We start from the raw sequence: 112,894 nt of genomic DNA on the forward strand, positions 1-112,894 counted from the left end.
GTTTTGATCCTTCCCCAAATTCCTTCTTATTTTGGTTGCAATATCAACCTTAGCAATATACGCAGTAGAATTCCTACTATTCATCAATACTTGTACTGAATGACTTCTTATAGTGTTTATAATTTGCACCCTTGAAGTAAAAATCCAACCAAAAACGGCAGCTATAGCTGCTAAAACCGTAACTAATGCTGTCGTTTTAAACTGCCCATCTGTATTTTCTATATCAAAATTTAGAAATTTATAATCTTCAAAAAAACTTTTCCAAATTAATATTTCTACAAACGTGATACCTAATAAAATTAAGATGAGAAGGAGTTGATTACTACTTCTAATCTTAATAAAGAAATTATCTCTACGATAAATATAAAAATAAGCAATTACAGTGACATATGCAATAATCAAAAGATAAGTATAAAAGTAATTCAATTTTATTTTACTCAAAAATAAAGCACCCTAATGGATGCTTTATTACACAAATTTAAATGAGTCTCAACCTAATCCATAGCCTTCTTCAAGGATTAGACGAGCTTTATAATTATTCATGATTGTCTCCTTTATAAAAGCCTTAAGTGACGTATGAAAGGTCGTTATATAAATAGTATTCTGAAATGAATAATTGGTCAATATATTAAAGACAGTTGCTTGTCAATATATGTTATCAACATTCAAATCATAAAATTCACCAAATCAAAATCACTTCACATTAGGTGAAACCATATTCTCAGGTACAACGACTTCATCAAACTGCTCAGCTGTGACTAAATTCAGCTCTACAGCAACTTGTTTCAGAGTCTTTCCTTCCTTATAGGCAGTTTTCGCAACCTTAGCCGCGTTTTCATAACCAATCACAGGATTCAATGCAGTAACTAACATCAACGAGTTATGCAAGAAATAATCGATCTTATCTTGGTTTGGCTCAATCCCCACAGCACAATGCTCATTAAAGCTATTACATGCATCACCTAGCAGTTGAATTGATTGCAGTAAATTATAAGCAATAACCGGCATAAAAACATTTAGTTCAAAATTACCTGAAGCACCAGCGATATTAATTGTCGTGTCATTACCCAAAACCTGCGCAACAACCATCGTCATAGCTTCACTTTGAGTAGGATTCACCTTACCTGGCATAATACTCGAACCTGGTTCATTTTCAGGAATACGAATCTCCCCAAAACCACAACGAGGACCACTCGCTAACCAACGAATATCATTGGCAATCTTATTTAAACTCGCAGCAAGTGTTTTCAGTGCGCCAGAAGCAAATACTGCAGCATCACGTCCTGCTAGTGCTTCAAACTTATTTGGTGCAGTCACAAAAGGTAAACCCGTAAGCTCAGCCAATTTTTTTGCTGCATTTATAGCATAATCAGGATGAGCATTTAGACCTGTACCGACAGCTGTACCACCTAATGGCAATTCATATAACCCTTCTAAAGCTTGCTCTAGACGCTTTAATCCATGATCGAGTTGGGATACGTAACCACTGAATTCCTGGCCTAAAGTTAACGGCGTTGCATCTTGTAAATGTGTACGCCCAATCTTAACGATATTTGAAAATTCTTGAGACTTCTGATGTAAAGTTTCACGTAAAGCTTGAACTGCTGGAATCAGTAACTCATTGATCTGTAAACTAGCAGCGACATGAATCGCTGTTGGAAATGAATCATTTGTAGATTGAGCTCGATTAACATGATCATTTGGATGAACGGGTTTCTGTGCTCCAAGCGGATTACCCAGCTTTTGATTCGCAATATTTGCAATGACTTCATTACAGTTCATATTACTTTGAGTACCAGAACCTGTTTGCCATACCACTAATGGAAATTGACTGTCCCATTGCCCCGTAATCACTTCTTCTGCAGCACCCACAATATAATTCGCCAATTCAGCAGGAATCTGATTTAACTCAGCATTAGTAAGTGCAGAAGCTTTTTTGACCAGCCCCATACCACGGATCATCGCACGAGGAAGTCGCTCACCACCAATTTTGAAATTTTGCAAACTGCGCTGGGTTTGAGCCCCCCACATCGCATCACTTGGTACTTCTACATCACCCATCGTGTCGTGTTCTATACGTGTTTGCATATCAGCCTCAAATATTTCGCTATTCCTTGGAAGAATCATGTTTGATTCGGATTCATCCACCGTTGATTTGATGCTAATCAAAAAACCCATAAATGTAAATGATTATCATTTTAATTATTAAAGGTGCTTTGATAGTATCGCCATTGATCTTCAATCATTTGTTCTAGTGATCGATGTGCTTTCCATTGCAATAATTCTAATGCTTTTAAACTATTCGAACCAATTTGATCTAATTCTTGGAAAACATAATCAGTTTCCTCAGTTCTAATTTTTGTTTCAGTCACTTTTTCTACAGTATTAATCAAGTTTTGAATTGAACTTGGCTGACCTGCGATATCAAATGCTTCGCACGTTGATCTTTGATTAAATAACCACTTTAAAGTTGCAATGACTGCCTCGCACACATCAATGACATGCACAAAACTTCGTTCAACCGTTTGGTCTTTTGTCTTGGCATTCTTTTGTAATTGAATGGAATCGCGCTGCATGGCTGCGATTTGTAACACCAAAGGCAAAATATTTTTAGGTAAAGGGGCAACCACTTCACCCAAAACTCCATGTTCAAAAGCACCAGCTACATTTGCTAGTCTCAGGATCGCAATACTCCATTCTTCGTCCGTTTTAGAGGTATCACGGATGATCTCTTCGATCATTTGCTGGGATTTAATATAAGGGTTTGGATTGGCAAAATTGAGAGGATATTCTTCATTTAAATTCAAACTCGAAGTGCCATAAACCGCCATACTTGAAAGATGCAATAATGTTCGTACACCAGTTCGTTGCATTGCACGCATCAGACTCATAATGCAACTGACATTATCATTATAATATTCAAGCGGTTTTAAGCGAGACTCCTCTAAAGACTTAAATCCTGCAGTATGTATAACAGCACGGATTGAGTACTGCTCAAAAACTTTATTCAGAGCAGGCGTATTTCTAACATCTAGCTTTACAAAAGGTACATACATCCCAGAAATGTATTCAAGACGTTCAAGCGTTTGTAAATTCGCATTGGCAAGATTATCTACAATGACGACTTCTTGACCATGTGCCAATAAGCTTAAAACAACGTGTGAACCTATAAAGCCTAATCCACCTGTCACTAAAATCATTGTATACTACCTTTTTGTTTAAAAGCCTGAACAAGCTATTTTCAGTTTGATCACCCTATGCGAAGTTTTAAATGAGTACGTTATTACTAATTACCTCGGCACCTAGCTCAATCCATGCTTGGCATGCATTAGGACTCGCACAATCATTGCAAGCGAAAGGCGAAATTTTTCGAGTTTTCTTTTATCAAGACGGCGTTCAAGTTGCAAACAACTTACAGTGGTCGCCAGATGATCAAAGAAGTCTCACACAAGAGTGGCAAAAATTAAATATCAAACTTCCTGTTTGCGTAAGTGCTGCCCTAGCACGTGGAATCACTGATGCTGAAAATGCTCAACGCCATCACATTGAGTCCCATAATCTGGCTGAAGGTTTTCAGCTGGTAGGACTCGGTGAATTGGCAGATGCTGTCTCATCTTCAGCACGTCTAGTTCAATTCTAAATTATTCATTTTTCATTGATTGTTGCAATTGAAAGGTAAATTGTGTGAAATCTGTACTGGTTATATTAACCCAATCAAATCTCAACTCGCTACAAGTTCATGAGAGCCTTTCTGCAACCATGGTTTTAGCAACTTTTGGCGCTGAAGTAAAAGTTTTATTGCAAGGCGCAGCCTTAAGTTTACTCCGTTCCGAATTAAGCTTCGAACCCATTAAACATGCGTTTAAACTGGCTTCCAACCTCGTCGATAGCTTTGAGTTTTATGATCTAAGCCCTATTTTGGTTGAATCAAATCAACAAGATAATCCCTTTGTTCAACATACTACGCATGAAATTAAATTTATTGCATTTAATAAAGAGTTAATTCAAAGCTTTGACCATGTACTGTATTGGTAACTCATATGACCGATAAAACGCTTTATTTAATACAATCTCAATTTGCAAATACTGAACATTGTATTCAACAGGTTCAAAAAACACTGGATACCAATGATGCTTTAGTGCTTATGGGGGATGCGGTGTTGGCATTGTTTACACCATCTGTACTTACGATTCAAAACAAGGTCTACGTTTTAGATCGAGATGCTGAGTTATTACCTTCGCATCTATTGAACGGCGAGTATTTTCAAATTGAAGTGATTGATTACACCACTTTTGCAGATATCATTCTGGGCTTTACACGCTGTATTAGCCTTAAATAAAACAAATTTATTGACTTAGGTTTTACCATGACCACTGAATTATCCCTTGAACTCGATCAAGATGGTCATTTAGTTGACTATACCATTTGGAATGAAAATGTAGCGCAAGTACTCGCGAATACGCTCGAGCTTGAGCTAACAGCTTGGCATTTCGAAGTATTGCATGCGGTGCGTCAGTTCTACGCTCAATTTGGTCATTCTCCTGCAACTCGTCCCTTAATCAAATTTTTAATGAAACACGTCAGCGCTGACATTGATAATGCAGTATTGCAAGAAAAGTTTAAAACAGGCCTAGTTGCTCGCCATCTAAGTCGATTAGCCGGAATACCAAAGCCTGCCAATTGTCTGTAAACCAAAACTACTTTTTGATTTACATAGCATATCGAGTCAGTTCGTAGCTTTAAAAAATGAATTAATCAGTGAAATAGACATTAAAAAACCCGCTATGCAGCGGGTTTAGACATCACCTAGACTAATGATGGTTAAGATGTCGCGTGTCAATCAGGGAAATTGGAATACGTCAACTCAACGCAAAAAATTATAATAAAGTTCGAGTTATCAATTCAGTCCAAATTCATATCAATATCTGACAAATTTGCTAGTTTGCGCTACACCAATCATCAATTGTCATGCCCGATTGTTGAAAACTCGTAGATTGCTGATTTAAATAAAATTGCGCAATACGTTTCATTACATGTGCTTGTTCAACTTGAATAAACTCGTCTGCTAAACCAACAATGTTTAGATAGGCCTTTAACCTTCCACATAAAGCAAGTTGTTGCTCCATCGGTGTGGCTGTACTGTGTTCATCATCTAAAATCTGCTTGGTTTGTTCGATCAGCTGCATTTCATGATCCAGTTTTTGCTGATACACCATCTGTTGTGCATCAATCAAATCATTCGCTACAACCTGTTGTGATACAAAAAAACTTAAACCTACAAAAATCAACCTCACCCATAACATGCACATTAGATTCCTAAATCAGGCTCAGCTTTCCAAACATCCTCATAATCATCTCGATCAATCATAAAACGGAAACCTGTTTCCAATGCAAGAAATGGAATTGCGTCGGGTAAAATTTCTTCAAGCTCTTTCACCGTCATCGTCTCAAAAAAATCTTCGCCCTCGCCTAATTCACCACCATAAATAAACCATGCCACTTTCTCACCTGGTTCAGGCTTATTACGCAAACCGACGATTGGCTCTTGATCTAAAGTATGCTTAGCCACAGCAACAACATCATCTTCATTCACTTTGATGTAAGCAGAATCAAACTCCTCACAGACTAATTTTTGCTCTTCAATAAAATCTTGCAACATGGATGATTCCATTTTCATCATAAATTCAGACCTAATTTTAAGCATAGTGTCGTATAAGCACAATCAATCCGACGAAGCAATCTGTTTTTACAATGTTTTTTTTGCTATCTTGATTTTGTTACATATTCAAGATTAAATGGGGGGAATTTCATATGAGCAGCAATTCAAATATTTCAGCAACAAATACCGCTTCTCTACATGGTGGTAAACGTGCCAATGCAGGTCGAAAATCACAGTTTTCAGAAAAAACAGTAGTAATGCGTGTTCCTGAATCAAAAGTGATTCAAATTAAAGAATGGTTAAAAATACGACCTGAAGATGATTTCAATCAACAAATTGAAATTTCACCGATCCAATTTAGAACACGTTTAAAAATCGCCTATCCTATTGAATCTGTGGCAGCAGGCTTCCCTTCCCCAGCACAAGATTATGTAGAAGGACATATTGATCTAAATGAATACTTGGTTCACAACGTAGCTTCTACTTTTATACTACGCGTAAATTCGTTATCAATGAAAAATGCAGGGATTGAAGTTGGTGATCAAATCTTGATTGACCGGAGTTTGAATGCAGAACATGGTGATATCGTCTTGGCGCTGATTAATAATGAATTCACAGTAAAACGATTAATGCTAGAAAAACAGAATGATGGAACGATCCTTTTATGGTTAAAAGCCGAGAATCCAGACTACCCTGACATCTATCCTCGTAGCGAAGAACAAATCATGGTCTGGGGTGTAGTGACTTGTATTTTAAAAAAACTGAAATAAATTGATCTAAGCAATTCACCCTACTCCTATGCAAAATATTTATCATCAAGAGATTTTTGCGCTCATTGATATTAATAACTGCTATGTCAGTTGTGAGCGTGTATTTAATCCAAGTTTAAATGGTCAACCGGTCGTTGTTTTAAGTAATAACGATGGTTGTGTCGTATCTCGTAGTGAGGAAGCGAAAGCTCTCAATATTGGCATGGCCGTGCCATGGTATGAAATTGAAAAAGATATGCTTAAAGCTGGTGTTAAAGTATTTTCAAGCAACTATGCCCTCTACGGCGATATGTCTAGTCGTTTTTTCACTATTTTAGAGCAACACTTTCATGCAGATTCAGATCTAGAGCCCTATTCAATTGATGAATGTTTTATTCGTCTAACACATTATCAAAGTCTTTTTGATTTAGAAAAATTTTGTCGGGAATTAATCGACCGTATTCAACAATGGATCGGTTTACCTTGTTGTATCGGGATTGGTTACAGTAAAACGCAAGCTAAACTCGCCAATCACTTTGCCAAAAAACGTTCTGGTTTTAACCGAGTTTGTTCTTTATTGGATTTGGATCCATGCAGTTTTGATCAATTACTTATAGAAACCTCAGTGTCGGAAATTTGGGGCGTAGGTCGAAAAATTAGTAAACAACTTGAAAGTTACGGTATTTATAATTGCTATGACTTAACTTTTGCCAATGAACACTATTTAATGAAGCAGTTTTCAGTGCTTATGGGGCGTACCATTCGTGAGCTAAAAGGTCAGTCCTGTATTTCACTAGAAGATCCTGATTTACCGTCTAAACGAATCTTAGCATCACGAAGTTTTGCATCAGCATTAAAGGATAAAGCATTAATCAAGCAAGCCATGATTTTTCATTTAAGTCGGGCTCATGAGCGTTTAACCAAGCAAGAACAATTATGCGCCTGTGTCCATGTGTCTCTTTATGAAAAAATTCCAGTAAAACCATTCAAGAAATCACATTCTCATGTAATTGGTTTGGAATATCCGACGGATGATTTATTACTCCTGACTCATGCAGCACAACAGCAAATTGATGTTTTATTTAAAGAAAATATACGTTATGTAAAAGTTTCCGTCATGTTTTCTGCTTTGAGTGCTAAAAAAACACATACACACGACCTTTGGCAGCCTCATGATTTAATCCAGCAGCGAGATTCGCTCATGACAACAATTGGCGCTATGAAAAACCGCTTTGGAAAGCATTGTATTCAAGTGGGCTATCATACCAATCAACAACAATGGAAAATGAAGCAATTGCACCACTCTCCACGCTATACCACCTCATGGTCAGAAATGCTGACTATTGATGACTCACATATGGCGGTTACACAAAACAAATGAATACTTTTGGTCAATTCGGTTTAAAATAGCAGACTCGAAGAATTAAAAGAAAAATGTAATTTTTTAACATTGCCAATTGACTGCAAAGTTCTCAAAATACAGCTCATTGACGACATTGTTTTTTTGCTATTTTTGAAACAAAATATAAATGAAAAGCTTAAAAACATGCCATAATATGCAAACTTTGCAGACATCTTGCAAGGTTATATTGCAACTTTCATATTGGAGCTGTCTTCATGAGTTCGACCATTTTGGTCATACATGGACCAAATTTAAACTTGCTAGGAAAGCGAGAACCTGAAGTTTACGGACATTTAACTTTAGACGATATCAATCATCAACTCATACAGCAAGCTCAAGAAAGTTCAATTCAACTTGAAACCTTCCAAAGCAATTGGGAAGGTGCCATTGTCGACCGAATTCATCAAGCCCAGATTGATGGTATAAAATTTATCATCATCAATCCTGCTGCACTGACCCACACCTCAGTAGCAGTACGTGATGCCCTATTAGGTGTTGCGATCCCATTTATTGAAGTTCATCTTTCAAATGTTCACGCACGTGAAGCATTTAGACACCACTCTTATCTCTCAGATAAAGCTGTCGGTGTCATTTGTGGACTAGGCGCACAGGGTTATTCATTTGCATTAACTCATGCCGTGCAAAAAATTCAAACTTCTACACCTCTTTAACCTTAGGAATACGAATTCATGGATATTCGCAAAATTAAAAAGCTCATCGACTTAATGATTGAATCGGATCTTCAATCTATTGAAGTAAAAGAAGGTGATCAATCCATTGCTTTAGCGCGTCGTAATCCTATCGTAGCCGCTGGTGTTGCACCAATACAATCTGCTGCGCCAGAAGCTCCAGTTGTGAAACCCGCTTCTCGTGGTGCTGTTGAAACCTCACCAATGGTTGGCGTGTTCTATGCTGCACCAAGTCCAGGCGAAGCACCATTTGTAAATGTAGGACAAACTGTTTCAGCAGGCGAAACGCTTGGAATTATTGAAGCAATGAAAATCATGAACCCAATTGAGGCAACTCAAAGTGGTGTGATTGAAGAAATTTTAGTTAAAAATGGTGATGTAATCCAATTCGGTCAACCTTTATTCCGCTACCGCGCGTAATCGTTGGGGGTTGGTATGTTGCAAAAAGTTCTCATTGCCAACCGAGGTGAAATTGCACTGCGTATTACACGTGCTTGCAAAACACTCGGTATTAAAACAGTCGGTATCTACTCGGATGCCGATAAAGACCTCATGCATTTACGCTTTGTTGATGAAGCCGTTTGTATTGGTCCTGGTGCAAGTAGCGAAAGTTATCTAAATATTCCTGCAATTATTACAGCAGCGGAAGTGACTGGTGCAGATGCAATTCATCCAGGTTATGGCTTTTTATCAGAAAATGCTGAATTTGCTGAGATTGTAGAAAGTTCTGGTTTTATCTTTATTGGTCCACGTCCTGAACATATTCGCCTTATGGGGAATAAAGTGTCAGCGATTATGGCGATGCGTAAAGCTGGTGTACCAACCGTTCCAGGTTCAGCTCATGCTGTAACACCAAACAATGCCTTGGCGGAAGCAAAAGAGATTGGCTTCCCACTTATCGTAAAAGCTGCTGCTGGTGGTGGCGGTCGCGGTATGCGAATTGTTGAACGTGTTGATACACTGTTGGAGTCTGTACAAGCAGCTCAACGTGATGCTGAAATGTGGTTCGGTGATGATACGGTTTACATGGAACGTTTCCTTCAAAAGCCACGCCATGTTGAAGTACAGGTGATTGGCGATGGTAATGGTCACGCCGTACATTTATATGATCGTGACTGTTCATTACAACGTCGTCATCAAAAAGTTCTTGAGGAAGCTCCTGCTCCGAACCTTCCAGAAGAAGCTCGTGCTGAAATTTTAGCAGCTTGCGTAAAAGCATGCGAATTAATGCAGTATCGTGGCGCAGGCACGTTCGAATTCTTATTTGAAGATGGTGAGTTCTTCTTTATTGAGATGAATACACGTGTTCAAGTAGAACATCCTGTGACAGAAATGGTAACGGGTGTCGATATTATTGAACAACAGCTTCGTGTAGCCGCTGGTCTTGGTTTAAATCTAGAACAAGATCAAATCAAAGTACACGGTCATGCAATTGAATGCCGTATTAATGCAGAAGATCCAACCACCTTCCTTCCATCACCAGGTAAAATCGAGCAATTCTACACACCAGGTGGTGCAGGCATCCGTTTAGATTCTCATATCTATCCAGGTTATAGCATTCCACCTTACTATGATTCGATGATTGCTAAATTAATCGCACATGGTAAAGATCGCGAAACCGCTTTGGCACGTATGAAACAAGCCTTAGATGAAATGATCTTAACTGGAATCAAAACCAATATTCCGCTACACAAAGATCTCATCCTTGAAGATAAGAACTTTGCAGAACAGGCTATGGATATTCACTACTTAGAGAAACATTTGTTGAAACAGGTACAAGGACATAGCGAAGCTGAGTAATTACAGCTTTACAAGATGAATAAAAAAGCCTCTTTTTCAGGAGGCTTTTTTTTATTGAAGAATACGCTGGAAAGATTTTAGCTCATGGCAATATACGATTAAGTTTTGCAAAACATTGTCCACCCTTTTCAGATGCACAGAAATTGATTTGATTCGGATTGTCCCATTTTACAAAATATTGAGACAAATCTCCTGCCTGATCTACTTGATTACCAGAGCAGTCTTTTTCGTTGTTCTCATAATTGACTTGCATGACCAAGGTAGGCAACAAGCCCGAAGAGCTGTCTTGAGATGGTTGATACTCAAATAAACCGACCGACCACTCTTTAGCACTATTCACGACCACCTCATTGTTACCACGGAAATTATAATACTCAACACATTTTTTATTATTTGGAATTTCCATTCCCCATAAACCTAAAATTTCTGGGCGCATGTTGATTCGAATATTATTTTCAGGCTGTTGTAAATCAGCACCTTTAGCTTGCGCTTGGACATTTTGATCGGCAGAAGAAAAAGACGTCATTAATAAAAGTAAAGGTGCAAAAAAAACTGTTTTTTTCATACAACATCTATAGGTCAACGTTTAGAGCTAAATTAGCACATTTCAGCAAGAAAACTCATAGAATTAACGTGATAAGAACAATTTTATATAAGAAAATGAATTCCCTATTGATGAAATTTAAATCATCAGCAGTTTAATGCGATCTATTGATTTATTAGTGCAAAAATATATTCTTATCAGAATAATATTCATTCTATACCTCACAGAAAGCTTAAAAATATAAGATTTTATGCAAGGGAATATACGTTAAGTATGACCATATGGATACGAACAGAGCTGATTAAAAACAATGCACAATCTTTTTTGATTGTCATGCTCATCATTACACTTTGTGCTTTGGCTGGAATACTTGGTCGACCTCTCTCATTTCTCGCAATTTTCTGGCCTGCAAATGCCGTACTACTTGGTCTTTTTTTAAGATTTAGTTATCTCAATAATCTTGGTGGCTGGCTTGGGGCCTTTTCTGGGTATATGCTTGCAGACCTAGGTACTGGCAACACTTTACAACTTACTTGGTTGTTAACTCTTGCTAACTTGCTAAACCCATTAGTGACCTTATACCTACTGAACCGGTTAAAAATCAATTATCAAGAATTCAATAAAGGTCTTACATTTGTTTACTTATTTTTAATTAGTGCTTTTGGAGGGTGCCTAGCGAGCCCAACCTTTGCGATTTTAACCATCCCTTATGTTCCTAACAGCTTTATGGAGCTCAGCCGTATTTGGGTTGATTTTGGCATGTGGTGGAGTGGTGAAATTCTTAACTTTGTCGCTTTTTTACCTATTGTTCTCGCATTACCAAGCAAAACTACAGTTCAACAATATTTTATAAATCAAAAAAATCAACGTTTAAGTTTGCCCCTTGTCTTACCCTTCATATTTGTCGTTGTATCTGTAATTCTAACTCACTTTTTTATTGGCCCTGGCGCCATCATGTTCCCGATCGGAGCACTCATCTGGGCAGCATTAACCTACAATTTATTGTTGGTTGCAATCATCAACTGCTTTGTATGTATGTTCTTATACAACAGCTTAAGTGCATATTATCTAACAGAATCTCCAGAAGCATTTATTTCGACAACACTGTCTGTTCGCATCGGTCTTTTCATGCTGGCTTTAGGCCCACTAACATTATCAATTATTAGTTTGAATCGCCAAAAGCTATATCACCAAATATTATATTTAGCGAACCATGACAGTTTAACAACGACCATGAATCGCCGATATTTTTATGAAGAAAGCGAAAAGACGATAGACTCAACTCATAGGGAGGCGAAATCCAATATACACAGCGTGTCTATTCTACTACTCGATATTGACCACTTTAAAAAAATTAATGATCAATATGGACATGAAATAGGTGATATTGTTCTCAAAGACTTTAGCAATATCGTCAGATCTCTAATTAGATCAAATGATTTATTCGGTAGAGTTGGCGGTGAAGAATTTGCCATCTTAATTAAAGATAGTAACCTACCAGCCTGCATTAAAATCGCACAGCGTATATGCGACCGCGTGGCAGAAACACCGATTATGATCAGGCAAAATCAACATCTCAATATTAGTGTAAGCATAGGTTTAAGTTATCAACAACTTCCGTCTGGCACCCCATTCCAACAATTGATTAATCGTGCAGATGTTGCCCTTTATCAAGCCAAATCTGAAGGACGAAATAGATTATGCGTGGATCCGCAATTACTATTTACTCAAACATCATAAGTCACTATCTTGCTTCAGTGGGCTTGAGATTTGGTAAAGCGGATAAAAATATGAAACCAATCAACGTTGAAGCTCCTGCAATGATAAAAATATAGCTGCCAGAAATCAGCTCCCAATATTGTCCTGCCAATACGCTTCCAGATGCCACACCCAAGCCCCACATCGTACTATACAAAGCTTGAGCTCTACCCTGCTGCCCAGCAGAAAAGTGCTCAAAAATAATGCGCATCGCCAATAAGTGAAATAAACCGAAACTGAATGCATGCATTGTCTGGGAGAGAAATTGGAGAACAAAACTTTCAGGAAATAAACCAACAATCAAAAACCTAAGCCCAGTCATCCATAAACAGATCGCAACCAACTGACGCCATGTAAAACGATTTAAAAAAAATGATGCATAGGCAAACATCATGATTTCAGCAATAACACCTGTTGACCAAAGAAATCCTGTTGCTGTGGTACTAAATCCAGATGACTGTAAGTAATTGCTATAAAAACTATAGAATGGTGCTTGAGCAAACAACATAATGAACTCAATTAAGAAAATTGCTTTCACAACTGGTTGTTTTAAGACTGGAATAATGGATTCAAGTGTTTTTTGGGCTTTTGGTGCGCCCTTCGGTTCTTTTACTGTAAATGACCATAAGAACGCTAGAAATGAAATACTCAGTAATAAAATCGGGAGATACTGAATATCGATGATTTCAAGAATTAGACCAATAAAGAAAACACCAACAATAAACCCAATCGATCCCCATTTTCTCACTTTGCCATAAAGTTCATTTCGTTTTTCGCCTAACCAAAATAATGTAACGCCTTCAAATTGAGCAAGTATCGCATTTTGAAAAAAGCTGAAGATCAACATTAACAAAGCAATTGATTGAAAATTATTAGGTATAATAAAAATGAGGAACCATATACTCGCTTCCATCCATGTTGCGATTCGCACCAATAGCATTCTTTTACCCGTTTTATCCGCCACCCACCCCCAAATAAACGGCGCAAAAAAACGTGTCATGATTGCAATTGCACTAAGCCACCCAATCTCTAAAAAGCTAAATTCCTGATCTTGCAGATATAGACTCCAATACGGCATGAAGGTACCGACAATCGCATAGTAGAAAAAGTAGAATCCACCTAGTTTTGTTTTAATTGGCAACGCTTGTATCATAATGCAATTACCTGTACTTTCAATGACTTAATACTATTTAACAGTTGCATACATTTGTTACCACTTAGGTGTAATTGCACTTCATCAGTCTACAAATCAGTCTACAAATTTATTTTTTTGTAGACTCTTCATTTTTTGTAGACTGAAGATATTTACGTCTTAGAAAATAATTCTGTGATCATTTTCATCAGAATTAATTGTTAGTAAGTTACTAAAGAAATTTTATACTTTACCTATAAGGTTTCCTACCCAATTTTGCTATTTCTCTTTTTTGAACAATCAGCGGATAGCATAACTTGCAAAGTATTGAAAAAATTTCAATCTATAGATTGAATCGCACTAGACTGGGGTAATAGAGTTTGATGAGGAAATTACTGCTAAATTGCTAATGTAAAAATTTATGACAATGCATGGGTAAGAGTTTTTATAAATTACAAATATATTAATTTAAATATTATATTAATAATCGATTAATATCAGGCACTCATAATAAATATTTCTAAAACTATAAATCTTGATACATATTCAGGGTATCTATTAATAAATATAAGGCACATGCTGAGTTTGTCGATAATACTATTGACAATTCAAGGACAATCATTATGTCAAATTTCACAAAGTCAAGTGACTCTAAAACCCAGCAACAACAGAACCAGCAACAATCAAATCCTGCAGGCGATAATACGCAAAAAGCTCAGCAAGAAAAAAATAAGGAACAGCAATTAAATGCTGAGAACAGACAAACTAAAGATGCTCCGAAAGAGCATACTGAGGTTGAAGTTAAAAAATAACTTATAACTCAGAATTCTTAAATCATTTAAAAGGTTTAACTCCTTTTAGGTGATTAGGATAAATAATGAATATTGTTAAAGTTAAAGTCCATAAAATGTATGAAAACTTTCACAGAAATCCAGCTATTCAATATGTTGGGTTTTTTGATGATAATAATGTATTAATCAGCTTATACGATAACAATAATATTAAACTCATTAATAAAATCGGGACGTTGCAATGGGTAAGTATTGCTACCAATCAAGCTTACTTTGTTGAAATACCAGATCATATTAGTGCTGAGAATTAAACTCATGATGATTAAATACCCTCAAGTAATCCTCGTTTTTCACAAAGAGTCAAACCACAGTGATCGTAGATGTGCTTGGGCAAACTATAATTATCAAGGGAAACTAAATAACATTACGGATTTTTATGGCCAGAATTTATCTCTTTACGATGGCAATAAAGTTGTCATCGATGGTGATATTTGGGTTCTGGAAAGTCATCTACACAAGGTATATAGAGATAGAGGTCGCAAATGAAAAAAATTCTAAGTGCATTCGATTTAAAACGTAATTTATATTTCAGAAAATTAATGCTCGATGGTGATTACAAACAAAATGTATATGATTTAAAGCATAGGAATAATTATGATTTATATGTATATAAATTAATAGATAGTGAATCAGGCAGAAAACTGTTTTTTAAAAATTTTATTATATTTAAATAAATTAGCCCTCATTTAGAGGGCTGATGGATTTTAATAAATGCTTTAACTTTAGCTCTACAATCTGCGTATTGCTCAGAAGTATCAACAATCCAAATTAATGCCTCACCCATTTCGCCAGCCTCCAATTGCTTTAAATCTTGGCAATCAGTCAATAGGCTTGCTGGAATTTGCGGTAGCGATGGCGGTTTGGGCGATACGCAAGCCGTCATCAGTAAACTTGCAATCAGTGTAAATGCGGTCAGTAATGATTTTTTGAGTCTCATGTCGAATATCTCTAAATTCAATTTTGATGTTGTTGCGTTCGGCTTCGAGTTCATTTTCAACAATGAATACTTTTGCTTTCCAAGCCTCTAAAGCGCTTTGGTAGGCTTCATTAACTTTGTTTATTCGCTCAACACATTCAGCATCAGCACCATTAAATTTGTTTTGCCAGTGGCTTACACGCCATGACTGAATACCAAGCCCAATAAGTGCAAGCAATAAAAAAGCCGTCAGTGCAATAATGACGGCTTCGTAAAATTTGGCTATAAGTGCTGACATTAATTAACCTCCATACATTTTTGGTGGCGCTCTTTCTGGCGTAACCACACCCCATAACATCCATTTGAGCGTATTGAACAATCACGTTTAGCGACATATCTCCACTTAAGTAAAGATTCACAAGCGGCCTTGTATTTGCCTAATTTCAAGTTGCGCAGCATAGAAGAGCTTAACCATGCACCAACACCAAATTGATACGTGAAGTCAAAGTAAAGATCGTATTCTGATTGGTTTAGCTTGACACCTTGTAGTGACTTATTAAATCGCACAGCATCTTTATTCATATGTGCTTTAAGATACTCATGTGCTTGTTTTCTTGTAATGGCCGGGTCGGAAAGTTTAACCTTAGTTCCATCAGGGTAAGCTGTAGTGCCGTGACCGATAGTTGGCACATCACCAGGTACTGGTATTACTGGGCGCGGGGTAAAACCCTCTTTTACTGCTGTTTCTTGAACCTGTTTTTCACTAGGTCCATATATAAGAAAACCGCCTGTGATGGCGGTTGTTAGAGCTATAGCTAATTTAGTCTTGTTTGACATTGCATTGACCTCTTAGTTGCTCCATTCGCAACTCATGTTCAGCTTTTTCGCGTCGATTTCTTTGCCATGAAAAATAAGCATTTATAATTAGACCGAGCAGTGCTATCCCGAGTGAAAGCCATCCAATCCAATTAATACCCATAAAAAAAGCGGCAGCACTTGTTGCACTACCACCTAAAGTCGCTTTTGAGCCCAATGCTGCTATTGAAGTTTCTGCTACTGCTGTAGTTGTTTCAGACATGGCATCCCCATGAAAAAAGGGTGCCTATTCCTAGACACCCATATGTAAATTTTGTAGCTGTGGACGCAGCAACCGCTGCATCAACTGCTAACTGCGCCTTTTCGGACATTGTGCTTCCTGATTTTGATAATAAAAACCCTGATCTAATTAAAGATCAGGGTTAAGTGTGGTTTTTTGAGTATTACCCACTGATTAAATCCATTTGCAAAGCTAATAAATGCAAGTCTATTGCTCTACTCCCCGTTTCCCCGAGAAGTAGTACAGGTTTTGTCATCGAATTATAATTAGTGGCAAAGTTGATTGCATCTTGGTCAGAAATTTCGCTGTAGTCATTTTCAATGGTTGAATACCCCCCTTGTATCGGGCAAAAAGCATAAGATAAATTTTTGGCTATACAAGCGTTATTCATTTCAGATGAGGTTGGTTGATCTAGAGCTTGCTTGTAATCGGGGCATGCATTAATAACAGATTTAAAACCTATGTCTGCTGCCTGAACCACCTGCTGGGTTCCAACTAATATTGCGAATCCAATATTCTCAGACATTATCTCAATCTCCATTTACCCGCTAATGAAACCAAATTAACGACCTGTCCACTAGCGATGGTAACATTGGTAGCCATATCTGGTCCTGTAAGGATCACTTGACTACGATCAGTAGCACCAGCATTACCATTACAAATTGTAGCTGTTTGACCATTATAAAAAGCAGTCGGAGCCATGTTTACATTTATGGTTGCAATAACTGATGATGCAGGTGCAGCTAAAACAAGAACCCCATTCCGAGTTAACACCTCGCGAGAAGACAGTGTAGTACCCTCACTTACCGAAATTGAGGAGCCAATTTGAATTGCTTGTGCTTCACATTTTCCCGACTGAAGATTAAATGATGCAGAAATTGGAGTGGCTAAAAAAGCTGTGTTTGCCCCATATCGTTGACCTATTTTTTCAACTGAAGCAAAAGTAGTATTGACCCCCCCCAAAACAATGTTATCAGCGCATTCAATTGCGATATTCCTGATAATACGATCATATCGAAATGATTTTACATCAATCATATTGCCCGTTGTATAAACACCATAATTAGCAATACCAACGTCTATAGCATCAATAATAACAGATCCTACTTTTTGGGAGCCTTTCATATTTCTTATGTTAGCAATTTGGGCCACACTATTGGCAATTATGCTGCCAATTTTAAATAGCTCAGCATAACCATTAAACATCACCCCCATTGATGCAGATGCTCCTGTAGCAACAGCAGAATTTGCGAAATCAAGATTAATCTCCTCAACTTCAGGTGATTTTAATTCTGTGTCTAGGTACGCCCCTACAATGGTATTAGAAGTTGTCATCGTGTTATCGATGATCATTTTAATTTTTCCAATTTTTAAATTTCGAATCGGGTGTTTTAGGCGTTTTTCTAGATCAGGTTCATACACTGAGCCAACTAATTTTTTATACCCTTGCGATGACGCAAAAACTCCGTAAATTACATCTACAGGGCTTGAAACATAGGCAGTGATATTTCCAATTGTTGCGTTACCGCAATACCCATTATGACTAACTCCTAATGGTGATGATTGAGGATAAACACTTACAAGTTCTTCTACTGAGTAATCATAACAACTTTCAAAATCAATATCGTGACGCATTTTCCGGCCACGAACTTTACCCACTTTTAAACCTGTAGAACGGAAGAAAACCAACCCATACCCTGCGCCACTTGCTGTTGAAAGTGGATCAGTGAATTCCACATCATCATTTATTTTCACGTTATAACACCGATCAATACTTAGAGCATGCCCTTTTGTTCCACTTGTCTTAAGTGCTCTTACCTCTAATTCATCAATGCCATCCAACCATATACAGCGCTCCCAATGGTCCGTGAGATTGGTAACTTTACCCTTAAGGTCTAAAACCACACCTTTTAGTGGATATACACACAAGCTTGCTAAAATCGATCCGTATTGCACTGAACAAACTGGGCGCTCAGGATAGATCTCCGTTCCCCCTTCAACATAATTTACATTCAGAACTTTAAACACCTCAAAATTTACTGGATTCAAAGCATCACGCCACATGTTGCTCCATAGGGTAATCAACATACCCTTTGTCACTTCAACATAACCAGAAAGTGTGAATTTTGTTGCACCCGGATTAATTTCACTTTCTAATACCGCATAATTTGCCCAGTTGGTTGTAAATTTAATTAGTGGTTTATTGTTAACCTGTATTAGTTCACTATTAGGATGTGAATCAATTTTAATAGCTTTATCTGTAACAAATGACCCCAGGTACTTATGCGGGCCAAATTTTACGGTATCACCATCACTTAGGACTGCCTCTAATGCAGTGTAGGCAGAAGTGTTATCTACAATCCCTCCTGCTACCGCGCCTGCCCACTCAGGGAAGTAAATTTTATCTGGTGACTTTAAAACCCAGCCATCAATAATAGTAATTCCATTATTAACATTCGCTTGAGTTGAATCGTAAACAAAAACTCTTCCATCTAGGGCGCTTACGATTGCTATCATTCCGTTTCGTCTAATTTGTAAATTAGAAAGATCAGACAGCTGCGAAACATACTGAACTGTTTTGTCATTAATTTGCTGCTGATTTTCACCGCTTGCATCTACAACTAAACTTGAAATCCACCCCGCCTCACCAGCACCCGCAGCCAGAGCCACATTAATGGCATTTTGTAAATTTGCTTGTGCAACATTGGCTGCATCTACGGCAGCTTGCAACTCATCAGAAAGCAACGGGATAGATTTAAATGGTATCCCTTCTCTTGGCGTGACTATTTTTTTTTCGTTAGCTGCTTCGCCGACTGTTTTACAGTCCTGCATGGACTCTTGAATAATGTTTTGAAAATTCTGAGTCATACCCCACCCATAAAAAAGCCCTCAATTGAGGGCGTGGATTAGATTAAATTGTTTATGTGATCAAAGTCGTTTAGATAATATCGACTGTCATAGTTCATAGCTGTTATAGAGCTTTCCAAATAACCCGAATTAGACTTTTCCATGATCAAGAATGCTTCACTCTCTACTTCTGTATCAAGCGTAATTGAGTATTTAGCCCCTTCTTCACTCTGATCAGCAGTAATCAAAGGCATGATCGGAAGCCTACCTATAATCAACTCAAATTCATTATCTCCTTGAGTTACAGCCATGGTCTCAACACTTCGATTGATATGCTGGATGTGAATTGTGTAAGACAGATTTGGATCTAGATTTGTAGGTATCGAAACACGAATGGTTTGTAAATCCCACTCCACAATCTCACCACTCAATAAGCCCCAATCAAGATTATTCAGCATCTTGTAGAACTTTCGATCATCAGTCACAGAGATGCGATCGTTGATCGTCACTAAGTCGGCTTCACCGTAAGCTGTAAAGCTCACAGTTCGCTTGTGATGCTTCATCTTGTTCCAAGCTCTATGACCTATGAAGTGCGCTTGAAACTTGTTGGTCACACCATTCAGTTCGATCTTTTTGGGATTTGAGATTAGGTCATTTGGAATTTTGACAGTCTTTTCAATCCATTCATCCTCTGGATCTTTCCATGTGATTTCCACCCCATCAAACTCACGATTTTTTCCCCATTTTCGAGATCGAGTCTCGGAGAACGGCTTTTTATTCGCGTGATTAAAGAGAATGGCTGAGTGCGGATTTAGCTTTTCAAATCTAAAGTGAAACTTAGATCCTTCTCGTCGAGCATTAGAAAACACACATGAAGCAATCTGTGCCAAGCTCTCCTCATATGAAAAGTTAGATTGATCAAATGTATAGTTGAATTCCGTCGATTTTGGTGTGCCAAAATAACCTTCAATTTCACTCTGCGTTGAATACAACCCCTCAACATCAAGCGTGCTGATATCTCTACGACCAATCAGTGGATCAGTGTGTAGATGACAAACGATGTCAGCAAATCTTGTTGTGGCTACCCGTGTAATAGATTTTTCGCCAGTTGAGTAACTGTAAAGTTTACTGGTGAGTTCTGCATTTAATTCGCGCTCTTTAAGTGATAATGCGCCAGTTGTTGCAATAGTTTTACTACGAACAATAGTCACATTCTCATAAACCAGCTTATCCATATCTTTGACTAAAAATACAGATTTCAACTTTGCCTCTGTCACAGGTGAGTTTCGAGTTTCTGCACGAACCTTAGCTGCTCTAAATCTGACTCGATGTGTGCCTACTGGTAAATCAATGGAGATAGTGCGGGCAATTTGATCTCGTGTAGCAAACTGCAAAAATAGTGTTTCGGATATGGTTGGACCAATCTTTACATTATCCTCGTCATAAGCCTCACACTGAACTTGAAGTTCAAGCCATGCGTGAGTGAATTTACCCTTATTGGTCACGTTTGAAATACCATTTGGCATAATGATATTAAAAACGCATTTCTCAGCACCGTCTAATTTGCCTTCAAACCAACCAACCCACTTATTGTTTAATTTCTCAATTTGAATAGGCGTATCGGTTGGCAGCCCAAGAGTGGACCCTTTGTTAAATGTTGGCAACTTTAACCAATCGCTATTAATTGATGAGGCGTTTGTCAGCTCTAGGGTTGTTGATGTCACGCTGGCAACAGTGTAATAACCATCTAAATCCATCACATTTGATGAATTTAATAACTCCACACCTACGTTTAAAGATTTTTCTGAATCAATATGCGTCCAACTTGGGTTTATTGATTCAGGATTATCTAGTGTCAATGTGTAGATAAAATTTGAGCCGTTTGTTGTTTTGGTTGCTGCTAAAATTGAATAAGTTCCAGATAAGTCAAAATAGATTCTCTGAACCTCTTCTTCAAGTGTTTCAGCATTCGTAACTGTTATATCTTTATAAGTTGTCGCACCAGTAATGGTGACAGTTTTAAAAGCATCTATTCCCGATATATCTACTGATCTTGTGAAAACCAACTGATCATATTGATTAAAATTAACAGCACCCGATGTAATCAAACCTTGTGCAACAAATTCAGCATAGTTGATCGATACACGATCATTTACAGCGAATAATGATGTAAAATCTGAGCTTGTTGAGTGAATTATTCCACCGCTGGTAAAGTACACTCCACCTTCAAGCATCACTTCATTTGGTTTTTCTAAAGATTGCCCGTTTACAGAACTTGAGCGCACAGCTAATGGCGGCTTATGAGTAAAAGTTTCGCCTATTTGAAGTGCTGGCGTACCTGTGATATCGGTTCCTGGATCATAAAAACTAGCTGCAGAACCTTCAATAGCGCCTAGCGGAGTATTACCGTCTCGTACTTCTTGGATATCGTAATATCCACGTCCTGCACACATTAAGTTTTCTTCAACAGCAATATTGTTTTGGTAATACTCAAATGGCGGTGCAATAAGATCAGGGATTGATTTATCGCGACCCATAATATCTGGAACACGACCGTTTATACGCTCTCGGTTGGTTCGATTTGCCAGCTCATTATTAGGCGATCCGCGTGTTGGTGCATCCATGTCTGGCATATTGAGGTAGGTATATAAAGCCATACCTGCCGACACTACAAGAGAAACCACAGCAATAATTGTTGCTGCTTCACCAGCACAGCAAACAATATCTAATTCATTGTAACTTGCTAATAATTTAAAGCGCTCTAGGCTTTTTTGATCGGTTGGCGTGATATCGTTTTGACTACACGCAGGGCGTAAAAAAACCCGCGCTTGCGGGTGTTTTTTCTTAATAATCTTGAATGTTTCGAGAGCATCTTTGACTCTCATCTGAGTAAAATCTTGGCTATCAAGTTGGTTTGGATAAATACGCACACGGGTCATAATATGTAAAATCCTTGTAGAACTTTTCTAGCGAAATTTTTGGCAGGTAGTGAACACCCATCTCAGTGAGATGCAGAATTTGACCGCAATAAAAAAGCCCCACATGTGAGGCTCCCTTTGCATTTTTCATTCGGACAATACAGCCCTGAATCGGCGCTTCGATTTTTTTATTCTTCACCATCGCACGCCTTTCAGCTTTTAGGCTTTCGTGTAATGACGATGTAAAACCAATGAAATTTTGTGAATAATCCAATCCCAGCAAATACTCAGCCGCATCAATCACAAAATGAACACAGTGGTAAGACGATGAGTATTTTTTACCCAACAGTGGATCAATGCTTTTCATAAGAAGAAGCCTCTCAAACCTGGGAATTCTTCAACTGTATAGCGCATGCCAGTTTCATTCATGTTTGCGCTTGGTGTGGAAGCATCAAAAGTGGTTGCCTGATCATCACCTACGTCTTCATCTACAAATAAGCCATCAATCACCCATAGGGGTGAATCAAGATTCTCTGAAGAATAACTTCTATAGATAACTTCTGGCTTTTCGTCTGATTCGGCATCTTCAATGATTTTCAGAAGTTGCGGAACCACTTCACCCAAATCACCTACCGTAATTTTGATGGTTTGATCTAAGTCATTGGTGGTAGCACCGCGATCAAGCTGTAGAGGCATATACTGATAAAAATACTCAAGTCCATCCTCGTGCTTAACAGTGACACCATCACCGTGATTACGCACAAATCGAAGCGATTCATGCCATAGGCTATGTTTAACTTCAACACACTCAAGCATCACAGCTGATGGTGAGGAATCTAAATAAAACTCATTCGTTTCACTCATTGTAAATTCTCAGGCATTACCACGTTAACCAAGTGCTCAAGGAGATTCGAAATATTTGGATTAAAGCCAGATGAGTAATACTCAACAATCGTTTGGTCCATAACGGCGTCACGATGGAGTGGTTTCACCCATATATTGAAATTGATCCGTATATGCTTACCCCCAAGCTGCTGAACTTGTGGTGTTGATACTGAAAACTGACACTCATGATCCTCCAGTTCAAAATTGTCAGTTTTAATAGCCCATAAAAAACGTCCTGGCTTGCGTTGCTTGTGACGCCAAAATGCCCAAAAATATTTCTGCTCTAACTCGGTAGAGCATAAAACACTTGCTGAAACCTGATGAGGAACACCTATAGCAAAAGCTCTTTGCCTCGGCATTCCTATACCACGGTGCTGCTCCATCACATTTTGACCAGGTGCAAAGTTATATCCATCCAGCAAAGGACAGAGAACAAAACGATCCATTATTTATCTCTTTGTGTTGGCTGTGGTGTGGTTTCTCAAGCTTTTCATTTCATGAGAGTTAGGGTTCTGCAAGCGTGACCAACTGTAAGCAATTTCTTTTTTAACCATCTCAATAGTCACCTCACCATTGGCACCAATTGACTGTCTAGCCTCATAGCCCGGTGGTGTAATGATGTTGATGTTTGGTTGATTACCTTTTGCATGGGAAAGATACTGCTTTAAATCAGCATTCGTTCGCTTATCAACAACGCGTTCGCCTTTATCTAAAAGCCAAGTACCCTCCCTTGGCACATTATCAATACCGTCGTGAGCCATACCTGCTAGGGTTTGACCAGCGATTAAACCAGCATTCATATAGCCCGACACTTTTATCATTGTTGCTAAGGGTGCACCTGCAACAGGACCCAAGCCTATCGGAGGTGGTGCTAAAGCTGCAGTAGCGCCAAGATTTGCATAAATCAAGGCTTGAGCAACCGCCATTGATTGTTGAGCTAAATACATAGCTTTATAAATCCCTGACTGTTCACCCTGACTATCTCTAATCATTTGGGTCATGTTGCCCCAAACATTGCTTGCATGAGTTAGCATTTCAGAGTACATACTCATGCTTGCTTCATACTGATTGAACTGGAGCTCTTGCGCTTTAAAGTGGTAATCAGCATCAATCGCAGCCAGCCCTTCACGATAAGCTCTATGCGCTTCAGTTAATGCTTGATATCGCTCATCATCAGAGCCATAAGCATCGCTCGACATGATGTCGCGTTCGACACCCACACGCTGATTCTTAAGACCTAGTTGCGCCTCCGATCTATTGCGATCCAAGGCCCATCGTTGATACTCAAGAGATGACATTGAGCTGCGAGCAAACACGCCCTCTGAATCAAAGCTTAACCCTTTGATTGAGTCTTCGATCGTTTGGCGCATTTCGAGCGCATGCCATTGAGCTTTTCGCAATTCTTCAGACTGCTGATCTTCAAGCGCCTTGGTTCTTAAGCGACGCTCGCTATCAGACATACCTTTTGTAGCCTCAATACGAGCCTTATTGATCTCTAGCGATTTGTGCAATCTTGTTTCTTCTGACCATTTCCAACCATCAGCTAATTCTTCATATTCGAGCAGATAAACCTTCTTTCTTGCTTCGCTTATGGTTTTAGCCTCAGCAATCATGTTGGTCTTATCAATTCCCTTAAGCGCAGACTCTTGAATCCGTTTTATTTCGGCTGTCAAATCCGCCTCAATACGCTGAAACTCAGTACCATACTCGTATAACAATGATTTAGCTTCACTAGCCAGCTGCACGGCGTCATTTCTTGCTTGATTAGTACGACCTTTTGAATTTACTGAAGATCCAGAGCTAACCTTATTGTAGGCCTCGATGCTCTTGTTGAGCTTTTCTTGCTCCTTATGCTTAAAAATAAGTGCTGCAGCCTCATCCCTAGTGACTCGACCATTCTTGATACCAAGTTCAGCAAGTTCAGCTGCTAATTTAGGATCATAACCCTTGGAAATCAGTGTGTTTGTAGCCTTGGCGATTGCACCTGATTCACTGGCTTTTTTTGCAAATTCAGATAGCGATAAAGTCGCATTACCTATTCCAGTTGCAGCATTATCTCCAGCATTACCAATTCTATTGAAGGTATCTTCAAGCTGTAAAATTAAACCATTTTGGCTTTTAACCTCATCGCCAGTAGTTTTTACCGCCCCAGCAAGATTGTTGAATTGGTCTTTCGCGTCAGATGCAATATTGCTATTACTATTCAAAGATCTGCTTAATTCTTCAAGAGACAACTGACCGTTCTTATATTGCAAAACAAGGCTTGATAATGCTTTTGCTTGCTCTGATGTCAAATCTGAATGTCTTGCAACTTTCAGTGTATAAGATATTAATTTAGACTCTGCATTTTCATATTCACTGGTTAAATTGCTCAGTTGTTCTTTTTCAGCCACTAATTGTTGGCGCTGCTTAACCTCACCTAGCTCCTTGTATTTTCCAATCGCCTGCTCAACAGTTGCATTATTCTCCCTAAGAGATTGAGTGGTGTCTTTTGAATTATCACTCATTAGCAGAAACGAACCTGCCACAGTTGCCAAAGTTAAGCCCAACCCAAATGGGCCACCAAATAGCGCCAATGCACCTCGACCTACACCTGTTAGAGAAGTGGTTGCAAGCATTGCCGACTTTGCAGCAGCTGCTTGTTGATATTGAGCTCTTGCATTAGCCATTAAGGCTTGGGTATTAGCATTTACAACACCTGTTGACTTCACATAAACCGCTGTTGCAGCAAGTCCAGCTTTTGCCATTTCGTAGTCTGCGAGTATTTTGTTTCTTGTAGCTACAGTATTCGCCACATACCCAGCAGCAGATTTAGTCAAATCGACAACTAATCTCGAGCCAACTACTGATGAAACTACCAACCCTGCAGTTACAATGCCATCAAAATTATCCACTAGCATTTGTATTGCTGGAATAGCGCTGTTGATTAAAGACGCTTGAAAGCCATCAAACTGATAGCCCAAGATGGTAAGAGATTCTTTGGCTTGGTTGATGCTAGCAATAGTATCTTCTGAGAGTATAGCTCCTGCTTTTTGCGCCTCATCACCGAGGTTTTTAAACCCCTGACCATTATCTCGCAGCAGTGGAATCAGGAGAGATGCATCATTTGCTATCTGCTCCATATAAGTGATCATCTCAGGTTGAGATAAATTCGCCTGTTGCAATCCATTATAGTAAAGCTGCAAGGCCTCTTGTCCTGACAGCCTTTCAAACATATCTGCAGTAATACCAACCTTAGGTGCAATGATGTTAAAGAAATCCATCATTTCACCTTCGCCGCGCTTTACCTCACCCAATCTGTCGTATACATCTTTTAGGATATCAGCGTACTTATCCATTTGAACGCCGACGGTTGCAGCCCCTCGAGAATAGTATTGAAATTGCTCTACGCCCTGATTGGTTAGTTCTGCAAATTGCTTTATTTCAACGCCTGTGCGAATGATTTGATCACCAAATGAAACTAGAGACGCTACAGATAAGCCAGCAATCACACCACTTAAAGCGGTTACAGCTAATTTAGCCGTGTTCATATCATTAGAAATATTGCCTGTAGTACTTTTGACTTGAGCTTCCGCAGATTTCAATGGGCCGACAAAATTGCCAATCTTTGCAATTAAATCGAGCGTTAGTGTTCCAAGTTTTGCGCTCATATAAACCTCAGGCAATAAAAAACCCCGCATCTGCGGGGTTATTGTGTTCAAATATTACTATTCGACTTTGTTAAAGTTTCTTAATACTTTGTATTTAATATTTTGGTTGGTTGCTTCAATTATTTCTAGTAATGCACCCTTATAACCAACCTGCTTAGACTCACTTAAGTCGTATTCAACATCGTTATTAAATGCTGGGCGTGCAAGATTGCTAGAATATTCTCTGTAACCTACATTAATCTTATTTCCAATTTTTCCACTGTAAATCAGAGTTTGCTGAAATGAATTATCAGATGCCACTCCAACCTTTGTGAGTGTTGCTTTGTGTTCGGTCGTGCAAGATTTAACACCCAACACCGTGATTACGCAAAGTTCATTCTCGCTTGTAAGCATGATTGCTTGGAATGGGTCCATTATAAATGTCTTGGTAACCATGCCACCGTTAGGTATTTGGTTTATAGCAAGAAAATACGACCCATTCTTATCTTCTCCAGTCTTTAGATAAGATCCTGCACTCAGGGTGTATCCACTCTTTTTGGTAGTCTCTGGTAAACTCAAAGCTTCCCGCTCGGTAAAAATACCCTGTTCAAGCATTTTATCGCCAACGTAAGCTGTAGATATTTCACCTATTGGTGGTTTACTTATGTGCTGAGGGGATGCAACATAATTATATTTAGGTGTTGCGCAACCCACTAAAATTAAAGTTGTAATGCTTACTGAAACTAGAGCAAGAAATTTTTTCATAGATACCCCCATATTATTAGTATGCATACGATACTAATTATATGTTTAAAAAGAAACCAACCTAAGTTTATTTCTTTTTCTTTAATGCTTTTAGTCGCTCTTCCTCAAACGAAGTCTCTTTGATTTCTTCATGGACCATGAATACCTTATCATCTTCAATTTGCTTATCTTCAGGAAGCTTGGAGTTGATATATCTAAAGAATAGCCTTCCGAACTCTTGCTCTAAGCGCCGACCTAAAAAAAGCGTCCCTCTCTTTGAGCGAAACGCTTTCCATTGCTGAATTTCAGAGTTCTTTAGGTTTCTTCTTGCTTGCTCAATTGTTGATCCTCCGATTCCGCAGCTGACAAGTTCGCAGAAGAATTCTGTTTCGTCGTCAAGCTCTTCGGTTGCAACTTTCCCGTGTAATCATTGACCGAATCGGAAGCTTTGTATAATGCATCAACAATAGGTGGTGCGACTTTCTTACCAATTTGCTCGATCGATTCAAACATTGGCTTTTGAGTTTCAGCGTCATAAATTGTTGCTAACACGCGAAGCTTAAATAGGTCAGCCATCAGCATCTTATCCAAGCTTTTGCCTTTAGTGAGATCAACTATCTCATCATAGTTAAGTCGTTTAACAGCAACATTTAACTCATAATCCTTCCCCACGTTGAACGCAATAGGGACTATGACAAGATCATTTAGTGATTCTTCTGAAATTTTAAGTAGGTCAATCGAACCTAATAAAGATGGTTTTTCTTTCTCAGCTTTTTTTCGAGCCATTATTAAGCCACCTTAAATTCGTCAGTTACTTCGGTTTGACGCTTGAATGGCAATGTGTGGTTTACCAAAGCATCAGGGTCAAATACAGCAGAGTTTTTACGAATAATTGCACTTGCATAAGACCAAGAGCGAGTTTCAGGCAGTGTTACTGTGTTGCCCGTTAGTTCAGGCTCACCTGCACCATCTGACCAACCCACATAAATTCCGATTAATTCTTTTTTTGCAGCTAAATCCAATACTGTTAGATGTGTTGCGTTTTTAGGATCAGTGTTGATTACAAGATTGCCTTCACCTGGTGTAGTGAGTCCGTAATCGTTTGTTTTAGTTGTTGGTTCATCAAGACATGTATTATCAATTTCAGTTGCAGAGTCATCACCCCAAGCAATTGATTTAATACACATGATGCGTGTAAGTGTTGGAACTGTACCGTGTAGAATCCACACATGAGTACCTTGTGAAAGAACGCCTTTTTTCGCCATGAGTAGCTACTCCTCAATATTTTGGCAATAAAAAAACCGCCGATTGGCGGTCTATGTTGAAAAATAAAATTTATAAATCTGATATTGGTTTTAGGTGGTCAAGAATAAATAGATCTGAGCCTGAAACAATTACCCACCTCGAAAAAGCCCAGTATTCATAGTCATTACCATTTTTGCGCAAATAGTAAATTTGCCCTGTTAGTGATTTAAAATAATCACTGTAAAATTGAGTACCCTCGGGAACTGAATTTTCAAACATTTGGAACCCCTAAAACTCTGATTTCCACAAGCGCCGAAACGTTTACTGCTACCATTGCTGCTAATAATCCAGCACTATTTGCACCCTTTGTTCTAAATCTAAAACCAGTATTTGTGACAGACCCTTGAAAGATTGAAGCCCATGCTGCATTACCAGCAGCGGTACCGGTTTCTTGGGTGTGAGCTGTCAATTGAATAGATACAATTTCTGCAAAGTTACACTGTGGAAATGATGCATCCGCCCACCCATCTGAATCTGTTTGAATGCGATGAACCCACTCTTCAAGATTTTCTCTTGGAGTTGTTTCTTCACCCACCCATATACGACGCGGAACTAATTGTGATTTTTTGGCGTAAGTAAGATCTACATAGCTCTGATAATCTGTTAGGTCTGCAATCAGACTATCTACTAGGCTTTTATTGGCTTTTAGTAAATTAATATTGACGATTTCATTCTGAATAAGCGTTAACTCATAATTCAGATCATCAAGAGTTACATAATCACCTAGTGTTTCGATTAGATTGTCAATACGTCGTGATAGCTGATTTAAAACTTCTGGATCTGCGTCTTGACCATCTGCACCCTTAAGTGAATTAAGCCAATCATTAACAGAGCCTACAAACCCATCATCAACAGCTAGTTGGTATGCTGATTTCCCATCTAATCCCGATTCGCCCTGCTCACCCTTATCACCTTTAAGGCCTTGTTCGCCCCGCACCCCTTGTAGACCTTGAACACCCTGATCTCCTTTTGGGCCCACTCCCCCTTGTTCACCCTTATCCCCCTTATCTCCCTTATCTCCCTTATCTCCCTTGATACCCTGCGGGCCAGTAGGACCTATTGCTCCTTGTGGCCCCACCTCGCCCTGCGGTCCTTGTGGTCCAGTATCACCCTTTTCACCTTTATCTCCCTTTGGACCTTGGGGACCTTGTGGGCCAGCTTGCCCCTGAAGACCTTTTTCACCTTGTGGCCCCTGTTCACCTTGAGGGCCGATTGGACCAGCCTCGCCAACATCTCCTTTGTCACCCTTTGGACCAGGAGGACCTTGAAAGCACGAAGCCTTTAATTCAACCTTAACATCGTGTGACTTAACCTCTACAGTCTCATCACATGTTTCAGCATCTATGTTTTCAGAGTCTGTATAGGCTTGATGCATTAGCTGGCACCTTGAGTAATTTTAAGTGTTGCGTTTCTTTCTTCGGGTAAATAAAGCACGTCGCCATTTGAGAAAGTGATTTTTATGTCCCACTTATAATCCCCAACAGGGATTGTGGATGTATCGCCAGTGTCGACAATAATCTGACCAGGTTGATCACCCTTAACAACATTGAATTCAGCAACTCGTGTGAATTCTTCATCCACAACTGCACTTTCAAATTGCGTGTCTTCATCAATTAATAAGGGTTCGCCTTTTAGAGTCGCCCAAACATTGAAAGTGCGCTTTACACCCTGTTTAAATGATTTATCCATGACTCTTCCAAAGAAAAACCACCCGAAGGTGGCTCATTAACGATCTAACCAATAATTCATATCCCAGCCTCGACCATGAAGATTTGTTTTTTCGTCATGGTTATCAGGATGTACACCTTCGTAATAAAAACCTGCTGTATTTAAAATTTTAGATGCTTTTAGTCTGATTTCTTCGGCTTTTCTAGCGTCAATATGCCATACAACAAATTGAATTCTAGAGTTCTCATTGGTTGCACCGCAATCCAATTGATTTTCAGGTGTAGAACCCATGCCACTCCAAACCAAGTACGGCGCCCGTGCACCTTTAGGCGCAACGGTTGGATACATTCGATCACCAAGTATTGCAACCAATTCAGCATCTGCACTCAGTGTTTTATAAATCGGCACAATATTCATGGTTTCATCAACTCTTTTTTAATTTCAGCATTAAATACTTCTGAAAATTTATTGGTAACTTGCTGAATATTGTTTGCTAAAGCTGGTCGCATGAATGGAACAGGCGTGTGGTTTGCTGTTGGAAATTCTAAGAAACGCCAATGGCGAGTATCCCCGCCACTCAGTTTTGGTACATTTCTATTAGAAAATGACGCCCCACCACGAACTCCAACTCGCATTACTATCTCGTTTGGATTTCGAGAGCGACCACCCTGTGTGGCAATGTTTTTCCAAATTTTTTCTTGTGTTTCAGGATCATCAATCGCTTTTGCATTGGTTCTTGCTGCATCTCGAACTAAATTCATGCCCTGACGCGCTGACTTACGAGTGATACGCTTGATAATGGTCTGACTTTTAGCCTTATCAAACCTGCGTTTCACCTCTTCCATACCCTCAATTTTGAGATCAAAAGACATTTAGCCTCCTGGGAATTTTTCCACATCAGTTGAAAGCAGAAAGGTTACATAAGTGTAAGAGTCACCATTGTCATCAAGCGATGGGCTATCAATTGCGTATGTCTGACCTTTGTGTACGACACGCATACCAGTTTCTATATCTTCTCGATAACGCAACTTAATGCGAGCAACAATCTTTGATTGATTGGCTTGAGCTGCAATCAACTTATCGCCTGAAAGATGGGTGACTTTAGCAAAAAGCTTTTTGTGTAATTGCCAACTACCTTGAATTGGATATCCGTCCTCATCACGCCCACCTTGGATATACTTTTGGATCGTTACACGGTGTCTGAGTTCAGATGCTCTTTGTGACATAAGACACCTATATCGCAGTAGGTTTACGGAACGGGTAAAGCAAACTTACAACAGGCTGTGGCAAATAATTCCCATTGATCGGAGTTTCTTTTTCTGCGTTTCGATGCTGATCGAAATAACCAAGTAAAATCAAAACGGCTGTTTTAAATTGCTTTGGGTATTGGCAATTTGCAAATTCATCTGTGACATAACTAAGTACCGCAGATTCAGCAGCCTCAATGTACGCTTCTATAAGTGAGTCACTGTCATCATCGTCATATCGCAGATGAAGCTTAGCTTCTGTAAGAGTTATGATTTTAGACATTACTCACCCCAAATTTTCTGAACCAGCTTAAAGCTTTCATGGCTAAAATCACCCTGATGGTCCTTCTCACAATGCCAAAGTGACCCATTTTTAGTCACAAAATCACCCACAAAATATTGCTTATCAGCTTTAAACACACCCTGATAAAGTGATTTTGATGATGTATTTGTTGGCTCATTTTTTCCAAATGGATCGTCCTTTTGATCACGTTTAGATAAGGCTTCAAGGGAGAAGTTTTGCTGCTGCATATACACAGTGTCACCACCACCTAATGGGCTTAGACCGAGTTTTTGACGCGCCTCATTAGGCGTCATAATTGCTGCGCCCACACCCTCTTTAAGTCGCTGCATTTGAGATACTGAATCCATGCGAATTAAAGTATCTAAATCTAAAAATGCTTCTAATTTAGCAGCCTTAAGACCTAAACTTTCATCCAGCAGGTTTTCACGCGATTCAATTAAGCTTTGCAAGCAGTCTGAATAATATATTTCGTTCAGGTCAGATACTTTTTGCCCCGCAGGTATAGTGCCGATACCCAACTTAAACTGAGGCACATGAAATACAGCGCAAATCACTTCATTTGTCATGCGCATCTGCTCAATCAATTGGGAATCTGCCGCTGAAACCGTAATAGCTTCAAACTTCAATCCATCACCAACTACAGCGGTACACCCTGCATTTACACCACCATAATTCTCATTCCATTGTTGTTTTATAAACTTGGCTTTTTCTTCTGAAATAGGACCTGGTGCTGTTAAGATTCCACCTGGACGACTATTATTTTTAAAATGTCTGCGCTGACTATGCTGAATATCCAAACCATGACCTGCAGCAACTGCACACGCTGTAATTGGTGATAAGCCCACAAGCGGATGGTAAAAGCAATTAATTCGATCATGAATGATTTCAGATGCTGGCACTACTTCGTGAGAAACTTGATTAAGTCGGTCATCATTTAGTTGATAAAAGACGTCCCCAGCATCACTAACCAGCGGTTTTGTTAAGTCTGGATTCAAAACTCTTAGACCTACAATTTTCCCCGAAAATATATCGCGAACTTTGAATATATATGCGTTGCCACGTAGCAATAGAGACGTTGTCCATTGCTCACTGAATTGCTGCCATGTTTGATAATGATTTGGTTTTTCTAAAACCTTGAATTGATCAGGTATATCTTTCTCAACCCAAACACCATCTTTCTTCTTTTTGAGCAAAATTGGCATTTTGCCAATATCTTGCGAAATTAATGATACGCAACTAAATACTGCGTGATGTGCAGCAAGATCCTCCCGAGTCAACTCATCATTCTTCTGCCAAGCACCAGAATAAGGTTCATGAACAAATAAAGAAGTCCACCCTTGGTTTGAATGGACTCCTTGGAGGGATTTCTTTTTGCTAAATAAATTTCCGAAAAAGCCCATTCTTTACATCCTATTCTTTGGTTTTATCTTCTTTTTTCAATTTTGGTGCTGTTTTTTTTGGCTCAACATAGGCTTCTGCCACGCCAATTTTGATTAGGACATTCGCAGCCATGTCAGGAACATCTTTAATGTCCCCCACCAGTGAATCGTGCGTGTCTTTTAAATATTTAACTTTCATAGACTGTTCCTATAGCTAAACAATTGTGATGCTTAGATATAAAAACAGCCCCTATAAAGGAGCTGTTTTTTAGCAACCTGGATTAGCCACCAGATGGGGTGTAGTCCAAGAATGCTGCAGCAATCGGACGACGTTTTGCCCAGGTGATGAACTTCTCAACACGTACCGCAAATTTGTTTTCTTGCCATAAGTGATGAGTCGTACCACCATCAACCAGAGTAGCTTGATCAGAGTAAGACACATCCACACCACCATCTTGGGCAAGCAAGATTTCTGAAGTCTTCACAAGAATGATCTTGTCGCCAACAGTCTGAGAGGTGATAACTGGAATACCCATCAATGTACGAGTACCGCGAAGCGCCATGCCTTGGAAGTAGGTATTTCCTAGCGTATCACGAAGCAAGCTGATTTGTGCAGCGCGTGTTTCTGACATTACGAAGTATGAGCCATCCAATGAAAGGTTGGCTGCCACAAAGCTATTAATAAGAGTTAATAGGTCAGCTTCATATGCTGCAGCAGTAGTTCCGGTATTTGCTGTTGCTGTCACCCCATTTAAAACACCAGCAGGACGAACCGCTGTAGCAGCGCCCGCGTCAAGGAAGGTGTTATCAATTAGAGTTTTTGAAGCTTCAATCAAGTCGTCACGAACCAACACATCTACAGCTGGATCAGAGCGACGCATTAATTCCTGCGTATAAACAGTAATCGCAGCAAGTTTGTGCTCTTTAATTTCTACTTCACTATAGGTTTGGTTTGTTAATGGTTTGCGAGCACCCTCACCCACCCATTGCGCTTGACCACCAGTCAATTGGCTAGGAATCTTTGAGTTAAACGGTACATTTCGGAAACCTGTAAGTTGATCAAACACTGTTGCTGCGCGCAGCATTTCAATAAATTCACCAACTAGGCGGTTTTCAGACACAAGAGAGGCTGCAAAACCTGAGTCAGTAGTGGTACCTAAAGTTGCTTTTGTCACAAGATCTTGCACTTCATCGCCAAAACCACGTTCTTTTGCAACATCGAGAGCAGACTTGTAATTACCCTCTTTTGCTGCTAATTGCGACAGGATTTTTGCACGCGCGTATTGAGCAAAACCGATACCTTTATCTAATGTTTTTACGATTTCAATTTTCGGGGTGTTGCCTTCAGGATTAGGATCGCCTTGTGCAGATTTTTTTGACTGTTCAGCATTATGTCCGGCAGCAGGGGTTGCGGTTTTTGCAGCAGCTTCGGTTGCAGCAATTTGTTTTTTAACGCGAGCAATATTTTTTTCAATTTGCTCGATTTCTGCTTCAACTGCTTGAATAGACTTTTCAGTTTCTTCATCCGGTGTTTGTCCAGCTTCTAAAGATTTGGTCATATGACCTTGAAGCTCTAAGTTTTTAGCAGCAAGAGCATCAAGCAATTGTTTTAAATATTTATTCATACTAATTTCACTCCACCCTTTGTTGGGCTGTTTAGTTTTACGACAACGTGTTTTTGCTCAGATGAATCGCCATCTGTTGCGGTTTTCTGAGGTTGTTCGCCCAACGCGGCTTTGTGTTCCTCAAATGCTTTTCTGTAATCTGTACCGCTATCACGGTTATCTGGAATGGTGACTAGGCTAAGTTCGTACCACTCCCATTCACCAAATTGAATGCCACCACCTTTGATCATCTCAGCCTTATCCCAATCAGGAAGGAAGCCAACAGAAAGACCTTTAACTAAGTCATATTTGAGACTTTGGTAAGCCTCATCCACTCGATCTTTTAGGCGACCAGCTTCTTTGATTTCTGGAATATGAAGTTCAACTTCTATACCTTTACTTGTAACTTTTGCATCAGTCACATGGCCGATCGGTTGGCGCATGTCATGATGAAATAGCAGTGGCATGGGTAATTTGAATCTCGCTCCATTAGGAACCATGATGTCTTTAGACCGATCTTGATTTGGTGTACTAGCAACCCCTTTAAAGGTTCGCTTTTCTTCATCCACACTCTTTATTTCAAAACTGCCGAAGGATTTATGTAGAGCAGACATAAGGCTCTCCCAAATAAAAAAAACCTCCTTTAAGGAGGTTGTTAAATTGAATGTTTTAAACAAAATATACGTTGTATTCTTTTTCTGCTTGATCTGGATTCATACTCATAAGTGCCACAGCATTAAAGGTGGCAATCAATGGGTCGATCTTTCCAACACCTGATTCTTGTTTGCTAATCATCATGCCGTTACCTTTCACAACAGCACGCGCATTGCCGACACACCAAGTCATTAGACCTTGACCTGCGTGGTAAAGATTGCCTTCAGCAAGCTTTCGCTCAGCCGTCATGATGTAACCCATCAATTTAAAGCCTTGCGGTACAGCGGTAAGTTTGTCTTCAGGAATGCCAGCATCAAGTAAGCCATCTAGTAGACCGCCCAAACCAAGAGGATCTAGTCCAATTTTGTCGAGCTTTCCAGAGTCAAAGCACTTCTTTGCGATTGCTGCGAGCTGATCAATGTCATCACCAATACGCTCAACAATTGTCAGACTACCCTCACGCTCGTAATCCGCATATTTAGGAGCGTTCTCTTTGCGTCTTTCAACAGCAGTTTTATTGCACCAAGCATGATTCCATAACCACCATTTTCGGCTTTTGTTATGTCGCCCCAAAACAGCAAATCCAAGCAAATCATCAAGACCACCACCATCAATCCCGCAGGTGATAATGTCTGACTGCTCAATCAGCTTATCCAAAGTGAATTGCTCTGATTGTTGCAACCAATATTCAGCACCAGCCCAGCGGTTTGCGCGAAGGTTTAAGCCGATTGGCACATTTAAGTGTTTTGCAAGAAAGTCACGTAGTGATTCTTCGCCAGCTTCTTTTACCTTATTGAATTCAGAAACCAAGTAATCTATATCAACAGAAGCACCCAAGTTTGGATTAGTAATATAGAAGTTCTCGGGTTTTAAGTGTTCACCATCCTCAAGCATCTGATTTGGAAATTCATAAACCAAAGGTAAGAATTGCTTATCTTCTTTCACACCATCGCGTACATCGCGAGCATAGTCGAGTAATTGCTTAAATACCCCACATGGTTGCTCATCAGACATCGTAGACAAGTAAATTACACAGCCTTCAGGACGTGATGCTAAACCACCTTTTGCTTCACGAAACATTGATTCAGCAGTAGCTCGTTTACCAAAGAGCCAGATTTCATCAAAAAGAATAATTGAGGCTTTCTTACCAGCGGCAGCATTACTTTCCGCAGCAATCACTTTAAGACTTGCGCCAGTACCCAGGTGAGTCACTGTTTTTGTGTGCTCGGAGATATTAAGCATTTCGCTTAACTTCACATCCCCATCCTCACCACCATCGTCCGCCTTTATAAAGTCTCGAATAGGGTTAAATGAGTTATCAGCAACTTCTTTTGTTGGCGCTAAAATAATTAATTCAGCAGAGAAGCGTTCATTGAGAAGCAATGCAACAAGCATGATCCCTGCAGCTATTGTCGACTTGGTGTTTTTTTTTGATATCAGTAGAAAGAATTCACGAATTAAACGTTTTTTCTGTATTGGATCATATGCACCAAAGATTGCACGAACAAATTCAATCACCCACGGCAATGTAACTTCGCCCATCTTCGGGCTACCCATCACATCAACAAGAATTAATTCTTTAAATATTCGTTCTGCAACGTCTGCCACTTCTGGAAAGAGTGGAGCGCAAGGCATTAATGATTGCTTATTTACAATCTTTTCCTCCCAGTCTGGGCAGGAAGTTGTCCATTCTGGGAGCATTGCTGACATATATTTAACTCATTAAAAAACTACCCGAAGGCCGTATATTTCATCGTTTTAAAGAGCTTAATCTGCTCTTAAACTCTTCCCTGTTTTTTTTATGAGCCGCAAGCTCACTAATTAAAAATTCTAAACATGCTTGCAGATCTTGAGCTTTATCTAAACATTCTTCATCCGGTAAAGAATGTACACCCTCGCTCAATAGTCCATAAATTTGACCTAATGGGTTAAAACCATCTGGCTTCAAATAATCTGGTAATACATTGTTTGCTACGTCAATTTTGTCACTCATTGGACTAGTAGTTTTTAATTTAGCCAAGCTTTCTGCTAATCTTGAATTGGGTTCAGCGCTTTCTGCAATCAAATCCAGTAAACCGTTTATGTTTTTTTCTACCACTCTCCGCATATATGCAAATGCAGCAACCCCATAACCATTGGCTAGACATACTACAGCCTTATTATATTCCTGCTTATCTTCCGCAAAGAACTTACTCAATGCTTTGCTTCTAGGTAATTCTTTCTGTGGGAACTCACCAATCTTATTGATTCCCAAAATACCATTTTCAATTTTCCGGACGTGTAGTAAATACGATTTACTAAACTTCCCGCAGGTAACACAAGTAAACTCAGCAAAATTAATGATCTCCTTCTTTAATGGAGCAATGCTAATAACTAAATCGTGTCTATCAGTATTGTGAAGGGGTTTTAAGCTATTACAAATTATACAATCATACTCAATTTCCCTTAACATCAGAGTTGTATCGTTTATAGCTTGAAAAGCCTTATTACAATTGAATTGCTTATATAAAGGGTAATTTTCAAGAAATTGTTTTAGTTCGGTTTGTTCAGCATTCATATTCTAGTTCAAGTTATTTAAACTTTTATTTTACAGTCAACTAGGCTTTAATTGCGAACCTAATGTTCCAAACCTTCCACCTTGAGTCGCTTTCTTAGCCTCATCAGCCTTAGTTTCCTTCTTGCCTTTATCGGCAACCTTGCCATGAACATATGGTAGTGCTGCACGTGCCGCATTGACACGGAGCATCATTTCATTACCGCCATTCTTCATGACATTAATTAGGAATTCGAGTGGGTCATCGGTCGTAAATTGATCTTGTAGCGGATCTTCATCTTCATGGCTTGATGTATTTTGAGCTTTAACTTTTGTTTTTTCAGAAGTTAAACTTTTGCCCTCTTTATCTGCCTTTAACTTTTCAATATAAACACAGACTTCAGGGTCTTTTCTTAGTTTTGAGCCAGCCTGTGAAGCTGTTTTTTCTGCATAACCTGCTGAAATTGCTGCATCTTTATTGGTCATACCGTCAACCACGGCATGAGCAAATTTTCTCATTTTTTCGCTTAGTGCCATGATTAACCTTTTAACTTTTCACTTTAACTTTTTAACTTTTCGCTTTAACTTTTACTGAAAAGGGAAATTTTTTTATAAATGAGTTAGGGCGCGGTGTCCGCTGGCCTAGGTCTTCAAACTTTTTGACTCCCCCGCCCTATATTTACATCCGATCGAAAACAATCTTAAGTTACATAAGACTTTGCGCCATCCAAATTTATGTAGTGGTTTTGCTCTACCAGGTATGAAATATTTAACACCTATCAAATCAGAGTTTCTTAAGGTAGCGCATTCAACCCACCAACCATTTAGATAAACCTCCGCATAAACACCTTTTGTAAGTCGCAGATATTCACCTGAGCGCAATGATGTATGTGTTGCTGTAATTGGCTCGCTCACAGCCTAATCTCCTCCAACATCTGTTGATATTTAATAACCTCACCAAGCTCCTTGGATCTCCATTCATTCCAAGACTCATCAATAAGGATATGCTTCAACCAATCTGGATGCTCTTTAGTTTCTATAGGTTTATGCTGGCAATGGTAATAAAGTCCATCCTCATCAAACAACGGCGCTTCATCGAGCCCATAGTCGCATAGCAACTCTTGAAGCTCTTCTTCCTCCAAGCCCTCTAACTCATCTTCAGATATGATATTGCAGAGCCCTTCATGTTCTGAACAATAAAATCCACCACATGAGTTTATATGATCTTGGTTGCCGCAACACACGTAACCCATACCGCGATCAATCACATTTTTACAGCCAGGATGATCACAATAGGCAGGCACACCATAACCTTGCCAACGCTTATTCTTATCGCTGTAGTAAACTGAATAACCCATCACATGCCTCTAGATTCTTTACCGGTCTTCTTCTTATGGCAAGGCACACACAGCGATTGAAGATTAGCTTCATCATCTGTACCGCCCTTAGCAACATTCACGATGTGATCCAGCTCTAGCTGTGTTGTAACGTGACCACACTGGCGACATGTCCACTGATCTCGTAAGTGAATCTTCTGCTTGAGTCTGCGCCATGGTCTCCCACCACGACCTTTACCCCAACTTTGCTTGATTGGTTCCGAGGGCTTCTTGGGTGTGATCGCTTGCAGTTTGGTTTGAAGTCTTGGGAGTTTCATTAGTGATTACCTTTTCAAGCAATGCATCAATCTGCACTTGATTAACAGGCCACACTTCAATAATAGCTTTCCACGGCTTATCGACCTCAGCCACAAGCGTAACCTTATGTACGCCTTCTAATTTTTCACCATTATCAAGAAGCACTTGTGTACCTTGAGTGGTGTGTACACCATGCTTCCGTTTGTTTTCAGATGGAATAATTGAAACCACTTTAGGCATAATCGTCATCCAAATTACCAATGAGGGACATAGGTTCATCACCACCGTCAACATCTAACCGATCAATCAACTGATTATTCTGATCCACGATCTGAGCCATTAGTTTGTTCTGTTCGCACATCGCTTTCGTTAGTTCGCTCATCGCTTCCAGTGTCTTGACCAGTAAGTCGCTTGATGCACAACTGCATTCTTTCTTTTGCTCGCTCATAAGTTTTTCTCATCATTTCACGGCGCTCTTCACAACCCTTACATGTCATTCTTATCCACCAGCTCAACATGAATCTCGTTTAGCAAATGCTTATATGGCTCATCTACTGTGTTTATTGGGTGGAACACCGATTCAATATCTTTAATGGTTTCGTTTGTTTCGGCTTCAAATGTATGGATTACGCTTGTTATTACTTTGTGTAAATCACGTTTGAGTTGGTCGATATGATTTTGATCTCTCATCTTACTCACCCTTACAACGAGCATTAAAAAACCACCCGAAGGTGGTCTTATTGTTTTAGTCTGAGCTCAGTGTGGCTTGGATTTGCTTTACCAACTCGATAAATTCCTTTCTTTTTTCTTTATTGGCTACCAAGTTTTCACAATTGATATTATTTATTAGTGCTACTGCTATTGCTGCTTTAGCACGCACAAACTCACCCTCTAATCCAGTTTCTAGCTCACGAACACTTAACGCCATAATGATCATCCTTAATTAATTTAAGTATTAACTAATAGCTTAAATATTAAATTTATTCAATAGCATACATCAAATCATCAGGGGTGTTTAGATAACATCCCTTGCTTAAACAGAAAGTATGGATATCGTTTAGGTACTCAGTGAATTGATCCACTGTTGCATCTGTGGTGCTTATCAACTCATTCAACCCATCTGCCACAGCTTGGTATTGTGGATGCTTCTGCTCTTTCAAAACCTTTACTGCAGCAAATGTGTTTCGATACTGACTAACATCATCACGATCATAGATCCGTGCTAAGAATCTTTTCTTAAAAAACAAATGCTCTGTATCTTTATCAGTGCCTTGGTGTTTAGCCCATTGAGATAGCCACATCCAGTAAATACGATTCTGCGCCTTACTTCGATCATCTTCTTTCTGATTAATACGGACAACTAATGGTTTGCCCTGATCAATTGCTTGGGTATGCCATGCATTTAGAAAGCCGATAGTTTTGGTGATGTTTTGATGTGAGTCGATAATGAATGTAGCTTCGAGTTTCTGATTCATCAAAATACCTCTTCATCCTTACTCATCATCACTTCTGTTTTAACCAACCATTGCTCAAATAGCTTTTCAGATTGCTCTCTATTTCCAAACTTAAATTGATCAAATTGACTATGGCATGAATAGCAAAGCGGCACTGTGAACTCATCTCTTGCCTTAACCCCTCTTCCCTTACCATGCTTGGAACTATTTGAATGAGCAGCTTGGCTTGGCGCTTGACCACACCTCACACAAGGCAAATTACGAATCTCAGCGAGTCTTTTTGCGTTCCGCATTTATCAAATGTCTTGAGTTGTCAGTTTGGTTTCTGATCTCATTCATGCGACGCTGACAATCTTGTTTGAATGATTCGCGACTATTTAAGTGATTAAGATGTGCTAGATGATAGTGATCGCTCTCTAGCTTCTTAAGGCTTTTCTCAGCTTCTACGATATCGACCATATCTCACCTACTTACGCCCTTGTCGAGCATATTTACGACGCTTTGCTTGGCTTACTCGGTTTGGTTTAAAGCTTTGTGTCTGTGGCGCGGTAATTCGCATCACTTGCGAAAGTTCTCTCGCACTACCTGCCAACACATTTAACGAACGTCTAAAACCAAACGATGAGGCAACCAACATCGCTAAATTAATTCGACTCAAGCGCATATCTAGTTCCTAAAAAAGAAAAACCCCGCCAATTCTTAAGAATCTATAGCGGGGTTTAGTGTGCAATACAAAGCACAATGATTTAACAGCAGAAGAGTTTATTAATTAACTTTTTATCTAGTTCCCAAACATAATATTCAAAAGGGTGTTTAGAATTTTGGGTGAGGTAAAAGCTTGTCAAGCAATACTTCCCATTAAATTCATCATTAAATATATGTTTCGATGAATATAGCTTTCGACCTTCTAAGCTAATTTCAAACCAACTACCCAAATTGTCTACATATTGGCAACCCAAAGGACCACCCAAGCATTTAATTAACTGACTAGACATTCAACATCTCAATAATAGAATATTAAAGTTTGATTTTAGCAGATAATTGAACGCTCGTGGAAAAGCCAAACACCATAAGATATTGATATTTAATGCATTCATTGCATTCATACCTCAACCTTGATTGGCACTTACTCAACCTCTTTTAAACAATCTCGACACACTTTTATTTGATCATCATTAATCGTGTAATCAATTTCAGTAGCGCCATGAAAGCCTAGAATACAAAGTAATTTACGGAGCATACGATTCTCCAGAAAATTTTTGGGTGATTCTATGTCTCTCTACCCACCCAAGAAAGTGTACGCACGATAATACAAATCCCAATTACCAAGTACAGTGGTGTCTTTAAGAAAATAAACCCCACCAAATGAACCTAGAGCGGGGTTTAGTGCCGTAATAAGTTCGGCAAGTACTTCAAAAAGGGCTTGCTCTTACCTGCGAGCCCTTTAGGTTGGCATGGTGCAAATACATGCATGCGTTAGAAATTCAAGTTAGATGTTAAACATCCAGGTTTATTGAAAGGAAAACGCAATTCCGGATTTCAACTTGAATAGTTCCGTTTTGCTTACGGTTACAACCCAAGATCACATTAACACCCATTTAAACTTGAAATTTAAAGTTAATGTAAGGGAATTTATTTAGTGTTTTAACTTGCTAATTCAATGAAAGATTAATTATGTAAATAATCCAATCTCAATTTATTTGTGATTTTAAACACAATAAAATTAACTGATAGATATTCATTAACTGTTAATAATTTAAAAGGCAAAAAAATACCTCCTGGGTGAGGAGGTAAAATTGAAGAACAGGTTAGGTCCTGTGCATAAATAATATTCGGTTTCTAAAAGCGCAGCATTAGCAATAAGTTACAATATTATATTAGAAGAATTCATTAACCCGAAGATTTTAATTCAAGCTGTCTATCATCTTGAGTAATCTTAATTTTAATATTTTGATAAGTACGCTTACTAGGATTCATAGCGGATCCTACTACCTCTTCAAAAAACCTTCTATCTTTCATTAACTCTGCATATAGCTTGTAGCCTATCAATATTCTTTCAGGTTTTTTATTATTCGCTAATGTTTCTTTAAAAATATTGTTTAACTGGTTTACATCTACCATAAATAAAAATTAGTTCTAAATTTAAGAAGCACATTATGCCTTATTTAAAAGTACAAACAATGACAACTGCCTGTTATTAAAGCTTTCAGAACAACCAAACGGTTAAAACACTATACTTCGTAAATTTATCACCAAAAAAAAGAAATATTGATAACAAAAAAGCTCACCATTTGACGAGCTTAATTTAAACATGGTCTGAAACTGCGTAATACGACCAGTATAGTTTTACTATACCATTCCAAGGAAAATTTTCCTAGAACTATTTTCACATTTCTTTAAAAGTATTTTTCTTATACTTCTTGATCGCCTCAGATGCTCCATTTATAGCAGTTTCAATCGCAATAACCATCAATTTCTCATATTGCTCCCAAGTGCATTCATAAGCCTTAAGTGACATTTGATGATCACCAATGCCCATGTAATACATACACCCATATTTCGTGTATGCATTTTCAAGTCTTGGGTTTATTGCAAAATCCAATACCTTTCGAGCCATCAACCATGCTAGGTGATACATTGCAATTCCCTGTGGCTCGCGCTTCTTATCTGCTTGCGCATTAATGAGCATTATCTTCGCTAGATGATTTCTAATGTACTCATAGTCTGATTTTGCCAAATCCCCATAAATAATCAAACTCGTCACTGACTTCTCTAGTTGAGTATCCATACTCGCAATTGCACCAAGACGATCTTGATAATCTAAAGGCTTTTCTGCAGTTCCTCGAACAGTAGGCTCATAATTTGCAGTTTTAGCTGTAATCCCCTTTGCCAACCATTCAAATGGTTCAAATTTTTCAATCGCTAAATCAATATTAATTGTGCTCATCCCCATCCCCTTAAAAATTCTCAAACTTCCAACCACTTTGCTTATCCCAATAAACCGCCACAAATGGGATAGGGTGTATTGAAGCAGCGACTTTGATCTTCACTTTTGCATCATCTTCCCAAAACCCCTTGACCTCATGAGCTTCAAGTTCACCATTTGCCTTCAAGATAATAAAATCAGGCGAGTAGAATGTTTTGTCTGCCAAGCGAAACTTGATTGAATCGAAGGCGAAATACTGGATTTCGCCCGATAGTTTTAGTTGTTCTAAATGTTGAGCGTATTTGCGCTCTGTATTGTTCATTACGCCCTGTTTAAGTCGCCCTAGTGCTCTTGCACCACCTTTCGACTTGCTAGCCGAAATGGTGGATTTCTGGCGCATTTGACGAGCTTTGAGTTGCTCCTCTGTCATTCTCACTACTTCTTCACCTCTTGGCAGTGAATGCAAATCTCTAAGTCGTAAATCCAGCAGTATTGGAATTCATGATTACAAGCATGAATAATTGTTTGCTTATTCATCCTTTCCACCCCTCAACTTCTCCAAAACCTACATAATTTCGCTCATCTTCCGCTTTCAGCAATTCAAACTCAGCGTGAATAGCATCCCATTCCTGTTTTAGTGATTCATGAGTTTCACCAGAAGCTAGACTTGCAGAGCCGTTTAATTTGTCTCGCAATGTTTTTAGATCGTTCATGCTGCTACCCCAAATAACTCCTTTGCCTTGGCTGTTGCCAAATATTCATAAATCGATACTTTTTGAAGATAGCCACACGACGCTAAGTCATTCATGCATTCGCGTATTGTTGATCTAGTTCCATCCAATACGGCTTCTGAAACATCACCGACTGTTATTTGTCTCGGTGTATGCACTGCAAAAATAAGAATATCCAGCCGTCTTTCGAACGATGTTTTACCTTTGGGTCTTTTGGACTCTCTCACGCCACACCCCCAACACTCTTTCTGCGCTGCTCTACCATTTCCCCTAAAGTCATTTCCCAATTTCTAACCGCTTGTGGTAGTGGTTTTTTCTCTAAAGCAAGACAAGCCTTGTATTGCTCCATGTTGTCAAACAGGTCGATATGTACCTGCTCTACCGTCTCCCATGGTTGGATTTCCTTGTGTTCATCTTGCATCTTGTTCACATTGCGCTTGATGTGTGGTGCAAGTTTCGCTAAAGCCTCTTGAGCTGTAGTCCTGTATCGCTCCGCATCACACTTAATTTCTTGAGTGGTTTGTTTGTGCTCTAGCAAGTTTTGAACTTCAGGTGCTGGTAAAAACCCATCAACTTCTGCTTGTTTAATCGCTGCAATCGCCTGGTCTTTATCAACCCCAAGTGAAGTCACATAAATCGGCTTCAATCCCAGATCTTTGGCTTGTGTTACAAGGCGGTCATAAGCATCGCAAAATATTTTCTTTGCTTCTGCGCGTTGATACTTATCACCAGTCTTTACAAGGTCTTCGCAGCGACTAAACGCTTGAGCCATTTGCTCAGTCCAAATCACTGTTAATTCCTGACCATCAAAGCCAATCGACTTTTCAGCAATCGCCCATGCTTCATGTGAGCCGAGCCAGTCATCGGTCTTTGGTTCGCACCATGCACGAAATTCAGGAATGGTTGGGCAAAACGTAGATTTCTGCATACGCAAGTAACCGCGTTTAAAATCCTCTTGAGTTAAGCCTTGCAAGCACTCAACCATCGCATCCGCAATTTCTACTGCTGGGATATCACCCCATTGCTCAGCATATTTTTTCCCATAGAACGCCTTCATCTTGTTCATTAGGCGAGCCGCGTGTTCAATTGTAAAAATACTCATTGCTCATGCTCCCAAGTGATTGCATACGAATGGTCTGGATTTACATCAATGGCTTGCTCTTGACGCTCTGTTCCAATGCCGTACTGAGCAAAGAAGGCATCATGGTTATTCAGGGTTTGGCTGTTTTTTGATGCTGCTGATTGGTAGCCAGTTTGCCGATTGTTGTTCAGCTTTGCCCAGTCATCGCGAATTGCTGTTTTGAAAGCAGCATCCCAATTCAGGTACTTGTACCCATTGGCTTCACACTTGGCAGTGAAATACTCAAGATGTTGCTCAAGGTGTTTGTAGTTTTTTTCCTGCGCCCAAGTTCGGACTTGATCACTGATTGCGAAGTTTTTAGGAATTGAGGTTTTTACTTTTCCAGATTCACGTTTTTTGGCAGTAGGTTTAGTTTGTTTTTCACCCTCTGTTTTTTGCTCGGTTTTTTCGTGTGCGGATACACTATCTGATACTTCATGGTAGTTATTGGTAGTTAATGGATGTTTGTGTGACTCTGCGTCACTACTTTGTGCGCTTAAAGTCACTACTTCATGCATTAAAGTCACTACTTCCATGTCGTCAAAGTCACTACTTGTTTTTCTTAGGTGGTGACTCTGCGTCACTGCTTTGGTGATATTTTCAACAATAAATTTGTATTTTGAATTACTTCCTCTTGCTCTTTTTACCAACAAAAAACCAAGTTTTTCGAGCTGCTTGATGTGGTGACTAACAACACGGTTTGACAACCCAGTGTCATCCATTAATGTTTGGACTGTTGGGTAGCAGATGCCTGTTTCAAAATCAGCATAGGTGGCCAAAGTTAAAGCAACATGCTTTGTAGTTGAGTGCATCTTGATTGAGCGAATGCTGGTGACGTAATTAAACTTTTTTTCCGACATGGCTTTTCGCTCATTTTTTGGAAAACGAACAACCTCACCTTGTGGGTATGATGGTTCATGTGCTAAATTTGTGTTCATTCAATGCCCTCTAAGTTTTGAATACAAAAGCCTGACCTCGACCGTCAGGCTTTTTCTTTGTCTATATCCCCGTTAATCCCTTCCGATCCCTCATAGAATTGAACCTCAGTGCTTAAGTCCCGCAATAAAGCTGCTACTCCCAAGCGCTCAAAGGATTTTGCTTGTAAATTAAGGATATGCCATTCACTAGCAATTTCCTTTTCCAGGAGATAAGCAAGGTACTGAGCTAAGTCCTTACCTTTAATATTTGAGAGAACCTTTGCACGCTCATGGTTTTCGGGAGACAAGCGAACATGTGTAGATTTCTTTTCAAGACTCATAAATTCACCTATGCAATTTGCTGGGGTGCGCAGTGCGCCAGCCATAATTTTTCCAGATTCTTGCCTTTCTCGTATCCAAGGCGTTTGCCACACAACCCGTTTTCAAGATTGCTTACATAGTTTTGAGAACAATTAATCTCAGTAGCGATTTGGGTTTGGGTTAATCCCTGTTCCTTCAAATCAATGATCATTTTTTGCCATTGGTTCATGGGAGACCTCCTATATTTCTTATAAATATATAGGTTTTCCGATATTTACACAATAGCCAAACCGATTGGAATTTGTATCAGAATTCCGATAGCGGTATTTAAGGAAAAGTTCATGACAACTTTGGGTGAAAATTTAAAGAAAATTCGCAAAGCGAAAAAAATGACCCAGAAAGAATTGGCTCAAAAATCTGGAGTTAAGCAATCTGTTATCTCTGATCTAGAGACAGGAAATGCGAAATCCACTGGATCGATTTTAGAGTTGGCTAATGCGCTTGGTGTGACCGCTGAAGAATTAAAGAAAGGCGCTCTTGATGAGGTTTCATTGATAAACGTTGTGCCAGTAGTTCCACGCATGGCCCCTGTCTTGTCATGGGTTCAGGCAGGTACGATGACCAATGTCGAATCTGTTGACATGTCACAGGTGGAAGAATGGCTGCCCATTCCAGATGGTGATTGTGAAAAATGCTTTTACCTGAAGGTTCAAGGCTTAAGTAACTACCCAGAATTCCATGAAGGTGATTACATCCTTGTAGACCCTACTCTGCCTTTTGGTGATATGAACTCAGGCGACATTATTGTTGTTAGAAAGTTTGATGATGCGACTTTTAAGCGCCTGGTAATTGAGCCAGATGGAGCTAAATACCTACAGGCGATTAATCCTGAATTTAAACCAAATATTATTCCACTTGATCAAGACTGTGAATTTGTTGGTGAGGTGGTGGATTGTATTCGCTATGTTTATCGAGCTAAGAAAAAACCACGTAAGAGTTAAGAATAAAAGCTGCTATATGCGGCTTAGGTATTCAGGACGACTAATCCTGAATTGCGGGCTAGTAATCCGCTAAAGGTGAGGATGAGAGTAGCGAATGTTTGGCGTATAGGTAGGGCCTAGCGACCAAGCAGGTGTGAGATGCACTAGCAAATCATTTAAGCTGAACGCCCCTCCGGTGTGGCCACACCTTCAGGGCAAGCGCCCGGCATGGCGCTATATAAATACACACACCAATATAAATATTGGTGGGCGCCCGCCAGTGAATTACAAGGTACATGCCATGTTTTCTCTGACGTTGCGGACCAAGAAGGGCTTGAGAGTATCAGTAAAGATAAATCTTTATGCGGTACTCGCATTCCTGACTTGGTTTGCATAAACCCGAGGGGGTGTGATAAGCACCCCCTCACCTATATTTTAAAATACACAAGCATTACAACAAAATCAAACTGCGAACCCGACGCAGTCCTTTAGAGCAGATCGGGCGGAGAGGGAAAATGAGCATTTACATGCCACAATCAAATGAAACTGAATTTTTTAATAATGGCAATACCGTTGTTACAAATGCTAGATTTATTGTAGAGGGTCAAACTTATGCAATGAATGGGGTTACATCTGTAAAACAAGGAATCAAACCTGCTGATAAAAAAACAGGTATCTGGATGATCATTATTGGAATTATTATATTTCTAGTAACCAACGGTGGCTTCAAATTGGTTGGTCTGGGGTTAATTGGTGTTGGTGCTTGGTTAGTTTATCAAGCGAAACCTATTGCTTCTGTGATTCTTCAATCCTCTTCTGGTGAAGTACAGGCACTTTCGAGTGAAAATGTTAGTTTTATTTCTGATGTTGTGTCTGCACTTAATCAAGCAATTATCCATCGTGGATAGGTTATAGCTATTATTAATCTTTAATTGTAAGTCGTTAGATATAAAGAACCCAAGCATCTCCATACTTGGGTAATAGTTTGTATCTGAGATGTTTGAAAAGTAATTTACCGGTGACTAAAAGCCGCTATACGCGGCTTGGGTGTTAATTGCGAACGACGCAGGGCTTTAAATAGATTAAGTGAAAGAGCGCGACAACTGCTGTCAAACTCATAATGAAACTAAAAATACAGACTGTTAAACTATGACAATAACCCACGCAGACTTGATTGATGATGATGCTATGAGCGAGAAATTCCATGTAGTTTATGATGGCAAGGCACTAGAGGAACACCTTATGGATGTTCGTGATCTTGCGCCTGCCATGATGGCTATAAGTGACCTCCTGACTCATGCAAACAAAGAGATCAATGGGGATAAGCTTGAAATTCAACTAAATGTCAAAGCAAACTTTAAAACAGGTTGCTTTGGAATAGAATTTGTTGAACACCTATCCTGGGTGAATCAGATTAAGGATATGCTAGCTGGCCCTACTGCAACAGCCTTGGCGAATGCAGGCGGGATCTTAGGTTTAGTGGGTTTTTTTAGCGGAGCTACTGTTGGTGTAATCCAAATTTATAAAAAACTCAAAGGTAAGCCTCCTGTTAGAATAGAAGAAACGACTGATAGTGCAAAAGTTTTTTATTCCGAAACAGAATATTTGGAAGTTGATAAAAGAGCATTGCGCCTCTATCGAAGCAAGGTTATTGCATCTGATATTGAAAAAATGCTAGAGCCATTAAGTAAGGATGGGATTGATTCATTTTATGTTGTAAGGGAAATGCTTGACGAAAATGTTGAGCTTTTTATTGATAAAGAAGAAGTTGAGTATTTTAAATTTCAAGACATTGATGACCATTTAAGTGAAAGCATTACAGAGACTTTCTTGCAGATTGAATCAATATCTTTTAAAGAAAAAAATAAGTGGCGATTCAATAATGGGGGGTCAACAATTAATGCTTCTATTTCTGATGAAGCGTTTCTTCAAAAAATTGATTCTGGATTGCTTCGTTTTGGTAAGGGCGATCTGCTTAAGGTTAAGTTAAAGACGATTCAGTTCCTAGCTCACACCAAACTTAAGACAGAGTTTGAGGTGGTGGAGGTTATTGAACACAAGACCACTAAGCAAGAAGAATTTGATTTTTAGAGCCTTCCTAACAAACTCCAAACAACCCACCCCAGCGGTGGGTTTTCTTTTGGCTATTAAAGCATAAAAAATAAAAAATATCGGTTTTTCTATAATATTATCGGATTTCCTATTGACTAGTAATATCGGAAATGCGATATTTACCACACAAGCAACAAAAAAGCCCCAGCGTTGCTGTAACAACCTGGAGCATGACCCACACCAAACTGTGAGTGAAATTATTATGAATCAATCCGCATCACACAGTCAAACCCCGAAGTTTGACAAAGTTCAGAGTCAAACAACTCAAATCCTATATCAGCCACCTACTAAAGCTGAAATGAAACCTAAGTCATTCATCAAAGACACTATTCACAACATCGTTATGGCCTTAGTTGTAGTTTCAATTATGAGTGGTCTCACAACTGCTTGCTTCTATGCAGCCGATAAAGAAGCTGAATATCATCAAAATCATGGAGTGCAGCATGAACGCAATATCAATTCAAAGTGACTTGTTAGCGCCTTGTTTTCCTAGCCACGCTGAGTGTGGTTGCGGATTGATGGCATACAGCTACTACCCTGCTCCTAACTCAAACAATCAATTGATATGGGTTTGCAGTCAAGGTCACTCAACACGCATAACTTACTGCTCTCAGGATGTTGTGAACTCAATCAAAGCCAAGTTTGCCAATGAGGTGAGCTATGAATACATCAGTTAATGGATTGATTCTCAGTGAATTTAATAGTTTTGGTGCGGAAATTGGAAAGGTGTTTGTACATTCCGAACTAGCCAAGAAGCTTAAATGGCATCAAGACTTTTGTCGACAAGCCAAAACCGAGCTTTATGTTTCAGACAATAAAACGCAACTGCAATTTGTGGTTAATAAAAATGAAATCCGATTGCTAATTAAACACATTGAATTTCAAGGTCCTGTATTACCTAAGGTAGCTAAGCCAGTTGAGCAGACACCTTACATACCTAAAGAGCCTGAGATTTATACGAACAGCAAATGGAAAGGCGATTAAGGAGCAATAAAAATGGAAAACTTTGTATTCTCAAGAGCTACAAGAAAAAAGGCTAAGCTCAAGTTAAATTTAAACGGCCCTTCAGGTAGTGGCAAAACTTATAGCGCATTACTCATGGCGTCAGGTTTAGGTAACAAAATTGCTGTAATAGATACTGAGAATGAATCGGCTTCACTTTATTCCACTGAGTTTAATTTTGACACATTGCCACTCAAACCACCCTATTCACCTGAACGATTTGCAGGTGCAATCGTTACGGCTTTTAACATGGGCTACGAAGTATTAATTATTGACAGCGCCTCTCATGAGTGGATCGGAACAGGTGGGTGTTTGGAGATCAATGATCAGACTGCGAATACTCGTTTTCGCGGCAATACATGGTCGGCTTGGTCTGAAACAACCCCTCGTCATCGCAAATTTATTGATGCTGTGCTTCAAACTGATATGCACATCATCACAACCACCAGAGCAAAAACTGAAACTGTTCAGGGTGAAAACAAGAAAATTATCAAACTGGGCATGAAAGCTGAGCAGCGTGATGGCTACGAATATGAGCTAACAGTAGCACTTGATGTTCTTCACGGATCACATGTTGCAATACCAACCAAAGATAGAACAAAGCTATTCAACCCAGAAGGTGTTGTGATTACAAGAGAAACAGGTATGCAAATTTTGGCTTGGCTGAATGATGGCAAGTCTCAAGAAGAGGCTTTGCAGGAGGCTTTTAGCGAAGCTCTTGTTCGCATCCAAACTACTAATGATGTGGCTGAGCTAGGAATTATCTATACCCAGTTTAAAGGTACAGATTGTGAGGCTGAAATTATTAGCGCATGTGCAGCAAGAAAGTCCACACTTGCTCCACCACAGGGGGCTGCATGAGCCATCGTATTAAGGTCAAACCACTAAGCGACTGGCAGATACTACGTAATCGCTACCCAAGTACTCAAGCCTATAAAAATCGAATTGCTTTGCGTGTATCTCAGCAAAACGATTTTTCGGAGTGGCTTGTTGATCAAGGTGCTGATGTTTTTACCAATGCTGAAGAATACGAAATTTTAAGATTCAAGCTAAATGGTGAATTGGGCATTTGGTATCAAACGGGATCTGGCAATCTTCTTATGCATGACTTGGCCGACAAATTTAAAGCTGAGGTGGCAGCATGAGCTACACATACAACAGTCAAACTCGCACAGTTGAAATCACATGCAGAGGCAGAGTTAAAACTTATCGGGATATCAATCTGTTCGGGATTGAAGCATGCGTTAAAGATTTTGTGAGTACGTGGGGGTATCGAAATGGCTAAGTTATTACCAAATAGCATCTCAGGACCTTTTTTAGAATGGCTTGAGCGTGGCGGTCACAAGATTACATTAAAGAAAGATTTAATGGTCATCACTAAGGATGGTAAGCGTGGCGCAATACCATTCGAGCGCCACAAAGTTAAAGAGTTTTATCAATTGGATGATTATTTAACTCAGCGTTACGAGTTATTTCTCACTCAATATTTTAAATATGGCAAAGATTTTATTCATGATTTGAGGCTCGGCATTGCGAATAGATATTTTCAGGCAGTTCGAGTTAATCAGTTGGCAAATTTAGCGAAGGTGGCGTAATGGATTTACTACCTCACGAACTCATCATAGATAATTTTGCTGGTGGCGGTGGCACAAGTACGGGGCTTGAGCAAGCATTTGGCCGTCCAGTTGATGTTGCTATTAATCATGACCCAAAAGCTTTAGCAATGCATCGTATTAACCACCCTAATACAAAACATTATTGTGAAAGTGTTTGGGATATTGACCCAATTGAAGCGACAAGCAATCAACCAGTTGGTTTGGTGTGGCTCTCGCCTGATTGTAAGCATTTTTCAAAAGCGAAAGGCAGTAAACCAGTTGAGAAGAAAATACGAAGTTTAGCTTGGGTAGCTTTGCGATGGGCTGCAAAAACTCGCCCTCGAGTAATAATGCTCGAAAATGTAGAGGAATTTAAAACCTGGGGTGATCTAGGTGCTGATGGTAAGCCATGTCCTAAAAATAAAGGTCGCACTTTTAATAGCTTTGTTAATGCACTCAAAAGACAAGGTTATGTTGTTGACTGGCGTGAACTAAGAGCATGTGATTATGGATCGCCAACAATCCGTAAACGCTTCTTCTTAATCGCACGTCGTGATGGGTTAAAAATTCATTGGCCAGAACCTACCCACTGTCATCCCGATTCAATCCAGGTGCAAAAAGGTATTTTAAAACCTTGGCGTACTGCTGCTGAATGTATTGATTGGTCTATTGAATGCCCTAGTATTTTTTCTCGCAGTCGTCCGTTAGCTAAAGCAACTATGGATCGTATCGCTGCAGGTATTCATAAATTTGTCATTAATAATGAATCACCATTCATTGTTAACAGTATGGCACCTGTTTTAACCGAATGTGCTAATGCATCCAATAAGCGCTCGATGCCTGCAGATGAGCCATTAAGAACGATTTGTGCTCAGACTAAAGGCGGTCATCATGCATTAATTTCAGCACATATAGCTAAGAATTTCACAGGTGTTATTGGTAGTGATATCACAAATCCTGTTCACACCATTACAGCGAAAGATCACAATTCTTTAGTTGTGAGTCATTTGCAGGTTATGAAAAAAAATAGTGTTGGTCAAAATATTGATACACCCCTTAATACTTTAACTACCGTTAATGCATTTGCAGAAGTTCGTGCTTTTTTAACCGCTTATTATGGTAATGAAAAAGATGGAAATAGTGTAAATAGCCCTTTAAGAACAATTCCCACACGTGATCGATTTGGTCTTGTGAAAGTTAAGGGACAGGACTATCGAATTACTGATATTGGCTTTCGTATGCTTCAACCGGTTGAGTTGTTCAGAGCTCAAGGCTTTCCTGAAAATTATATATTTGAGAAAGGCATTGATGAAGATGGTAGTGAGATCCGGCTAACAAAAACCGAACAGACGCGAATGGTTGGAAACTCTGTATGTCCGCAACTGTCACGCGCATTAGTTGAAGTGAACTTTAAACATGAATTGAAAATTGGAATGGTGGCATGATGGCTTTAAAAAGTTTTAAGAATATCAATGAAGATGAACGATCTAAATTATTAAAACCATTTTTAGATGCACCTAATGATCAAAAGTTTGGACAAGATTTGGTAGCGTTATATTTAGATTGTTCCCCTTGGACATTGGCTAGAATGCGCTGTGATGGGTCTGAACTTCCCTACACCAAAATTGGTCGACGAGTTGCATATAGAAAAGCTGATGTATTAGCATTCGAAAAAAGCAGAACCGTCACCTGCACAGCTCAATACGCATAAATAAGAAGGCAGGTTTATCCTGCCTTTAATTGTTTGAGTCTTTCATCCCAGACACTTTCATAATTAAAACAATCAATCTTTCCTTGATATACAGCCTCAATCATATTCATGGATGCTCTTAATTCCTCCATTGGGATTTGAACATAGCCGCCCGTGACATCTAACCGTGGTCTAGCAGTATGGTTAAGGAGTCGTTTAGTCACATAGATGTTAAATCTTAGTAAATTACATATCGTCGCGAAGGTGCGCCTAAAATCATGCATCGATACATAAAAATTAACCTGAGCACCTATTTTCTTGAGTGCAGTATCTACTACAGTAGCGTGAATATTATGAGAAGTTGGAAGTTTAGTCGCTGGGAATACCCAATCATTTTCTTTTAGTAAGTATCTTTCTTTTAATATAGACAGCAAATGATCCCCTACTGGAAATTCATGATTAGAACCATTTTTCGTATCTCTAAAAATAACTATACCTTCTTTAAAATTCACATCTTCCCATTTAAGACCGCAGACTTCTTGACGACGGCAACCGGTATACATGGTAAATAAAATGATATCTCTATGCGTGTTGGATCGTGCTGTATTTTCTAGATTAAGTTCATCCTCATAATTCAAAACGGCGTTGTAGTACTTATGAATGATACTTTTATCTAAATGCCTATTACGACTTTCAATCTTATTCCAGCCTTTAGTTACGGCAATAATATCTACCGGATTGCTTTTTAAAATTGGGTTTTCATCGGTCGAATAAAGCACATGAATATATTTCCAGACCGTGCCAAGCAATGAAATTGCACCATTGGCAGATGACTTGCTGAGCTCAGATACTTCGATAAATTTATCTAAGACTTCTTTTTTGGTAATTTCAAAGAGCTTACGATCTGACCACTTTAAGTATAAATCAAAGTATTTTTTATACTGCCTAATTGTTTTAGGTTTGAAATCATTTCTATCGATATAAATCTTTAATGCCTCATCTACAGTGATATTTAAAAAATTATTTACGGAAACTTTTTCATTTGGACTAATGTATTCCCCATTGGAGATTTGAGCCAAGATCATTTGGGCTTTTGCTCGAGCAGAATTTACGGATATTTCATTCGCTTTACCAATCACTACTCGATAAAGTTTCCCCTCGTGTCTCCGTTCTACAATATAGGATTTTGATTTCGTGGTGACTCGAATCGCGAAACCGATCAAATCTGTATCTCTAATAATTTTTTGACCAGAATCCGTCAATGGGATAGCATCAACATTAGACTTGTTGAGTTTCATGATTAATCCAATAAACCTTCAGTAAGTTTATTAAATCATGCTTCTCAACAGTCTACAAATAGTCTACACGTGATTTTTTAAGACTTTTATAGCATCATTAAAATCAATATAAACCACTAATAAATATATAATTTTAAGTTAATGATATCCCACAATGGTGCTATAGAAAAAGTAGAATCCACCTAACCTACTTTGGATTGGGAATGTTTGGTGCATATTGAACCGTGCTTAATTTCGAATAGAACTATATTATAAAATAGATAATGAATAGTGATGAGAATAAGAAAGGCAGCTCAAGGCTGCCTTTAAATTAATTCAGTGCGATGACTTTAACTAAGATTGTTTGTGATTCTTCAAAGTCATCAAATATTTGCTTTCGATTAAGTTCTTTTGACTTCACTTTAAACTCATGATTCTGGTACTGAATGACTGATGGAATTGAATCGAAATACGCATAGTCTGCCTCGATGGTTTCTTCAAACAATGGAGTGCCCAATTGATAGTCTTTGCTCTTCAACACCACATATTTCACAGTCGTTTTCATTTCATACTCTTTTATTAACGCTTTATTTTTAGTTATATCACCTTTTGAAAAGTGTTCAATCAAAAATAGAAACGTTTGACCATAAAGGACTCAATCAATTATTTTTTACCACCTTTAAACTTAATTCAAGCAACCTGACAAGCATCACCACAAAGAAAAATAGCAAAATAAGACAATAAATATATATTTTTTGATAACTGGTTAACATTTATATGGATTCTATGCTAAATTTAGCATATACAAAAACAACATCTATTTAACTGGTTGATAATAATGAAAGTTCAATTTATATCTATTCTTACTGCTCTTTCACTGAGTGGGTGTATCGTTGTATCCAATAAACCAAATGCAAGTTCTGCAAAAGCTTATGCATCTAATGTTATTGATTTTAAACCTTCAGAAAATGCCAAGCGAATTGAAACACGTGGTCAGGTGATTTGTGAACCATCAAAACCATGTACTGAGTTAACATTTGATTGGAAACAGCAGAGCAATAATTTATTTAGAGTACATACCAATCTATTTGATCGAAAATCTTTTGATATCAAGCAAGTGATTTTCACGCTAGATGGTCAAACTTATCCTTACACAACTTTAACTCAAACCAATACACGCTCAGTCAACAATTCCGATCTCATTAACTCTACAAATTACATTGATGTACCAATGAATTTTGTCGTTATGTTTGATCAGTCTAAATCTATCGATATTGCTGTAGTGACAGATCAAGGTGCTATTACGCATAGCATTTTAAAAGATGGGCATGCATCATTTGCCTATCAAACATTTAAAAGTGGCTACCAACAATTTAAACAAAAGTAAAAAAAGACCCACTATGGGTCTTTTTTTAATCATCGATACAAAACTGCAACGTGTTATTAGACTGCTAGGCATTTCATTTTTTAGAATTTTTCGTTAGATTTAACAAATTGTGTACACAGTTATAATAAACAAGACAATAGGTAAAATCATGAAAATCAAACTAGCGCTTATTTCAGCATTGGTTGTATTAACAGGTTGTGCAGGAAGTTATCCAGAACGTGTTGTAACCAAAGGACCTCTCATCTGTGCTACTGATGAAATTTGCCCTGAGCTTGCACTCCGTTGGAATGATGAAAAGCGTAATGGTTTTAAAATAACTGCAGATGTAAATGACACTATACAGCACGATATAAAACAATTGAACTTTATTGTTGATGGTCAGCCTTATGTCTATTCAACAATTCAACCAACCCAATATGCAACTGCAGCTGGTGTAACGAATTCATCTAATTTTATTGTCGTTCCTGTAAGTTTTTTAAACTCATTTAGAGACGCAAAACAAATTGATCTAAAAATCGTGACAGCTAACGGCGAAGTGACTCGTCCCATCCTGCAAGCTGACGGTCAGAAGTCTTCTGCTTACTTAACATTTATGAAAGGTTATACAGGTCAAACTATCGAATAAATGAATTATTCACTAAAAAGCCAGTTCGTTGAACTGGCTTTTTTTAAGGCTTACAACTTTTTTGATAACTTGTTCCTAAATCTTGGAATGATAACTCAAAAGAATTTCTCATTTTTTTTGCAAATAATGCTTCTTCTTTTGCTTTAGCCATATGAATATTCTTTTGTGCTATTCGCTCTAAAGCATTTAATGCATCTGCATATTCACAAGCTCTTTGAATGATCAACGAAATATTCTGCTTACTATCGACCGATTGGTGTAATCGAATTTGACTCGCTTCAATTTCGTTATAAATTGACTTCACTTCAATATCAAACTGAGATTGTGTTAAGCCATTCGCATAACTATACGATAATCCGCATAAGACCATCGCCCCAACCAATATCCTTATTTTCAATTGAATTCCCCATAAAACGTTCAATTGCAATTTTAAAATTATATTAAAAAGCCAGATCAATCATCTGGCTTTTTACATCATACGCTTTTTTACTTTGGTTAAATTGGCTCAAATGGCGCAACAACGTCGGCATTTTGGGCACGATGACGCATAAAGTGATCCATTAACACGATTGCAAGCATCGCTTCAGCGATTGGTGTCGCACGAACACCCACACAAGGATCGTGACGACCTTTAGTAAGAACATCCGTATCTTCACGATTAATGGTAATCGTTTTGCCTGGTGTGGTAATAGAAGCAGTAGGTTTTAGTGCAATTGATACACGAATATCTTGACCACTTGAGATACCACCTAATATACCACCAGCGTGATTCGCTAAGAAGCCATCAGTTGTCAGTTCATCACGTGTTTCATGACCAAATTGTTCAGCCACACCAAAACCATCACCAATCTCTACACCTTTAACCGCATTAATTGACATCATCGCATGTGCGATATCAGCATCTAAACGGTCGAAAACAGGTTCTCCCCAGCCTACGGGTACTTTAGAAGCAATAATTTCAAGTCGTGCTCCACAGCTTGTTCCTTTTTCACGCAATGATGTCACAAGTGCTTCAAAGCGTGGTACGGCATCAACATCACCACAAAAGAATGGATTATTCGGCACTTCATTCCAATCTAATTTTGCTGTTTTTTCAGTTCCGATTTGAGTTACATGCCCACGGATTTCAATACCAAATTTTTCAAATAAGAATTTTTTAGCAATTGCACCCGCTGCAACACGCATCGCTGTTTCACGTGCGCTTGAGCGACCACCACCACGGTAATCACGGAAACCATACTTTTGTGTATAAGTATAGTCTGCATGACCTGGACGGAAAGTTTGTGCGATATTACCGTAATCTTTAGATTTTTGGTCTGTATTACGAATTAAAAGACCAATGGATGTCCCAGTGGTTTTACCTTCGAACACGCCTGAAATAATTTCAACTTCATCTGGTTCTTTGCGTTGTGTTGCAAATTTAGAGGTACCTGGTTTACGACGATCTAAGTCTATTTGTAAGTCCTCAGCTGATAACTTCAGACCTGGTGGAACTCCATCTACAATCGCCATCAAACCCACACCGTGAGATTCACCACAAGTTGTTACACGGAACAATTGTCCAATACTATTGCCAGCCATGTTCAACAACTCCTTTAAACTTGAACAGATTGAATGAATAAATCACGATATTGACGGCATTGTGCTGCAGTCAGTGCAAAAATACCTGATCCACCACGTTGGAATTGCAACCAGTAGAAATCAACAGTATTAAAGTTTTGCTTCATCGCCCATTCTGAGTTGCCCACTTCAATGACGATTAAACCATCTTCAGTTAAATAGTCTGCGGCTTGAGCCAGCATTTTACGCACAAGATCCAAACCATCTTGACCCGCTGCCAATGCCAATTCTGGCTCGTGATGAAACTCATCTGGTAAATCTGCCATATCTTCAGCATCGACATACGGCGGATTAGAAACAATTAAATCATATTGATTTTCGGCAGGTATTTTAGCGAAAAGATCAGATTCCAATAAAGCGACTTGATACTGTTTATTATGATGCTCACAGTTGATTTGTGCAACTTCAAGGGCTTCTTTTGAAATATCAGTAGCATCGACTTCAGAATCAGGGAAAGCATATGCCAAAGCAATTGCGATACAACCAGAGCCAGTACACATATCCAAAATACGCTGTGGAGTTTTAGGATTTGGATTCACTGGCAAATTATTGACCGCTTCACCCATTTCACCATTTTCAGTCAAACAATAAGGTGCAAAACGATTTTCAATCAGCTCAACGATTGGTGAGCGTGGAATCAGTACACGCTCATCTACATAAAATGGTTTACCAAAGAAATAAGCAAGATTTAATAAATATGAAGTAGGAACACGGTCATTGATACGACGTTCGAGTAAACTCAAGAATTCCGCAACTTCGCTTGGCAGCAATTTTGAGTCTAAAATCTCAGCATCGGCATTCCAGTCTAGTGACAAAGTTTGTAAAACTAAAGCAGAACTTTCAGCAAAATAATCTTCAGTACCTTGACCTAAGTGTGCATCGTATTGACGTAATGCTGTAACTCCAAAACGAATAAAATCTCGAATAGTTGTTAAGTTTTCAGCAGCTTCCTGTAGATGTTCAGGGCTAATAGTCGGTCGATCCACTTAAGGCGTCTCCAAGGTCAATTTTTTAAAAACGGTCTATGATACCTTGTTTTATCCTATTAATAAAAAGTTCTATCCGTGTTATTCGGCAAATTTGTATTGAAAATTTGAATAGTTAGAATTATCCATTGAATAAGGTCTACTCATTCAGGTTTTAAAATAGCGAGAAAGTTGATTAAAACTAACGATATTGAAAATAATCGTGTATACTCGAAGCCAACTAGAAAATTTATGTTGTTTCATTAAATCTTTTATTTCGCAGTGTTAGTCATAATCCTACGTTTGGTTTCAGATTTTAAGTTTCATTTTTTTTCCAAGTTACATCATTGAGTTCAAACTCATAACATTAAAGTTTTATTAGGATTCCTATTATGTCTAATACTGTTAAAGGTACAGTTAAATGGTTCAACGAAACTAAAGGTTTCGGTTTCATCCAACAAGAAAACGGTCCTGACGTTTTTGCTCACTTTAGCGAAATCAAAGGTTCAGGCTTTAAAACTTTGGCTGAAGGCCAACAAGTTGAATTCAGCGTAACTCAAGGTCCTAAAGGTCCTAACGCTGTTGACATCGTAGCAGTTTAATTAACTGTTAAAAAAAGCGGGCTTTGCCCGCTTTTTTTTGACTCTCGAAAAGCTCACCAGACTTGAAAAAGAAAATTTAGACTCAAACTAATAAAAGTTAAAGTGAATTTCAAAAGTTAAAGTATGAGTTATAAACACAATAATTTAATGGCAATGCGTCAAAATTACTGGAGTGATGATTCTTCCCCTCGTGTCACAACAGAAAAACAATTTCTTAAGCAATTTTTGATGGATCATCAAATTTTTGAAAATCCAAGTTTGGATGATGTTAAATATTTTTTCTTCAGCTTACCTAGCGTCATTATTATCAAAGCATATGCCCTTGGATTTATTCATGAAACTGTTGTCAACTTAATGAAGTTATTCATCTCTGAGTATCGCGTGTCTCTGTCTACTCGAGCTCAACTCCCAGTTAAATATCGACTTTAAAAAGCTTAGGCTATTTAAGTTTGAATAAATTGACCATTTATACACCTGATATTGAAATACTTGAACTATTTTAATACGTTCATAACATGTAATATTCAATACAATGATTTCTCTGCGCGATTCGCTTAAAGGACCTAAACTTCATGTCAGATCAGAATGAAAAGCTTAAACAATTAAAAACTTCTTCAATGGATCGCCGTCTTTCGATTGCGAAAGCTTCTCTACTGGCTGGCACACGCTGGGCTGCTTCAAGTGCGAGTTCTATTTTTTCAAGCGAAGAAGAAAAAGAAAAAAAACGTAAACAAGCGATGAAAGAACAAGCTGACTATCTTGTTGCTGAAATCGGTAAATTAAAAGGCTCTATCGTCAAAATTGGTCAAATGATGGCGTTATATGGTGAGCATTTTCTACCTGAAGAGATCACGCAAGCTTTAAACACTTTAAATAATCAGACCGTTGCCCTCGCGTGGCCTGCGATCCATGAGCAACTGCGCAACCAACTTGGCTCTAAACTCGATGATCTCACCATTGATCATGAGCCTTTAGGCACCGCATCATTAGCACAGGTTCACCGTGCAACACGTAAGTCTGATGGTCTTGAATTGGTGCTCAAAGTTCAATATCCAGGTGTAGCAAGCGCAATTGACTCAGATATGAGCTTGTTTAAGAACATGCTCAAACTTACACGCATGGTTCCTCAAACTCGTGAATTTGATCAATGGTTTGATGAGGTTCGCGAAATGATGCACCGTGAAGTAAATTACAAAATTGAAGCTGAAACAACACGTCGTTTTAGAGCGCGTTTAAAAGATGATCCGCGTTATGTTGTTCCACAAATTATTGATCAATATTGTACAGATCAAGTGCTTTGTATGACTTTTGAGCGTGGTGTTCCGATTAATAGCCCAGTCATGCTTTCACTCCCTCAGGAGCGTCGCAACAAATTAGGTGAAGCATCGCTTGAAATTGCCGTTCGTGAAGTGTTTGAATGGGGCGAGATGCAGACTGATCCTAACTTTGGTAACTACCTAGTACGCTTAGGTGACGGCGCGCAAATTGAAGATAAAATCATTCTTTTAGACTTCGGTGCGATCCGTCAATTTGATGATCAACTCCTCAAGGTAGCTCGTAATTTAATTACCGCGGGCTATCATCATGATGCTCAAGCCATGGTCAATGCTATGACAGGTTATGAGTTTTTCGATGCAATGCCATTAAGCATTAAACCTGACATGGCAAAAGTGTTCCTTCTAGCTACTGAAGCTTTTAGTACTTATAGCAATAATCCAGACCTACCAACAGGCATTATGGATGAACAGCAGCGCTATGATTGGAAACAAAGCCAACTGCATAGCCGTGTGATGCAACGAGCATCCAAGTCGATGGCATCGCGCTATTTTTCAGTTCCACCGAAAGAATTTATGTTCATCAGTCGTAAGTTCATAGGTGCATATACATTCATGACTGTGATCGAAGCAAAAACAAATGTGCGCAAAATGATCCAATCATATGTTTAAGGAACAAAGACCATAGTGATCTATCGTGTCACTATGGTCAATTTATTAAATAAAAAATTTAATTACTAAAAAGAATATATCTTAAATTTCATTAGAATACCTATTCAATTACCATTTATCTGTTTGGTCAAAAAAGTCTTTTAAGCTAGTCATTTTCGACATAGTCATTTCACTAAACACATGTCACGATCTTGTTGTATAAAAAAACCATCAGGGAATTTACAACAATGAATGATATCGCAAACAAAGCGCAAGGTTTAGGCTTAGCCTTGATCACTAAGCTCGCAGGCAGTGATTTAATCGATCAGTTAAAACTAAGAAAAATTATCGAACGCTCGCTTTATCAAGGTTCTAAGGCTGGATTTAAAACCTTGGGCTCTACACAGAAAATTTTTAAACAAAAATCCAATACTCCGACTCAACGTCTATCCAATCAGCAAAAAGGGTTATTTGATCTCAGCCTTTCTGAAGAACAACAGATGACTGTTGATGCGATGCAACAATTTGCTCATGAAGTTCTCTACCCCCTAGCACATACAGCCGACCACCAAGCTACTTTTCCAGAAAACTTATGGGCTCAATTTAAAGATTTAGGTGTCAATTATTATGCATTGCCTGAACAATACGGCGGCGTTGCTTCAGAAAAGAATGTGGTTACAAATGTGCTGATCGCAGAGCAACTTGCACAAGGTGACTTCTCATTAACAGCTACATTACTCTCCACGTTCTCAGTCATTAATGCAATTACACAGTGGGCTTCAGCAGAGATTCAAAATAAGTATTTGTCGGCATTTAGCGAACAAGATGATCTATTTGCAACTTTTGCTGTTCAAGAAAATACACCTGCTTTCAACCCTTTCCAATTAAAAACAAAAGCGACACGCCAAGGCGATCATTTTGTCATTAATGGTGAAAAAACTATCGTTATCCTAGGTGAGCAGGCAGATCTTTTATTGGTTTCCGCAGATTTAGATGGAACAGCTCAGGTTTTCATTGTTGAGCGAAATGAAACGATTTCATATAAAGCAAATCCAGCAATGGGGCTGAAAGCAACCCAATCTGTGAGCCTAAAATTTAACAACACACCAGCATTTAAACTAAATGAGCAAGATTTTGATTATTCAGCGTTCATTGATCTGGGTAATTTAATGTGGTGTGCAATGGCAGTGGGTACATGCCAAGCGGTTAAACAATATTGCATTCAGTATGCCAATGAACGCACCGCATTTGGTGAACCAATATCCCACCGTCAAAGTGTTGCATTTATGATCGCGGATATGGCTATTGAAATTGATGCTATGAAAATGTTGGTTTTGAATGCTGCAAGCCGCGCAGAATCAGGTTTAAGTTTCCATCGTGAAGCATACTTAGCACGAATTTTGTGTGCAGAAAAATCAATGAAAATTGGCACTGATGGCGTACAACTCTTAGGTGGACATGGCTTTACCAAAGAACATCCAGTTGAACGTTGGTATCGGGATTTGCGTGCTACTGCCATTATGCATTCTGGTTTACATGCTTAATCAAATAATAAAAATTTAAGGACAAAGATGATGAATTTAGAAAATCCGAAAAAATTTAAAATGCTTGTTGATCAAGCTCATCAGACAGCGTTAAACGTGCTTCGCCCTATTTCACGCAAATATGATAAAGCTGAACATGCTTATCCCAAAGAACTCGACATGTTAGCATCCCTATTGGATGGTATGAATGAAGGTGGCGATGGCATGAATGCTGGCGCTGCCGTCAATAAACGTGGAGATACGACTCAAGGCAACAAAAATGGCGTGAACATGTCTACTGCTTTGGGTGTAATTGAGATGTGTTATGGCGATACTGGTTTATTACTTACCATGCCTCGCCAAGGATTAGGTAACTCTGCAATTGCTGCTGTAGCCAATGAAGAGCAACTTGAACGCTTCAAAGGAACTTGGGCTGCGATGGCAATTACCGAGCCAGGCTGTGGATCTGATTCTGCAGCAATACGCACCACAGCGACTAAAGATGGTGATGATTATATTTTAAATGGCGAGAAAATTTTCGTCACTTCTGGTGAACGAGCTGATTCAGTCGTGGTTTGGGCAACACTCGATAAAAAACTTGGGCGTGCAGCAATCAAATCATTTGTTGTTCCTAAAGGCACGCCTGGCATGACCGTTGAACGTCTTGAACATAAACTCGGAATTAAAGCTTCAGATACTGCTGTCATTCGCTTTATCGATTGTCGTGTCCCTGCTGCAAATTTATTAGGCAATGCTGAAATCGATGTTGCAAAAGGTTTCGCTGGCGTCATGGAAACTTTTGATAATACACGCCCTCTTGTGGCCGCAATGGCAGTTGGGTGCTCTAAAGCGTCTTTAGAGCGTATCAAGGAAATTTTTAAAGACCAACTAGATGCTGAATATGCCACCCCCTACCTTCAATCCTCAAATATTGCAGCTCAGATTTATCGTATGGAAGCAGAATGGGAAGCTGCTCGTTTATTAACCCTAAAAGCTGCATGGATGGCTGACAATAAAAAGCCTAACTCGCGTGAAGCTTCAATTGCAAAAGCGAAAGCTGGACGAATTTGTAATGAAATTACATTGAAGTGTGTCGAACTTGCTGCAAGTGTAGGCTATACCGAAGATGAGTTGTTGGAAAAATGGGCGCGTGACTCCAAAATCCTAGATATCTTCGAGGGCACACAACAAATTCAACAGCTTATTGTTGCGCGCCGTGAACTTGGAAAATCATCAAGCGAATTGAAATAAATCACGTTGAATTAAACTCAACTCCGATGAAACTTAGATATACTCTGTGAAGATTTACTAAGTTTCATCGATTATGTACTTTATTCGAACTATTCAACCCCAAGATAATCCCCATATTGCAAAAATCATTCGTGAAGTCTCAGTGGAGTTTGCTCTCGCTGCTGAATCAGGCTTCGCAGTAGCAGATCCAATTCTAGATCAACTCTATGACGTTTATACAAAACCTCACTCCATATATTGGGTTATTAGCAATGACCAACACGAGGTCTTTGGTGGTGGGGGCATTGCACCTTTGCTGTGCCACGAAAACACCCTAGAGATACAAAAAATGTATTTTATGCCCTCAATACGAGGTTTGGGTTTTGCAAAACAAATTCTAGAAAAATGTATCCAATTTGCACGAGATCAGGGTTACACGCAAATTTATCTCGAAACCACAGCATCTCTCTGGCAGGCTGTAAAATTATATGAAAAATTAGGTTTTCAACATCTACAACACCCATTAGGAAATACTGGACATAGTGATGCATGCGAAATACGCATGTTAAGAGTATTATAAAAAAACCGACCCATGGTCGGTTTTTTTTATTTTTGAGTGTTAGCCCAATAATTTATCAATAACACCAAATTTTTTAAAAATTTTTGCTCGTCGTTTTGGATGAATATTGGCTTTATTTAAATCGCCACCATAATGGTCAAATACGCGCTTATCCATAATTTTAAACCATAACTTAGGTATTAAAACTGGGATCAACATCGTCGCATATCCACTTGGCAACACTGGCGCTTCTTCAAAGTTTCTCAATGCTTGGAATGGTCGTGTCGGATAAGCATGATGATCCGAATGGCGCTGCAACTGGTATAAGAATAGATTGGTTGTGATGTTATTATTATTCCAACTATGTTCAGGCATAGTACGCGAATAACTTCCATCTTCTTTCTTTTCTCGCAATAAGCCGTAGTGCTCAAGATAGTTGACCATTTCAAATAAAGTCACACCGTAAAGTGACTGTATGGCTAAGAATGGTAAAATTTTCTTACCATACAGTTTTAGCATCGTTGCGTGAAAAGTTGCACTAATGGCTGCGCCGTGAAATAACTCATTTTTCAGTGAAAAGAACGACTCACCCTTACGATTTAATCGATGTTTTTCAATCTGTATTGCTGACTTCAAGCCACCGCTAATGGTTCTTGGAAGAAACTCGTAAAAGGTCTCACCCATCTTAGAAGTCGCTGGATCTTCTGGAGTAGCTGCGCGCTTATGATGCCCATATGGGTGCTCAATACGGAAATGATTGTATCCAAGTGGTGCTAGTGTCACGTGTGACCAATAATGATCTGCACGCTTCGGTCGATGGCATAGTTCATGGGCAGTATTCACACCAATACCGTTGATCAACCCCATAGTACAACCAATCAACAACTGATCCAACAATGGGGTTTCTTTACGAGAGACCACGTACCCAGCAAAAAAATTGGCTGCATATTGTAAAGGAACAAACATTTTTACTATACGATCATAGTAAGGATCACTGACTAATTTTTTGATCTGCTCATCACTCGGATTATTCTCATCAGTACCGACCAAAGCATCAATGGTGGGAATAATTACGTGTAATAATAAAGGTCCACCTAATGCAAACAATTTTTTAGTTGCTTTAGGTCCGTATTGATATCCAGCCAAAAAGCCCATCCCTAATACAGGTAGTGCTGGACTAAGCAACCATAAGTAACGCTTCTTATCCAGTTGTAAGCCTTGCGCTATCGGGTTCTGACTCAATAACTCTTCAACTTTTACCTTTGCATTCACTTGCAATTTTCCTTTTCTATTTCTTATTTTTATCTTTGGTCATTTCAAACTTCAAATACAGTCGTAATCGTCCAAAAAAGCTATTGAGTCGTATTTCCACGATGATTTTGAAGTTAAAATACATTATAGAAATATTTACACATGTTAAGATTCAGCAATTGTAAGCGTATAGGGAATATACAAAAAACATGGATGCCCTCAGTCAAGTTTTTGAAGATATTCACCTCAAAAATACGGAATATCTCTACCTTCAAGCACAAGGTAAATGGGCTTTTGAGTTAAGTCCTCAAACAGCCATGATTACCTATATTTTATTATACGGTGAAGCCTTTTTTAAATTTCAAAATGGCGAACAGCTACACTTAAAAGCTGGAGATATGGCAATTATTCCTTCTGGAATGTCACATCAAGCCTATAGCCATCAAGAACAAAGATTAGTCAACATTACTCAAATAGATCATTTATTTAAAGGTTTAAGAGATGATGAAATTATCCTCGGTGACGAAGATGATAAATCTGAGAAATCTCTCATCTTCAGTATACGATCTAACATGGACAGTATTATGGGTGGACCATTGATTCAAGCCTTACCCACTTATATCCATTTAAACAATGCACTGAATGCTAGAGAGCCGGAGTGGTTAAGGATCGGGCTTTATTTCGTGGCTGATGAAACCAAGATGAACCGACCGGGTCGCCATAAGATTATGGATCACGTGGTGAGTATTATGTTAATCGAATGCGTGAGAGATTACATTTCCACGCTTACAGATCAGAATAACTGGTTAAATGCACTTACTCACCCACAACTGAGCCCTGCATTTTCAGCGATTCACAGCCAACCAGAACGAAACTGGACTGTAGAATCATTGGCAGAAACTTGCTTTATGTCACGTTCAAAATTCGCTCATTTATTTCAAAATATGGTGAATGAAACACCATTAGCATACTTACAGAAACACCGTTTAAGATTAGCCAGTCAACTTTTACGCTTGAGCCAGCTTTCAATTCAACAAATTGCGCACAAAGTTGGTTATTCATCAGAGACTGCATTTAGTCAAGCCTTCAAAAAACATTATCTATGCAGTCCAAGCCAATATCGTAATACTTATTTGAATTAATCGAATTGAATAAATCATAGCAAAATAAAAAAAGCACCGAAGTGCTTTTTTTATGAAGATAGAATTACTGGTGAGTTACTTGATTTTTGCAACTGACTTTAAATACTCAGTGTAATCTTTAAGTAATTGTGTACCACGATAGTTTTGATAAAGCTGTGCAAGCTGCTGTTTTTCTTCAGCCGAAATCGAATCCATAGATGGTTTATTTACCTCAGCCACACCGATAATTACCATTTCATTTGGTAATTGAGCTGTAGTCACAGACCACATTCCTGCTTTAGGTGCAGGCACACTAAATGCAGCACGTTCAATTTCTCGTTTAAGACCTTGAGAACGAGTAAAAACACCAGCATTTACGAAAGATTGCTGATGCTTAGTTAAAACCTGCTGTGAAGGTAGTGTTTTAAAATCCTTTAACATTGCAGCAACTTTTGCTTGAGCAGCTTCATATGCCTTTTGATTCAACAGCTTTTCTTTAACCTTCGCTTTGGCTACTGATAAAGGTTGAACACCAGCTTCACGGTATTCACGAACTTTCAACCAAACTGTATCACCATTCGCCAATTGTATATTGCTGGTCGCATTACGATCACCATTTTTTACATCTTGACTAAAGATCTTAGCTTTTACAGCAGGATCCGCTAGGACTGTATTTTGAGTGGCAAGAGTTACATTATTCGCAGTAACCAATTTAGCCGATTTTAATTCCTGAGGGACTACATCTAAAGCATCGCTACTTACAACGAGCTCATTCAAACCATTTACTAGATCAGAATAAGCATTGGCATTTTTAGATTTTAATAAATCAGCTTCAAGACGTGCTTTTTCAGACTCAAAACTAGCAACATTCACTTGAGCAGCTTTAGTTTGAATAATATGTACACCAAAATCGGTTTTTACTGGCTTAGAAATCGTACCTTTTGAAGCTTGAACTGCATTATCAAAAGCATCACCGAATACACCGGCTTCATAACCATCAACTCGACCCGCATTATCTTTGGAACTAGAATCTTCAGAATACTGTTGAGCAGCCTCTGCAAAAGATAATCCTGATTGAATTTTTGCATAGACATCATTGGCTATTTTTTCAGCCTCAAGCGCAGTACGATTATCTGTTGTAATCAAAATATGTTGGACTTCAACTTTGGCATTTTTATTTTGTTGAGTTACATATTGATCATAAGCTTGTTTTAATTCTGCATCTGTAACAGTTGTTGTGGCATTTGCTACCATAGCAGGCGTTACCAATACATAATCAAGATCAACTGAGGCAGGTTGCTTAAACAGCACTTTATGTTTTTCATAATAAGCAGCGACTTCAGCATCAGTTATTTTTACAGACGTTTTGTAATCATCCAATTTTACAGATGACATAAATAACGTACGTTGCTCACCTTGTAGATTTGCGATTTGCTGAATATCACTTTGGCTTACCAAAGAATTATCACGAATGCTTGAAACTAACATTTGAAGCGCATGATCTTGTCTTAAATTTTGGATTAGACCCTGGCTCGTCATATTAATTGATCGAAGATAGTTTTCATAAGCTTGTTGTGAAAATTTACCATCAACCTGCAGACTTGGCTGTTGAGCAATCATTTGTTCAATCTGAGCATCACTTAAACTGATGCCTAACTTTTCAGCCTGCTGAACCAATAAAGCACGATCAATTAAACTATCTAGAGCCATTTGTTCAATATACGATTGATTCAGAAGTGATTCATCACCTTGAACCATTTGTAAGAATTGATCTTTATAATTCTTCGTTTGAACTTCTAGCTCTTTATTAGAAATTTCTAAATCATTAACGGTTTTAGCAATCCCATCTTTGTTTCCACCACCGAAATAGCCTTCAATACCGACCAATGCCAATGGTGTCAAAAATAATACTAGAAGGACTTTGCCGAGCCACCCTTTAATGAGTTTACGAAACGATTCCATAGGTATTCCAATATTTTATTTCAAAGCGATTCTAACTGATAATCCAAACCGAATATATCAGATGAAGCCATAAATTTTCTTTTTAATAAAAAACGCGCCAAGTCGGCGCGTTTTGGACTTAATAAGAATTAAGCTACAGAATCTTTTAAACCTTTACCAGCTTTAAAGCTAGGAACTTTGCTTGCTTTAATTTGTAATTCTTCGCCAGTTTTCGGGTTACGACCAGTGCGTGCAGCACGATCTTTAACGCTGAAAGTACCAAATCCTACTAAAGTAACAGAGTCACCTTTTTTCAGCGCTTCGCCAATAGAAGCAATAGTCGCGTCCAATGCCTTACCAGCATCAGTCTTAGACAATCCCCCTTTCTCTGCAATTGCATCAATCAATTCTGATTTATTCATGAAGATTACGTCCTCTTATATCGTTTGTTTAAAATCCAAGGCTTGTATTTTAAAAGGCCATGACGACTTTATAGCAATGCTTTGGGGGGAAACGCAATACTGCTCGACCTGTTTTGATCAAAATAAGCGACAAAAAATACCAAAATTACAGTTTTATCTCTAAATCCATCATTTTTTTTCGAGTTTAGCTCGTAAAGCTTGATTTTCAGCAATGAGCACATCTAATTTCTGGTGAATATCTAAAATCATATTCTCAAGATGTTGTACATCTTTAGTTGAGACGAGCCCAATACGATTAAGCGAAGTACTCACCCCATGATCTAAAAGTTTTTCGACCTTATCTTTTTTATCCGTAACAGACTCTTTAGTTTTTTCCGCAACTTTGTTTACTGTTTGATCTGTAAATTCAACCGTTTTTGATTCAAGCTCTTCACCAACTTTGACTAAAGAGTCAAACATTTTATTACCTTCTTCCTCTGCGCGAGAAAAAGCACCTAAACCAGCAAGCCAAATTTGTTTAGTATATTTACGAAAATCAAGTGTGGACTTGCGTTGATGCTTTGTTTTACGTGAGTTTGCAGGTTGTGAGTTGTCCATTAATTCCTGTTCTTTATTGTTATTTACATCTTGATCCACCGTTACACTCCTGTATATTTTAGCCTCTAAACTGACTATTCGTGCATAAAATACATTGATAATATCAAATATCGCTATTGAACCTTGTTCAAAACTGTTCTACAAAGCAATGATAAATGATGTAATCTTAGACTTAATTTAAGTTTGTGTTAATAGAACTTTTTAGATTTATTAAATTTGAATAGGATTTTTTTATGAGTGAATCGCAACAACAACAAGGTCATACCCGTTTGTTGCTTAACATTGTTATGTTAGTTTTAGAGACATTCTATTCTTTCGTCTTAAAACATGACCATGTTGTTCGCCTTCAAGCAAAAAAATTTGTAGAACAACAAATTACAATTAAAATGAATAGCTATATCCCCTATTTTGACTTCTATATCCAATTTACGGATAAAGGCATCTTATTTGACCTTCAAGCGCCAGAAAAAGAACCTGACCTCAAGGTAAGTAGTACTTTAGTCGATATCATTCAAATTTTCGGGTTTGCAAACCGCAGAAGTTTGAAAAAAATGCGTATTGAAGGTGATCAAACCCTTAAAGACGAATTCAGAGATTTAGCATTACATCTCTCAACACCGAAATTACTTTCAGATTGGAAAAACTGGTTAACAACAGCTTCTGAAGACCAAGATACAAAGGCTTCGAGAAAACGCATTGCACCATTACTTGAAAAAATTGACTTACAAAGATCTAAAATCAATACACTTCAAGTAGAGGTAAAACAATATAAAAATCGTATTCGTCGCATGCAAACCAACCAAAAACGTATCAATATTGCGTTCGGGATAGTTTCGGTTCTATTCGTGGCTTTAATCGTGTATAATTTATTGATTATTTATTAAAATAATAAAGTTTTATCTGTTTAAATCCTCGCCATATTTAATTCCGATTAATTTAGTTGGGTTTTTAGAAAAAATACTTGACTAAATTAGTCGGAATTCATAAAATTTCATCATCTAGCCTTTTACACGTGTATCGAATCATGCGCTTAACCACTCGCGGTCGCTACGCAGTGACTGCATTACTTGATCTAGCTTTGCAGCCGACTGAACAAACCATTACTTTGGCAGAAATTGCTACTCGCCAAACTATTTCTGTGGCTTATTTAGAACAACTATTTGCTAAATTAAAGCGTCATGGCTTGGTTTCGAGTGTACGTGGTGCTAATGGTGGATACCATTTAGCGCGTAATGCTTCTGATATTACGGTCTTAGAAATTATTGAAGCTGTAAACGAAACTGTTGATGCAACACGTTGTGACCACAAAGGTAACTGCCAAAATGGCGCAATGTGTCTAACTCACGATTTATGGCAAGAACTCTCCCTCCACATTGCCGATTACTTAGCTAAAATCTCTCTTGCTGATTTAGTTGCTCGCGATAACGTTCAAACTGTTGCGATCCGCCAGAATACAGCTCCATTAGATTCAGCCCTTTTATCGGTTACAGGTATTTGACATGAAACGTCCAATTTATCTTGATTATGCTGCAACGACTCCAGTCGACCCACAAGTTGCTGAGCGCATGATGGAATGCCTTACATTCGATGGGACTTTTGGTAACCCTGCATCACGTTCGCACGCATATGGTTGGCAAGCTGAAGAAAAAGTTGAATACGCTCGTGAGCAAGTTGCAAATCTTGTAAAAGCAGATCCACGTGAAATCGTTTGGACATCTGGCGCTACAGAATCTGACAACCTTGCACTGAAAGGTGTTGCACAGTTCTACGCTTCAAAAGGCAAACACATCATTACGAGTAAAATTGAACATAAAGCAATTTTAGATACTTGCCGTGAATTAGAACAAGAAGGCTTTGAAATTACCTATCTTGAACCAGAAGCTCAAACAGGTCTAATTACTCCTGAAATGGTTCAAGCTGCTTTACGTCCAGATACAATTCTTGTTTCATTAATGATGGTCAATAATGAAATTGGTACTGTGACTGATGTTGCCGCTATTGGTGAATTAACTCGTGCGAATAAGACATATTTCCACGTAGATGCCGCTCAAGCTGCTGGTAAAGTTGAAATCGATTTATCAACCATGAAAATTGATTTAATGAGTTTCTCTGCTCACAAAATTTATGGCCCTAAAGGTATCGGTGCACTTTACGTACGTCGTAGTCCACGTGTGCGTCTTAAAGCTCAAATGCATGGTGGTGGTCATGAGCGCGGTATGCGTTCTGGTACGCTTGCAACTCACCAAATCGTTGGTATGGGTGAAGCATTTGAACTTGCAGGTAAAAACCTAGTTGCTGAACAAACTCGCTTACGCACTCTACGTGACAAACTTTGGAATGGTCTACAAGATCTTGAACAAGTTTTCTTAAATGGTCATCCGACTCAAAACGTAGCAAACTACTTAAACGTAAGTTTTAACTTCGTTGAGGGTGAATCTTTAATGATGTCACTTAAAGATGCTGCTGTTTCATCTGGTTCAGCTTGTACTTCTGCAACATTAGAACCTTCTTATGTTCTTCGTGCATTAGGCTTATCTGATGAGTTAGCACACAGTTCAATTCGCTTCAGTTTTGGTAAATATACGACTGAAGAAGACATTGATCACGTACTAGAATTGACAAAAGCTGCTGTAGAAAAATTACGTGACCTTTCTCCACTTTGGGATATGTACAAAGAAGGGATTGATCTGTCGAAAGTTGAATGGACAGAACACTAATTTAAACCAAACACATGCATCTTATTAAGCTTAAATATTGAAATTTAATAAGATGCACCCATATTAAATATTATCAGCTGACCCTGAGGTTTGGAGACGCATCATGGCTTATAGCGAAAAAGTGATTGATCATTACGAAAATCCTCGTAATGTTGGTGTTTTAGATAAAAACGCAGAAAACGTAGGTACAGGTATGGTCGGTGCACCAGCTTGTGGTGACGTTATGCGTCTTCAAATCCAAGTGGATGAGAATGGTGTAATTGAAGAAGCTCGCTTCAAAACTTACGGATGTGGTTCTGCAATTGCTTCAAGTTCACTTGTAACTGAATGGCTAAAAGGTAAAACTTTAGACCAAGCACAGCAAATCAAGAATATTGATATTGCAAATGAACTTGCGCTTCCTCCTGTAAAAGTACACTGCTCTGTACTTGCAGAAGATGCAATTAAAGCTGCTGTAGAAGACTACCGTAGCAAAAAAGCGAAAGCTTAATTTAGCGCTTGATGATTGAATGGAGTTTTCATGATCAATTTAACTGAAAATGCTGCAACTCATATCAGCAATTATTTATTGAATCGCGGTAAGGGTGAAGGTATTCGCGTTGGTGTGAAAACTTCAGGTTGTTCTGGATTGGCTTATGTTCTCGAATTCGTTGATGAAGTTGACGAACATGATCAAGTCTTTGAACAGTTTGGGGTTAAAGTTTTCGTTGATCCGAAGAGCCTTGTTTATCTAGAAGGTATGGAAATGGACTATGTTAAAAATGGTCTAAACGAAGGTTTTGAATTCAACAACCCAAACAAAAAAGGTGAATGTGGTTGTGGTGAATCTTTCACTGTTTAAGATAATCATTCTCTTTTTACCTGATTAAAACAGTGCCCTGCACTGTTTTAATTCTATTCAGCGCCCACTTTTATTTTTCACTATTTTGGAATTTCCAATCCATGAATCATTTTGAGTTGTTTAATCTCCCTGTAGCACTCGATATTGATTTAGCAACTTTGAAAGCTAACTTTCTAAAATTGCAGCAACAATATCATCCAGATAAAGCTGAAAATAAAGACCAAGCCTTGATCAAATCTAGCGAAATCAATCAAGCTTATAAAGTTTTATCTCAAGTTGACAGCCGTGCTGGATATTTACTTACACTCAAAAAACAAGACTATCATTTAGATCAATCCATCAATGATTTCGAATTTTTACAATCTGCATTAGAAATTCGTGAACAGTTAGATGAAGCTCAAAGTTCTGAACAACTTTCATCTTTAAAAACTGAAGTGCAACAATGGATTGATGGTTTAGTTCGCGAATTCAAAATAGACTATGAAGCTGAAGATTGGGCTGAGTCTCGCGATACTGTTCGAAAATTACGTTTCTTCCAAAAAGTGATGAATGATATACATCAAGCTGAAGATCGTATTCTCGATGATGAAGATTTTGACTTAGATGACGAATTCTAATTTTATTTTTTTGTTTTATTTTCAAGGGATTTAACACATGGCACTCTTGCAAATTGCTGAACCTGGACAATCAAGTGCGCCACATGAACATCGCATTGCTATTGGTATTGATTTAGGTACGACCCACTCTCTTGTAGCAACTGTGCTTTCTGGCAAACCTAAAGTTCTAAACGATGAACAAGGTCAAGTGTTACTTCCTTCTATCGTACATTATGCTGAAAACTCTACTGTGCTCGGCAATGACGCAAAACCGTTTATAACTCGTGACCCACAGAATACTATTGTCTCTGTAAAACGTTTTATGGGACGCTCAAAAGCTGATATTAAATTTCAACACCCATATCAATTGGTGGGTGAAGACAATCAGATGCCTGCTTTTGAAACAGCGCAAGGTCGTAAAACACCTGTCGAAATTTCTGCTGAAATTCTAAAAAATCTAAAAGATCGTGCTGAAGCAAGTTTAAAAAATCCCATAAATGGTGCTGTCATTACAGTACCTGCCTATTTTGATGAGGCACAACGTCAAGCAACACGAGACGCTGCACAGCTCGCTGGTTTAAACGTACTGAGATTATTAAACGAACCTACAGCAGCAGCTGTAGCGTATGGTTTAGATCAAGCAACAAATTTAAGTACAGATCAAAATTATGTGATTTACGACTTAGGTGGTGGTACTTTCGACGTCTCCATCCTACGTTTCTCACAGGGTGTATTTGAGGTACTCGCTACAGGTGGACACACTGCACTTGGAGGCGATGATTTAGATCGTCTTATCGTCAAGTGGGCTAAAAAATCACTCAATATCGAGACCTTAGATGATAACGAGTATGCACACTTCCTTGTTGCAGCACGTAAAGCGAAAGAAGCTTTATCGGACCAAGATCAAGTTAATCTTCAGCTTTTAGAAAACGAATTAACTTTGGATCGTTCAACGTTTGAAAGCATCATTAAAGTTGCTCTAGATAAAACGATTTCAGTGTGCAAACGAGTATTACGTGATGCTAAATTGAAATTAGACGATATAAAAAATGTCGTTTTAGTAGGTGGCTCTACTCGCTCTTATGCGGTACAAAAAGCTGTAGCAGAAGTATTTAGTCAAGAACCCCTGTGTACCATTAATCCAGATGAAGTCGTTGCAATCGGTGCTGCAATTACTGCCAACCAATTAATTGGTAATAGTACAGATGGTTCTCTACTACTTGATGTAACACCATTATCACTTGGTATTGAAACCATGGGTGGACTAGTAGAGCGATTAATTTCACGCAATACTGCAATTCCTGTCGCTCGTCGTCAAGAGTTCACCACGTATCAGGATGGTCAAACTGCGATGTTAATCCATGTTGTCCAAGGTGAGCGCGATTTAGTAGAACATTGCCGTAGTCTCGGACGTTTTGTTTTACGCGGCATTCCACCGATGACTGCTGGTCAAGCACGCATTGAAGTGACTTATCAAGTCGATGCTGACGGTCTCTTATCGGTATCTGCTCGTGAAACAACATCTAACGTCTCAGCTCAGATTGATATTAAACCATCGTATGGTTTATCTGATACTGATATGGAGCGCCTACTGGTTGATGGTTTTAAATTTGCAGCAGAAGATAAAGCCCTTCGTCATTTACATGAAACTAAAGTTGAAGCTCAACGAGAACTTGAAGCTCTTTCTCAAGCGCTTAAAGCTGATATTAAACTCTTGACTGAACAGGAAGCTCAGGATTTAATTTCTGCACAAACTCATTTGGCTCAACAACTTGAAACTTCTGATATTGAAGCAATTGAAGCTGCTGTTGCTGCGTTAAAAGTTCATAGTGATGCATTTGCTGCAAAACGAATGAATCAACATATTGATCATGCTCTCAAAGGCACTAAGCTTGACGATTGGTCAAACTCAAACTAAACATAGGTAAAAATTTATGCCACGTATTAAAGTTCTTCCACATGCGCAAATTTGCCCTGAAGGTGCTGAGTTTGAAGTTGAGCAAAATGCCAATCTTTGCGAAAGCCTACTAAAAAATGGTATCAAAATTGAACATGCTTGTGATATGTCTGCAGCTTGTACGACCTGCCATGTCATTGTTCGTAAAGGTTTTGATGGTCTTGAAGAAATGAATGATGTAGAAGCAGATTTACTCGATCGTGCTTGGGGTCTAGAGCCAGATTCACGTCTTTCTTGCCAAGTAAAAATTGAAAATGATGATTTAGAAGTTGAAATTCCGAAGTACACGATTAACCATGCTTCTGAAAATCATTAATCATTTGTAAAACTATAAAAAAAGGTCACTTAAGTGACCTTTTTATTTGTGTAGATATAAAATCCTAATTTAGATATTTTACTTCATCAGATAGTTTTAATTTCACAATACCAGAAGAGTTGGTTAAATCCTGCTGAAGTTTAATACGTTCAATCATTTTTTCTAAAACTGCGATTAATTCAGCATATTCGTAATTTTGTACTTCTTCCATATTCAGCACCAGCTGAAACCCTTTGTACTCATAATCAAACCAATGTTGATGGGTTTGCTTGGTGCTATATTTTTCCATTACCTGCCAACTCTTAATCGAACCATGAATCCCTTTCAGTTCTACAGGTTCCTGAGGCGCACAAAGATAATAGTTTTTAACTAACTTATAAGTCTCATCCGAGATTAAAATTTCATCAATTTCTGCAGCATTTTGAAGTCTTGCAGCTAAATTCGCATCCCGCCCAACAATGGTATATGCCATTCGATGAACTGCGCCATAGTTACCAACGTGACAATAACCAGTACTAATGCCCATACGTATATGCAGTGCTGAGTATCCCATTTTCACCCAGCGTTCACGCAAAAATTTCATTTGTTGACGCATTGCCATCGCCATATCGATGCAATTTTTGGCATCTTGTTCAACCCCTTGCGAATCTGGATCTCCAAAGAAAATGAGAATCGCGTCTCCCATAAACTTGTCAATTGTTCCACCATATTGCTTGGCAATTTCAGTCATATGGCTCAGATAGTCATTCAAAACAAAAGCTAAGTCATCTGGAATAAGAGTCTCTGAAAGCTCAGTAAATCCCTGAATGTCAGAGAAAAAAATCGTAATTTTTTTTCGTTTATATTCAAGTTTCGCTTCAGTTTCACCACGCATGATTGATTGCCACAATTGAATTGGTGCATAGCGGCTTAACTGATTCGATAACTCAATATATCGATTCATTTCTTTAAAATAAGTTTGACGTTGAACATCTAATTTTTTTACACGTCGATTCTGATAATAATTAGCAAAATTCACAAAAAGAATCGCACATATACACGAGACTACGGACAATTCGATTGAAGTTTGCTGGAAATAATCTTCAAAACCAAAAATAAAAATTGTACAAATATAAAAAACAATGATCGCAACTAAAATTGCAATCGAACTCACCATCATCGAAATTTTATTATTAACGGCGGTATACACTAATCCAAACAGGAAAACAAATGTTGGCAACAAACTTAAATGCACTGCTGCTAAGGCGGTAGCTACAACAACAACATCAATAATAAAGAACGCAAAACGTCTGGTTTTACTACCATAACGATATTGGATACTGTGTGAAATTCGGGACGCTAATAGAATCAGCAAGAAAATAAATAGAGGGTATAAAATCTGATAATTTTGGTTTTGTGAAGTGAAATAATAGATCACAACAAGAATCGCGATCATCACATACCCCATCATCCTGAGGAGTACTTCAAATTGCTGTGGCTCTTTATCCAGCATTCGTTCAAATGGCAATTGCTATTACCTCAATTCACATTATTTTTATTCTTCCCTGAAATTGACGTATTTACTCCATACGCCAATCGAAAGGCATGTCACCTTGACCACGTAGCGCGAGCATGAGCGTTTGACGCATATGCGCTAAAACATCATTACTGTAAGGAACTGCAGGTGAAGCACTCCAAACAGGCTTAGGCCATGCAGAATCATTCTGATAACGAACTACATGATGAAAATGAAGTTGAGGAACCATATTTCCTAGTGCTGCAACGTTCATTTTATCCGCACGGAAAACTCGAGATAATTGACTAGATAACCAGCTAGATTCTCTTAAAAATTGTTCTTGGTCTGCTTGGCTTAATTCATATAATTCAGTTACACCAGGAACACGCGGCACCAAAATCAACCATGGAAATTGCATGTCATTCATTAAACGACAAGTTGAAAGTGGAAAGTCGCCAACAAAAAAAGTATCTTGAGCAAGTTGTGGATGCAAACTAAACATATATTTATAAATGACGCAAAAATTAAATGGATAGCTAATACTAACACAACAGTTTTAGACTGAGTATTATTAGTCATGTGTTTCGATACAAAAAAATATGTATTTCATTGATTTGAATCTCACTCATTCATTGCAACTCATCGCTAAAAAATCTACCTATAAAGTTGACTGTCAGCCAGTGCATTTTGAGCAATGAACAAGTCTAGATTCAAGCCCAACTTAGATCAGTTGAGCCCTCTCATCAATTCATCTAAAAGATCATTAATAAACTGAATTCTTTTGTCATTTTCCTCAAGCATAACCATCACTTTCAGACGTTGACCACCGTCCATTCTAAAAAATGTCGGATGTTTTTGCATCATTTGGATAATACTCATCGCTTGAACAGGAGTATCAGGTGAAAATTCAATTTGGCCACCCTGCTTACTCAAGTCAATCTTGGTAATACCTAATTTTTCTGCTTTTATACGCACCTGATGAACAGTAAAAAGATATTTCACTTGTTGAGGTAGCACACCAAAACGATCGATAAGCTCCATACGGATATGATCGAGTTTTTCTTGTGTATCCGTATTACTAATTCGCTTATAGAACAATAAACGCTGATGCACATCACCTAAATATTCATCTGGAATTAATGCAGGCATATGTAAACTAATTTCAGCCGTGAGTGACAAAGGGGCATCAAAGTTAGGAGTCTTACCATTTTGGATAGCTTTAGTCGCTTTCTCAAGCATTTCCATATATAGACTATATCCAATTGCATGCATTGAACCACTTTGTTGCTCACCTAAAAGCTCGCCTGCTCCACGTATTTCTAAATCCTCTGTTGCCAATACAAAACCAGCGCCTAAAGTAGAAGCACGCTGAATGGCATCAAGTCGTTTTTCAGCATCACCTTTTAAGCCTTTAATAGACGGAACCATCAGATACGCATAGGCTTGATGATGAGAGCGCCCCACACGACCACGCAGTTGATGAAGTTGTGCCAAACCTAGCTTGTCTGCTCGCTCGATGATAATTGTATTGGCATTTGGTACATCAATTCCCGTTTCAATAATGGTCGAACACACCAATACATTATATTCTTTATGATAAAACTGCTGCATGACCTGTTCTAACTCACGCTCACGCATTTGACCATGCGCAACTGCAACCCGAGCTTCAGGAACTAACAACCGAATATTTTCAGCCGCTCGTTCAATGGTATCCACTTCATTATGCAAAATATAAACCTGACCACCACGTAATAGTTCACGCAAGATCGCCTCTTTCATCGTGGCATCGGTCTGCTCATTGACAAAGGTCTTAACAGCGAGACGGCGTGCAGGTGGTGTAGCAATAATTGAGAGGTCACGCATACCTGAAAACGCCATATTTAAGGTACGCGGGATTGGCGTAGCGGTTAGAGTCAGCATATCTACATCGGCACGCATCGCTTTAATACGTTCTTTATCTCGCACACCAAAGCGATGTTCTTCATCAACAATCATCAATCCAAGTTGTTTAAACTGGACATTTTCCTGCAAAATTTTATGCGTTCCAATGACGATATCAACTTTACCCTCTGCCAAATCTTCGATCGTTTTTAAGTGTGTTTTATTTGAGCCAAATCGAGATAACACTTCAATACGGATAGGCCAATCAGCAAATCGATCTTTGAAAGATTCATAATGCTGTTGCGCAAGTAAAGTTGTTGGAACTAAAACAGCAACTTGCTTATTGTTCTGTACAGCAACAAAAGCAGCTCTCATCGCTACTTCTGTCTTACCAAATCCAACATCACCACAGACTAAACGATCCATTGGTTTAGCTTGTTGCATGTCGTATAAAGTCGCTTCGATAGCATTCGCTTGATCAAGCGTTTCTTCATAAGCAAAACCACTGACAAACTGCATATAAGTAGTGTGATCTAATTCAAATTGAATACCTGGTTTTGAGTGGCGTCTTGCTTGAATATGAAGAAGTTCGGCTGCAACATCATGTATCTGTTCTAGTGCTTTGCGCTTAGCTTTATTCCAAGCATCAGTACCAAGTTTATGCAGTGGTGCTAAATCAGGATCACCTCCACTGTATCGACTAATCAGATGCAAATTGGTGACAGGAACATAGACTTTGGCATCATCAGCATAATTAAGTTGCAAAAATTCGTGGTCTTGATCATCAATACATAAAGTCACTAATCCCGCATAGCGACCTACACCGTGATCAATATGAACTACAGGAGCACCTATACTTAATTCAGTTAAACTTTTAACTAAGAACTCTTCAGAAACTTCATGCTGGCGTTTTCTACGGCGTTGTACAACACGATGCTCATAGAGTTGATTTTCTGAAATGACAGATATTTGTCCTTTAATCTCCAAGCCACGCTCAAGTGGTGCATGCGTTACTGCTACTGAATATTGTTGATTAATAAACTCCTGATAATGCTCTACAACAGGAATTTCACCCATACTTGCTCGCAAGGAGTCCTTTAACGATTCACGACGTCCCGCACTTTCAGCGACGAGTAAGACAGGGTGTTGCGCAGCATCAATAAATGATTTTACAGCATGAAATGGCTGTTGATGTTTAGGCTCTACCGCTAAACGAGGTGGCTGTTCAGCAGAGGTATTAATTACACCCGCTCTAGGTTCAAAAACTTCGTCAGATGCGATAATACGAGGAAACTGATTGAGTTGTTCAAAAATTTGATTTTGTTGAAAGAAGATTTGTTCTGGAGCTAATAAAGGTTGATCAACATTATGACGTCGGTCTTCATAACGCTGATAAATATCTTTCCAAAATTGAGTTAATTCACTTTCAATATTGCGATCTGTAATGACAATGGAATGATTTGGTAAGTATGATGTAATACTACTTTGTTCTAGCATTTCTTTTTTTGAAAAGAACAGCGGAAAGTAATAGTCCAATCCAGGTGAAGATATACCCTCCATTACATCCTGATAAATTGGATTTTTTTTCGGGTTCGCCGTTGGAAACTCTTCAGCATAACGGTCTCGAAATTGAGCTCTACCTTCTTTTAAAGGAAACTCTTTAGCTGGTAAAACCTTAAAATGTTCAAGTTTCGTCGTGGTCCTTTGAGTTTCTGGATCAAAAAATTTTAAAGAATCAATTTCATCATCAAACAAATCTATTCGAATTGGAGCATCTTGCCCCGAAGCAAAAATATCAACTAAGCTTCCCCGAACAGCAAATTCTCCATGATCATATACAGTATCGACCAAATGATAACCAGCCTGAATCAGGCGTTGTTTCTGCTTTTCTAAATCAAATTTTTGCCCAACGCTAATATCAAAATGCTCACCTAACACCCAAGACGTCGGCGCAACACGTTGTGCCAAAGTTGTGCTTGAAATGAGTAGTATCCCTTTTGCTGGCATATTAGAGAGCACTGATAATCTTTCTGAGACAATATCTTGATGCGGAGACAACCGATCGTAAGGTAAGATCTCCCAATCTGGAAAGATCGTGGGCTTCACACCATAAAATTCAAGTTCACTCTCAAGTTGAGCTAAATGTTGATTATTTCTAGCTACCAGAACAAAGAGTCGATCAGAGTTTTGACTTATTTCTTTTAAAAGCAAAGCGATGGCAGAGCCTTTAAGCGCCCCTAACCATCTTTTTTCGCCAGATTTTATTTGTGATAGATTAAGTTGAGAAATTTCTTTTTGGAACATGAAGATCGCTTTAAAAGTCTGGTAGGACATTGCACTATTTTATCATGTTCAAAATCGAGAATGAGTTATTTTTAGATATCACAAACATTCAGTCGCAAACATTAGCGCTCACGTTTGAATTCACGATAATAATCATTGAGCAATATCACGAATTTTTTTAACTGTTCTAGATTCTGTTGATTATTACCTAATCTCGTAGTAAAACGACCTGTATTCAACTCGAGATCTATTTTCTCTTTGATCAACATTCCCCGATAAAATAAATTTTCCAAATCATCAAAACGAGTAACCTTTCGGTTCGAAAAATATGACAATCTTTCATTTAGTTCATTCAAAACAAAGTCATCGATAATATATCCTAATTCAGGATCATAACGAATTTGATGGGTCTGTAAATAAACTTGCTCAGCCGATGGTTTTTTTTGAAACAAATCAGAAATTTTTTTAAACATAGTTCGGTAAGAAAAGCTGAAAACTCAAAATAATGTTTTATCTTAGCATTTGGTCACGAATACACCTATATTCATGACCAAAAAGCACTCAAATTAAAATTAACCGTAATTTTTTCTTAAATATTCTACAATCTTCTTCGATTCGAACAATTTTACGCCTGTATTAGGATCAACTAAATACGGGACTTGTATATCCTTCCCCTTGCGATTCATTACCTTTACAACCTGCTCGCGTTTACCGCCAGCCAAAGGAATATATTTCCCGGGCTTCAATCGTAAAATCGCTGGTCCTTGATCCTGCCAACGTTCTTTAGCAACATTATGAAACTTAAATGGTAATTCAAGTTCTGTGAGTTCAGCGCGCACGATTCTGGTGTATGGACTCGCTTCAAACCCCCACAGCTCAATTAAATGCTCGGGTTGTGGTCTCTGCTTAATCGCTTTATTTATAAAAATCCCACGAGCACCATTAATCAGTGTTCCAGCTAGAGCAACTACAGGCAATTTGGGGTAGTGTGAGAATTGCTTCGGTGTTTGACCTGTCTCACCATAATGCTTAAAAAGATAGTGAATAATATCCTGAGACTCGTAAAGTTTAGCCCCAGTATTTCCATCAATTAAAAAAGGAAATTGAATCTTACCACCAAGTGTTTTTACTTGATCTCGATAGACCCTTCCACCTTTCGGACAAGGATACACTTCGTAGTCAAGATTAAGTAAAGTCAACACCTCTCTTACACGACGACAGAATGGTGATCCTTCAAATTCGTAAAGCTTTAATGCTTTTTCTGGCTGTTTAGGAAACGGTGTACCTGAAGTCCCACGTCCACCTTCTGCAACAGCTGAAGCTAGCGCCTGAGCCACTTTTAATTGATGAATCACCATACTGATTACCTCGTTTTTGTTTTATTTAAATTAATCGACTAATTTTGTCTTGGACACAATAATTCCATTATTGTCTGCATAGATATAATCACCTGGTTGGATTGTGATATTTCCAATTTGAATCGTGATATTGGTTTCGCCCACCCCTTTGCGATTACTTTTTTGAGGTATAGCCGCAAGTGCGTGCACGCCTAGATTTAAACTCGCAATAGCATCAACATCTCTAACACAACCATTAATAATGACACCACCCCATCCATATTTAACGGCAGACTCAGCAATCATATCTCCCATCAATGCACAACGCATGGAAGAACCACCATCTACAACTAAAACTTTGCCTTGCCCATCTGTAGCGAGTAACTCTTTTACTCGTGAATTGTCCTCAAAACATTTAACAGTGACAGCTTCACCCCCAAAGCTTTTTACACCGCCGTAACTTTTGAAGAATTTTCCATCAATAGATGGATACAATACTTGAATATCTAAATCAGGATGGTCATCCAGTAAATCACACGTCACAAATGTTGGCGTTGTCACTTTTTATACCCTCAGTTATGTTTTTGAATCTCTAAATTATCATAAATCTTAATTTTTTCATTTTGAGTTCTTGCGCTCACGACCATAGTATTAGCGACTTGCTCTGCTGTCACTGGCTTATATTTGAATGTATTTGGCAGAAATTGCGATACTCGCTTGAAAATACTCTGAGAAATATCTTCGAGTGTCCTTGTTTCAGCTCTTTCACCAATTAAGAGTGAAGGTCGAATGATCGCCAATTGATAGAGTGATAATGATTTTAGATAATTTTCTAACTTCCCCTTCACTTGATTATAGAAGAATGGAGATCTTTCATTCGCACCTTCCGCACTTACAATTGCAAAAAAAGTATCGGTATTCACGAGCAAATCAGCAAAATGAGCATTTATCTCAAAATCGATATTGTAAAAATTTTCTTTAGAGCCTGCTTTTTTAATTGTACTTCCTAGGCAACTAAACGCATGTGAGAATTCAGAAGCGTCCTCATCATTTAACATTAAAAAGTCATCAATGACCAACTGATCAACTTTGGTGAACTGTTCAAATTGTTCATCATGCTTACGAACAACTACGACAATTCTTTCGCAATCTACCAATTGATTCAAATGATTTACCAAAGATCGACCAACTAAACCAGTTGCCCCTATAACTATTGCACTTTTAATATTTTTAATCATTTTTTCGCCATTCCTTCCAATATTCATATAATCTAACGCGCTAACCGCATTTTATCTGCATCAAAAATGTTGTCAAAGCATGTCAAGACTTGACTTTGCCGCATCATTTAATCACAATATGGCACTTGTTTACGGGCTGGTGTAAATTCTTCTAATGTTTGTATTTAGTTGAAATTTCAGCCCGCCCAGACCAATCAATTTCAAGGAGTGCACGAGTGGCAAACTCTGCTCAAGCAAAAAAACGTGCTCGTCAAAACGTTAAAGCACGTAAACACAACGCAAGCTTACGTTCTATGGTTCGTACTTACCTTAAACGCACAGTAGCAGCGATCGCTGCGGGTGACTATGCAGCAGCTTCTGAAGCTTACAAAACTGCAGTACCTGTAATCGACCGTATGGCTGACAAAGGTATCATCCACAAGAACAAAGCTGCTCGTCATAAGAGCCGTTTAAATGCACAAGTTAAAGCTTTAGCTTCTAACTAAGTTGCGTTAAAAAAAGCCCTTTAAGGGCTTTTTTTATATCTTAAATTTATCAATAATGCTTAAAAAATATTAAAATTACTATCTTTCTTGCTCTATAAATTCACGAATAGACAGCTCATTAGATTCACAACGCCATATCCATTTCAATTTTGCATCTATAAATGCTTCACCTTCAAACCAAACAAACAAACCTTCCATCATTTCTGGCCAATCCTGCTGACGAATCTGTGTTTTACCTGAAATTACAGCCAGAATACCAGCGAGAATAGTGTCATGGCTAACCGCCAAACTTAATCCATGATTCTGTTGAGGGTGAGTTTGATAAAGCAAATGTAAAACATCAATCACACCTGTAATTGGCTGCTTCATCCCAGGTAAAGTATTGTTTACAAAGCTATTGATAAAGCCCAAAGCACCTTGTTGCTTAAAATATGGCGCAGCTTGCTCGATATCTAAAACGAAGCTACCAGGCTCGACCAAAAGCCCCTGCTCAACAATTTTAATATGATGGGTATTTGACTTAGGATTGATTTGATCAGCACCTTGAATCATCAGTGCTGCAGTATCAATACAACGTTGAATTGGACTAGAAATACAGTGTTCAATCACACGATCTGTTTGATCAATAAGATAAGCCCCCCAAGCCTGCGCCAGATCCTTACCTTGATCTGTTAATTGCAAATCATATCCAGCGAGCCCTTGGCCCACCACCATTTCACGTATTGAGTGGCGAGTAAATAGTGTAACAGGCACAGCAACATCGGGCAGTAAATCAACCGCTCTGAGCATACTTGGAGGAAGCAACTTCAGCGACATAATAATTCTAATAAATGAAATTAATTTGACTATAACACGATGAAATTATAGTTCCACTCCCCTAAAGTACATTTGACAACGCATCTAAAGCCAATTGCCTCATTTCAGGATCACGATAGGCGATAAAACCATTATTCAAAACAGTATCACGCTGATTATAGGTAAATGGCACAGAATCTAAGGTCAATAAACCACCCCCTATACTCTCTAGCAAGCCTTGTCCAGCACTGGTGTCCCACTCAGAGGTTGGATGAAATCTTGGGTAAATATCTATCTCACCTTCAAGCATCATGCAAAATTTATAAGCACTTCCAGCTTCACGACGTATAACCGGTATTTCTCTTTCAATATAATCAATATAGTGTTGATACTTAGGATTTTTACTACTATGACTCAGCCCAATTTGGATGGCATCGACTGGTGAGGCTTTAAATTTGCAATATTTTTCCCAAATATTGTTCATAAATGAATATTTATAAGGAAGATCCGTCAAATAGCCCATATACATAACTTTCTCAGTCGGCACGACTATGACTGAAAATACAGTTTGATAGTTCTGAATAAGACTCAGATTAATTGTAAATTCATCACGTTCATGAATAAACTCCTTCGTACCATCCAAAGGGTCTAGCATCCAACATTGAGGCCATTCATGTCGCTCTGAATAATCACTTTCTTCAGAAATGATCGGAATATCAGGTGTAAGTTTTGCAAGCTCTCTGAGCAGATATTGATTGACCTTTAAATCTGCTTGAGTTACAGGAGAATGGTCATCTTTTTCGTTGATTTTAAAATCACGTCCAGCACAATAGTTTTGATATTCTTCTAATAATATTTGGCTTGCAACAGCCAAAATCGGAACCAAATTTAACATTTGTTGATCTTGGGGAGCATGCGTTGTGATAAACATGGATAAAACCTATTTTTTCTGGCGCTACACACTCTAAGCACGACGATCATATTAAGAACCTCAGCCTAAAATGCAGCGTGATTTAATTTGCATTGTTGGATTTATATTAATAGTAGCAAACCTATAAAATATAACCACTTTGAAACACATAACCCATTTCAATCATAAGAACTCTAACACTTTTAAAACAAAATCCGAAGCGTGATTGCCAACAACCCTCAATACATCTTAAATAACACCCGCAATAGTTCCAAAAATCAGAGAGCGCCTTAGAGTCAGTATCAACATAAAAAAACAAGCCTTCTTAAAGAAGGCTTGTTTTTTATTTTTGCTCTTTGACTGGACTTTCAGGCTGTTCATTCGGTTTTTTTACAGGCTCTTTATTTTTAAAAGAGTCCTGATTCCCTTTATCCTCATTAGATTCTTTGTGTGGTTTCGAACTATTATCATGTTTTGTCATACTTCAAACTCCTATGCACCATTTTCAAAAAATATGATGCTTTCATAGCGACTTCTATACTATTTTTGTATTCATTATCAAGATCTAAATTTGTGACCTCACACATCTAATTCGATATAATACGAATGGAATGAAATATAGAAGTCACCACGCACACCCTTTCTTGAAGTTCAATTTTAAAATGCTGATGCAAGTCCAACCTTTTGCATCAAATGATGGTGTAAATCGATATTTAAATAACACCCATTTTGTTGTTTTTATTTGTGCTAAATTGCAACAATACCTGAGGAAAGATGAATGAATAAACCCATCATCATGTTTGACATGGATTGATATATTTACAAATATATGATTTATATAATTAATTATACACATATTTTATGATTTTAAATTTTATGTACACACTCTTGTACACATTAAGATTTTTGATTAAATCACATATAATTTTAGTGACTACAAAAATGAGCTTAAAAAATGGCACTAAGAAAAATCTTCATCAAGAAGAATGGAAAATTTCTAGCTTATAAAGATATTGTTGATGAATCGGATTACTGGGAAGTATCAGAGCTGGACGCGCAGATTAAAAGCGGATGGTACTGGACAAATGATGAGGAAAAAGCAAAGACTTTTATTGATACTGGCGTTGCTGAAAAAATATTGTTGCGAAATAAAGGTGATTTTTGGAATGGTGCTAAGGTTGTGAAATAAGCCCTTACCTGGAGGACTCATTTATAATCTTCACTATTGCTTGGTGTTTGCGTGCACATGCTCCATATTTAATACGATCATCAATCATTACAGGTAAGATATCCTTACCTGTTGTTCCATGTAATTCACGCAAGTCATCGCAAGGTGTTTTAAGATTTGCTGGTATATCGTAGATCGTTAACGAGTTGCATCCCGTCATCATCAAAACAAGAGTTGAGATAAACAGTACGCTCAATGATCTTTGGCACTTCAACTGTAATTTTTTCGACTCTAATTTTTTCTTTTGATTCGCGCTGTTCATATTCTTCACTCACCTCTTTTGCAATTTCTCGACCACGTTTTTCAGCATCTAGATAAGGTTGGACTGCCTCATCAATTTTGCCTTGGCATGTGATTTCAGCATTTAAAACCTTGTTCTCCGCAACCGTACGGTGATATTTTTGCCAACCTAAAGAGATCAATAAAATCACGATAATTGCGAGCAAAACATAAATAATCAGTTCATAAAATTTGGCTAAAAATGCTGACATTAATTAACCTCCATACATTTTTTTATGCGTAATTCTTGACGTTTCCAAACGCCATAGCAGTTATTGCTTCTAATTCGGCAATCTTTCAACACGCCCTTTATACGTACCTTTCGCCATGCTTCTAAAGATTTACAAGCTTGAACATATTTACCTTGCTTAAGATTTTTAAGCATCGAAGATTGAGACCATGCACCTGTACCAAATTGATATGTGAAGTCCATATAAAGGTCATATTCTTCTTGAGAAAGTGGAACACCCAACAGAGTTTTATTGAAGATCTTTGCATCTTTATTCATGTGGATTTGCAAAAATTCTGCGGCTTGTTTTTTAGTTATAGGTGGATCGTTAATTTTTACCTTCTGTCCATTTGGATAAACTGTTGTTCCAGTGCCTATTGTGGCCACTTTGCCAGAGTCATAATATGGTTTTAAAACAGTTCCTTCTTGGACTTGAGTGAAAGCAACGCCAGCTAATGAAATTACTGATGCCATAGTCACAGCGATTTTAGTTTTCTTTTGCATTACTCATCCCCCATAAGTTTCTGCATTTGAAGGCGATGTATTTCTTTTTTTCTTTCTTCTTCAGCAAGCTCTCTCTTATTTTCTTCACGCTTGTAATGCCAATTTACGAGAAATCCAAAAATACTGACGATCAAACCACCTATACCAATTGCTAAGCCTATAAAAGTGATTGGATCTAAACCTAGCCACTTGGCACCAGCAGTTACACCTGCAGCACCAACAGTTGCTTTGGTTGAAACGGATGTCACTGCGGCACTCGTTTCAATCACACTTTGTGCATGTTCTGACATGCCGCCCCCTAAATTTTGGTAATAAAAAACCCTGATCTAATTAAAGATCAGGGTTCGTTTTTGTGTGTTGTGTATTTAAAGCTTAGACCACGCTGTAGAGCTGTTTGCTTTCCACCACGTATTTGTAGTTATATTAACTGCAAACTCACCAACAAAATTCGGGGTCAATGGTGGGGGGGTTTCGGTACTCGCATCTGAGAAACCTCGTCTAAACGGGACATTGTGGTCTTGCATACAAGCACTATTAGCAACGTAACCAGTGCCGTTTTGATTTGTAATACCTGTTGGCAGACTGCCATTGTGCCTAATTATTGAAATGTCTCCTGCTGTACTACTGCCATCCTCCGCATAGATTTTCAAACCATCTAAAGTGATTGGTTTCCACATATTTGTTGCGCTAGTAAAGTTTGTGTATAGTGGTGGCGTTGATGTGGGAGCAGATTGTCGAATAATTTTACCTGCTAATTTATGGTCAACATAACCATCAGTATAATAAAGTGTACTTCCACCCTTAAAGTTAAATGTACGACCATTAGCAAGCCACTTTCCTCGCAAAGTTGATCGAACCATTGAGTCCATTTCAACAACAAAACCTGATGGATCTGTTAAGAACCGATTGGTTTCGAGTGTTATGTCAGAATCAAACATCCAGATAAACTGTAATGATTTCTTATTTGCAAAAGTTTTAATTGTGCCTTTGCATTTATCAAATGCTGTTACTGTCTGAGCCATTGCGGTAATTGTAGTTAAAGCATCAGCTTCAGCCTTTAATGTCATGGTGCCAAAATCAACATCATCCAGCGATAGCGGTGCTGAATACTCGTACTGATAACTAAAACGCTTTGACTCGTCGTAACCGTTTTGTCGAACAGAACCAGCTTCAAATCTTCGCATTTTGCCAGAACTGGTCATAAGCGGAACAACACCACCAGCAATGTTTAACATAAATACTTGTGTTGCACCTGCTGTTGCAATCAACTCCCCTTTGCCGAACACAGAATCTTTTAAGACAGGTAAAGGTCGTTTCTCAAAATACTTTGTAAAACCTTGATTCAACGAGCTTGTGCGATAGTCGCCATCGTAAACAAACTCACCTGTGCTTTGCACTGGGGTTGTTGAAACTCTTGCACTACTTGTCACATAGTAATCATTACTTGCAAGCAAAAGTGGTGCTTTAGCGCGAATCCTATAAGTTGAAATACGCAATCCAAGCACATGAATAAGATTTAAGCCTGTGCCTACGGCATTATCAATATCCAAATCATTAATGATTACACTGCGAGTTAAATCAAATTCTTCACTTGCTTTTATGCGCACCGAACCATTTTTAGCAACAAGTCGACCAATCGTGTTGTTGATACTGCCGTAGCCAATGTTGAAAGCCTTACTAGAACCTCCCGAACCTCGACAGTTCAAAGCTCCCACATAACCATCAACCGAGTGCTTGAACTCCATTGATGTATCTTGCCCTGCACCAATATCCCAATCACCAGCACGTAATCCGTATGACCAGTAATAAAGCATAGTAAAAGTTGAGTTCTCATTATCATCAATTTTTAAGTAACGGGATTGCATGTCTTTACAAAACCACACCCGTACAGCATTGCCAAACGCAAATTTTGATGACCACTTCACTTTAGTCTCTAAAATCGGTGAGTTGCAACGGTAGAAGTCAACACCTGTACCATTTCCAACACCGCTTGAGTTATCGAGTATAATTGTGCCGCCACTAATGCCTAAATTCTCATAACGTGGATAACTCTCAGACGCAGGGCTGTATTGTGACTCATCCCAATAATCCAAAGTACCGTCAAATTGCGGAAGATTGTCTTCGTGTGTATCTGACATTGGTCCACGTTTTCCGAAACGCATGAATACGCCATTTGACCCAGCTTTTAATGTTAAGACTACGCCATCTTGCATTTCAATCTTAAAGTTATTCTTCTCGATCTGAACACCTGAGGCGGTGTAATCTCCATTTTTTATAATGGCAGTTGAATTTTCTGGAATTTCAGCAAGTACGTCAGAGATGTCGGTATGTGTTTCTGGGGTGATTGTGTATGTTGAAACAGTGCCCAGCAAAAGAAGATTATTAAGCTCCCGTTGCTCCTCGTTAATTTGTTTCTGATTTTTATCCCCATCAACAACAAAGGAAGCGTCCCAACCCTTATCTACTGCAATCTGAGCAAGTCGCTGCATGAGATAATTGTAATATTCATCTAACTGATCTAGCGCTACACCCTGCTTGCGAATTTCTTCCATAAGATAAGCTTTTAGCTCATCATCTTTACGGTCTACATAGTTTTTTAATGCATCAATACGAGCCCCTAGAATCCAATCCGCTACCCCTAATTCCTGTAACTTCCACCATATCCAATCAAAGTCTTTGTTTACTGTCCCTGGGCGAAATGAATTATCGTAAGATTGGTAATTGCGGTCACGTCTAAAAGGTGTATTTCTTTGAAATACTACTTTTCTATTCTGCGTTGGGGCTGTATCAAATATGACTTGATTATTAGTAAGCGACCATGTTGACTGTTCTGCTTCACTATCATCTAACATTACGATTAAATGGTTTTTGTCTTCACAATCAAATTCAAGAGGAAAGACAGAAGTAGAACCATTTGCTATATATTCTTTGTATGGCGTTTGAGATTGTACTGCCATGATAAGCCCCTAATTTTCAAAATCATAAGTGGCTTCATGCACACCACTTTCACTTCTCCAATTAGGACCTTCATTGACCTCATTATTTCTGTGTATTTTTCCGACACGTTCTGGTTGGTCAACAACGGCGCCAGCGAATGAATCTAGATAATCATCCTCTTGATCAGTTATAGCTGGATTAAACATTCTCATCTGCTTGTACTGAACAGATGTGTTTTCACCCTCCTCAGGTGTATCAATTACGGAAACGTGTACCCAAATTAAACCAGATATCAATGGACCTTCTAAGCTCTCTAGAATGCGCTTATTTTTTGATCCTGTTGAATGATGTTCTGTGATACCACATCTAATTTTTCTTTTCTTCAATGCACCCTTTAAAGCTGCAGGTGCAAAATTACCTATTCCATTTGTCTCAATAACTATTTTGGGAATATGAAATTTTTCAATTAGATCGCAAAGTTGCCAAACTTGACCACCAGTTATTTCTCCATTTGGATTGTGGGTAACAACGTCACCTTTCAGTTGTATGGATCTATGCCAATACTTGTTTCCAAGATCATCATGCAGCACTAAAGAAACGGCTGATACATCAGACTTAATTTTCCCAGATGAAGGATCCCAACGGCATGAAATACCTACAATACGACGTTCGCCAAGCATCATATAATACTGACCGTTAGCTCTCTTGAGCTCTGGTTCACAGTCATAAGGGATCATTTTGTCAGGATCAAGACGCACATCACCAATCGGTTTGGCATGCATTTGATACTGTGAATCCCATTCATTCAGCGTTCGGCATTCCTTTCTACGCTTCTCCATTTCTGTATGAGTGAAGCGTTCAGGCCACAGCGATTCACTATATACGTCAATTAAATAATGAGCTTCAGTAAAAATAATCGACCATGTGTTGCCATTAAAACGAACCAAATAATCTTCTTTTTCTTTTAAAAGTCTGGCTGTATTGCTGATACCGCTGAACACGTAAATCGGCTTAAAATCAACGAGACATTCAACGGTATTTTCAAATCTTTTTTCTTTTTCAAACATACGCAAAATCATACATTTTGCTCCAAGTTTTTGAATTTGGGTGTATAGCGAATCGTGCGTATGTGGTGTACCAACAAATAGCTTTTGCCCACCTGGTATAAGAATGTGAGTTTGCTCAGATAAGCGATAACGCAACTTTTCACGCGCTTCAGGAGTGCCAATATTTGCTGGCATCTCCACATCGTCATTTTGTATTTCATGCGCACGAGCACCAGTGACGTTGGATAAGACGCCGCGAGCATGTAATGATCCATGTCGCACATCTTCCGATCCACTAACCCACCATTTTTGAAGCTCTCCACGCTCTTTGAATACACCAAACAACTGACATAACGGATGTTTCTCTATGACTTGCTGTGTACCACGACTACATTTAGATGCATCTCCATCTGTCGCACCTTGATGAAGTATTAAATGTTGTCTATTCCTAAACAATTTCCAAGCGTTATAAATATCGAGCATGGTCGATTTACCGTGACCACGAGGCATCATCAATAAGCCAAGTGGTCCGTAATCCTCCAAGAAATCACAGACATCTAAATGAAAGTCAGGTACTTCCCAATTCATTGCTTCTGCATAAATCAGGAAAAACGCAGCAAAACTTACAATCATAATCAGCTTGGTCTTTGTTTGCGTGCTTCTAATTTTTCAGTTACAGATTTAAGTAACTCCATCGCTTGCTGCTCTGGTGTAATCTTTCTGCCATCCTTATCACCTGCAGTCTGCTCATCATCAATCAATACGCGATTAAGCTTTTCCATACATGTCAGCGCTTCTTTCGCACCTTTGTATAGCCATACTTTGTCACCACGCCCCTTTTTATCGAAGACATCCTGACCATAAGCTTCCGTCATTAAATCTACTGCGTCACTACCTGCCATCTCCATGCAAAGCTTTAGCTTCTCAATAGTTTCAGGCTTGAGATAACGCAATTTTTTTTCATCAGACATAAAAAATCCCCTGCATATAAGGCATATATACAGGGGATTGAATGAAGGTTTGTTGGGTTTATTACTTGAATATTTCTTTTGTTTTATTTAGATAATCTATGTTTTCTTTATTTCTATTTTGTATAGCTGGGGTTAATTTATTAATTAAGCACTCCCCAAATTGAGCAATATCATTTTTAGTCTTTCTTTGATTTCTTGTTAATCCCAACTCCTTATCACATTCCTTTCTGTAATAATGATCTAAGTTTAGTAAAAGAATATTATTCGACTCGAACGTTCCACCAACAGATGCAATTTTCTGACCATCTTCAACAAAGTAATCAATCTCCGTTGTAGAGCAGATAGTTCCTGCATCGTTACAACTGTCATATTCCTGAGTTGGTGGTTGCATTGCATATTCTGCATAAGTTGTATTACAAAGTAACAATAGAAGTAAAATTCTTATAATCATCATCACTCCACCATTCTCCCAAAATCAGGCATTTGTATATCGCCCAAATCATCACCCCAGAATCGGGTTCGATCATGATCACGCTCTGCCTTACGAAGTAATTTTTCTCTATAGCCAGGTGCAATCATATCTTGCATCTCATCAAACAATAAGCGATTTATCGCAGCCTTTGTATACCAGAGGTTTTGAGCAGGGATCTTGTTCTTGATCAAACGGAATGCTTCATTAAATGCGTTGGTATCTTTGCCCTCATACCACTGCATCATATTCCCTGCAGTAAGCCCAAAGATAGATTTTAAATCTCCACCCATTGGACCTGTAAGAAAATCAGCAAAGTCACGACCGCTTGGGTCTGTTCCTGCTGCAAAAACATCACCAAGTATAGATAAGCCCCCACCTTTTAGTAATGAGCGTGCCCAAAATGTTGCAGTCTTTTCATGGTCTTCGCTATCCCACATAGTCATTGGATCATTACCTAAGGCTATCTCACCCAACTGAACCGATAATCCACCTAGCATAGTCATAGCCATAGCCAAAGAAACACCATACTTAGCCTTACCATCTATCCCTGGTTGAGCCATCATACGACTACCCTGACGCATAAGAAATGCGACTGGAAAAGATTTAAATTGAAGAAAACCTCGTGCAAAAAAACCTAGTGCGTCTCCACCTGTAGTTCGCCCAAACATTCTTGTTCTTTCACGCAATCCAGCCTCTATAACAGCAAAGCCTTGCTCATCAATCAAATGAGCATGTAACTGTGTAGAAAATTCATCGCGCAATTTTTCAGCTAATTCTTTTTTCCCAGTATCTCCCATATTCTTTACATCAACATCGACAGCCGAAAGAATCTGCTCATCCGTCAACTTTCGTATAGATCGGCTACTCATTAACTTCAAGCCATTACCATCATCAATAGCTTCTGCTACCTGCATAACTTTCCATAATCTTTCATCAACACCAGTTCTTGTTAACAACTCTCTATCTGCATCCACCAACTCAGACCAAGACTTGTCTTTGCTCATTCGACCATATTTATCCATCATCAACTTAGTAAAAGCACGCTTAGATGCGGCCGACCAAGCGTTGAGCACGGAGACTCTCATCACCTGCGTAGCCACACTACTTGAAACTCTCGCTATTTTTGAAGACCTACTATGAACTCCAGTTAAACCATCATCTCCCCACCGAGCTAAAGATCCCGTAAGTTCATCTACAGCCACACCTAATGATGCAGCGAGTTCCCGATGCTCAGCATTCTTAGGGTTTAACTGACTAATCATTTCCCCGAACATTTTTTTGGATGAAATACCATGCATTGACGCCATTTTTTGCATTGTTGCAAGGTCGCTCACCGAAGAAACAAGCGCACTACCCAACACTCCTGCAACATTAGAAGCACGATAAGCAATACCTAAATTATTTAACACTTCCGATTCAGGATTCGTGCCTCGCCCCATTAAAGCGTCAAACATGACATCAGATCGATTTAAAGCCCTTTCAACCTTTTTGGCATTTATACCTTTTTCTTTATCTAATATGCGCGCATGATTTTTTAATAGTTGCATAGCTGTATAAGGATTACTCCCTAACTTTTCCACTAATGCAATATCTTTAGACATTCCATTAATATGCGTTTCAATTAAATCAACAAAAGGCATTGCTCCATACTTTGCTTGCATATCCATCCAAGCATCTGCGTCCTTCCAGTGTAAAACTCGACTTTCGCTATGGCGATTTGTCACCTTGGCTCCACCACCATAACCACTTCGACCAGGTTCAATTTTATTCAACCCTCCTGATTCCAATGTTTTAAAAGCCTCTGCTAGAAAGTCTGTAACTTCTTGTTCATTAAAATTTCGCCCATCAGGGTGTACCAATGTTGAGCGATCAACATTATCTAGAGCATCTCTAATCCAAGCATCAAACCCTGCCTCTTTAATCTTTTCATAATCCCAGTGCGTTGGTAAACCATATTTATCTAACTTACCAATATCACCCCCGCTACGATTAAACCGCTCTCTTAAGTTCTTATCTAAAACCTTTTCAACCTTTTGCGCTATCTGCTTTGCCAATACATCCCCAGTGTTCTCTTTAAAAGTTTCACGAATGATATTTTTTACTAAAGCCTCATCTGTAAAAATTCCCATCCCACCTTTAATATTGGTGTAAAAATCAGTGAGTTCACCTTTCGCTTCGTTTGCAATTGCTTTGGCATGGCTATCTATAGACTTAATTCCCGACATATCACCATGTGGTGCAACAAATCGATCAATGACTTGACTAGATGGTAGCGTTGGGTGATCTAACATTTGTTGATTTCTATGTTGCGTAACAATATCTTGTGCAAGAATCTTATTTTTTCTAATTACATCTGCTTGAGCTTGTTCTCCAACTAGGCGAGCTGCCTCCGTTGTTCGTTCAGCATCAGTCATACTTAGCCAGTTTTCGCGATCATTTTTTGCAAGTTGTTTTTTCGCTTGAATGATTTTAGCCTCGATGTCCTGTGCTTCATTTCTTTTTAATTTACGACCAATTGCTTTCTCAACAGCCTGTATACATTGTTGTTTCATTCTTAAACTCCAAAACTTAAAAAGCATTTTGCGGCAGCATCTACAGCCACAGCTTCTTCTTTAGCTGCTATTGCATCTAATTCAGCTTGCTCAAATCTTTCACTTAATGTCATGGTGATTTCTTCAACCTCACCTGATGAATTTAGCCTTCCTGTCGAAATATCCATGTTGGGATATTCATTTATAATTCGCATAGCCTCTAATGCTTCAGGACCATCACCAAATAGCGAACCTTGTCGCGGATCTCCCATGGCATCAATCTCATCGATTTTGCCTTGGATGTTCTCACCAATGGCTTTTGTACTACGCTTGTTTTGATCAAAGACATTCAGGAAATCACGCGCCCCGGGTGAAAGCCCATCATCAATAAGCTGACCTTGACTCAAATAATCTTGTACGTTTTGACTATTTGCTTTTAAGTCGCTTAGCTTTTGCGCCGCTTGCGCTAAATCACTTGCTAAAGTGTTTTGATGCCTACCCCCTTGCTTAACCAAATCACTGAGCTGTGCAAGTTGTGGAGCGCTACGAAGCAATGCATTTAATACAGTTTTTGCATCATCATCTAAGGATTCTGCTAAACGAGTTACCAGACTGGAGTCACCATAAGCACGTTGTACTAATGCAGACTCAATACGGCGTTTACCATCTTGGTTAAGCCTACCCTCAGCAGTCATCATCGAAGCCTGTTCAGCCTTAGGTAAAGATGAAATAAAGCCTCTCACAAAATCCATAGAGCCATCTAAATTGACCGAGCCATCTGCATTGAAGTTAATCATTGATGAGTCTGGCAAACGATCTACATCTGAAACAGCTCTTTCAGTCGCGCTAAATTGAGCCACATCGGATTCATTCGCTAAACGTGCAAATTGTACCCGGTCAGTATCGGTTAGGCGTGTACGCACTAAAACAGGCTTATTGATACCAGAAATATCTAATCCTTTAGATGATGCATATTCAGCAACATACTGTTGATATGCATCTGCCTTGCCTGATTCATATGCTTTACCAATCGCTAATGTTCGACCATTCCCTGATTCAACAACACCATCCATCCCAATGATCGGCGCACCATTCGATAACATTGAAGACTCGCCCAACCATTCAGGTTTTAAGTCATTCGCCATTTGTTCGATCTGTTGACGTGATGCTTCACGTGTACGATCACGCGGTTGTAATTCACTTGGATAGTTTGGATTGACACCATACGCTAAATCATTAGATGCAATCAGCTCATCAAGGGATTTAACCTCATAAGCAAATTCATAGCTTGAACCGTCCATTCCTAGCGCCGTACTGGTATTAGTTCCTCCATAACGCGCACTTAGTTGATTCCATTTACTACGCCATTTTCCTATAGCTTGACCAACTGTTAAGCCTTGCATGCCGTTATTATTAACGATGGCTTCCGCATTCTTAGCGTCGTACTGGCGAACAATATCAATCAATGGTGCATCTTGATCCGCTTTAAGGATACGACTTGCTCCACCTGGTCCAAGTAAATGACCTAAATAATGTTCGTGTGGTTCTAATTCTCGACCTATGCTTTTACGGATTGAGCTTTCCGCTTGTTTCATATGTTTGAAACCGATACGGATTTGCTCATCCACACTGTTACGATCACGACCACCTAAGTTTTTCCAAGTCTTATCGAGAACTTGGAATAAGCCATGCGCTGTTGAAGTTGGATTTTTAGCGGTTGAACTAAATTGACCACCAGTTTCAATATGACCAATCACTAAAGCAACGGATGGATCAATGCCTTCTTGCTGAGCCTTACGAGCAATAAGTTTGGCATTGGCAGGTATAGCCATAGTTTCATACTGAACTGAACGTTTCTTTTCCTCACCTTGCACTTCATGAGAAATATTCACTGGACGACCAGAAACCAAATCAGATTTAGCTTTATCCAAGTTTTTATAGTGATTATTTTCTTGAATAGGATTTGATGTCTTTACTGGTTCTAAGACCTTATCAAATTCCATTTCATTGGCTACTAAGGCTGCATGTTTTTGATCTGCAGAAATGTTTGAAACATAACGGCCAGCACCAAAAAACATTGCATTGAGTAGGACATCAGTAGCCACCGACTCACCTGTGACTTCATATTTTTTTGCTTGTTTATCATAACCCTCAGATTCGAGAGCTTGATTAGATGCATATTGACCAGCCGTAGATAAAGCCGTTGCACCACCAATAGATAGCAATCCATCTTTGACTAAGCCACCAGCACCCTTGAACCCATATGACATTGGCAGCACGGTTGAAACTGCAGCAACTGCACCATCCGTTAATGCAACTTGAGTTGCTGTGTCACTGTCTACACCTTGCCGAGTAAGATCACCATATACGTGATTAGTTTCTGACAAACCTGTTGCAGCTGCTGCACCACCTATGCCACCAACTGCTGCACCTAAGGTTGCACGAGTTGCGTAATCTCCGAGACTAAACGCAATATTACCGATAGTTCCTGTATTCTCTTTATCTTCAAGATAATCAATAGATCCATAGACCAGATCATCACGAGATTTACGTTCTTTTGAAATATAATCTTCAAACGGAACGATATTCCCTAAATTTAAAGCGTAATCAATACCATATCGCCCTGTATCAAATACAGCATCGATTGGTTTCATAGCTAAATCTGCAACCTTATTGAACCCTGCTGCAACACCACGAAACGGCGCACTCACAGCACCATCAAATAGCCCCACGTTTTTAGGTTGTTCAGTAGGCTTATGCGCAATTCCTTTCGCATTTAATTCATCAATCTGACGCTGTTCTTCGCCTGAATACTCAGATAACCAATTGCTCATTACTTAGTTACTCCATTCAGGTTGATACGCCAAATTGCGCCATTTACAACTAAAGGGTTCCCACGCTCATTGATCAGGTCATATTGAATTTCACCACGTGCGGATCGTGTTTCTGAACGGCGTAATCGTAAGTCTTTTAACTCACCAACACTTAGACCTGTTTGTTTAGCTATGGTGTTGTAGCCTTTTTCTAAATGAGTTTCAAAGTCAGTATCTTGCATTCCATATGGTTTAGAGACTTTCCAACCTTTAATTTTCCCACCGACTGCATTTTCAAAATTACCTTGGTCATATACGCCACCGCTTACGAGTGATAAAGCTGTATTCGCAATACGTTTTTCATCATCTCCAAAAGTATTAGAATCTTTATGTATATGCCCTCTGCGTTCTGCTAAATGTGCATAAATAGCCTTAAAACCATCAAAATGCATTTCTGATGTTCTACCACTAACAGTCTGTCCCATGTACTCACTAAACTGTTGGTTTAATAATTTATCACTAGGCATTATCAAGGCTTTATTTTTTAGCGCCTGCGTGCCGCTAATAATTGCTGTAGCTACATCTTCGCCTTGGGTAGATTTATAGTTATTCATACGTGAGATACCAGCCATGATGTAGGACAAATTACCACCGCCTAACTGCCCTAAAGCTGATCCCCACAGTGATGCACCACCCTTAACGCCTTTGGTTTGACCAATCATTTCACCAATAAAATTCAGTTTTTCGTTTACTGGCATTGCTTCAAACGCTTTACGCGCCTCTGGCAAGTCTTCTTCTGAAATTGGACGCACGGAGAGATTGGCATCTTTTAAAGCCAATTGATTTACGCCGTTATCAATCACTTTTGAAACGAATGATTTAGGATTACCACGCAATTCAGTTGGTGTAAGTGAGTGCACTTTAAGACCAGCTTCTGATACAGCTTGATTAGGATTCTTTTTGATATTCTCAAGCTTCTCAGCATGAAGCGACTCAAACACACCTAAAATCTTTTCTTCGGTAGTTGGGTCGGCTGATGGACTATTCGCCATTTTGGCTTTTTGCTGATTGATACGCTTCAGTTGCTCAGAGGTGGATAGCCGAGTAAAGTGCTGAAAATTATTAGACTGTTGCTTGTAAAATTTAAACTCAGCTTCATGCTCAGTACCTGTTACAGCTTTTTCAACATTCAAAGAATATTCATCATCGAGCATTCGCCCTGTGAGCACTTGAGTTTTGTAGTCTCCAAAAACCTTACCAGCCACCTGAACACGTTTGTTTTCTTCAACTTCCAATTGTTTGTTGAGTGCATCAATACGGCTTTGCGCTTGAGCTTTCTTCTGCTGCGCTTGTTGTCCATCTAAATATCCGTATTTACCCTCATCCAGTTCAGTGACTAATGATTGCAAATCAGCTGTATTCTTGGTTTCTAGCGCTTTGGTAATACGACCATCAATTTCAATGAGATCCATTGATGTGTTGTAAGTACTCAAACGCTGTTGCTTAACATGCTCAGGGATATTTAAACTCGAAAGATTATTTTTTAAATATTCTGATCCTTGTTGACGAGGCATACGTGTCGCGATTTCAGTCATTCGGTCAGCAACATTTAGGCCACGCTGTTCATCCGCTTTAAATTGCAATGGCAGAAAGCCAGTGCCATTACGATTGACGTTACTGGTCCAATGGTTTTTTAAATCCTGACGTGCATGCTGTGGTAGATCATTTTCAATTTCTTTAAATCGTTTCTCTGACCAACCATTTAATAATTTATTCGCATCTTCTGCACCCATCGCGCCATTAGCCACATCGTTTTTAAGCTTTGTGACTTGCTCCGATAGTTCTACCGTCAAGATATCATCTACTTTGACTTTAGCTTCTTTGGTAGCTAATTCATTTCGAGCATCTACAACGCCACCAATAGCTTGACCTAAATTTGAAAGTCCAGAAAATGCAGGGCTTTGTCTCAATTGTGGAGTTGAATTTATACGCCCTTGAGATCGAGGAATCATCACCATAATTATTTCCACCCTGCTACACGTGCACCTGCGCTAATGGCGCTACTGGCTGATCTAAGCCCATAACTATTTGATTGAATACTTCCAGCTCTGCGAATGTTTGATGCGTTATTTGCTGCATCTTGAATCATGATCGAGGCGTTATATGCACCATCCGATAAAAATTCATCCTGAATTGCAGCTGCTGAACCTACATCCACATCAAGCCCATTTTCTGCCGCTGCTGCACGTGCTGAACCTGCATTATTCTTTGCCATGCGTCTTGCTTTTTCAGCTTCGACACGTGCCACAGATTGAACGGTTTTTGCATTACCTTTCGATTCAGCACGTGTTTGAACGGCGTTCATCGAGTTCTCAACACTGCTAAAAATATCGCTAATTAATCCGCCACTTTGACCACCACACATAGTTAAATATCCTTTTCCAATACATAGCCAGTGAGTTCAAAACCAAGTGATTCATAAAGTTTCACAGTTTTATCAGCATGAATGCCAGTGATGGTACCGACACTAATTCGATCAGCACCTTGCAACTCAGACCACGAAATGAAAGCTTTAATCAAGTCAGATGCTGCACCTGATCTGCGGTACTCAGGCAAGACATATAGACCCTGCTCATAAGCCACCTTTTGCCCTGAACGCCAGTCAACATCCATCGCACCAATCAATGCGCCTACAACTTCAAATTCATCATCGAGTGCGACAAAGATTGAGCCATACATATCGATAAGCTTTTCAAATACCATGGCTGTTCTTTTCGCATCAAAGCCTTGTTTCTTAAAACGTTCAGACTCTTGAGTTAGCTTTTCACCAAAATCTACTAATACTGGAACGTCACGTTCTTCTGCTGCACGTACATACATTTTATTTCTCGTTCACTGATACCAACATAGAGATACTTTGAACGTGAAACGGCAAAGGTTTGTTGTGTGTTAATTTAATTTGCAGTTCATGCAGTGGTTGCCAACCAGTTAGTGCTACTTCTGTGTAGCCTGTAAATGGTTGATTCTGAAAAGCCCATTGATCATTTCGTTTATGCTGAAACTCATATTCATTGACATACCCACCAATTGATTTGGTTAGCCATACCACAACTTCATGGACCATAATTTTGTGGAACATCATGGTCGATGGTACCTGGCTAAAATCAGGTGCAAGTAGATCAATCACGACCTCAAATGGCTGACCTACATAAGCGGAAGAAATATCATCTGGATAAGTTTCACTATAGAAAAATCCATCGAATTCAGACCAGTTATACAGCGGATCGACCAACTTCTGCATATTAGAATCGAGAGTTGAATTTGTGACTAAAAATTCACAGTCACTCATTGCACTGTCTGTAATTTCTTCAAGAAAAGTACTGCCGTTTCGGTCAGTAAGCATGAAGCATTGATCAGATCCAGTACTTGTCGGCAACGCACAGATTGAAATTACATTTGCACCAAAATCATGAAGCGCCCAAGCATTCATCTCTTGATCACGATTGAGTGTGATACTTGCAACCTTGCCATCACCTAACACCATCCATACTAGGCTGTACGGCGTTTGTTGATATGTAATTTCCTTGATACCGCCGTGATTCTGTGAAATATGCGGCGCAACTGCAGAGAGTTCTGGTGAAGTAAGTCCATCCACTTCATAACGATAAGACAAAGCTCTTAAGCGCTCACCACCACGTTGAACAAATAACAGTTCACTACCAACCAAACATGGACGCACGTCTTTTTGAACACCGTATGACGTGTGTTGATCGATTTGGGCTGATGCTGGCGTCAATGCACCTGTAGAGCTAATAAGGAATTCTGAGCCACCAGTGAGCGCTACAACGCCTCCACGTTGTGCTAGATGCAGAATGTTATCTGATTGAGCTGATGATGAAGCGATACTGAAAGCATCTGAATCCTGTGTCGATTCCAAAAAGTCGCCGTCATTTCCAATCGAACTAAACCACATCTGATTCGGATTGGTTTTTGTATTTGCAAATACCAGTCTTTGTTTGAAGAATACAACCGTCCGTGGGTAACCTGTACTTGCTGTAAATGCCAATGATCCCAAAGTCCATGACTTTGCGATTGCTTGTACATCCGCATTCAGCTTGACCATGACTTCACCCATAGCCACTGTTGGTGAACTGATCGATGTAATCTTTACCTGACCACCGTTGATAGAAACCACTGCGCCAATATGACTTGAATTGAATACCGAAGCATCAACATTGGTCACCAATTCCCATTGTGATGCAGATTCAGCAGGTATAGCGTTTTTATTGTCGACTATCGCTCGCCATGTTTGCCCCATATAAATTACACGGTCACCAATGAGGTATTGCTCTGCACTGTTCCAAGATGGAAAAGCTGTAGCGGTCAGACTAATATTTTTACCAACATCTGTGCCTGATGGCTTCAACGCAACGTTTGGCGATGATCCTAGTTCATCTGTAGGCTGTGTCGTGAAGTTAAACGGACTGAATTGCCAATTGGTAAAGTCTGCAGAACAGATGAATCGATAGACTGGCGTATCACCCTGCACGAAATACATGCGGTACCGAGTATGTGCAAATTGAATTTCTTTGACTTTTTGCGCAGTATCGTACGGCGTTTCAACTGACCAAATAGTTTCGTTAGAACGTGGATCATAAACATACAAATGACCAACTTTGAGAATGATCATATATGCGTTTTCAGAGTTTGGAATGAATGGAATTAATCTTAAGCATCCCTCCATCACACCTTCGAAACGTGTACCTGGTCTTTTCTTTGCACCGCCTTCAACCAATGGAATTGCATTGAGTAAGGTTTTAGCGCCGTTACCATACTGTTGAACATCTGTACGAGTATGTAGTAAGGGTGAAAGCTCACCACTACTGAGATTATTCTTTAATAACCACTGTCTAGCCATTAGTAACGACTCCCCACGTAGCGTGAAAACTCATATTGCAGTTCTTCACTAGGTCGCTCTTGTGCATTGATTGCACGTGCACGGCGTAACAAACGCTCATATTCCGCTAATGCTGATTGCCCTGCTGCATCACTTCCTGTATTCGGTTTACTGAGTCTCGAAGCTAATTTAAGCGCCATCGCTTCAACCAGCATCGAATCCCATTCATCTTCATTGTCGTTATCAAAGATGTACTCAAGCTTGATTTGATTATGGTTGGCAAGGATGTGACGACCTTCGATTTCATAGCACTCTGTATTAGCGCTGATGATACGAATAAAATCTCTTGGTAATGGGAACGCATGTGCATAGCCAAAGCTAGGATGTGTGGTTATTGGCGCAAGAATGGTACGTTTCTTCGCACAAGACCAAGGATGATCACGCAAGATTGATTTACGTGTCTGATCGTATAGGCTTCTGCATCGTTCAGCCGTTGCAGTATTTTCATCAAAGCCTGTAATGCCACGATCACCAATCAAGCTCAGCGCATGATTGCAGATGGAAACTCGTGTGGTAGTCATAAAAAAGCCCTCAATTTTATTTCATATTGAGGGCTTCCAAAGTGTAGTTTGTTGGGTGTTAGAATTGCTTATCTAATTCAGCTTGATATAACTTTTCTTTGAGCAGATAACCTTCAAGCAACCAAATCTTTTCACGTGCATTTTCATAAGCAATCTTCTGACCAATGATTCGATCAAAATTCTCAGGACTTGCACATGCCGATTCTCCAGTCACAGTGAAGCCATTCTCAAGTGATAAAACACAAATTGTTAATTGTGGAGAACCGCAACCTTTATAATCGTCAGCAATATAGGCAGGCTCGACATCACCAGTTAAATAACGAATCGCTTTGATTTTTGAATCAATATAGTCGGGTGTCAGACGAGGAGCATTTAAGCCCTTTTCTTGAATTTCTTGTTCGATTTGTTGCTCTGTATTACTCATAGTTTATTCTCATTAAGATGTATAAAAAAGACCTAACACCCTTGCTGAAAAGTGTTAGGCCAAAACTGATTAACGGAGGAAGTCGAGCGCTACAACTTTCTGTTCGTTAGAGCGGCCAGCACCATAAGATGCGATACCACCGATTTGTTTGGTGTTTGATTTATCCCCACGAACTGTAATATCGAAGTTTGAAATCGAATTACGTCCATAGTGAATACCACCTTTAGCCACCACGAAGGTACGACCAACTGGCGCTTGTTCTGTTGAACCTGTACCTGCTGGCAAGTCTTCATATGGCAGCCAAATGAAACCACCCCATTTTTTAGCCACATCACCATCTTGAATCGCTTGGATAGTGTCACGGTCCCATTTGGTGAGTTCATCATCCACTAAAATTTGCTCTAGAATTTCAGAGTTGTAAATGAAGTATAACGGCGCATTGTCAGCATGATTTTTACGGAATAACGCACGTGCTTTTGCGATCTTCGCTTTATTTACTGGTGTAGCATTTGCACCAATGATTTGAGTAGACGGCAGAGCCAAGTTTGTATAACTCTCGCCGTCAGCAGTTTTACGCTGAACTGATGCACCAGCAGCTGCAATGATCACCTTGTCACGCTGGCGATGTTCTGCAGCGAGACATGCTTGCATGTAAGGTGATGTAGGATTAGCAGATAATTTTGCTTCATCGCGTGGATCGATTGGTACGAATAACCCATAGTCAGCCATGGCTACTAAGCGAGTACCTGCTTCAGGTACAGACCATTTAGTATCGGCAAAGCGTGTTGTCATTGCCTCCATCTCTACAGTACCAAGGTCATTCACAGTAAAAGATGAACCTTGAATCTGACCACGATCAGTCGTTAAGACCTGCAATACTGATTGTGTTTGTTGACATTTCACTTCAAAAGCATCGTGGAATTGACGCTTAAATGCTGCGGAGATCATGCCACCATTGGTTGCGATATCTTGAGCCATTGGACTTGCCCCTTATTAATCTTGATATTGTTTTTCATAGTAAGCATTGACACGCGCAGTCACCGACTTGTGATCAGGATGATTTGCATCGCTATACGCTTCTGACATCATTAATTGTGTGATTGTTTCACTACCGCTTTGCTGTGTGTTTGATGGCGGTAAATCTTCCTGAATCTGCTTACCAATTGCTGCAGCAAGTTTCAAAGCTCCAATCGGTGAATCCAAATCACTTGCCTGAAAACCTAAAGCTTCAATGGCTTGCTTTGCTAAATTCACATTGGCGTTAAATTCAGAGCCCCATTCTTGTTGCAATGCATCAATTTGAACGGCGTTATGCTCATCAAAAGCTTTAACCACCGCCGTGACCTGCGCATTTGTCATACCTTCAGCATGGAAAGATTTAAGAACTTCCGCGTTACCAGTCTTGAAAGCATCAAAATCAAAGCCATCAATCTCAACTGAATAGGCATCCGCTGATTCTGGTACCGCCGTAGCTGGATCTGTTTCAGTTGTTTGCGTTTCTTGTTCACCAGGATTCTGCTGTGTTGTCTCAGTACCTGGCACCGTTTGCGTTTCTGTTGCTGCAGGTGGTGTTGTAGTTTGAGTCTGTTCAGTTGTTTGTACGTTCGTTGTGTCTGTTGTTTGTGATTCATTCATTGTTTTGCTCCATATGTGCAATTTCTAATTGCTCGCTATAGCGAGGATCATTTGCTGTATTAATTCGATTGATGATGAAGTCCACGACTTCTGAGCGCCCAATACGGCGACAAGTCTCACGCTCATCATCTGTAAAGACGTTTCGTTTAAATCGGCTTGTCAGTTCTTCTAAAATTCGCTGACCATCGCTACTCATGTCGAAATGGATTCGGTAGGTCATAGACGTAGGCTTACGTACCTGACGCCATTTGAAGTGATGACCAAGCTCATCCTTGGCTTCATTTTCATCAAGAAGCGTTCCGAACGGCTTGGAATACTCTTCATACTTGGTTTTGTAATACTCAGAATTGCGCTTGTTCTGGTCGTTTTCCTGTAGCAATTGATAGATGACAACACCCATAACCAGTACAGCAATCACAAGAAATACGATGAATCCGATCATTGCATTGCCTCACTAACCATTTGGGCTTCTAAGCCTTTACCCATACCTTGAGCAACCGCGTCAGTCATTTGCTGAGCCATAACCGCTTGTTGCTCCTGTGCTTGGGCTTGTTGCTGCTGTTTGGCTTTTTCTTCTCGATAGGCTTCAAGTTTTTCAGTCGTGCGCATGATTGAGGTCGGTACACCTAAACCTGCTGCCAAAACATGCGGAATTGCATCTGTATCGATGTTGTCCAATGCATTCGGATCCACTTCAATGATTGAGCCTAAAGACATCATCAAGCGTTCAATACTTGATACTTCTTCAAGCTTTTGAGCACGTGCCAAAGGTGAGATAAATTTGAAAGAAAGATTACGCTCGACAAGTTCTTCAGGAGCTTCACCAAGCACACCAGCACGATAAGCAAGCCCAAATGAACGCTCTAAAAGTGGAACTAGTAGTTCAGCTTGTGCACGACCATATAACGGACCTAACTGCTGTCGAATCATGTCTACACGCGCATAGATTTCAGCTGCAGTTGGCGGTGTGTTGTAGTGTTGAGAAAGACCATCAGCCAATAATTTGCGACGAATACCTGATTGGATTTTTTCTAAAAGACCATCCCCAACCACGAAGCCACGACCTGAATCTAAGCGCTTCAATGAATCGGTACTGTGCGCGGTAATGATTTTCCCACCACCTAAGCGCACTGTACGAGGATTTAGAATGCCGTCATCCTCAGCAACCCACATACCAAGAATATCAATCTCAGCACTGCGTAGCGTATCTCTGATCAATGTATTGGCTGTCTTTGCATCAGGTAGTGCAGTTGACATGATGCCAACGCCGTAAACTGAACCAGGTATCTTTCTAAAACGTGGTACCGCACATGGGAACTCGTTATAGCCTGATTCTTTCAGCATGTGCTTACTATCGACTTCTAAGTGATATGACGCAAAAGGCATATTCTTTGGAAGCAATGGACGACCATCTAACGGCGTTTTAACGTCACGTGGTTGAATCACATGGAGTAACTTAAATCGATCATCTGGACGATTTTGGAATGCATCAAGCACAGCTTTACTGACCTTGTGCTCCCCAAACTCGCTCACGATCTGTGCCGCTGTTTTGGTGTATTCACGGAAGATGGTATCAATCAAACCATCTGATCGAGTCGATGCAATAAAGCACTCACCAATAGGCCATCCTTGAAATACGAAACCACCGCCTTTCTTACGATCAATGTCTTGGTACATGACACACCAACCAGCAATAGCGAAGTCAATCATCACGTCAAAGATTTCAGAGTCGTAATTCGCGCCGTGGATGTTACGGAAAATGAACTGTGCAACCTGCTCTAGCCAGTGCTCACCCTCAGTTAATTCGGCTGGATCATCCATACCATCGGGTACAGCCTTAAACCAAATTGCATTCGCTGGCGTGGTACCGCTAATCAAATTCGACACAAATGTTTGAATCGAATCTGCAGCAGTTGAATCTAGCAAATCAGCACGTTGTTTCTCACGTGTGCCAGTTAGATCACCGCCACCGCTAAAACATTGTTGGCGTTCAGGTGCACCAAACTTGTAACACTCAGTCCAATGCGACTCGAACTTGGAACGCTCAGAGCGCATTTCCCCAAGTCTTTTGCATAGCTGTTTTGCTAGTTCACTCATGCTTTAACCGCCTAATGTTGTTTTCTTTTCGTTTTCTTCTGCAGAAGCAAGCACATCAGAGGCTTTACGTTTCTTACGTTGCGCTTTGGCATCGTTCTCAGCCAATTGCGCTTCTTTCTTCGCTTGTGCCTCTGCTGCCTGAGCATCAAAACCTTTTTCAGCTTTTTTGAATCCTGTAAGACCAATCGCGTCCATAGTTGATCCAAATAATTTCCCTACTGTTCCACCACACATATTTAGATTTCCTTTTGCTCTAAGCCGTGTTCACCTTGAATCCAACGTGTTTTCTTTTTCGCTTCGATACCACCAGCTTTAAGCAATTGGTCGAGCTTTGATTCGATACGTTTTTGGTTTTCAAGAATGAGATCTAGACGTTCGTCATCGACTTGAATTGACTCAGGTGATCCTTGAGCTTCTGGTGTTTCATCGGCTTGATTTGATTCAGGCTCAGTAGACATTTCATTGGAGATATCTTCGCCGTGAGGATTTGATTCATTTGCACCGATAGGTGTTTCATCTATCGCAGGTTGTGCACCTGGTGTTTGGAGTTTTCTTTTTGGAGTGGTCATTAAAAAGCCCTATTCATTTATTGGTGAATAGGGCTAATCTAATTTGATAGTAGTTAAGCTTTATTGTGATTCTAAAGCTATCAAAAATATTCTAATTAATATTCAATTCTTTTTAATTTAGAGTAATATTGTTCATATTAACATTTAAAATTCATTAACTTACCAAATGATAAACATAACGCCAGCCTTGAAAATTTTTTCAGACCCTGAAATTAAATCTAAATTTTTTGAACTGAAGCAGGATGAGAATTTTTTCTATTTGTATAAACACTACACTATCGACAAAAATAAAGAAGTGCTCGATATGTTCGAGAAATCAACATTAAGATTTAGAAGATCCAATACATTTAATGACCCATACGACTGTTACTTTATACCTGAATGTAGCCCTGATTTATCCGATAGCGAATTACATAAAAATTATTATGAGCAATCCATAAAAGCTGGCAACAGCTATTTCTATGAAGATCATACAAATCCAGACTCATGTAAATTAGATCCAAATTGCTCAGAAGTTATCAAAGCTCATATTGAAAATGACTTAAAATTACTTAAAAATCCAGTTCATTTGGTAGAAAAAATCCGTCAAAGTGTATTTTTTACAAGTTTTAATAATTCTCCAGGTAACTTATTGCTTTGGTCGCATTATGCTAATGAATATTATGGGTTCATGGTTATATATAAATTCCCAAAGTCTTTAGATGATGGATTAATACCACTCCCAGTTTCTTATAGTGACAAAATTCCAAAAGTAGAATTCAATTTGTATGCTTTCAGAAATATGTGGCTTCATGATGAAGCGATAAATTTCTTAAAAAATTCATTTCTAGTAAAAGCAAAAGATTGGCAATATGAAAATGAATTTCGGTTATTTGCCAATGGGTTGTTTCCCTCATTAGGTTTGGAGGATACTTTTTATCTTAAAATACCACCAGAATATTTTGACTCTGTAGTACTTGGTGAAAGATTGTGTACAAATGCAGAGACCA

Annotated in this window: 136 protein-coding genes (2 of these 136 only partly in view); 43 read left to right on the forward strand and 93 right to left on the reverse strand. The window is 39.0% G+C overall.

Going from position 1 to position 112,894, the window contains the following annotated elements:
- The 3 genes from AC1M9N_RS00260 to AC1M9N_RS00270 all read right to left on the reverse strand — a co-directional run.
- A protein-coding gene (locus tag AC1M9N_RS00260) for a DUF4760 domain-containing protein (protein ID WP_481607348.1) crosses the window boundary here: on the reverse strand, positions 1-441 show its 5' portion. The gene continues 498 nt to the left of window position 1, outside the view; only the first 441 of its 939 coding nucleotides appear in the window; it begins with the start codon at positions 439-441; its stop codon lies off the left edge, out of view.
- Positions 442-693: 252 nt separating this feature from the next.
- Positions 694-2,088: a class II fumarate hydratase gene (gene fumC / locus AC1M9N_RS00265; protein WP_481597084.1), complete on the reverse strand. Its 1,395-nt coding sequence runs from the start codon at positions 2,086-2,088 to the stop codon at positions 694-696.
- 110 nt (positions 2,089-2,198) lie between these two features.
- Positions 2,199-3,200, reverse strand: a complete 1,002-nt coding sequence (locus tag AC1M9N_RS00270) for an NAD-dependent epimerase/dehydratase family protein (protein ID WP_481607349.1) — start codon at positions 3,198-3,200, stop codon at positions 2,199-2,201.
- Between the two features lie 71 nt (positions 3,201-3,271).
- On the opposite strand from AC1M9N_RS00270, the gene tusD reads away from it, so the two are divergent.
- The 4 genes from tusD to AC1M9N_RS00290 are packed head-to-tail and all read left to right on the forward strand — an operon-like array spanning position 3,272 to position 4,691.
- Positions 3,272-3,640 carry a sulfurtransferase complex subunit TusD gene (gene tusD / locus AC1M9N_RS00275; RefSeq protein WP_035267807.1) on the forward strand — a complete coding sequence of 123 codons (369 nt, stop codon included), beginning with the start codon at positions 3,272-3,274 and terminating at the stop codon, positions 3,638-3,640.
- Positions 3,641-3,684: 44 nt separating this feature from the next.
- Positions 3,685-4,035, forward strand: a complete 351-nt coding sequence (locus AC1M9N_RS00280; RefSeq protein WP_481954019.1) for a hypothetical protein — start codon at positions 3,685-3,687, stop codon at positions 4,033-4,035.
- 5 nt (positions 4,036-4,040) lie between these two features.
- Positions 4,041-4,340, forward strand: coding sequence for a DsrH/TusB family sulfur metabolism protein (locus AC1M9N_RS00285; protein WP_035267811.1), 300 nt, complete (start codon positions 4,041-4,043; stop codon positions 4,338-4,340).
- Between the two features lie 27 nt (positions 4,341-4,367).
- A complete protein-coding gene (locus AC1M9N_RS00290; RefSeq protein WP_035267814.1) occupies positions 4,368-4,691 on the forward strand; it encodes a TusE/DsrC/DsvC family sulfur relay protein in 324 nt (107 codons plus the stop codon).
- Between the two features lie 247 nt (positions 4,692-4,938).
- Here AC1M9N_RS00290 and AC1M9N_RS00295 read toward each other — a convergent pair whose 3' ends face one another.
- Both AC1M9N_RS00295 and AC1M9N_RS00300 read right to left on the reverse strand, forming a co-directional pair.
- Positions 4,939-5,310 (reverse strand): hypothetical protein, encoded by a 372-nt coding sequence (locus AC1M9N_RS00295; protein ID WP_481597081.1) that lies wholly within the window; start codon positions 5,308-5,310, stop codon positions 4,939-4,941.
- Positions 5,310-5,660, reverse strand: a complete 351-nt coding sequence (locus tag AC1M9N_RS00300) for an immunity protein Imm33 domain-containing protein (protein WP_035267817.1) — start codon at positions 5,658-5,660, stop codon at positions 5,310-5,312. Before AC1M9N_RS00300 ends, AC1M9N_RS00295 begins: the two co-directional genes overlap by 1 nt.
- A gap of 152 nt (positions 5,661-5,812) precedes the next feature.
- Here AC1M9N_RS00300 and AC1M9N_RS00305 point away from each other — a divergent pair, with 152 nt between their 5' ends.
- From AC1M9N_RS00305 to accC, 5 genes are all read left to right on the forward strand, one after another.
- Positions 5,813-6,430: a LexA family protein gene (locus tag AC1M9N_RS00305; protein WP_257219868.1), complete on the forward strand. Its 618-nt coding sequence runs from the start codon at positions 5,813-5,815 to the stop codon at positions 6,428-6,430.
- A gap of 28 nt (positions 6,431-6,458) precedes the next feature.
- A complete protein-coding gene (locus tag AC1M9N_RS00310; RefSeq protein ID WP_481608606.1) occupies positions 6,459-7,790 on the forward strand; it encodes a Y-family DNA polymerase in 1,332 nt (443 codons plus the stop codon).
- A gap of 236 nt (positions 7,791-8,026) precedes the next feature.
- Entirely contained in the window at positions 8,027-8,482 is a 456-nt protein-coding gene (gene aroQ, locus AC1M9N_RS00315) for a type II 3-dehydroquinate dehydratase (RefSeq protein WP_481608605.1), read from the forward strand.
- A gap of 18 nt (positions 8,483-8,500) precedes the next feature.
- Positions 8,501-8,920, forward strand: coding sequence for an acetyl-CoA carboxylase biotin carboxyl carrier protein (gene accB, locus AC1M9N_RS00320; RefSeq protein WP_035267829.1), 420 nt, complete (start codon positions 8,501-8,503; stop codon positions 8,918-8,920).
- Between the two features lie 15 nt (positions 8,921-8,935).
- Positions 8,936-10,300, forward strand: a complete 1,365-nt coding sequence (gene accC, locus AC1M9N_RS00325; RefSeq protein WP_035267832.1) for an acetyl-CoA carboxylase biotin carboxylase subunit — start codon at positions 8,936-8,938, stop codon at positions 10,298-10,300.
- 82 nt (positions 10,301-10,382) lie between these two features.
- Here the strand turns inward: accC and AC1M9N_RS00330 are convergent, their stop codons facing one another.
- Complete coding sequence (locus AC1M9N_RS00330) at positions 10,383-10,865, reverse strand: hypothetical protein (protein ID WP_035270703.1); 483 nt, start codon at positions 10,863-10,865, stop codon at positions 10,383-10,385.
- Positions 10,866-11,117: 252 nt separating this feature from the next.
- Between AC1M9N_RS00330 and AC1M9N_RS00335 the strand changes: the two genes are divergently transcribed.
- Complete coding sequence (locus tag AC1M9N_RS00335; RefSeq protein ID WP_481609638.1) at positions 11,118-12,584, forward strand: GGDEF domain-containing protein; 1,467 nt, start codon at positions 11,118-11,120, stop codon at positions 12,582-12,584.
- A 4-nt stretch (positions 12,585-12,588) separates the two neighbouring features.
- On the opposite strand, the gene AC1M9N_RS00340 is transcribed toward AC1M9N_RS00335, so the two are convergent.
- Positions 12,589-13,752, reverse strand: coding sequence for an MFS transporter (locus AC1M9N_RS00340; RefSeq protein ID WP_481595659.1), 1,164 nt, complete (start codon positions 13,750-13,752; stop codon positions 12,589-12,591).
- Between the two features lie 605 nt (positions 13,753-14,357).
- On the opposite strand from AC1M9N_RS00340, the gene AC1M9N_RS00345 reads away from it, so the two are divergent.
- On the forward strand, positions 14,358-14,546 hold the full coding sequence (locus AC1M9N_RS00345; protein ID WP_481590980.1) for a hypothetical protein: 189 nt from the start codon (positions 14,358-14,360) through the stop codon (positions 14,544-14,546).
- A gap of 65 nt (positions 14,547-14,611) precedes the next feature.
- Entirely contained in the window at positions 14,612-14,836 is a 225-nt protein-coding gene (locus AC1M9N_RS00350; protein WP_481588136.1) for a hypothetical protein, read from the forward strand.
- 431 nt (positions 14,837-15,267) lie between these two features.
- Here AC1M9N_RS00350 and lysC read toward each other — a convergent pair whose 3' ends face one another.
- From lysC to AC1M9N_RS00575, 45 genes are all read right to left on the reverse strand, one after another.
- On the reverse strand, positions 15,268-15,522 hold the full coding sequence (lysC, locus tag AC1M9N_RS00355) for an Rz1-like lysis system protein LysC (protein WP_481954020.1): 255 nt from the start codon (positions 15,520-15,522) through the stop codon (positions 15,268-15,270).
- Complete coding sequence (locus AC1M9N_RS00360; RefSeq protein WP_481954306.1) at positions 15,404-15,799, reverse strand: hypothetical protein; 396 nt, start codon at positions 15,797-15,799, stop codon at positions 15,404-15,406. The genes lysC and AC1M9N_RS00360 overlap by 119 nt, the downstream gene beginning before the upstream one ends.
- A complete protein-coding gene (locus AC1M9N_RS00365) occupies positions 15,799-16,338 on the reverse strand; it encodes a glycoside hydrolase family protein (RefSeq protein ID WP_481954021.1) in 540 nt (179 codons plus the stop codon). The genes AC1M9N_RS00360 and AC1M9N_RS00365 overlap by 1 nt, the downstream gene beginning before the upstream one ends.
- Positions 16,322-16,579: a holin gene (locus AC1M9N_RS00370; RefSeq protein WP_481954022.1), complete on the reverse strand. Its 258-nt coding sequence runs from the start codon at positions 16,577-16,579 to the stop codon at positions 16,322-16,324. The genes AC1M9N_RS00365 and AC1M9N_RS00370 overlap by 17 nt, the downstream gene beginning before the upstream one ends.
- Before the next feature lie 181 nt (positions 16,580-16,760).
- Positions 16,761-17,123, reverse strand: a complete 363-nt coding sequence (locus tag AC1M9N_RS00375) for a beta-lactamase hydrolase domain-containing protein (RefSeq protein WP_481954023.1) — start codon at positions 17,121-17,123, stop codon at positions 16,761-16,763.
- Positions 17,123-19,465, reverse strand: a complete 2,343-nt coding sequence (locus AC1M9N_RS00380; protein WP_481954024.1) for a hypothetical protein — start codon at positions 19,463-19,465, stop codon at positions 17,123-17,125. The genes AC1M9N_RS00375 and AC1M9N_RS00380 overlap by 1 nt, the downstream gene beginning before the upstream one ends.
- 38 nt (positions 19,466-19,503) lie before the next feature.
- Positions 19,504-22,383 (reverse strand): host specificity factor TipJ family phage tail protein, encoded by a 2,880-nt coding sequence (locus AC1M9N_RS00385; protein ID WP_481954025.1) that lies wholly within the window; start codon positions 22,381-22,383, stop codon positions 19,504-19,506.
- The gene (locus AC1M9N_RS00390) at positions 22,349-22,729 is read right to left on the reverse strand and encodes a hypothetical protein (protein ID WP_481954026.1); all 381 of its coding nucleotides are present in this window, start codon (positions 22,727-22,729) and stop codon (positions 22,349-22,351) included. Before AC1M9N_RS00390 ends, AC1M9N_RS00385 begins: the two co-directional genes overlap by 35 nt.
- A complete protein-coding gene (locus AC1M9N_RS00395; RefSeq protein WP_481954027.1) occupies positions 22,726-23,226 on the reverse strand; it encodes a DUF1833 family protein in 501 nt (166 codons plus the stop codon). Before AC1M9N_RS00395 ends, AC1M9N_RS00390 begins: the two co-directional genes overlap by 4 nt.
- Entirely contained in the window at positions 23,223-23,693 is a 471-nt protein-coding gene (locus tag AC1M9N_RS00400) for a hypothetical protein (protein WP_481588282.1), read from the reverse strand. Before AC1M9N_RS00400 ends, AC1M9N_RS00395 begins: the two co-directional genes overlap by 4 nt.
- 3 nt (positions 23,694-23,696) lie before the next feature.
- Positions 23,697-26,897, reverse strand: coding sequence for a hypothetical protein (locus tag AC1M9N_RS00405; protein WP_481954028.1), 3,201 nt, complete (start codon positions 26,895-26,897; stop codon positions 23,697-23,699).
- 57 nt (positions 26,898-26,954) lie between these two features.
- Entirely contained in the window at positions 26,955-27,641 is a 687-nt protein-coding gene (locus tag AC1M9N_RS00410; protein WP_481954029.1) for a hypothetical protein, read from the reverse strand.
- 294 nt (positions 27,642-27,935) lie between these two features.
- Positions 27,936-28,406: a hypothetical protein gene (locus AC1M9N_RS00415; RefSeq protein ID WP_481954030.1), complete on the reverse strand. Its 471-nt coding sequence runs from the start codon at positions 28,404-28,406 to the stop codon at positions 27,936-27,938.
- Between the two features lie 2 nt (positions 28,407-28,408).
- Entirely contained in the window at positions 28,409-28,885 is a 477-nt protein-coding gene (locus tag AC1M9N_RS00420; RefSeq protein WP_481954031.1) for a phage tail tube protein, read from the reverse strand.
- 251 nt (positions 28,886-29,136) lie between these two features.
- A complete protein-coding gene (locus AC1M9N_RS00425; RefSeq protein WP_481954032.1) occupies positions 29,137-30,300 on the reverse strand; it encodes a collagen-like domain-containing protein in 1,164 nt (387 codons plus the stop codon).
- Positions 30,300-30,614 carry a hypothetical protein gene (locus AC1M9N_RS00430; RefSeq protein ID WP_481954033.1) on the reverse strand — a complete coding sequence of 105 codons (315 nt, stop codon included), beginning with the start codon at positions 30,612-30,614 and terminating at the stop codon, positions 30,300-30,302. The genes AC1M9N_RS00425 and AC1M9N_RS00430 overlap by 1 nt, the downstream gene beginning before the upstream one ends.
- Positions 30,615-30,650: 36 nt before the next feature.
- Positions 30,651-31,010 carry a tail completion protein gp17 gene (gp17, locus tag AC1M9N_RS00435; protein ID WP_481954034.1) on the reverse strand — a complete coding sequence of 120 codons (360 nt, stop codon included), beginning with the start codon at positions 31,008-31,010 and terminating at the stop codon, positions 30,651-30,653.
- A complete protein-coding gene (locus AC1M9N_RS00440) occupies positions 31,007-31,465 on the reverse strand; it encodes an HK97-gp10 family putative phage morphogenesis protein (protein ID WP_481954035.1) in 459 nt (152 codons plus the stop codon). The genes gp17 and AC1M9N_RS00440 overlap by 4 nt, the downstream gene beginning before the upstream one ends.
- Complete coding sequence (locus AC1M9N_RS00445; RefSeq protein ID WP_481954036.1) at positions 31,466-31,819, reverse strand: phage head closure protein; 354 nt, start codon at positions 31,817-31,819, stop codon at positions 31,466-31,468.
- A 7-nt stretch (positions 31,820-31,826) separates the two neighbouring features.
- Positions 31,827-32,123 carry a head-tail connector protein gene (locus tag AC1M9N_RS00450; RefSeq protein ID WP_481954037.1) on the reverse strand — a complete coding sequence of 99 codons (297 nt, stop codon included), beginning with the start codon at positions 32,121-32,123 and terminating at the stop codon, positions 31,827-31,829.
- Positions 32,123-33,544 (reverse strand): phage portal protein, encoded by a 1,422-nt coding sequence (locus tag AC1M9N_RS00455; RefSeq protein ID WP_481954038.1) that lies wholly within the window; start codon positions 33,542-33,544, stop codon positions 32,123-32,125. Before AC1M9N_RS00455 ends, AC1M9N_RS00450 begins: the two co-directional genes overlap by 1 nt.
- A 10-nt stretch (positions 33,545-33,554) precedes the next feature.
- Positions 33,555-33,722 (reverse strand): hypothetical protein, encoded by a 168-nt coding sequence (locus tag AC1M9N_RS00460; protein ID WP_481954039.1) that lies wholly within the window; start codon positions 33,720-33,722, stop codon positions 33,555-33,557.
- An 82-nt stretch (positions 33,723-33,804) separates the two neighbouring features.
- Positions 33,805-35,148 (reverse strand): phage major capsid protein, encoded by a 1,344-nt coding sequence (locus tag AC1M9N_RS00465; RefSeq protein ID WP_481954040.1) that lies wholly within the window; start codon positions 35,146-35,148, stop codon positions 33,805-33,807.
- The gene (locus tag AC1M9N_RS00470) at positions 35,145-35,741 is read right to left on the reverse strand and encodes an HK97 family phage prohead protease (protein ID WP_481954041.1); all 597 of its coding nucleotides are present in this window, start codon (positions 35,739-35,741) and stop codon (positions 35,145-35,147) included. Before AC1M9N_RS00470 ends, AC1M9N_RS00465 begins: the two co-directional genes overlap by 4 nt.
- A gap of 55 nt (positions 35,742-35,796) precedes the next feature.
- Positions 35,797-37,491 (reverse strand): terminase large subunit, encoded by a 1,695-nt coding sequence (locus tag AC1M9N_RS00475; RefSeq protein WP_481954042.1) that lies wholly within the window; start codon positions 37,489-37,491, stop codon positions 35,797-35,799.
- A 40-nt stretch (positions 37,492-37,531) separates the two neighbouring features.
- Complete coding sequence (locus AC1M9N_RS00480) at positions 37,532-38,338, reverse strand: hypothetical protein (protein ID WP_481954043.1); 807 nt, start codon at positions 38,336-38,338, stop codon at positions 37,532-37,534.
- A 36-nt stretch (positions 38,339-38,374) separates the two neighbouring features.
- Positions 38,375-38,851, reverse strand: a complete 477-nt coding sequence (locus tag AC1M9N_RS00485) for a terminase small subunit (protein ID WP_481954044.1) — start codon at positions 38,849-38,851, stop codon at positions 38,375-38,377.
- 374 nt (positions 38,852-39,225) lie between these two features.
- Positions 39,226-39,672, reverse strand: a complete 447-nt coding sequence (locus AC1M9N_RS00490; RefSeq protein ID WP_481954045.1) for a hypothetical protein — start codon at positions 39,670-39,672, stop codon at positions 39,226-39,228.
- The gene (locus AC1M9N_RS00495) at positions 39,672-39,968 is read right to left on the reverse strand and encodes an HNH endonuclease (RefSeq protein WP_481954046.1); all 297 of its coding nucleotides are present in this window, start codon (positions 39,966-39,968) and stop codon (positions 39,672-39,674) included. Before AC1M9N_RS00495 ends, AC1M9N_RS00490 begins: the two co-directional genes overlap by 1 nt.
- Positions 39,886-40,188 (reverse strand): hypothetical protein, encoded by a 303-nt coding sequence (locus AC1M9N_RS00500; protein WP_481954307.1) that lies wholly within the window; start codon positions 40,186-40,188, stop codon positions 39,886-39,888. The genes AC1M9N_RS00495 and AC1M9N_RS00500 overlap by 83 nt, the downstream gene beginning before the upstream one ends.
- Positions 40,181-40,330 (reverse strand): hypothetical protein, encoded by a 150-nt coding sequence (locus AC1M9N_RS00505; protein ID WP_481954047.1) that lies wholly within the window; start codon positions 40,328-40,330, stop codon positions 40,181-40,183. Before AC1M9N_RS00505 ends, AC1M9N_RS00500 begins: the two co-directional genes overlap by 8 nt.
- A 104-nt stretch (positions 40,331-40,434) precedes the next feature.
- Complete coding sequence (locus tag AC1M9N_RS00510) at positions 40,435-40,638, reverse strand: hypothetical protein (protein WP_481954048.1); 204 nt, start codon at positions 40,636-40,638, stop codon at positions 40,435-40,437.
- Between the two features lie 55 nt (positions 40,639-40,693).
- Entirely contained in the window at positions 40,694-40,876 is a 183-nt protein-coding gene (locus tag AC1M9N_RS00515) for a hypothetical protein (RefSeq protein WP_481954049.1), read from the reverse strand.
- Between the two features lie 52 nt (positions 40,877-40,928).
- The gene (locus tag AC1M9N_RS00520; protein ID WP_481954050.1) at positions 40,929-41,423 is read right to left on the reverse strand and encodes a NinB/YbcN family protein; all 495 of its coding nucleotides are present in this window, start codon (positions 41,421-41,423) and stop codon (positions 40,929-40,931) included.
- On the reverse strand, positions 41,423-41,695 hold the full coding sequence (locus tag AC1M9N_RS00525; RefSeq protein WP_481954051.1) for a DUF968 domain-containing protein: 273 nt from the start codon (positions 41,693-41,695) through the stop codon (positions 41,423-41,425). Before AC1M9N_RS00525 ends, AC1M9N_RS00520 begins: the two co-directional genes overlap by 1 nt.
- 173 nt (positions 41,696-41,868) lie before the next feature.
- Positions 41,869-42,066 (reverse strand): hypothetical protein, encoded by a 198-nt coding sequence (locus tag AC1M9N_RS00530; RefSeq protein WP_481954052.1) that lies wholly within the window; start codon positions 42,064-42,066, stop codon positions 41,869-41,871.
- 1,226 nt (positions 42,067-43,292) lie between these two features.
- Positions 43,293-43,523 carry a hypothetical protein gene (locus AC1M9N_RS00535; RefSeq protein WP_481587460.1) on the reverse strand — a complete coding sequence of 77 codons (231 nt, stop codon included), beginning with the start codon at positions 43,521-43,523 and terminating at the stop codon, positions 43,293-43,295.
- A 265-nt stretch (positions 43,524-43,788) separates the two neighbouring features.
- Positions 43,789-44,349, reverse strand: a complete 561-nt coding sequence (locus AC1M9N_RS00540) for a hypothetical protein (RefSeq protein WP_481954053.1) — start codon at positions 44,347-44,349, stop codon at positions 43,789-43,791.
- A gap of 10 nt (positions 44,350-44,359) precedes the next feature.
- Positions 44,360-44,758, reverse strand: coding sequence for a DUF1064 domain-containing protein (locus tag AC1M9N_RS00545; RefSeq protein ID WP_481954298.1), 399 nt, complete (start codon positions 44,756-44,758; stop codon positions 44,360-44,362).
- 103 nt (positions 44,759-44,861) lie between these two features.
- Positions 44,862-45,041, reverse strand: coding sequence for a hypothetical protein (locus tag AC1M9N_RS00550; RefSeq protein WP_481954054.1), 180 nt, complete (start codon positions 45,039-45,041; stop codon positions 44,862-44,864).
- Positions 45,038-45,286 (reverse strand): hypothetical protein, encoded by a 249-nt coding sequence (locus AC1M9N_RS00555; protein ID WP_481954055.1) that lies wholly within the window; start codon positions 45,284-45,286, stop codon positions 45,038-45,040. Before AC1M9N_RS00555 ends, AC1M9N_RS00550 begins: the two co-directional genes overlap by 4 nt.
- Positions 45,283-46,161 carry a hypothetical protein gene (locus AC1M9N_RS00560; RefSeq protein ID WP_481954056.1) on the reverse strand — a complete coding sequence of 293 codons (879 nt, stop codon included), beginning with the start codon at positions 46,159-46,161 and terminating at the stop codon, positions 45,283-45,285. The genes AC1M9N_RS00555 and AC1M9N_RS00560 overlap by 4 nt, the downstream gene beginning before the upstream one ends.
- Positions 46,158-47,117 carry a helix-turn-helix domain-containing protein gene (locus AC1M9N_RS00565; protein ID WP_481954057.1) on the reverse strand — a complete coding sequence of 320 codons (960 nt, stop codon included), beginning with the start codon at positions 47,115-47,117 and terminating at the stop codon, positions 46,158-46,160. The genes AC1M9N_RS00560 and AC1M9N_RS00565 overlap by 4 nt, the downstream gene beginning before the upstream one ends.
- A 44-nt stretch (positions 47,118-47,161) precedes the next feature.
- On the reverse strand, positions 47,162-47,437 hold the full coding sequence (locus AC1M9N_RS00570) for a hypothetical protein (protein ID WP_481954299.1): 276 nt from the start codon (positions 47,435-47,437) through the stop codon (positions 47,162-47,164).
- 8 nt (positions 47,438-47,445) lie between these two features.
- Entirely contained in the window at positions 47,446-47,646 is a 201-nt protein-coding gene (locus AC1M9N_RS00575) for a helix-turn-helix domain-containing protein (RefSeq protein ID WP_035266242.1), read from the reverse strand.
- 112 nt (positions 47,647-47,758) lie between these two features.
- Between AC1M9N_RS00575 and AC1M9N_RS00580 the strand changes: the two genes are divergently transcribed.
- A complete protein-coding gene (locus AC1M9N_RS00580) occupies positions 47,759-48,418 on the forward strand; it encodes a LexA family protein (protein WP_481954058.1) in 660 nt (219 codons plus the stop codon).
- Between the two features lie 155 nt (positions 48,419-48,573).
- Here the strand turns inward: AC1M9N_RS00580 and AC1M9N_RS00585 are convergent, their stop codons facing one another.
- A complete protein-coding gene (locus tag AC1M9N_RS00585; protein WP_481954059.1) occupies positions 48,574-48,792 on the reverse strand; it encodes a hypothetical protein in 219 nt (72 codons plus the stop codon).
- 132 nt (positions 48,793-48,924) lie between these two features.
- Here AC1M9N_RS00585 and AC1M9N_RS00590 point away from each other — a divergent pair, with 132 nt between their 5' ends.
- The 10 genes from AC1M9N_RS00590 (at position 48,925) to AC1M9N_RS00635 (ending at position 54,817) form a co-directional block, all read left to right on the forward strand.
- The gene (locus tag AC1M9N_RS00590; RefSeq protein ID WP_481954060.1) at positions 48,925-49,305 is read left to right on the forward strand and encodes a DUF6232 family protein; all 381 of its coding nucleotides are present in this window, start codon (positions 48,925-48,927) and stop codon (positions 49,303-49,305) included.
- A gap of 280 nt (positions 49,306-49,585) precedes the next feature.
- The gene (locus AC1M9N_RS00595) at positions 49,586-50,488 is read left to right on the forward strand and encodes an LAPAL motif-containing putative phage structural protein (protein ID WP_481954061.1); all 903 of its coding nucleotides are present in this window, start codon (positions 49,586-49,588) and stop codon (positions 50,486-50,488) included.
- A gap of 223 nt (positions 50,489-50,711) precedes the next feature.
- On the forward strand, positions 50,712-50,978 hold the full coding sequence (locus AC1M9N_RS00600) for a hypothetical protein (RefSeq protein WP_481954062.1): 267 nt from the start codon (positions 50,712-50,714) through the stop codon (positions 50,976-50,978).
- Complete coding sequence (locus AC1M9N_RS00605; RefSeq protein WP_481954063.1) at positions 50,953-51,186, forward strand: hypothetical protein; 234 nt, start codon at positions 50,953-50,955, stop codon at positions 51,184-51,186. Before AC1M9N_RS00600 ends, AC1M9N_RS00605 begins: the two co-directional genes overlap by 26 nt.
- Positions 51,170-51,493 (forward strand): hypothetical protein, encoded by a 324-nt coding sequence (locus AC1M9N_RS00610; protein ID WP_481954064.1) that lies wholly within the window; start codon positions 51,170-51,172, stop codon positions 51,491-51,493. The genes AC1M9N_RS00605 and AC1M9N_RS00610 overlap by 17 nt, the downstream gene beginning before the upstream one ends.
- 12 nt (positions 51,494-51,505) lie before the next feature.
- The gene (locus AC1M9N_RS00615) at positions 51,506-52,372 is read left to right on the forward strand and encodes an ATP-binding protein (RefSeq protein ID WP_481954065.1); all 867 of its coding nucleotides are present in this window, start codon (positions 51,506-51,508) and stop codon (positions 52,370-52,372) included.
- A complete protein-coding gene (locus AC1M9N_RS00620) occupies positions 52,369-52,656 on the forward strand; it encodes a hypothetical protein (protein ID WP_481954066.1) in 288 nt (95 codons plus the stop codon). The genes AC1M9N_RS00615 and AC1M9N_RS00620 overlap by 4 nt, the downstream gene beginning before the upstream one ends.
- A gap of 132 nt (positions 52,657-52,788) precedes the next feature.
- Positions 52,789-53,106, forward strand: a complete 318-nt coding sequence (locus AC1M9N_RS00625) for a hypothetical protein (RefSeq protein WP_481954067.1) — start codon at positions 52,789-52,791, stop codon at positions 53,104-53,106.
- Entirely contained in the window at positions 53,106-54,551 is a 1,446-nt protein-coding gene (locus tag AC1M9N_RS00630; protein ID WP_481954068.1) for a DNA cytosine methyltransferase, read from the forward strand. The genes AC1M9N_RS00625 and AC1M9N_RS00630 overlap by 1 nt, the downstream gene beginning before the upstream one ends.
- Positions 54,548-54,817, forward strand: coding sequence for a helix-turn-helix domain-containing protein (locus tag AC1M9N_RS00635; protein ID WP_481954069.1), 270 nt, complete (start codon positions 54,548-54,550; stop codon positions 54,815-54,817). The genes AC1M9N_RS00630 and AC1M9N_RS00635 overlap by 4 nt, the downstream gene beginning before the upstream one ends.
- 14 nt (positions 54,818-54,831) lie before the next feature.
- Here AC1M9N_RS00635 and AC1M9N_RS00640 read toward each other — a convergent pair whose 3' ends face one another.
- The gene (locus tag AC1M9N_RS00640) at positions 54,832-56,094 is read right to left on the reverse strand and encodes a tyrosine-type recombinase/integrase (RefSeq protein WP_481954070.1); all 1,263 of its coding nucleotides are present in this window, start codon (positions 56,092-56,094) and stop codon (positions 54,832-54,834) included.
- Positions 56,095-56,404: 310 nt separating this feature from the next.
- Positions 56,405-56,638, reverse strand: coding sequence for a hypothetical protein (locus tag AC1M9N_RS00645; protein ID WP_035270711.1), 234 nt, complete (start codon positions 56,636-56,638; stop codon positions 56,405-56,407).
- A gap of 273 nt (positions 56,639-56,911) precedes the next feature.
- Between AC1M9N_RS00645 and AC1M9N_RS00650 the strand changes: the two genes are divergently transcribed.
- Both AC1M9N_RS00650 and AC1M9N_RS00655 read left to right on the forward strand, forming a co-directional pair.
- Positions 56,912-57,460, forward strand: coding sequence for a hypothetical protein (locus AC1M9N_RS00650; protein WP_179998064.1), 549 nt, complete (start codon positions 56,912-56,914; stop codon positions 57,458-57,460).
- A 148-nt stretch (positions 57,461-57,608) separates the two neighbouring features.
- Complete coding sequence (locus AC1M9N_RS00655) at positions 57,609-58,085, forward strand: hypothetical protein (RefSeq protein ID WP_481954071.1); 477 nt, start codon at positions 57,609-57,611, stop codon at positions 58,083-58,085.
- 43 nt (positions 58,086-58,128) lie between these two features.
- Here the strand turns inward: AC1M9N_RS00655 and AC1M9N_RS00660 are convergent, their stop codons facing one another.
- The 3 genes from AC1M9N_RS00660 to prmB all read right to left on the reverse strand — a co-directional run bounded on the left by AC1M9N_RS00660 (position 58,129) and on the right by prmB (position 60,691).
- Positions 58,129-58,482, reverse strand: a complete 354-nt coding sequence (locus AC1M9N_RS00660; protein ID WP_143047393.1) for a hypothetical protein — start codon at positions 58,480-58,482, stop codon at positions 58,129-58,131.
- 98 nt (positions 58,483-58,580) lie between these two features.
- Entirely contained in the window at positions 58,581-59,666 is a 1,086-nt protein-coding gene (gene aroC, locus AC1M9N_RS00665) for a chorismate synthase (RefSeq protein WP_092766326.1), read from the reverse strand.
- Positions 59,667-59,680: 14 nt separating this feature from the next.
- Positions 59,681-60,691 (reverse strand): 50S ribosomal protein L3 N(5)-glutamine methyltransferase, encoded by a 1,011-nt coding sequence (prmB, locus tag AC1M9N_RS00670; protein ID WP_035263595.1) that lies wholly within the window; start codon positions 60,689-60,691, stop codon positions 59,681-59,683.
- A gap of 371 nt (positions 60,692-61,062) precedes the next feature.
- Here prmB and AC1M9N_RS00675 point away from each other — a divergent pair, with 371 nt between their 5' ends.
- The 6 genes from AC1M9N_RS00675 (at position 61,063) to AC1M9N_RS00700 (ending at position 66,530) form a co-directional block, all read left to right on the forward strand.
- Positions 61,063-61,272 (forward strand): cold-shock protein, encoded by a 210-nt coding sequence (locus AC1M9N_RS00675; protein ID WP_035263597.1) that lies wholly within the window; start codon positions 61,063-61,065, stop codon positions 61,270-61,272.
- A gap of 123 nt (positions 61,273-61,395) precedes the next feature.
- Positions 61,396-61,701, forward strand: a complete 306-nt coding sequence (locus tag AC1M9N_RS00680) for a hypothetical protein (RefSeq protein WP_481594617.1) — start codon at positions 61,396-61,398, stop codon at positions 61,699-61,701.
- Positions 61,702-61,844: 143 nt separating this feature from the next.
- Entirely contained in the window at positions 61,845-63,218 is a 1,374-nt protein-coding gene (locus tag AC1M9N_RS00685; protein ID WP_092766329.1) for an ABC1 kinase family protein, read from the forward strand.
- Between the two features lie 227 nt (positions 63,219-63,445).
- Positions 63,446-64,741 carry an acyl-CoA dehydrogenase family protein gene (locus AC1M9N_RS00690; RefSeq protein WP_481954072.1) on the forward strand — a complete coding sequence of 432 codons (1,296 nt, stop codon included), beginning with the start codon at positions 63,446-63,448 and terminating at the stop codon, positions 64,739-64,741.
- A gap of 30 nt (positions 64,742-64,771) precedes the next feature.
- Positions 64,772-65,971 (forward strand): acyl-CoA dehydrogenase family protein, encoded by a 1,200-nt coding sequence (locus AC1M9N_RS00695; protein WP_035263603.1) that lies wholly within the window; start codon positions 64,772-64,774, stop codon positions 65,969-65,971.
- A gap of 73 nt (positions 65,972-66,044) precedes the next feature.
- Positions 66,045-66,530, forward strand: coding sequence for a GNAT family N-acetyltransferase (locus AC1M9N_RS00700; RefSeq protein ID WP_481954073.1), 486 nt, complete (start codon positions 66,045-66,047; stop codon positions 66,528-66,530).
- 39 nt (positions 66,531-66,569) lie between these two features.
- Here AC1M9N_RS00700 and AC1M9N_RS00705 read toward each other — a convergent pair whose 3' ends face one another.
- On the reverse strand, positions 66,570-67,781 hold the full coding sequence (locus AC1M9N_RS00705; protein WP_035263607.1) for an alkane 1-monooxygenase: 1,212 nt from the start codon (positions 67,779-67,781) through the stop codon (positions 66,570-66,572).
- Positions 67,782-67,969: 188 nt separating this feature from the next.
- On the opposite strand from AC1M9N_RS00705, the gene AC1M9N_RS00710 reads away from it, so the two are divergent.
- Positions 67,970-68,902: an AraC family transcriptional regulator gene (locus AC1M9N_RS00710; RefSeq protein WP_481954074.1), complete on the forward strand. Its 933-nt coding sequence runs from the start codon at positions 67,970-67,972 to the stop codon at positions 68,900-68,902.
- A gap of 75 nt (positions 68,903-68,977) precedes the next feature.
- Here the strand turns inward: AC1M9N_RS00710 and AC1M9N_RS00715 are convergent, their stop codons facing one another.
- The 3 genes from AC1M9N_RS00715 to AC1M9N_RS00725 all read right to left on the reverse strand — a co-directional run bounded on the left by AC1M9N_RS00715 (position 68,978) and on the right by AC1M9N_RS00725 (position 71,841).
- Positions 68,978-70,843, reverse strand: a complete 1,866-nt coding sequence (locus AC1M9N_RS00715) for a SurA N-terminal domain-containing protein (protein WP_481954075.1) — start codon at positions 70,841-70,843, stop codon at positions 68,978-68,980.
- Positions 70,844-70,971: 128 nt separating this feature from the next.
- Positions 70,972-71,244: an HU family DNA-binding protein gene (locus tag AC1M9N_RS00720; protein WP_035263613.1), complete on the reverse strand. Its 273-nt coding sequence runs from the start codon at positions 71,242-71,244 to the stop codon at positions 70,972-70,974.
- Positions 71,245-71,412: 168 nt separating this feature from the next.
- Positions 71,413-71,841, reverse strand: coding sequence for a phasin family protein (locus tag AC1M9N_RS00725; RefSeq protein ID WP_092766445.1), 429 nt, complete (start codon positions 71,839-71,841; stop codon positions 71,413-71,415).
- A 233-nt stretch (positions 71,842-72,074) separates the two neighbouring features.
- Here AC1M9N_RS00725 and AC1M9N_RS00730 point away from each other — a divergent pair, with 233 nt between their 5' ends.
- The 8 genes from AC1M9N_RS00730 to fdx all read left to right on the forward strand — a co-directional run bounded on the left by AC1M9N_RS00730 (position 72,075) and on the right by fdx (position 78,268).
- Positions 72,075-72,725: a hypothetical protein gene (locus AC1M9N_RS00730; protein WP_180027820.1), complete on the forward strand. Its 651-nt coding sequence runs from the start codon at positions 72,075-72,077 to the stop codon at positions 72,723-72,725.
- Positions 72,726-72,865: 140 nt separating this feature from the next.
- Positions 72,866-73,339, forward strand: a complete 474-nt coding sequence (locus AC1M9N_RS00735; RefSeq protein WP_035263618.1) for an Rrf2 family transcriptional regulator — start codon at positions 72,866-72,868, stop codon at positions 73,337-73,339.
- Between the two features lies 1 nt (position 73,340).
- Positions 73,341-74,558 carry an IscS subfamily cysteine desulfurase gene (locus AC1M9N_RS00740; protein WP_481954076.1) on the forward strand — a complete coding sequence of 406 codons (1,218 nt, stop codon included), beginning with the start codon at positions 73,341-73,343 and terminating at the stop codon, positions 74,556-74,558.
- 103 nt (positions 74,559-74,661) lie between these two features.
- Positions 74,662-75,048 carry a Fe-S cluster assembly scaffold IscU gene (iscU, locus tag AC1M9N_RS00745; RefSeq protein WP_035263622.1) on the forward strand — a complete coding sequence of 129 codons (387 nt, stop codon included), beginning with the start codon at positions 74,662-74,664 and terminating at the stop codon, positions 75,046-75,048.
- 30 nt (positions 75,049-75,078) lie between these two features.
- Positions 75,079-75,399, forward strand: coding sequence for an iron-sulfur cluster assembly protein IscA (gene iscA, locus AC1M9N_RS00750; protein ID WP_035263624.1), 321 nt, complete (start codon positions 75,079-75,081; stop codon positions 75,397-75,399).
- Positions 75,400-75,500: 101 nt separating this feature from the next.
- Entirely contained in the window at positions 75,501-76,016 is a 516-nt protein-coding gene (gene hscB / locus AC1M9N_RS00755) for a Fe-S protein assembly co-chaperone HscB (RefSeq protein ID WP_092766335.1), read from the forward strand.
- 37 nt (positions 76,017-76,053) lie between these two features.
- On the forward strand, positions 76,054-77,913 hold the full coding sequence (gene hscA / locus AC1M9N_RS00760) for a Fe-S protein assembly chaperone HscA (RefSeq protein ID WP_481587493.1): 1,860 nt from the start codon (positions 76,054-76,056) through the stop codon (positions 77,911-77,913).
- Between the two features lie 16 nt (positions 77,914-77,929).
- Entirely contained in the window at positions 77,930-78,268 is a 339-nt protein-coding gene (fdx, locus tag AC1M9N_RS00765; RefSeq protein WP_035263630.1) for an ISC system 2Fe-2S type ferredoxin, read from the forward strand.
- A gap of 64 nt (positions 78,269-78,332) precedes the next feature.
- On the opposite strand, the gene AC1M9N_RS00770 is transcribed toward fdx, so the two are convergent.
- The 7 genes from AC1M9N_RS00770 to AC1M9N_RS00800 form a co-directional block, all read right to left on the reverse strand.
- Complete coding sequence (locus tag AC1M9N_RS00770) at positions 78,333-79,775, reverse strand: adenylate/guanylate cyclase domain-containing protein (RefSeq protein ID WP_481954077.1); 1,443 nt, start codon at positions 79,773-79,775, stop codon at positions 78,333-78,335.
- Positions 79,776-79,827: 52 nt separating this feature from the next.
- Positions 79,828-80,265, reverse strand: coding sequence for an HIT domain-containing protein (locus AC1M9N_RS00775; RefSeq protein WP_481954078.1), 438 nt, complete (start codon positions 80,263-80,265; stop codon positions 79,828-79,830).
- A gap of 224 nt (positions 80,266-80,489) precedes the next feature.
- Positions 80,490-83,948 (reverse strand): transcription-repair coupling factor, encoded by a 3,459-nt coding sequence (gene mfd, locus AC1M9N_RS00780; protein WP_481954300.1) that lies wholly within the window; start codon positions 83,946-83,948, stop codon positions 80,490-80,492.
- Between the two features lie 101 nt (positions 83,949-84,049).
- The gene (locus AC1M9N_RS00785) at positions 84,050-84,400 is read right to left on the reverse strand and encodes a hypothetical protein (protein ID WP_481954079.1); all 351 of its coding nucleotides are present in this window, start codon (positions 84,398-84,400) and stop codon (positions 84,050-84,052) included.
- A 99-nt stretch (positions 84,401-84,499) separates the two neighbouring features.
- Positions 84,500-85,285 carry a glutathione S-transferase N-terminal domain-containing protein gene (locus AC1M9N_RS00790; protein WP_481954080.1) on the reverse strand — a complete coding sequence of 262 codons (786 nt, stop codon included), beginning with the start codon at positions 85,283-85,285 and terminating at the stop codon, positions 84,500-84,502.
- Positions 85,286-85,315: 30 nt separating this feature from the next.
- Complete coding sequence (gene rraA, locus AC1M9N_RS00795; RefSeq protein WP_180027814.1) at positions 85,316-85,825, reverse strand: ribonuclease E activity regulator RraA; 510 nt, start codon at positions 85,823-85,825, stop codon at positions 85,316-85,318.
- Between the two features lie 11 nt (positions 85,826-85,836).
- A complete protein-coding gene (locus AC1M9N_RS00800) occupies positions 85,837-86,502 on the reverse strand; it encodes a Rossmann-fold NAD(P)-binding domain-containing protein (RefSeq protein ID WP_481594610.1) in 666 nt (221 codons plus the stop codon).
- Between the two features lie 215 nt (positions 86,503-86,717).
- Between AC1M9N_RS00800 and rpsT the strand changes: the two genes are divergently transcribed.
- Positions 86,718-86,987 carry a 30S ribosomal protein S20 gene (rpsT, locus tag AC1M9N_RS00805; protein ID WP_035263646.1) on the forward strand — a complete coding sequence of 90 codons (270 nt, stop codon included), beginning with the start codon at positions 86,718-86,720 and terminating at the stop codon, positions 86,985-86,987.
- 78 nt (positions 86,988-87,065) lie between these two features.
- Here rpsT and AC1M9N_RS00810 read toward each other — a convergent pair whose 3' ends face one another.
- The 3 genes from AC1M9N_RS00810 to AC1M9N_RS00820 form a co-directional block, all read right to left on the reverse strand.
- A complete protein-coding gene (locus tag AC1M9N_RS00810; RefSeq protein ID WP_481954081.1) occupies positions 87,066-87,803 on the reverse strand; it encodes a histidine phosphatase family protein in 738 nt (245 codons plus the stop codon).
- 61 nt (positions 87,804-87,864) lie between these two features.
- Positions 87,865-88,713: a 3'(2'),5'-bisphosphate nucleotidase CysQ family protein gene (locus AC1M9N_RS00815; protein ID WP_481607408.1), complete on the reverse strand. Its 849-nt coding sequence runs from the start codon at positions 88,711-88,713 to the stop codon at positions 87,865-87,867.
- A 322-nt stretch (positions 88,714-89,035) separates the two neighbouring features.
- Positions 89,036-89,173 carry a hypothetical protein gene (locus AC1M9N_RS00820; RefSeq protein ID WP_171076720.1) on the reverse strand — a complete coding sequence of 46 codons (138 nt, stop codon included), beginning with the start codon at positions 89,171-89,173 and terminating at the stop codon, positions 89,036-89,038.
- Between the two features lie 474 nt (positions 89,174-89,647).
- Between AC1M9N_RS00820 and AC1M9N_RS00825 the strand changes: the two genes are divergently transcribed.
- On the forward strand, positions 89,648-89,881 hold the full coding sequence (locus AC1M9N_RS00825; protein WP_481954082.1) for a hypothetical protein: 234 nt from the start codon (positions 89,648-89,650) through the stop codon (positions 89,879-89,881).
- 149 nt (positions 89,882-90,030) lie between these two features.
- Here AC1M9N_RS00825 and AC1M9N_RS00830 read toward each other — a convergent pair whose 3' ends face one another.
- From AC1M9N_RS00830 to AC1M9N_RS00930, 21 genes are all read right to left on the reverse strand, one after another.
- Entirely contained in the window at positions 90,031-90,411 is a 381-nt protein-coding gene (locus tag AC1M9N_RS00830) for a hypothetical protein (protein ID WP_481954083.1), read from the reverse strand.
- Positions 90,411-90,932: a glycoside hydrolase family protein gene (locus AC1M9N_RS00835; protein ID WP_481954084.1), complete on the reverse strand. Its 522-nt coding sequence runs from the start codon at positions 90,930-90,932 to the stop codon at positions 90,411-90,413. The genes AC1M9N_RS00830 and AC1M9N_RS00835 overlap by 1 nt, the downstream gene beginning before the upstream one ends.
- Positions 90,932-91,222: a holin gene (locus AC1M9N_RS00840; protein ID WP_481954085.1), complete on the reverse strand. Its 291-nt coding sequence runs from the start codon at positions 91,220-91,222 to the stop codon at positions 90,932-90,934. The genes AC1M9N_RS00835 and AC1M9N_RS00840 overlap by 1 nt, the downstream gene beginning before the upstream one ends.
- Positions 91,223-91,297: 75 nt before the next feature.
- Positions 91,298-93,889, reverse strand: coding sequence for a hypothetical protein (locus AC1M9N_RS00845; RefSeq protein WP_481954086.1), 2,592 nt, complete (start codon positions 93,887-93,889; stop codon positions 91,298-91,300).
- Positions 93,890-93,898: 9 nt separating this feature from the next.
- Positions 93,899-95,548 (reverse strand): phage terminase large subunit, encoded by a 1,650-nt coding sequence (terL, locus tag AC1M9N_RS00850; protein ID WP_481954087.1) that lies wholly within the window; start codon positions 95,546-95,548, stop codon positions 93,899-93,901.
- Between the two features lie 2 nt (positions 95,549-95,550).
- Entirely contained in the window at positions 95,551-95,886 is a 336-nt protein-coding gene (locus AC1M9N_RS00855; protein ID WP_481954088.1) for a hypothetical protein, read from the reverse strand.
- A gap of 61 nt (positions 95,887-95,947) precedes the next feature.
- Positions 95,948-96,277 (reverse strand): hypothetical protein, encoded by a 330-nt coding sequence (locus tag AC1M9N_RS00860; RefSeq protein WP_481954089.1) that lies wholly within the window; start codon positions 96,275-96,277, stop codon positions 95,948-95,950.
- Positions 96,278-96,339: 62 nt separating this feature from the next.
- The gene (locus AC1M9N_RS00865; protein ID WP_481954090.1) at positions 96,340-98,910 is read right to left on the reverse strand and encodes a hypothetical protein; all 2,571 of its coding nucleotides are present in this window, start codon (positions 98,908-98,910) and stop codon (positions 96,340-96,342) included.
- A 2-nt stretch (positions 98,911-98,912) separates the two neighbouring features.
- Entirely contained in the window at positions 98,913-101,723 is a 2,811-nt protein-coding gene (locus AC1M9N_RS00870) for a lytic transglycosylase domain-containing protein (protein ID WP_481954091.1), read from the reverse strand.
- On the reverse strand, positions 101,723-103,720 hold the full coding sequence (locus tag AC1M9N_RS00875) for a methyl-coenzyme M reductase (protein WP_481954092.1): 1,998 nt from the start codon (positions 103,718-103,720) through the stop codon (positions 101,723-101,725). Before AC1M9N_RS00875 ends, AC1M9N_RS00870 begins: the two co-directional genes overlap by 1 nt.
- A gap of 2 nt (positions 103,721-103,722) precedes the next feature.
- The gene (locus AC1M9N_RS00880; protein WP_481610572.1) at positions 103,723-104,127 is read right to left on the reverse strand and encodes a hypothetical protein; all 405 of its coding nucleotides are present in this window, start codon (positions 104,125-104,127) and stop codon (positions 103,723-103,725) included.
- A gap of 2 nt (positions 104,128-104,129) precedes the next feature.
- Positions 104,130-104,582 (reverse strand): N-acetyltransferase family protein, encoded by a 453-nt coding sequence (locus AC1M9N_RS00885; protein ID WP_481608515.1) that lies wholly within the window; start codon positions 104,580-104,582, stop codon positions 104,130-104,132.
- A gap of 1 nt (position 104,583) precedes the next feature.
- The gene (locus AC1M9N_RS00890) at positions 104,584-106,620 is read right to left on the reverse strand and encodes a phage nozzle protein (protein WP_481954093.1); all 2,037 of its coding nucleotides are present in this window, start codon (positions 106,618-106,620) and stop codon (positions 104,584-104,586) included.
- Positions 106,620-107,180, reverse strand: a complete 561-nt coding sequence (locus tag AC1M9N_RS00895; RefSeq protein WP_481954094.1) for a phage connector family protein — start codon at positions 107,178-107,180, stop codon at positions 106,620-106,622. The genes AC1M9N_RS00890 and AC1M9N_RS00895 overlap by 1 nt, the downstream gene beginning before the upstream one ends.
- 58 nt (positions 107,181-107,238) lie before the next feature.
- Positions 107,239-107,604: a Gp49 family protein gene (locus AC1M9N_RS00900; protein WP_481954095.1), complete on the reverse strand. Its 366-nt coding sequence runs from the start codon at positions 107,602-107,604 to the stop codon at positions 107,239-107,241.
- Between the two features lie 69 nt (positions 107,605-107,673).
- Positions 107,674-108,582 (reverse strand): phage capsid protein, encoded by a 909-nt coding sequence (locus AC1M9N_RS00905; protein WP_481954096.1) that lies wholly within the window; start codon positions 108,580-108,582, stop codon positions 107,674-107,676.
- Positions 108,583-108,597: 15 nt separating this feature from the next.
- Entirely contained in the window at positions 108,598-109,239 is a 642-nt protein-coding gene (locus AC1M9N_RS00910) for a hypothetical protein (protein WP_481954097.1), read from the reverse strand.
- Positions 109,232-109,681, reverse strand: a complete 450-nt coding sequence (locus AC1M9N_RS00915) for a Bbp19 family protein (protein ID WP_481954098.1) — start codon at positions 109,679-109,681, stop codon at positions 109,232-109,234. The genes AC1M9N_RS00910 and AC1M9N_RS00915 overlap by 8 nt, the downstream gene beginning before the upstream one ends.
- Positions 109,678-111,336, reverse strand: coding sequence for a portal protein (locus tag AC1M9N_RS00920; protein WP_481954099.1), 1,659 nt, complete (start codon positions 111,334-111,336; stop codon positions 109,678-109,680). The genes AC1M9N_RS00915 and AC1M9N_RS00920 overlap by 4 nt, the downstream gene beginning before the upstream one ends.
- A gap of 3 nt (positions 111,337-111,339) precedes the next feature.
- Entirely contained in the window at positions 111,340-111,570 is a 231-nt protein-coding gene (locus AC1M9N_RS00925; protein ID WP_481954100.1) for a hypothetical protein, read from the reverse strand.
- A gap of 2 nt (positions 111,571-111,572) precedes the next feature.
- Positions 111,573-111,905 (reverse strand): hypothetical protein, encoded by a 333-nt coding sequence (locus AC1M9N_RS00930; RefSeq protein ID WP_481954101.1) that lies wholly within the window; start codon positions 111,903-111,905, stop codon positions 111,573-111,575.
- Positions 111,906-112,071: 166 nt separating this feature from the next.
- On the opposite strand from AC1M9N_RS00930, the gene AC1M9N_RS00935 reads away from it, so the two are divergent.
- Positions 112,072-112,894 carry the 5' portion of a DUF2971 domain-containing protein gene (locus tag AC1M9N_RS00935; protein WP_481954102.1) on the forward strand. The gene runs 128 nt beyond the window's last position, so 823 of the gene's 951 nt are visible here — the first part of the coding sequence; it begins with the start codon at positions 112,072-112,074; its stop codon lies off the right edge, out of view.

It is taken from the genome of Acinetobacter sp. ANC_7655 (assembly GCF_056784015.1).

Coding starts and splice junctions, on each gene's coding strand:
- fumC (WP_481597084.1), bottom strand. CDS start 2,088: ATGCAAACACGTATAGAACACGACACGATGGGTGATGTAGAAGTACCA.
- AC1M9N_RS00270 (WP_481607349.1), bottom strand. CDS start 3,200: ATGATTTTAGTGACAGGTGGATTAGGCTTTATAGGTTCACACGTTGTT.
- tusD (WP_035267807.1), top strand. CDS start 3,272: ATGAGTACGTTATTACTAATTACCTCGGCACCTAGCTCAATCCATGCT.
- AC1M9N_RS00285 (WP_035267811.1), top strand. CDS start 4,041: ATGACCGATAAAACGCTTTATTTAATACAATCTCAATTTGCAAATACT.
- AC1M9N_RS00290 (WP_035267814.1), top strand. CDS start 4,368: ATGACCACTGAATTATCCCTTGAACTCGATCAAGATGGTCATTTAGTT.
- AC1M9N_RS00295 (WP_481597081.1), bottom strand. CDS start 5,310: ATGTGCATGTTATGGGTGAGGTTGATTTTTGTAGGTTTAAGTTTTTTT.
- AC1M9N_RS00300 (WP_035267817.1), bottom strand. CDS start 5,660: ATGTTGCAAGATTTTATTGAAGAGCAAAAATTAGTCTGTGAGGAGTTT.
- AC1M9N_RS00305 (WP_257219868.1), top strand. CDS start 5,813: ATGAGCAGCAATTCAAATATTTCAGCAACAAATACCGCTTCTCTACAT.
- AC1M9N_RS00310 (WP_481608606.1), top strand. CDS start 6,459: ATGCAAAATATTTATCATCAAGAGATTTTTGCGCTCATTGATATTAAT.
- aroQ (WP_481608605.1), top strand. CDS start 8,027: ATGAGTTCGACCATTTTGGTCATACATGGACCAAATTTAAACTTGCTA.
- accB (WP_035267829.1), top strand. CDS start 8,501: ATGGATATTCGCAAAATTAAAAAGCTCATCGACTTAATGATTGAATCG.
- accC (WP_035267832.1), top strand. CDS start 8,936: ATGTTGCAAAAAGTTCTCATTGCCAACCGAGGTGAAATTGCACTGCGT.
- AC1M9N_RS00330 (WP_035270703.1), bottom strand. CDS start 10,865: ATGAAAAAAACAGTTTTTTTTGCACCTTTACTTTTATTAATGACGTCT.
- AC1M9N_RS00335 (WP_481609638.1), top strand. CDS start 11,118: ATGACCATATGGATACGAACAGAGCTGATTAAAAACAATGCACAATCT.
- AC1M9N_RS00345 (WP_481590980.1), top strand. CDS start 14,358: ATGTCAAATTTCACAAAGTCAAGTGACTCTAAAACCCAGCAACAACAG.
- AC1M9N_RS00350 (WP_481588136.1), top strand. CDS start 14,612: ATGAATATTGTTAAAGTTAAAGTCCATAAAATGTATGAAAACTTTCAC.
- lysC (WP_481954020.1), bottom strand. CDS start 15,522: ATGAGACTCAAAAAATCATTACTGACCGCATTTACACTGATTGCAAGT.
- AC1M9N_RS00360 (WP_481954306.1), bottom strand. CDS start 15,799: ATGTCAGCACTTATAGCCAAATTTTACGAAGCCGTCATTATTGCACTG.
- AC1M9N_RS00365 (WP_481954021.1), bottom strand. CDS start 16,338: ATGTCAAACAAGACTAAATTAGCTATAGCTCTAACAACCGCCATCACA.
- AC1M9N_RS00370 (WP_481954022.1), bottom strand. CDS start 16,579: ATGTCTGAAACAACTACAGCAGTAGCAGAAACTTCAATAGCAGCATTG.
- AC1M9N_RS00375 (WP_481954023.1), bottom strand. CDS start 17,123: ATGTCTGAGAATATTGGATTCGCAATATTAGTTGGAACCCAGCAGGTG.
- AC1M9N_RS00380 (WP_481954024.1), bottom strand. CDS start 19,465: ATGACTCAGAATTTTCAAAACATTATTCAAGAGTCCATGCAGGACTGT.
- AC1M9N_RS00385 (WP_481954025.1), bottom strand. CDS start 22,383: ATGACCCGTGTGCGTATTTATCCAAACCAACTTGATAGCCAAGATTTT.
- AC1M9N_RS00390 (WP_481954026.1), bottom strand. CDS start 22,729: ATGAAAAGCATTGATCCACTGTTGGGTAAAAAATACTCATCGTCTTAC.
- AC1M9N_RS00395 (WP_481954027.1), bottom strand. CDS start 23,226: ATGAGTGAAACGAATGAGTTTTATTTAGATTCCTCACCATCAGCTGTG.
- AC1M9N_RS00400 (WP_481588282.1), bottom strand. CDS start 23,693: ATGGATCGTTTTGTTCTCTGTCCTTTGCTGGATGGATATAACTTTGCA.
- AC1M9N_RS00405 (WP_481954028.1), bottom strand. CDS start 26,897: ATGAGCGCAAAACTTGGAACACTAACGCTCGATTTAATTGCAAAGATT.
- AC1M9N_RS00410 (WP_481954029.1), bottom strand. CDS start 27,641: ATGAAAAAATTTCTTGCTCTAGTTTCAGTAAGCATTACAACTTTAATT.
- AC1M9N_RS00415 (WP_481954030.1), bottom strand. CDS start 28,406: ATGGCTCGAAAAAAAGCTGAGAAAGAAAAACCATCTTTATTAGGTTCG.
- AC1M9N_RS00420 (WP_481954031.1), bottom strand. CDS start 28,885: ATGGCGAAAAAAGGCGTTCTTTCACAAGGTACTCATGTGTGGATTCTA.
- AC1M9N_RS00425 (WP_481954032.1), bottom strand. CDS start 30,300: ATGCATCAAGCCTATACAGACTCTGAAAACATAGATGCTGAAACATGT.
- AC1M9N_RS00430 (WP_481954033.1), bottom strand. CDS start 30,614: ATGGATAAATCATTTAAACAGGGTGTAAAGCGCACTTTCAATGTTTGG.
- gp17 (WP_481954034.1), bottom strand. CDS start 31,010: ATGAATATTGTGCCGATTTATAAAACACTGAGTGCAGATGCTGAATTG.
- AC1M9N_RS00440 (WP_481954035.1), bottom strand. CDS start 31,465: ATGTCTTTTGATCTCAAAATTGAGGGTATGGAAGAGGTGAAACGCAGG.
- AC1M9N_RS00445 (WP_481954036.1), bottom strand. CDS start 31,819: ATGTCACAAAGAGCATCTGAACTCAGACACCGTGTAACGATCCAAAAG.
- AC1M9N_RS00450 (WP_481954037.1), bottom strand. CDS start 32,123: ATGTCTAAAATCATAACTCTTACAGAAGCTAAGCTTCATCTGCGATAT.
- AC1M9N_RS00455 (WP_481954038.1), bottom strand. CDS start 33,544: ATGGGCTTTTTCGGAAATTTATTTAGCAAAAAGAAATCCCTCCAAGGA.
- AC1M9N_RS00460 (WP_481954039.1), bottom strand. CDS start 33,722: ATGAAAGTTAAATATTTAAAAGACACGCACGATTCACTGGTGGGGGAC.
- AC1M9N_RS00465 (WP_481954040.1), bottom strand. CDS start 35,148: ATGAATAAATATTTAAAACAATTGCTTGATGCTCTTGCTGCTAAAAAC.
- AC1M9N_RS00470 (WP_481954041.1), bottom strand. CDS start 35,741: ATGTCTGCTCTACATAAATCCTTCGGCAGTTTTGAAATAAAGAGTGTG.
- AC1M9N_RS00475 (WP_481954042.1), bottom strand. CDS start 37,491: ATGTCAGCAATGCTCCCAGAATGGACAACTTCCTGCCCAGACTGGGAG.
- AC1M9N_RS00480 (WP_481954043.1), bottom strand. CDS start 38,338: ATGAATGCTGAACAAACCGAACTAAAACAATTTCTTGAAAATTACCCT.
- AC1M9N_RS00485 (WP_481954044.1), bottom strand. CDS start 38,851: ATGGCACTAAGCGAAAAAATGAGAAAATTTGCTCATGCCGTGGTTGAC.
- AC1M9N_RS00490 (WP_481954045.1), bottom strand. CDS start 39,672: ATGGGTTATTCAGTTTACTACAGCGATAAGAATAAGCGTTGGCAAGGT.
- AC1M9N_RS00495 (WP_481954046.1), bottom strand. CDS start 39,968: ATGAAACTCCCAAGACTTCAAACCAAACTGCAAGCGATCACACCCAAG.
- AC1M9N_RS00500 (WP_481954307.1), bottom strand. CDS start 40,188: ATGCCTAAAGTGGTTTCAATTATTCCATCTGAAAACAAACGGAAGCAT.
- AC1M9N_RS00505 (WP_481954047.1), bottom strand. CDS start 40,330: ATGAGCGAACTAACGAAAGCGATGTGCGAACAGAACAAACTAATGGCT.
- AC1M9N_RS00510 (WP_481954048.1), bottom strand. CDS start 40,638: ATGAGAGATCAAAATCATATCGACCAACTCAAACGTGATTTACACAAA.
- AC1M9N_RS00515 (WP_481954049.1), bottom strand. CDS start 40,876: ATGGCGTTAAGTGTTCGTGAGCTAGAAACTGGATTAGAGGGTGAGTTT.
- AC1M9N_RS00520 (WP_481954050.1), bottom strand. CDS start 41,423: ATGAATCAGAAACTCGAAGCTACATTCATTATCGACTCACATCAAAAC.
- AC1M9N_RS00525 (WP_481954051.1), bottom strand. CDS start 41,695: ATGCGGAACGCAAAAAGACTCGCTGAGATTCGTAATTTGCCTTGTGTG.
- AC1M9N_RS00530 (WP_481954052.1), bottom strand. CDS start 42,066: ATGCGCTTGAGTCGAATTAATTTAGCGATGTTGGTTGCCTCATCGTTT.
- AC1M9N_RS00535 (WP_481587460.1), bottom strand. CDS start 43,523: ATGGTAGATGTAAACCAGTTAAACAATATTTTTAAAGAAACATTAGCG.
- AC1M9N_RS00540 (WP_481954053.1), bottom strand. CDS start 44,349: ATGAGCACAATTAATATTGATTTAGCGATTGAAAAATTTGAACCATTT.
- AC1M9N_RS00545 (WP_481954298.1), bottom strand. CDS start 44,758: ATGACAGAGGAGCAACTCAAAGCTCGTCAAATGCGCCAGAAATCCACC.
- AC1M9N_RS00550 (WP_481954054.1), bottom strand. CDS start 45,041: ATGAACGATCTAAAAACATTGCGAGACAAATTAAACGGCTCTGCAAGT.
- AC1M9N_RS00560 (WP_481954056.1), bottom strand. CDS start 46,161: ATGAGTATTTTTACAATTGAACACGCGGCTCGCCTAATGAACAAGATG.
- AC1M9N_RS00565 (WP_481954057.1), bottom strand. CDS start 47,117: ATGAACACAAATTTAGCACATGAACCATCATACCCACAAGGTGAGGTT.
- AC1M9N_RS00570 (WP_481954299.1), bottom strand. CDS start 47,437: ATGAGTCTTGAAAAGAAATCTACACATGTTCGCTTGTCTCCCGAAAAC.
- AC1M9N_RS00575 (WP_035266242.1), bottom strand. CDS start 47,646: ATGAACCAATGGCAAAAAATGATCATTGATTTGAAGGAACAGGGATTA.
- AC1M9N_RS00580 (WP_481954058.1), top strand. CDS start 47,759: ATGACAACTTTGGGTGAAAATTTAAAGAAAATTCGCAAAGCGAAAAAA.
- AC1M9N_RS00585 (WP_481954059.1), bottom strand. CDS start 48,792: ATGCAAACCAAGTCAGGAATGCGAGTACCGCATAAAGATTTATCTTTA.
- AC1M9N_RS00590 (WP_481954060.1), top strand. CDS start 48,925: ATGCCACAATCAAATGAAACTGAATTTTTTAATAATGGCAATACCGTT.
- AC1M9N_RS00595 (WP_481954061.1), top strand. CDS start 49,586: ATGAGCGAGAAATTCCATGTAGTTTATGATGGCAAGGCACTAGAGGAA.
- AC1M9N_RS00600 (WP_481954062.1), top strand. CDS start 50,712: ATGAATCAATCCGCATCACACAGTCAAACCCCGAAGTTTGACAAAGTT.
- AC1M9N_RS00605 (WP_481954063.1), top strand. CDS start 50,953: ATGAACGCAATATCAATTCAAAGTGACTTGTTAGCGCCTTGTTTTCCT.
- AC1M9N_RS00610 (WP_481954064.1), top strand. CDS start 51,170: ATGAATACATCAGTTAATGGATTGATTCTCAGTGAATTTAATAGTTTT.
- AC1M9N_RS00615 (WP_481954065.1), top strand. CDS start 51,506: ATGGAAAACTTTGTATTCTCAAGAGCTACAAGAAAAAAGGCTAAGCTC.
- AC1M9N_RS00620 (WP_481954066.1), top strand. CDS start 52,369: ATGAGCCATCGTATTAAGGTCAAACCACTAAGCGACTGGCAGATACTA.
- AC1M9N_RS00625 (WP_481954067.1), top strand. CDS start 52,789: ATGGCTAAGTTATTACCAAATAGCATCTCAGGACCTTTTTTAGAATGG.
- AC1M9N_RS00630 (WP_481954068.1), top strand. CDS start 53,106: ATGGATTTACTACCTCACGAACTCATCATAGATAATTTTGCTGGTGGC.
- AC1M9N_RS00635 (WP_481954069.1), top strand. CDS start 54,548: ATGATGGCTTTAAAAAGTTTTAAGAATATCAATGAAGATGAACGATCT.
- AC1M9N_RS00640 (WP_481954070.1), bottom strand. CDS start 56,094: ATGAAACTCAACAAGTCTAATGTTGATGCTATCCCATTGACGGATTCT.
- AC1M9N_RS00645 (WP_035270711.1), bottom strand. CDS start 56,638: ATGAAAACGACTGTGAAATATGTGGTGTTGAAGAGCAAAGACTATCAA.
- AC1M9N_RS00650 (WP_179998064.1), top strand. CDS start 56,912: ATGAAAGTTCAATTTATATCTATTCTTACTGCTCTTTCACTGAGTGGG.
- AC1M9N_RS00655 (WP_481954071.1), top strand. CDS start 57,609: ATGAAAATCAAACTAGCGCTTATTTCAGCATTGGTTGTATTAACAGGT.
- aroC (WP_092766326.1), bottom strand. CDS start 59,666: ATGGCTGGCAATAGTATTGGACAATTGTTCCGTGTAACAACTTGTGGT.
- AC1M9N_RS00675 (WP_035263597.1), top strand. CDS start 61,063: ATGTCTAATACTGTTAAAGGTACAGTTAAATGGTTCAACGAAACTAAA.
- AC1M9N_RS00680 (WP_481594617.1), top strand. CDS start 61,396: ATGAGTTATAAACACAATAATTTAATGGCAATGCGTCAAAATTACTGG.
- AC1M9N_RS00685 (WP_092766329.1), top strand. CDS start 61,845: ATGTCAGATCAGAATGAAAAGCTTAAACAATTAAAAACTTCTTCAATG.
- AC1M9N_RS00690 (WP_481954072.1), top strand. CDS start 63,446: ATGAATGATATCGCAAACAAAGCGCAAGGTTTAGGCTTAGCCTTGATC.
- AC1M9N_RS00695 (WP_035263603.1), top strand. CDS start 64,772: ATGAATTTAGAAAATCCGAAAAAATTTAAAATGCTTGTTGATCAAGCT.
- AC1M9N_RS00700 (WP_481954073.1), top strand. CDS start 66,045: ATGTACTTTATTCGAACTATTCAACCCCAAGATAATCCCCATATTGCA.
- AC1M9N_RS00710 (WP_481954074.1), top strand. CDS start 67,970: ATGGATGCCCTCAGTCAAGTTTTTGAAGATATTCACCTCAAAAATACG.
- AC1M9N_RS00715 (WP_481954075.1), bottom strand. CDS start 70,843: ATGGAATCGTTTCGTAAACTCATTAAAGGGTGGCTCGGCAAAGTCCTT.
- AC1M9N_RS00720 (WP_035263613.1), bottom strand. CDS start 71,244: ATGAATAAATCAGAATTGATTGATGCAATTGCAGAGAAAGGGGGATTG.
- AC1M9N_RS00725 (WP_092766445.1), bottom strand. CDS start 71,841: ATGGACAACTCACAACCTGCAAACTCACGTAAAACAAAGCATCAACGC.
- AC1M9N_RS00730 (WP_180027820.1), top strand. CDS start 72,075: ATGAGTGAATCGCAACAACAACAAGGTCATACCCGTTTGTTGCTTAAC.
- AC1M9N_RS00735 (WP_035263618.1), top strand. CDS start 72,866: ATGCGCTTAACCACTCGCGGTCGCTACGCAGTGACTGCATTACTTGAT.
- AC1M9N_RS00740 (WP_481954076.1), top strand. CDS start 73,341: ATGAAACGTCCAATTTATCTTGATTATGCTGCAACGACTCCAGTCGAC.
- iscU (WP_035263622.1), top strand. CDS start 74,662: ATGGCTTATAGCGAAAAAGTGATTGATCATTACGAAAATCCTCGTAAT.
- iscA (WP_035263624.1), top strand. CDS start 75,079: ATGATCAATTTAACTGAAAATGCTGCAACTCATATCAGCAATTATTTA.
- hscB (WP_092766335.1), top strand. CDS start 75,501: ATGAATCATTTTGAGTTGTTTAATCTCCCTGTAGCACTCGATATTGAT.
- hscA (WP_481587493.1), top strand. CDS start 76,054: ATGGCACTCTTGCAAATTGCTGAACCTGGACAATCAAGTGCGCCACAT.
- fdx (WP_035263630.1), top strand. CDS start 77,930: ATGCCACGTATTAAAGTTCTTCCACATGCGCAAATTTGCCCTGAAGGT.
- AC1M9N_RS00775 (WP_481954078.1), bottom strand. CDS start 80,265: ATGTTTAGTTTGCATCCACAACTTGCTCAAGATACTTTTTTTGTTGGC.
- mfd (WP_481954300.1), bottom strand. CDS start 83,948: ATGTTCCAAAAAGAAATTTCTCAACTTAATCTATCACAAATAAAATCT.
- AC1M9N_RS00785 (WP_481954079.1), bottom strand. CDS start 84,400: ATGTTTAAAAAAATTTCTGATTTGTTTCAAAAAAAACCATCGGCTGAG.
- AC1M9N_RS00790 (WP_481954080.1), bottom strand. CDS start 85,285: ATGGTGATTCATCAATTAAAAGTGGCTCAGGCGCTAGCTTCAGCTGTT.
- AC1M9N_RS00800 (WP_481594610.1), bottom strand. CDS start 86,502: ATGATTAAAAATATTAAAAGTGCAATAGTTATAGGGGCAACTGGTTTA.
- AC1M9N_RS00810 (WP_481954081.1), bottom strand. CDS start 87,803: ATGTCGCTGAAGTTGCTTCCTCCAAGTATGCTCAGAGCGGTTGATTTA.
- AC1M9N_RS00815 (WP_481607408.1), bottom strand. CDS start 88,713: ATGTTTATCACAACGCATGCTCCCCAAGATCAACAAATGTTAAATTTG.
- AC1M9N_RS00820 (WP_171076720.1), bottom strand. CDS start 89,173: ATGACAAAACATGATAATAGTTCGAAACCACACAAAGAATCTAATGAG.
- AC1M9N_RS00825 (WP_481954082.1), top strand. CDS start 89,648: ATGGCACTAAGAAAAATCTTCATCAAGAAGAATGGAAAATTTCTAGCT.
- AC1M9N_RS00830 (WP_481954083.1), bottom strand. CDS start 90,411: ATGTCAGCATTTTTAGCCAAATTTTATGAACTGATTATTTATGTTTTG.
- AC1M9N_RS00835 (WP_481954084.1), bottom strand. CDS start 90,932: ATGCAAAAGAAAACTAAAATCGCTGTGACTATGGCATCAGTAATTTCA.
- AC1M9N_RS00840 (WP_481954085.1), bottom strand. CDS start 91,222: ATGTCAGAACATGCACAAAGTGTGATTGAAACGAGTGCCGCAGTGACA.
- AC1M9N_RS00845 (WP_481954086.1), bottom strand. CDS start 93,889: ATGGCAGTACAATCTCAAACGCCATACAAAGAATATATAGCAAATGGT.
- terL (WP_481954087.1), bottom strand. CDS start 95,548: ATGATTGTAAGTTTTGCTGCGTTTTTCCTGATTTATGCAGAAGCAATG.
- AC1M9N_RS00855 (WP_481954088.1), bottom strand. CDS start 95,886: ATGTCTGATGAAAAAAAATTGCGTTATCTCAAGCCTGAAACTATTGAG.
- AC1M9N_RS00860 (WP_481954089.1), bottom strand. CDS start 96,277: ATGCAACCACCAACTCAGGAATATGACAGTTGTAACGATGCAGGAACT.
- AC1M9N_RS00865 (WP_481954090.1), bottom strand. CDS start 98,910: ATGAAACAACAATGTATACAGGCTGTTGAGAAAGCAATTGGTCGTAAA.
- AC1M9N_RS00870 (WP_481954091.1), bottom strand. CDS start 101,723: ATGAGCAATTGGTTATCTGAGTATTCAGGCGAAGAACAGCGTCAGATT.
- AC1M9N_RS00875 (WP_481954092.1), bottom strand. CDS start 103,720: ATGGTGATGATTCCTCGATCTCAAGGGCGTATAAATTCAACTCCACAA.
- AC1M9N_RS00880 (WP_481610572.1), bottom strand. CDS start 104,127: ATGTGTGGTGGTCAAAGTGGCGGATTAATTAGCGATATTTTTAGCAGT.
- AC1M9N_RS00885 (WP_481608515.1), bottom strand. CDS start 104,582: ATGTATGTACGTGCAGCAGAAGAACGTGACGTTCCAGTATTAGTAGAT.
- AC1M9N_RS00890 (WP_481954093.1), bottom strand. CDS start 106,620: ATGGCTAGACAGTGGTTATTAAAGAATAATCTCAGTAGTGGTGAGCTT.
- AC1M9N_RS00895 (WP_481954094.1), bottom strand. CDS start 107,180: ATGACTACCACACGAGTTTCCATCTGCAATCATGCGCTGAGCTTGATT.
- AC1M9N_RS00900 (WP_481954095.1), bottom strand. CDS start 107,604: ATGAGTAATACAGAGCAACAAATCGAACAAGAAATTCAAGAAAAGGGC.
- AC1M9N_RS00905 (WP_481954096.1), bottom strand. CDS start 108,582: ATGGCTCAAGATATCGCAACCAATGGTGGCATGATCTCCGCAGCATTT.
- AC1M9N_RS00910 (WP_481954097.1), bottom strand. CDS start 109,239: ATGAATGAATCACAAACAACAGACACAACGAACGTACAAACAACTGAA.
- AC1M9N_RS00915 (WP_481954098.1), bottom strand. CDS start 109,681: ATGATCGGATTCATCGTATTTCTTGTGATTGCTGTACTGGTTATGGGT.
- AC1M9N_RS00920 (WP_481954099.1), bottom strand. CDS start 111,336: ATGAGTGAACTAGCAAAACAGCTATGCAAAAGACTTGGGGAAATGCGC.
- AC1M9N_RS00925 (WP_481954100.1), bottom strand. CDS start 111,570: ATGTGTGGTGGAACAGTAGGGAAATTATTTGGATCAACTATGGACGCG.
- AC1M9N_RS00930 (WP_481954101.1), bottom strand. CDS start 111,905: ATGACCACTCCAAAAAGAAAACTCCAAACACCAGGTGCACAACCTGCG.